Origin of the sequence: Butyrivibrio sp. INlla18, assembly GCF_900103635.1 — a bacterium.
Taxonomy (GTDB): Bacteria; Bacillota; Clostridia; order Lachnospirales; family Lachnospiraceae; genus Butyrivibrio.
Genome location: NZ_FMXK01000003.1, coordinates 57,672 through 173,014, shown reverse-complemented (window position 1 = coordinate 173,014; position 115,343 = coordinate 57,672). Strand labels below are relative to the sequence as shown.

106 protein-coding genes (2 of these 106 cut by a window edge) are annotated in these 115,343 nt (G+C 39.6%); 18 read left to right on the top strand and 88 right to left on the bottom strand.

Translation table 11 applies throughout. From position 1 onward, the window contains the following. The 6 genes in view from BLS24_RS00825 to BLS24_RS00800 are tightly spaced (each overlapping or abutting the next) and all read right to left on the bottom strand, a layout consistent with a single transcriptional unit that may run on beyond the window. Positions 1 to 1,411 carry the 5' portion of a DEAD/DEAH box helicase gene (locus BLS24_RS00825; RefSeq protein ID WP_091755226.1) on the bottom strand. The gene continues 1,100 nt to the left of window position 1, outside the view, so 1,411 of the gene's 2,511 nt are visible here — the first part of the coding sequence; it begins with the start codon at positions 1,409 to 1,411; its stop codon lies beyond the left edge, outside the window. Beyond that, complete coding sequence (locus BLS24_RS00820) at positions 1,408 to 3,519, bottom strand: site-specific DNA-methyltransferase (protein WP_091755225.1); 2,112 nt, start codon at positions 3,517 to 3,519, stop codon at positions 1,408 to 1,410. The genes BLS24_RS00825 and BLS24_RS00820 overlap by 4 nt, the downstream gene beginning before the upstream one ends. Continuing rightward, positions 3,519 to 5,165, bottom strand: coding sequence for a DUF2326 domain-containing protein (locus BLS24_RS00815; RefSeq protein ID WP_091755224.1), 1,647 nt, complete (start codon positions 5,163 to 5,165; stop codon positions 3,519 to 3,521). The genes BLS24_RS00820 and BLS24_RS00815 overlap by 1 nt, the downstream gene beginning before the upstream one ends. Beyond that, positions 5,143 to 5,379 (bottom strand): ABC-three component system middle component 7, encoded by a 237-nt coding sequence (locus tag BLS24_RS00810; RefSeq protein ID WP_091755223.1) that lies wholly within the window; start codon positions 5,377 to 5,379, stop codon positions 5,143 to 5,145. Before BLS24_RS00810 ends, BLS24_RS00815 begins: the two co-directional genes overlap by 23 nt. Beyond that, on the bottom strand, positions 5,376 to 6,572 hold the full coding sequence (locus BLS24_RS00805; RefSeq protein WP_091755222.1) for an ABC-three component system protein: 1,197 nt from the start codon (positions 6,570 to 6,572) through the stop codon (positions 5,376 to 5,378). The genes BLS24_RS00810 and BLS24_RS00805 overlap by 4 nt, the downstream gene beginning before the upstream one ends. After that, positions 6,572 to 6,793, bottom strand: a complete 222-nt coding sequence (locus BLS24_RS00800) for a helix-turn-helix domain-containing protein (RefSeq protein WP_091755221.1) — start codon at positions 6,791 to 6,793, stop codon at positions 6,572 to 6,574. Before BLS24_RS00800 ends, BLS24_RS00805 begins: the two co-directional genes overlap by 1 nt. Before the next feature lie 288 nt (positions 6,794 to 7,081). Here BLS24_RS00800 and BLS24_RS00795 point away from each other — a divergent pair, with 288 nt between their 5' ends. From BLS24_RS00795 to BLS24_RS15170, 5 genes are read left to right on the top strand one after another with little or no spacing between them, the layout of a single operon-like run. Beyond that, positions 7,082 to 7,768: a DUF4417 domain-containing protein gene (locus BLS24_RS00795; protein WP_091755220.1), complete on the top strand. Its 687-nt coding sequence runs from the start codon at positions 7,082 to 7,084 to the stop codon at positions 7,766 to 7,768. After that, positions 7,768 to 8,247: a hypothetical protein gene (locus BLS24_RS00790; RefSeq protein ID WP_091755219.1), complete on the top strand. Its 480-nt coding sequence runs from the start codon at positions 7,768 to 7,770 to the stop codon at positions 8,245 to 8,247. Before BLS24_RS00795 ends, BLS24_RS00790 begins: the two co-directional genes overlap by 1 nt. A gap of 2 nt (positions 8,248 to 8,249) precedes the next feature. Beyond that, on the top strand, positions 8,250 to 8,708 hold the full coding sequence (locus BLS24_RS00785; RefSeq protein ID WP_091755218.1) for a hypothetical protein: 459 nt from the start codon (positions 8,250 to 8,252) through the stop codon (positions 8,706 to 8,708). A gap of 35 nt (positions 8,709 to 8,743) precedes the next feature. Beyond that, positions 8,744 to 9,196, top strand: a complete 453-nt coding sequence (locus BLS24_RS00780; RefSeq protein ID WP_091755217.1) for a hypothetical protein — start codon at positions 8,744 to 8,746, stop codon at positions 9,194 to 9,196. Between the two features lie 41 nt (positions 9,197 to 9,237). Further along, entirely contained in the window at positions 9,238 to 9,402 is a 165-nt protein-coding gene (locus tag BLS24_RS15170; RefSeq protein WP_176764293.1) for a hypothetical protein, read from the top strand. 217 nt (positions 9,403 to 9,619) lie between these two features. Here BLS24_RS15170 and BLS24_RS00775 read toward each other — a convergent pair whose 3' ends face one another. After that, positions 9,620 to 10,957, bottom strand: coding sequence for an ATP-binding protein (locus tag BLS24_RS00775; RefSeq protein WP_091755216.1), 1,338 nt, complete (start codon positions 10,955 to 10,957; stop codon positions 9,620 to 9,622). A 492-nt stretch (positions 10,958 to 11,449) separates the two neighbouring features. On the opposite strand from BLS24_RS00775, the gene BLS24_RS00770 reads away from it, so the two are divergent. Beyond that, the gene (locus tag BLS24_RS00770) at positions 11,450 to 12,154 is read left to right on the top strand and encodes an EAL domain-containing protein (RefSeq protein ID WP_091755215.1); all 705 of its coding nucleotides are present in this window, start codon (positions 11,450 to 11,452) and stop codon (positions 12,152 to 12,154) included. A 21-nt stretch (positions 12,155 to 12,175) separates the two neighbouring features. Here the strand turns inward: BLS24_RS00770 and BLS24_RS00765 are convergent, their stop codons facing one another. The 18 genes from BLS24_RS00765 to BLS24_RS00680 form a co-directional block, all read right to left on the bottom strand. Continuing rightward, the gene (locus tag BLS24_RS00765) at positions 12,176 to 12,772 is read right to left on the bottom strand and encodes an HAD-IA family hydrolase (protein ID WP_091755214.1); all 597 of its coding nucleotides are present in this window, start codon (positions 12,770 to 12,772) and stop codon (positions 12,176 to 12,178) included. 23 nt (positions 12,773 to 12,795) lie between these two features. Continuing rightward, a complete protein-coding gene (locus tag BLS24_RS00760) occupies positions 12,796 to 13,284 on the bottom strand; it encodes a flavodoxin family protein (RefSeq protein WP_091755213.1) in 489 nt (162 codons plus the stop codon). A gap of 1 nt (position 13,285) precedes the next feature. Continuing rightward, a complete protein-coding gene (locus BLS24_RS00755) occupies positions 13,286 to 13,828 on the bottom strand; it encodes a PadR family transcriptional regulator (protein ID WP_091755212.1) in 543 nt (180 codons plus the stop codon). A gap of 4 nt (positions 13,829 to 13,832) precedes the next feature. Next, a complete protein-coding gene (locus tag BLS24_RS00750; protein ID WP_242872196.1) occupies positions 13,833 to 14,564 on the bottom strand; it encodes a 4Fe-4S binding protein in 732 nt (243 codons plus the stop codon). Between the two features lie 221 nt (positions 14,565 to 14,785). Beyond that, a complete protein-coding gene (locus tag BLS24_RS00745) occupies positions 14,786 to 16,549 on the bottom strand; it encodes a sensor domain-containing diguanylate cyclase (protein ID WP_091755210.1) in 1,764 nt (587 codons plus the stop codon). Continuing rightward, complete coding sequence (locus BLS24_RS00740) at positions 16,546 to 17,346, bottom strand: EAL domain-containing protein (RefSeq protein WP_091755209.1); 801 nt, start codon at positions 17,344 to 17,346, stop codon at positions 16,546 to 16,548. The genes BLS24_RS00745 and BLS24_RS00740 overlap by 4 nt, the downstream gene beginning before the upstream one ends. 332 nt (positions 17,347 to 17,678) lie before the next feature. Next, a complete protein-coding gene (locus BLS24_RS00735; protein ID WP_091755208.1) occupies positions 17,679 to 18,521 on the bottom strand; it encodes an HAD family hydrolase in 843 nt (280 codons plus the stop codon). 93 nt (positions 18,522 to 18,614) lie between these two features. Beyond that, complete coding sequence (locus BLS24_RS00730; protein WP_091755207.1) at positions 18,615 to 20,360, bottom strand: glycoside hydrolase family 3 protein; 1,746 nt, start codon at positions 20,358 to 20,360, stop codon at positions 18,615 to 18,617. An 8-nt stretch (positions 20,361 to 20,368) separates the two neighbouring features. Further along, a complete protein-coding gene (locus BLS24_RS00725; RefSeq protein ID WP_091755206.1) occupies positions 20,369 to 21,820 on the bottom strand; it encodes a family 43 glycosylhydrolase in 1,452 nt (483 codons plus the stop codon). Between the two features lie 56 nt (positions 21,821 to 21,876). Further along, on the bottom strand, positions 21,877 to 24,237 hold the full coding sequence (locus tag BLS24_RS00720) for a glycoside hydrolase family 2 protein (protein WP_091755205.1): 2,361 nt from the start codon (positions 24,235 to 24,237) through the stop codon (positions 21,877 to 21,879). A 38-nt stretch (positions 24,238 to 24,275) separates the two neighbouring features. After that, positions 24,276 to 25,994 carry a sensor histidine kinase gene (locus BLS24_RS00715; protein ID WP_091755204.1) on the bottom strand — a complete coding sequence of 573 codons (1,719 nt, stop codon included), beginning with the start codon at positions 25,992 to 25,994 and terminating at the stop codon, positions 24,276 to 24,278. 12 nt (positions 25,995 to 26,006) lie between these two features. Beyond that, complete coding sequence (locus BLS24_RS00710; RefSeq protein ID WP_176764292.1) at positions 26,007 to 26,768, bottom strand: response regulator transcription factor; 762 nt, start codon at positions 26,766 to 26,768, stop codon at positions 26,007 to 26,009. A 29-nt stretch (positions 26,769 to 26,797) separates the two neighbouring features. After that, positions 26,798 to 28,147 carry a carboxylesterase/lipase family protein gene (locus BLS24_RS00705; protein ID WP_091755202.1) on the bottom strand — a complete coding sequence of 450 codons (1,350 nt, stop codon included), beginning with the start codon at positions 28,145 to 28,147 and terminating at the stop codon, positions 26,798 to 26,800. 19 nt (positions 28,148 to 28,166) lie between these two features. Then, positions 28,167 to 29,051 carry a carbohydrate ABC transporter permease gene (locus BLS24_RS00700; protein ID WP_091755201.1) on the bottom strand — a complete coding sequence of 295 codons (885 nt, stop codon included), beginning with the start codon at positions 29,049 to 29,051 and terminating at the stop codon, positions 28,167 to 28,169. Between the two features lie 13 nt (positions 29,052 to 29,064). Then, a complete protein-coding gene (locus tag BLS24_RS00695) occupies positions 29,065 to 29,988 on the bottom strand; it encodes an ABC transporter permease (RefSeq protein ID WP_091755200.1) in 924 nt (307 codons plus the stop codon). A gap of 87 nt (positions 29,989 to 30,075) precedes the next feature. After that, a complete protein-coding gene (locus BLS24_RS00690; protein WP_176764291.1) occupies positions 30,076 to 31,575 on the bottom strand; it encodes an ABC transporter substrate-binding protein in 1,500 nt (499 codons plus the stop codon). Between the two features lie 242 nt (positions 31,576 to 31,817). Continuing rightward, entirely contained in the window at positions 31,818 to 32,315 is a 498-nt protein-coding gene (locus BLS24_RS00685; RefSeq protein WP_091755198.1) for a hypothetical protein, read from the bottom strand. An 87-nt stretch (positions 32,316 to 32,402) separates the two neighbouring features. Next, positions 32,403 to 33,137, bottom strand: a complete 735-nt coding sequence (locus BLS24_RS00680) for an AlkZ-related protein (RefSeq protein ID WP_091755197.1) — start codon at positions 33,135 to 33,137, stop codon at positions 32,403 to 32,405. A gap of 146 nt (positions 33,138 to 33,283) precedes the next feature. On the opposite strand from BLS24_RS00680, the gene BLS24_RS00675 reads away from it, so the two are divergent. Beyond that, on the top strand, positions 33,284 to 34,069 hold the full coding sequence (locus BLS24_RS00675) for a transposase (protein ID WP_091755196.1): 786 nt from the start codon (positions 33,284 to 33,286) through the stop codon (positions 34,067 to 34,069). A gap of 38 nt (positions 34,070 to 34,107) precedes the next feature. On the opposite strand, the gene BLS24_RS00670 is transcribed toward BLS24_RS00675, so the two are convergent. After that, positions 34,108 to 35,223: a 5-methyltetrahydropteroyltriglutamate--homocysteine S-methyltransferase gene (locus BLS24_RS00670; protein WP_091755195.1), complete on the bottom strand. Its 1,116-nt coding sequence runs from the start codon at positions 35,221 to 35,223 to the stop codon at positions 34,108 to 34,110. 90 nt (positions 35,224 to 35,313) lie between these two features. Continuing rightward, entirely contained in the window at positions 35,314 to 36,219 is a 906-nt protein-coding gene (locus BLS24_RS00665; RefSeq protein WP_091755194.1) for a LysR family transcriptional regulator, read from the bottom strand. Positions 36,220 to 36,469: 250 nt separating this feature from the next. Between BLS24_RS00665 and BLS24_RS00660 the strand changes: the two genes are divergently transcribed. Beyond that, positions 36,470 to 38,458: a methyl-accepting chemotaxis protein gene (locus BLS24_RS00660; RefSeq protein WP_242872195.1), complete on the top strand. Its 1,989-nt coding sequence runs from the start codon at positions 36,470 to 36,472 to the stop codon at positions 38,456 to 38,458. Positions 38,459 to 38,475: 17 nt separating this feature from the next. Here BLS24_RS00660 and BLS24_RS00655 read toward each other — a convergent pair whose 3' ends face one another. Next, positions 38,476 to 39,255 (bottom strand): MerR family transcriptional regulator, encoded by a 780-nt coding sequence (locus BLS24_RS00655; RefSeq protein ID WP_091755192.1) that lies wholly within the window; start codon positions 39,253 to 39,255, stop codon positions 38,476 to 38,478. 86 nt (positions 39,256 to 39,341) lie between these two features. Between BLS24_RS00655 and BLS24_RS00650 the strand changes: the two genes are divergently transcribed. Beyond that, positions 39,342 to 39,788: a chemotaxis protein CheW gene (locus BLS24_RS00650; RefSeq protein ID WP_091755191.1), complete on the top strand. Its 447-nt coding sequence runs from the start codon at positions 39,342 to 39,344 to the stop codon at positions 39,786 to 39,788. Next, positions 39,781 to 40,230, top strand: a complete 450-nt coding sequence (locus BLS24_RS00645) for a chemotaxis protein CheW (RefSeq protein ID WP_091755190.1) — start codon at positions 39,781 to 39,783, stop codon at positions 40,228 to 40,230. Before BLS24_RS00650 ends, BLS24_RS00645 begins: the two co-directional genes overlap by 8 nt. Positions 40,231 to 40,358: 128 nt before the next feature. On the opposite strand, the gene BLS24_RS00640 is transcribed toward BLS24_RS00645, so the two are convergent. From BLS24_RS00640 to BLS24_RS00610, 7 genes are all read right to left on the bottom strand, one after another. Continuing rightward, entirely contained in the window at positions 40,359 to 41,384 is a 1,026-nt protein-coding gene (locus BLS24_RS00640) for an ABC transporter permease (RefSeq protein ID WP_091755189.1), read from the bottom strand. Next, complete coding sequence (locus BLS24_RS00635; RefSeq protein WP_091755188.1) at positions 41,381 to 42,451, bottom strand: ABC transporter permease; 1,071 nt, start codon at positions 42,449 to 42,451, stop codon at positions 41,381 to 41,383. Before BLS24_RS00635 ends, BLS24_RS00640 begins: the two co-directional genes overlap by 4 nt. Further along, a complete protein-coding gene (locus BLS24_RS00630) occupies positions 42,451 to 43,950 on the bottom strand; it encodes a sugar ABC transporter ATP-binding protein (RefSeq protein WP_091755187.1) in 1,500 nt (499 codons plus the stop codon). Before BLS24_RS00630 ends, BLS24_RS00635 begins: the two co-directional genes overlap by 1 nt. Before the next feature lie 86 nt (positions 43,951 to 44,036). Then, positions 44,037 to 45,020: a substrate-binding domain-containing protein gene (locus BLS24_RS00625; RefSeq protein ID WP_071175745.1), complete on the bottom strand. Its 984-nt coding sequence runs from the start codon at positions 45,018 to 45,020 to the stop codon at positions 44,037 to 44,039. 140 nt (positions 45,021 to 45,160) lie between these two features. Continuing rightward, on the bottom strand, positions 45,161 to 46,417 hold the full coding sequence (locus BLS24_RS00620; RefSeq protein WP_091755186.1) for a response regulator: 1,257 nt from the start codon (positions 46,415 to 46,417) through the stop codon (positions 45,161 to 45,163). Then, on the bottom strand, positions 46,398 to 47,867 hold the full coding sequence (locus BLS24_RS00615; RefSeq protein ID WP_091755185.1) for a sensor histidine kinase: 1,470 nt from the start codon (positions 47,865 to 47,867) through the stop codon (positions 46,398 to 46,400). The genes BLS24_RS00620 and BLS24_RS00615 overlap by 20 nt, the downstream gene beginning before the upstream one ends. Before the next feature lies 1 nt (position 47,868). Further along, positions 47,869 to 48,855 carry an ABC transporter substrate-binding protein gene (locus BLS24_RS00610; protein ID WP_091755184.1) on the bottom strand — a complete coding sequence of 329 codons (987 nt, stop codon included), beginning with the start codon at positions 48,853 to 48,855 and terminating at the stop codon, positions 47,869 to 47,871. Positions 48,856 to 48,997: 142 nt separating this feature from the next. Between BLS24_RS00610 and BLS24_RS00605 the strand changes: the two genes are divergently transcribed. Then, positions 48,998 to 50,140, top strand: a complete 1,143-nt coding sequence (locus BLS24_RS00605; protein ID WP_176764290.1) for a GGDEF domain-containing protein — start codon at positions 48,998 to 49,000, stop codon at positions 50,138 to 50,140. A 300-nt stretch (positions 50,141 to 50,440) separates the two neighbouring features. Here the strand turns inward: BLS24_RS00605 and BLS24_RS00600 are convergent, their stop codons facing one another. Genes BLS24_RS00600 through BLS24_RS00590 form a run of 3 tightly spaced genes read right to left on the bottom strand, consistent with a single transcriptional unit; the run spans position 50,441 to position 52,423 of the window. Continuing rightward, on the bottom strand, positions 50,441 to 51,406 hold the full coding sequence (locus BLS24_RS00600; RefSeq protein ID WP_091755182.1) for an acyltransferase family protein: 966 nt from the start codon (positions 51,404 to 51,406) through the stop codon (positions 50,441 to 50,443). A 48-nt stretch (positions 51,407 to 51,454) separates the two neighbouring features. Next, positions 51,455 to 51,739, bottom strand: a complete 285-nt coding sequence (locus tag BLS24_RS00595; RefSeq protein WP_072701645.1) for a hypothetical protein — start codon at positions 51,737 to 51,739, stop codon at positions 51,455 to 51,457. A gap of 60 nt (positions 51,740 to 51,799) precedes the next feature. Then, positions 51,800 to 52,423 (bottom strand): hypothetical protein, encoded by a 624-nt coding sequence (locus BLS24_RS00590; protein WP_091755181.1) that lies wholly within the window; start codon positions 52,421 to 52,423, stop codon positions 51,800 to 51,802. A gap of 122 nt (positions 52,424 to 52,545) precedes the next feature. On the opposite strand from BLS24_RS00590, the gene BLS24_RS00585 reads away from it, so the two are divergent. Next, the gene (locus BLS24_RS00585; protein ID WP_091755180.1) at positions 52,546 to 54,297 is read left to right on the top strand and encodes a hypothetical protein; all 1,752 of its coding nucleotides are present in this window, start codon (positions 52,546 to 52,548) and stop codon (positions 54,295 to 54,297) included. 36 nt (positions 54,298 to 54,333) lie between these two features. Here BLS24_RS00585 and BLS24_RS00580 read toward each other — a convergent pair whose 3' ends face one another. Next, positions 54,334 to 55,239, bottom strand: a complete 906-nt coding sequence (locus BLS24_RS00580) for a glycoside hydrolase family 43 protein (protein WP_091755179.1) — start codon at positions 55,237 to 55,239, stop codon at positions 54,334 to 54,336. 1 nt (position 55,240) lies between these two features. After that, on the bottom strand, positions 55,241 to 57,424 hold the full coding sequence (locus tag BLS24_RS00575; RefSeq protein ID WP_143015132.1) for a DUF2339 domain-containing protein: 2,184 nt from the start codon (positions 57,422 to 57,424) through the stop codon (positions 55,241 to 55,243). Positions 57,425 to 57,583: 159 nt separating this feature from the next. On the opposite strand from BLS24_RS00575, the gene BLS24_RS00570 reads away from it, so the two are divergent. Continuing rightward, complete coding sequence (locus tag BLS24_RS00570) at positions 57,584 to 57,802, top strand: hypothetical protein (protein ID WP_071175734.1); 219 nt, start codon at positions 57,584 to 57,586, stop codon at positions 57,800 to 57,802. 51 nt (positions 57,803 to 57,853) lie between these two features. Here the strand turns inward: BLS24_RS00570 and BLS24_RS00565 are convergent, their stop codons facing one another. From BLS24_RS00565 to BLS24_RS00515, 11 genes are all read right to left on the bottom strand, one after another. Further along, the gene (locus tag BLS24_RS00565; protein WP_176764289.1) at positions 57,854 to 58,228 is read right to left on the bottom strand and encodes a DUF5082 family protein; all 375 of its coding nucleotides are present in this window, start codon (positions 58,226 to 58,228) and stop codon (positions 57,854 to 57,856) included. Between the two features lie 37 nt (positions 58,229 to 58,265). Then, positions 58,266 to 58,853 carry a DUF5104 domain-containing protein gene (locus BLS24_RS00560; protein WP_091755176.1) on the bottom strand — a complete coding sequence of 196 codons (588 nt, stop codon included), beginning with the start codon at positions 58,851 to 58,853 and terminating at the stop codon, positions 58,266 to 58,268. A gap of 7 nt (positions 58,854 to 58,860) precedes the next feature. Continuing rightward, complete coding sequence (locus BLS24_RS00555) at positions 58,861 to 60,210, bottom strand: DUF4474 domain-containing protein (protein WP_091755175.1); 1,350 nt, start codon at positions 60,208 to 60,210, stop codon at positions 58,861 to 58,863. Next, positions 60,210 to 60,491: a hypothetical protein gene (locus BLS24_RS00550; RefSeq protein WP_091755174.1), complete on the bottom strand. Its 282-nt coding sequence runs from the start codon at positions 60,489 to 60,491 to the stop codon at positions 60,210 to 60,212. Before BLS24_RS00550 ends, BLS24_RS00555 begins: the two co-directional genes overlap by 1 nt. 159 nt (positions 60,492 to 60,650) lie before the next feature. Further along, positions 60,651 to 61,640: a helix-turn-helix transcriptional regulator gene (locus BLS24_RS00545; RefSeq protein WP_091755173.1), complete on the bottom strand. Its 990-nt coding sequence runs from the start codon at positions 61,638 to 61,640 to the stop codon at positions 60,651 to 60,653. 29 nt (positions 61,641 to 61,669) lie between these two features. After that, positions 61,670 to 63,499 carry a hypothetical protein gene (locus BLS24_RS00540; RefSeq protein ID WP_091755172.1) on the bottom strand — a complete coding sequence of 610 codons (1,830 nt, stop codon included), beginning with the start codon at positions 63,497 to 63,499 and terminating at the stop codon, positions 61,670 to 61,672. Between the two features lie 190 nt (positions 63,500 to 63,689). Further along, on the bottom strand, positions 63,690 to 64,232 hold the full coding sequence (locus BLS24_RS00535) for a histidine phosphatase family protein (protein WP_242872194.1): 543 nt from the start codon (positions 64,230 to 64,232) through the stop codon (positions 63,690 to 63,692). A 19-nt stretch (positions 64,233 to 64,251) separates the two neighbouring features. Beyond that, a complete protein-coding gene (locus tag BLS24_RS00530; protein WP_091755170.1) occupies positions 64,252 to 65,286 on the bottom strand; it encodes a PrsW family intramembrane metalloprotease in 1,035 nt (344 codons plus the stop codon). A 24-nt stretch (positions 65,287 to 65,310) separates the two neighbouring features. Next, on the bottom strand, positions 65,311 to 65,961 hold the full coding sequence (locus tag BLS24_RS00525; protein ID WP_176764288.1) for a 4'-phosphopantetheinyl transferase family protein: 651 nt from the start codon (positions 65,959 to 65,961) through the stop codon (positions 65,311 to 65,313). 55 nt (positions 65,962 to 66,016) lie between these two features. Beyond that, entirely contained in the window at positions 66,017 to 67,243 is a 1,227-nt protein-coding gene (locus BLS24_RS00520; RefSeq protein WP_091755168.1) for an EAL and HDOD domain-containing protein, read from the bottom strand. A 102-nt stretch (positions 67,244 to 67,345) separates the two neighbouring features. Then, positions 67,346 to 68,266 (bottom strand): glycosyltransferase family 2 protein, encoded by a 921-nt coding sequence (locus tag BLS24_RS00515; RefSeq protein WP_242872193.1) that lies wholly within the window; start codon positions 68,264 to 68,266, stop codon positions 67,346 to 67,348. Between the two features lie 107 nt (positions 68,267 to 68,373). Between BLS24_RS00515 and BLS24_RS00510 the strand changes: the two genes are divergently transcribed. Together BLS24_RS00510 and glgD are read left to right on the top strand one after the other, a co-directional pair. After that, positions 68,374 to 69,516, top strand: a complete 1,143-nt coding sequence (locus BLS24_RS00510; RefSeq protein WP_091755166.1) for a glucose-1-phosphate adenylyltransferase — start codon at positions 68,374 to 68,376, stop codon at positions 69,514 to 69,516. Next, positions 69,516 to 70,631, top strand: coding sequence for a glucose-1-phosphate adenylyltransferase subunit GlgD (gene glgD, locus BLS24_RS00505; protein ID WP_091755165.1), 1,116 nt, complete (start codon positions 69,516 to 69,518; stop codon positions 70,629 to 70,631). The genes BLS24_RS00510 and glgD overlap by 1 nt, the downstream gene beginning before the upstream one ends. Positions 70,632 to 70,712: 81 nt before the next feature. On the opposite strand, the gene BLS24_RS00500 is transcribed toward glgD, so the two are convergent. Further along, a complete protein-coding gene (locus tag BLS24_RS00500; protein ID WP_091755164.1) occupies positions 70,713 to 72,782 on the bottom strand; it encodes a methyl-accepting chemotaxis protein in 2,070 nt (689 codons plus the stop codon). A gap of 242 nt (positions 72,783 to 73,024) precedes the next feature. Here BLS24_RS00500 and BLS24_RS00495 point away from each other — a divergent pair, with 242 nt between their 5' ends. Then, positions 73,025 to 74,491, top strand: coding sequence for a methyl-accepting chemotaxis protein (locus tag BLS24_RS00495; RefSeq protein WP_091755163.1), 1,467 nt, complete (start codon positions 73,025 to 73,027; stop codon positions 74,489 to 74,491). A 203-nt stretch (positions 74,492 to 74,694) separates the two neighbouring features. Then, a complete protein-coding gene (locus BLS24_RS15165) occupies positions 74,695 to 74,868 on the top strand; it encodes a hypothetical protein (RefSeq protein ID WP_161487300.1) in 174 nt (57 codons plus the stop codon). A 99-nt stretch (positions 74,869 to 74,967) separates the two neighbouring features. Here BLS24_RS15165 and BLS24_RS00490 read toward each other — a convergent pair whose 3' ends face one another. Continuing rightward, positions 74,968 to 75,219 carry a hypothetical protein gene (locus tag BLS24_RS00490; RefSeq protein WP_091755162.1) on the bottom strand — a complete coding sequence of 84 codons (252 nt, stop codon included), beginning with the start codon at positions 75,217 to 75,219 and terminating at the stop codon, positions 74,968 to 74,970. Positions 75,220 to 75,395: 176 nt separating this feature from the next. On the opposite strand from BLS24_RS00490, the gene BLS24_RS00485 reads away from it, so the two are divergent. Then, positions 75,396 to 76,136 (top strand): hypothetical protein, encoded by a 741-nt coding sequence (locus BLS24_RS00485; protein WP_091755161.1) that lies wholly within the window; start codon positions 75,396 to 75,398, stop codon positions 76,134 to 76,136. Positions 76,137 to 76,217: 81 nt separating this feature from the next. Here the strand turns inward: BLS24_RS00485 and BLS24_RS00480 are convergent, their stop codons facing one another. From BLS24_RS00480 to BLS24_RS00300, 35 genes are all read right to left on the bottom strand, one after another. Continuing rightward, positions 76,218 to 77,519, bottom strand: a complete 1,302-nt coding sequence (locus BLS24_RS00480; RefSeq protein WP_091755160.1) for an ATP-binding cassette domain-containing protein — start codon at positions 77,517 to 77,519, stop codon at positions 76,218 to 76,220. Next, positions 77,512 to 79,278 (bottom strand): oligopeptide ABC transporter ATP-binding protein OppD, encoded by a 1,767-nt coding sequence (oppD, locus tag BLS24_RS00475; protein WP_091755159.1) that lies wholly within the window; start codon positions 79,276 to 79,278, stop codon positions 77,512 to 77,514. Before oppD ends, BLS24_RS00480 begins: the two co-directional genes overlap by 8 nt. A 12-nt stretch (positions 79,279 to 79,290) precedes the next feature. After that, positions 79,291 to 80,265: an ABC transporter permease gene (locus BLS24_RS00470; protein ID WP_091755158.1), complete on the bottom strand. Its 975-nt coding sequence runs from the start codon at positions 80,263 to 80,265 to the stop codon at positions 79,291 to 79,293. Positions 80,266 to 80,290: 25 nt separating this feature from the next. Further along, entirely contained in the window at positions 80,291 to 81,874 is a 1,584-nt protein-coding gene (locus tag BLS24_RS00465) for an ABC transporter permease (protein WP_091755157.1), read from the bottom strand. 127 nt (positions 81,875 to 82,001) lie between these two features. After that, on the bottom strand, positions 82,002 to 84,269 hold the full coding sequence (locus tag BLS24_RS00460) for an ABC transporter substrate-binding protein (protein WP_091755156.1): 2,268 nt from the start codon (positions 84,267 to 84,269) through the stop codon (positions 82,002 to 82,004). 189 nt (positions 84,270 to 84,458) lie between these two features. After that, complete coding sequence (locus BLS24_RS00455) at positions 84,459 to 86,129, bottom strand: M3 family oligoendopeptidase (protein WP_091755155.1); 1,671 nt, start codon at positions 86,127 to 86,129, stop codon at positions 84,459 to 84,461. A gap of 109 nt (positions 86,130 to 86,238) precedes the next feature. Then, positions 86,239 to 86,541, bottom strand: coding sequence for a hypothetical protein (locus BLS24_RS00450; RefSeq protein ID WP_091755154.1), 303 nt, complete (start codon positions 86,539 to 86,541; stop codon positions 86,239 to 86,241). Between the two features lie 409 nt (positions 86,542 to 86,950). After that, a complete protein-coding gene (gene mmsB, locus BLS24_RS00440) occupies positions 86,951 to 88,144 on the bottom strand; it encodes a multiple monosaccharide ABC transporter permease (RefSeq protein ID WP_442857224.1) in 1,194 nt (397 codons plus the stop codon). Further along, positions 88,134 to 89,687, bottom strand: a complete 1,554-nt coding sequence (mmsA, locus tag BLS24_RS00435) for a multiple monosaccharide ABC transporter ATP-binding protein (RefSeq protein ID WP_091755151.1) — start codon at positions 89,685 to 89,687, stop codon at positions 88,134 to 88,136. The genes mmsB and mmsA overlap by 11 nt, the downstream gene beginning before the upstream one ends. A 96-nt stretch (positions 89,688 to 89,783) precedes the next feature. Continuing rightward, on the bottom strand, positions 89,784 to 90,938 hold the full coding sequence (gene chvE / locus BLS24_RS00430) for a multiple monosaccharide ABC transporter substrate-binding protein (protein WP_091755150.1): 1,155 nt from the start codon (positions 90,936 to 90,938) through the stop codon (positions 89,784 to 89,786). Positions 90,939 to 91,141: 203 nt separating this feature from the next. Further along, positions 91,142 to 92,185 carry a sugar ABC transporter substrate-binding protein gene (locus BLS24_RS00425; RefSeq protein ID WP_091755149.1) on the bottom strand — a complete coding sequence of 348 codons (1,044 nt, stop codon included), beginning with the start codon at positions 92,183 to 92,185 and terminating at the stop codon, positions 91,142 to 91,144. A gap of 21 nt (positions 92,186 to 92,206) precedes the next feature. After that, positions 92,207 to 93,802 (bottom strand): helix-turn-helix domain-containing protein, encoded by a 1,596-nt coding sequence (locus tag BLS24_RS00420; protein WP_091755148.1) that lies wholly within the window; start codon positions 93,800 to 93,802, stop codon positions 92,207 to 92,209. A 17-nt stretch (positions 93,803 to 93,819) separates the two neighbouring features. Further along, positions 93,820 to 95,298, bottom strand: a complete 1,479-nt coding sequence (locus BLS24_RS00415; RefSeq protein ID WP_091755147.1) for a sensor histidine kinase — start codon at positions 95,296 to 95,298, stop codon at positions 93,820 to 93,822. After that, positions 95,291 to 96,358: a substrate-binding domain-containing protein gene (locus tag BLS24_RS00410; protein WP_091755146.1), complete on the bottom strand. Its 1,068-nt coding sequence runs from the start codon at positions 96,356 to 96,358 to the stop codon at positions 95,291 to 95,293. Before BLS24_RS00410 ends, BLS24_RS00415 begins: the two co-directional genes overlap by 8 nt. Positions 96,359 to 96,487: 129 nt before the next feature. Continuing rightward, a complete protein-coding gene (locus BLS24_RS00405; protein WP_091755145.1) occupies positions 96,488 to 96,889 on the bottom strand; it encodes a hypothetical protein in 402 nt (133 codons plus the stop codon). Positions 96,890 to 97,002: 113 nt separating this feature from the next. Then, positions 97,003 to 97,794 (bottom strand): ABC transporter permease subunit, encoded by a 792-nt coding sequence (locus tag BLS24_RS00400; RefSeq protein ID WP_091755144.1) that lies wholly within the window; start codon positions 97,792 to 97,794, stop codon positions 97,003 to 97,005. A gap of 2 nt (positions 97,795 to 97,796) precedes the next feature. Next, the gene (locus BLS24_RS00395) at positions 97,797 to 98,495 is read right to left on the bottom strand and encodes an ABC transporter ATP-binding protein (RefSeq protein WP_091755143.1); all 699 of its coding nucleotides are present in this window, start codon (positions 98,493 to 98,495) and stop codon (positions 97,797 to 97,799) included. 92 nt (positions 98,496 to 98,587) lie between these two features. After that, on the bottom strand, positions 98,588 to 99,055 hold the full coding sequence (locus tag BLS24_RS00390; RefSeq protein WP_091755142.1) for a DUF3021 family protein: 468 nt from the start codon (positions 99,053 to 99,055) through the stop codon (positions 98,588 to 98,590). A gap of 1 nt (position 99,056) precedes the next feature. Further along, positions 99,057 to 99,497 carry a LytTR family DNA-binding domain-containing protein gene (locus tag BLS24_RS00385; RefSeq protein WP_091755141.1) on the bottom strand — a complete coding sequence of 147 codons (441 nt, stop codon included), beginning with the start codon at positions 99,495 to 99,497 and terminating at the stop codon, positions 99,057 to 99,059. A 98-nt stretch (positions 99,498 to 99,595) separates the two neighbouring features. Then, positions 99,596 to 100,150, bottom strand: a complete 555-nt coding sequence (locus BLS24_RS00380; protein ID WP_091755140.1) for a dienelactone hydrolase family protein — start codon at positions 100,148 to 100,150, stop codon at positions 99,596 to 99,598. Between the two features lie 55 nt (positions 100,151 to 100,205). Next, positions 100,206 to 101,210: a ribosome small subunit-dependent GTPase A gene (gene rsgA, locus BLS24_RS00375; RefSeq protein WP_091755139.1), complete on the bottom strand. Its 1,005-nt coding sequence runs from the start codon at positions 101,208 to 101,210 to the stop codon at positions 100,206 to 100,208. Positions 101,211 to 101,455: 245 nt separating this feature from the next. Next, positions 101,456 to 102,127 carry a helix-turn-helix domain-containing protein gene (locus BLS24_RS00370; protein WP_091755138.1) on the bottom strand — a complete coding sequence of 224 codons (672 nt, stop codon included), beginning with the start codon at positions 102,125 to 102,127 and terminating at the stop codon, positions 101,456 to 101,458. A gap of 257 nt (positions 102,128 to 102,384) precedes the next feature. Continuing rightward, on the bottom strand, positions 102,385 to 103,152 hold the full coding sequence (locus BLS24_RS00365) for a P-loop NTPase family protein (RefSeq protein ID WP_091755137.1): 768 nt from the start codon (positions 103,150 to 103,152) through the stop codon (positions 102,385 to 102,387). 19 nt (positions 103,153 to 103,171) lie between these two features. Continuing rightward, a complete protein-coding gene (locus tag BLS24_RS00360; RefSeq protein ID WP_091755136.1) occupies positions 103,172 to 103,624 on the bottom strand; it encodes a GNAT family N-acetyltransferase in 453 nt (150 codons plus the stop codon). Then, positions 103,621 to 105,162 carry an ATP-binding cassette domain-containing protein gene (locus BLS24_RS00355; RefSeq protein WP_091755135.1) on the bottom strand — a complete coding sequence of 514 codons (1,542 nt, stop codon included), beginning with the start codon at positions 105,160 to 105,162 and terminating at the stop codon, positions 103,621 to 103,623. The genes BLS24_RS00360 and BLS24_RS00355 overlap by 4 nt, the downstream gene beginning before the upstream one ends. A gap of 257 nt (positions 105,163 to 105,419) precedes the next feature. After that, positions 105,420 to 106,400 (bottom strand): aminoglycoside phosphotransferase family protein, encoded by a 981-nt coding sequence (locus BLS24_RS00350; protein ID WP_091755134.1) that lies wholly within the window; start codon positions 106,398 to 106,400, stop codon positions 105,420 to 105,422. A gap of 215 nt (positions 106,401 to 106,615) precedes the next feature. After that, positions 106,616 to 107,041 carry a DUF2798 domain-containing protein gene (locus BLS24_RS00340; protein ID WP_091755401.1) on the bottom strand — a complete coding sequence of 142 codons (426 nt, stop codon included), beginning with the start codon at positions 107,039 to 107,041 and terminating at the stop codon, positions 106,616 to 106,618. Between the two features lie 415 nt (positions 107,042 to 107,456). Continuing rightward, positions 107,457 to 108,203 carry a hypothetical protein gene (locus BLS24_RS00335; RefSeq protein WP_091755133.1) on the bottom strand — a complete coding sequence of 249 codons (747 nt, stop codon included), beginning with the start codon at positions 108,201 to 108,203 and terminating at the stop codon, positions 107,457 to 107,459. Continuing rightward, the gene (locus BLS24_RS00330; protein WP_091755132.1) at positions 108,197 to 109,141 is read right to left on the bottom strand and encodes a hypothetical protein; all 945 of its coding nucleotides are present in this window, start codon (positions 109,139 to 109,141) and stop codon (positions 108,197 to 108,199) included. The genes BLS24_RS00335 and BLS24_RS00330 overlap by 7 nt, the downstream gene beginning before the upstream one ends. 199 nt (positions 109,142 to 109,340) lie before the next feature. Further along, entirely contained in the window at positions 109,341 to 109,778 is a 438-nt protein-coding gene (locus tag BLS24_RS00325; RefSeq protein WP_091755131.1) for a DUF4869 domain-containing protein, read from the bottom strand. Beyond that, complete coding sequence (locus BLS24_RS00320; protein WP_091755130.1) at positions 109,772 to 110,548, bottom strand: metallophosphoesterase family protein; 777 nt, start codon at positions 110,546 to 110,548, stop codon at positions 109,772 to 109,774. Before BLS24_RS00320 ends, BLS24_RS00325 begins: the two co-directional genes overlap by 7 nt. A gap of 182 nt (positions 110,549 to 110,730) precedes the next feature. After that, complete coding sequence (locus BLS24_RS00315) at positions 110,731 to 111,084, bottom strand: helix-turn-helix domain-containing protein (protein ID WP_091755129.1); 354 nt, start codon at positions 111,082 to 111,084, stop codon at positions 110,731 to 110,733. Positions 111,085 to 111,344: 260 nt separating this feature from the next. Then, on the bottom strand, positions 111,345 to 112,757 hold the full coding sequence (gene rlmD, locus BLS24_RS00310; RefSeq protein ID WP_091755128.1) for a 23S rRNA (uracil(1939)-C(5))-methyltransferase RlmD: 1,413 nt from the start codon (positions 112,755 to 112,757) through the stop codon (positions 111,345 to 111,347). A gap of 12 nt (positions 112,758 to 112,769) precedes the next feature. Beyond that, positions 112,770 to 113,036 (bottom strand): DUF4366 domain-containing protein, encoded by a 267-nt coding sequence (locus BLS24_RS00305; RefSeq protein ID WP_071175662.1) that lies wholly within the window; start codon positions 113,034 to 113,036, stop codon positions 112,770 to 112,772. A gap of 82 nt (positions 113,037 to 113,118) precedes the next feature. Then, positions 113,119 to 115,343, bottom strand: the 3' portion of a protein-coding gene (locus BLS24_RS00300) for an ATP-dependent helicase (protein WP_091755127.1). The gene runs 235 nt beyond the window's last position; 2,225 of the gene's 2,460 nt are visible here — the last part of the coding sequence; its start codon lies beyond the right edge, outside the window; its stop codon occupies positions 113,119 to 113,121.

Sequence of the window (115,343 nt, the reverse complement as noted above, 5' to 3'; positions counted from 1 at the left end):
TAATCAGATCTTTCATTGCAGAAAAAACATCTTCATATTCAGTATTTCTCTGCAATGTTACAAATTCCCTTTGTGTCCCTACTTCTGTAGAACCAGCAGAATCATTTTCACGAAGTGCCTTTATAACTTCCTTTACGGTATTCTCGTTAAAGTAAGGAAGGAAGAGACTGACATTATTAAGCTCAGCATCATTCATTATTCTACGGGCGAGAGGTGTTCTGATCATACGACCAAGAAGCTGTGCAATATAGGTATAATCCTGCGCAGAGCGAAATGACATCATTGTCTCAGCACGTGGACAGTCCCATCCAGTCGAAAGATTCATTTTGAAGAATACAACCTTGATATCATGATCATCTTCAATTCTTGATGCATCTATCTGCCTGATTTCAACGCCATGATAATTCAATGTGCCTCTGTCATTAAATGTATGCACTATCTCTCCCGGAAGCATCTGGCGTCCGAGAGCATCGCATACATAGCCGACACAGGCATCCATATCGGTCTGAGTCACTTCACGATCATTTCCATCTTCGACCTGAATTACAAGAATAGGATTGACCGCATTTTCTCCTTCCTGAGCACAGTAATTCTCCCAATGTTCGCACTTTTGCTTCCAATTCTCTATTGCACTTTTAAGTACTGACATATTAGCAAGCAGTTCCATCTCAGGATAATGGATAATAATCTTATCCTTCAAAAGTCCTGACTCCCTGACATCCTCTGCCGAAACAACTACCTTCTGGATTGTAGTAGAATCCATTCCTTCAATCAAGGTATTAAACCTTTGCGGGGTAGCCGTAACGCCTATTACAAGTGGCATCACACACAGACCATCTTCAGGACTTCCTTTTATAAATTTCTGCATGATTGTCTGAGCTTTTTTATTTTCACGTTCACTGGTCTGGGTCCCGCGATGTGCCTCATCTATGATCATATAGAGCTTATCCGGAAACCTTTTTGCAGTATTGGTAATCGTCTCCCAAATGGAATATGACCTTTTATCTGAGACAGCAGTAAGTAATTTATCCGAACCAAGCTTTTGAGTATTCAAAAAATAAATATGTCCTGCCTCGAGACTTTCGGCACTGAAATTTGCATCAATTGTAACAAGGTCACGCACTTTGAGTTTATCTGACTGGCTCTCAATCTTAAGCCTTGTCTGCACATTCAGCTCCGGGGAATCAGAAAGCCATATAAAAATCGAATCAGGTTCCGCTGTTCTGTCTGCATTGCCATATAATATTTCTTCAAACAGCGCAGTCATAATAACTGTCTTTCCGGCACCTGTTGGTGCAGAAAAAGAAATAGCCTGCGGATCCGAATCGCTCCACATCATGTGTGCCTTGTCAATTTTTCTATTCAGCTCATCCAAAGCCTGTTCCTGAAATGGAAATAATTCTACTCTCATGTTCTTGCTCTCCTGCCTCCAATAACGAAATTATCAATATAATCCCGATAAAGCTGATATGTATTCTTTATCCCGATATCCTCTGACATATCATGAAATGCGCTTTCTGAATTTGTGACAAAAAATACCATTTCAATAGAATCATACTTTTTTACTTCACTGGCAAATGCAGCGTATGCAGATTCCTTGACCAGTACTGCGAAGCAATTCTCGGGAAGTATAAGCATATCCGGCTCTTCAGTTACCACTTCAGGACGCTTGCCTATTGCACCTGCTTTCATCCAAAGCATAGGAAGTATTTCCTTAAACTGCGTTCCAAGCGACACTTGATCACGGTCGAGGAAGTCCAGTTTAAAATACTCGCAATTACTCTTAAAGCCTTGTGCCATAGGACGATTGTTATTTTCTTCATCAAATGCAAAATATTTGCCCGGAATATCTGAACCATCAGGACGTTTTCCGGTTATAGTAGCTACAGTACGAGGCCATGTTACAGAGCGACATATGCCATGTTTTTCCCATTCTATACTTCCCGGAACCATACCTGCTTTTGTAAATGCCCTATATTGCTTCTTTGAGATTTCATTATTGGTAACAATAATGCACCTTCTATTACCGCCATCCTGATCATTAAGCAAGTTCACAGCATTAAGCGTAGTCCCGCTTCCTGCAAAAAAATCCAGAATCAGTGAATTTTCATCAGTGCAAGCTCTAAGCACTTCAGTAATCAGAGTTAATGGCTTAGGATATGGAAATTCTTTGCTCCCAAAAATAGAATCAATCTGACCTGAGCCTTTAGTCGTGTAAAACTCCTTCTCATTCCATATAGTAGGAATATCACTTCCTTCGCTTTCATATGCATCCAATATATAGGTGCCGTTTATCTTATCACGTCCTTTGGGTACAATCTCTCCGCTGTTAATCTTCTTTATTATTCCTGCTGATAAATATTGAATCCCAAACTCATTTGAGTTTTTACCCGGAGTCTGTTTTATAACATTAATATGCCCCTTTTTAACATCACCAAGAAACCTTGTAGGAATAAGCCTCCATACGCATTGTAATCCTTTTTGACTGATCGGCCACACTGCCGTGGCACCATCAGGAACTTCATCCGTGTGATAGACAAAATCTGCCAAATCACCTTTGTAAGTTCCATCTTCCACTAACTCTTGTAAAGATTTCCCACATCCTATTATTTTTCCTGTTTTTTTCTCGACAAAGATGGGATAAACCTGATTAGGTCGTTCCTCTTGAGAAAAAGTCGCCAACGTCATGCCATGAAAAGGTGCGTTTTTCTTTCCACCAACAAAATCCATTGCCTTACCACTAAAATTTAATGGAGTAACAAACACAAGATATTCCTGCAAATAATTAAATCCCCCGGATGGTTTACCGCCAGAAGTCTGTACTGTGACAGTGACTATCTGCCTTTCTGGAAATAGTTCTTCACAGAGAAGCACTAATCGGTTTAATTCCTGATATCCAATACTAATTATAAGAACTCCAGCATTCGTCAATAATCTCTGTGCCAGAACCAATCTTTTCTTCATCATGGACAACCACATACTATGTGCCCATCGATCATTGGAATCAACAAAGGCATCATTGTATTTCCATTCATCATGATCTGTATTATATGGCGGATCAATATAGATACAGTCAACCTGATTAGCACAGACATACTCTAATAGCTGAAGTGCATGATAATTATCTGCCTGAATGAGGGTATGCCACAGGCTATTTTCCGGAGCATTCTCAACCCTGTCAATCGGAGTCAACGTAGGAAAAATGGGTTCACCAAATTCAGCAGTAACAACAAGCTCATCAAGATTGATCACCTCATTCTCACCACTGATCTTATTTCTGCATACTGCCTCTGTATCAGTTTTTTTCAAAACGACGTATGTATCTCCGATACTACCCTTTCTGGCAACCGTGCTGCCACGTTTAATTGGCAGACCGTAAAGAGGCGTGCATTCCGGTAAGTGTTCTTCAAATACAAGTCCAAATTTTTTATGTTCTGTAAGTCGTTCAACTTCCTGTTCAAGTCTTGCTCTAAGTGCCGGATCATTTACCTGTCTTATTAATTCATGTATTGCAGCCATTATTTTCCCTCTTTTTTATCCTTCATATTTGCCCAGGACTTGCCAAAGAGCCTGTGAGACTCCGACAAAGTGATTACTCTGGCATGTTCTATGATTTGTTCCAAAGCGTCTGATAAGCCATCTGTACTGTCAAGTACTATAAACGCTTGCTTTTTTGATGTTTCATAAAGTTGGAAGAGCTTTTCATAATATGCTCTGTTAATGCGCCTGATGATATTGGAATCATGTACGAGAACCGGAAGCATGGAATTCTTGAGTATAGCAAGATCATATAGAACCAATCCTTTGAAAGCTGCGCTCTCACTGGTGTTGCCATATGTGCCGAAATAAATCGTCTTGTCTTTTCCAATTCCCATCGTAGGTGCATTTTCATTATCTTCGGTCACAAGCATATTATAGCTTTCCATTGCAGAATTGATAATTTTCTGCATTTTCCTTATCAGCTTCCATTCGCGTTCAATCAATTCTGCCATTTTGTCTTCAGCTTGTTCTACTTCTTCCTGTTGAGCCTTAGCGTTTTGCAGCTTATCAAGTTCATCCTGTTTTTTATCGATTTCTCTGGAAATGCTGACTGCCTGCGAGATAATCTTGCCTGCCATTTCGGTAGTATAACCGGCTTCATCAATCCTTCGCTGTAAATCCGCTATCTCTTTATCACACTGATCAATGAGTTGCTGCAATTTATCTGCTTCTTGGCTCGCTTCATCAGCAAGGATTTCACGGATTCTGATATGGAAATGCTGGATATCATCAAGAGCCTTAACATTAACACCTGGAAAGAATTCTTTTAAATCTTCCAGATCCTGCTCTACTACCTCATTACAAAACTGCTCATTTCCTGCAAGGATAGCTTCCTTCTTTGCTACATATTCATTTCTTTTTTGAACAAGCTGACGGAGTTCTTTCTGAAGCCTTGCTGCTTTCTCAGCAGATGATGTGTTAAGTCCCAAAAGAACAAGCCTCTCATCATCTTTATTCTGCATAAGCCTCTTCTGTCGCTTTTTCAAGGTCGTTATCGCTTCGTTCAAACTATCAATATCTGCCTCTGATATTGTCTTCGTCTCAGTTTTCTTAAATTCTGACTCCTTGACTCCAAGTGCCTGTTCCATGGCATGCACATTGTTCAGTATGTTGTTATCACCAAAAAGCCTTAGCAGAAAATCGACCGCCTCATCATCCTTACCTTTGGATTTTGACAAATGCGGGTAGCGTTCCTGAACATTATCTTTACCATAGATTCTGAAATGATGCTCCATACAAGCCACTATATCTGCTCCATCGGATACAAGCCCATACTTTTCAGAAATCAACTGTCTATATTTTCGAATGGGCATTTCTTCAATCAGATTGCCTTTTATATCACATCGGCAGACATAATTAAGCCTCGAAGTATCTCTGTAAAAATAGTAATCGTCATCCCAATGAAAGGTAAAATACACCACATGATCCTGGACATGATTCCTGATATCAGTGTCGGAAGCCATATATATTTCACCGCCGAAGCAGAATTCTATCAGCTGTAAAAATATCGTCTTTCCCAGTGCGCTGCTCCCATTAGATGTACCCAAAACGATATTAAGTCCCTGACGAAATTTAACAGTATGGAATTCCGCATCCAATACGTCACATTTGATTTCCGTCAACATAATAAAGTTTTTTCTCCTCCTCATCTATCTCAATTCGTCCAAGCGCATACAGAGAATCCAAGGCACTTATAAAGTTCTCAAAATTACAATCTATATTCATCTCCTGATAAAGATCGTTTACTGTCATACTCTTTTCCTGAAGGATATTCAGTATCTTCGGAAACAACGGGAAAATACTCTTTGAATACATTACTGACTTACCCGGCAGATTCATCCGAACACCTCACATCGCTGAACAAAATAGGAAACAAGAATTCTGCTTGCCTCACGGCTGATTCTTCCAGTCTGTTCATAAATCAGTTCTACAAGCGTATTATAAACATCGCTTTGCGATGCAGTTTCATCCCTGTCCTCATACATTCTTTTAATCACTTTTTCAAAAGTCCTGACATTCAATCTCCCTGCAGCAGCTTCAGCTGCAATAATTGCATCAACATCGCTATAGCAATCATTTACATCGTGAAGTATGCTTCGTCGCAGCTGTGCATCCGACACTTTCTGTTCGACTGTAATCGGATTCATCCTACTGGGAGTAAGTGTACTCATATCCATCTTACTGACAGCGCGAATGACAAGTCTTACGTCGTCACCAAGATGATTTTCCGACATTCTGCTGCGCGTTACCATATTTGTCTTAAGCTGTTGTTTTATATTCTTGTATTCCTCAATCTGTGTTTTTGATGCATTCATGATTTTTACAGAACAGCCTATACAAACAAGAAATGAAGTACCATCTGAACAGACCGCTTTAGTGATATTATCCTTTTCAAGAGGCTTGCCACACACAACACAGTTTCCGCCTTCCTGAACAATCATATTGACTGCCTCAGCATCATTTATTACCTGGCCGATCGCATCAAGGCAATCCAGTGAATATGTTTCAACAAAGTTAATCCGTGGCCATTTTTTCTCTGCTTCGTCTACATAACCGGATGTAATTTCCTTCACAATGCTCTGCCTGTTAAGGTTATCCGTATGACGTACAACATACAAAAGAATTCCTGCCAGAAACTCCGAGAATACAATATCTGTCTTTTCAAGTATTTCCCCACATTTCAGTCCGTTTATAAATTCTATAACAGTGTCTTTATCAATGTCGGAGTCTTTAATTATCTGCTTTAAGGCACAAACTATTCCGTTCCACTTATTTCTGTCCAACATTGGAACAACATGCTCATTAAAGCGAAGTGCAACCTCAGTCGGAGTCATCTCGTCATAATTAATTCGTATGAAAGTATCAAGATTTCTGGCTCCCCTAAAAACGGCAGAAATTGCAGAATCATCATCATTCATATCAAAATCAGGCTGAATAGCTTTAAAAACCTCGGTTCCAAATTCTTTCTGAAGTATCCTGGACGATTTACACCGCTTCAGTACTGTCAGTAATGTACCGGCACATAATTCCATCACCTATCACCGTCCATTTCATCACTCACGTAATCGACTAAATCCCCAATATTAACATCCAGTGCCTTACATATGCGTCCCAGGACTTCCATACTGACCGGTCTTCCTTTGCTCATTTTAGCCATAGTAGTTCCTGTAATCTGCGTAAGTTCCATAAGTTTTTTTCTGTTCATGTTTTTATCAATCAGTATCTTCCATAACTTGTTATAACTGAAGAGCATTTTGTCCTCCTACAGCACGAGCATCTCTGTAGCCCCATATGTCATGACTATAGGTCACGCATCATGTATATTTTACCGTTTCGCCCTATAAAATTCAACATATATAGATAAAAAGTAAGCGTTCGCTTATTTCTGCCCAGAATTTTACCACTTTTTTCTTACTGTGTTTTCTGTAGCATTATCCCTCGCAAACATAAACTAAAATCAAGAACCGGTTCTTAGACAGACGAACAGTAAGAAGCATAACAGCAATCTTCATATCAAAATTCTAAACGAGGAGGTGATATAATGAAAAAAGTAAAGCGCAAAGCAATTATAGATGACGGCATGAACCCGGAGCTTGTCCGCGGAGCAAAATTTGATGGACTACTGGAAATTCCGATCATTGAAGCTCCCAGGCACATCGTAATTCCGCAAGGTATCACACCATTTTCAGCAAGAAATCATACAGGAATCAATTATAGTGAATTCCTTGGTTTCAACGAGATGGATGTAAATTTCGCTGAAGTTCTGATCAATCCGGAAGGGTATGTTGATGACTTCGGACGTTTTGACGGATTGTTTTCTCCGGATGCCTCGCTATACAGAGACGCTCCACTGGCTGTACAGATAGCAAATGTGTATCGCAACAGGGCAATCGGTAGCTTTTATCAGCGGCGCGGTCTCTATGTCATTCCACAGATTCGCTGGGGCAATGAGCTGACTTATACAACAAAGGTACTCCCGGAAAAAGTTGCTTTTCTTGGAGCAGAGAAACACAGCATCGTTGCAATCGGCACTTATGGCTGCATAAGCGGCAAGGAAAACAAATTCTACTTTGAAGCCGGTCTCGAAGCAATGCTTTCAGAGCTTGAGCCTCAGGTTGTAATTGTCTATGGTCCAATGCCTTTAAAGATTTTCGAACCATATCTCAAAGCAACCAGATTTGTTCAGTTTGATGACTGGACCTCTCGTAAGAAGGGAGGTACAGACTGATGGGAAGCGGAGCAAGTGGAAAATATACCGGAACAAGCAGTCAGTCACAGCCATATGCGCCCTCTTATCATGTAGAACCTAAGATGCATCAGAGTGATATTGATAAAGGAATCTACCATGACGGTAAATACGATAAGAATCCGACCGCAAAAAATCTCAATGAAATGATCAACGGAAATTATATTGGCAACAAGAACACAAACGTTGATATGCCTTATGTAATTGACATGCATGGAAACATAATCATTGGGTCAAGAAATGGCAATGGAAAAAACGGTCTTGCTACGCCACACCCCACATTGATTGGCGGAAAAGACCCTGAAGTGCAAATGGCAGGTATGCTGCACATTCATGGAGGCAAAATTGCCTCTTATGACAATATTAGCGGTCACTTCAAGCCTAACTCAAAATCGATGACTGTTGCTGATGAAGCCTTTGGAAAACTTTCACCGAGATTATTCAAAAAGAAAGGGCATTAACGATGGAAAATACGATATCTTCAATAACAAAATATCTGATGGACTGCGACTTCTTCTCCGATGAATTCGATCCGGATGGAAATGAAGAGCACCTTGAAACTGCCGAAAAATTACTCCATGATTATCCATGGAAAGATATTTACGCAGAATGGCGCCGCTATTTACATGAAGAATGCAAAACGCCGGAGGCGGTCATAAACTTCGCAAATCTCTTCATGTATTACGATGGTGCAGATAATTTCATTCCTGACCCTTTGGCATTTATCGGATATCTTTATTCCATGGTTGATATGGATAAATACTGGGATAAGGCAGGTGAAACATTTGACAGCTTATCATGCGAAATAATGACGAAAGCAGGTCTGGCTGATCTTACGGAAGACCCTTTTTACAGAGCCAAGGATGATCCAAGAGTTATTGATGAAATTAAAAAATTCAAAAGTCAGATATGCAATCAATAAAAACAATCAAAAAAGAAATAATTGTATGAAAATCAATGAACAAAGATTTAGACTTGAAGAAAACAACTGAATACATATTTTCCCTGGACTGGGACAAAGACTTTACCGACAAGGAATTGGATGATCTGGATCAGCTTGTCGAAGACCTCATTACCAAGTATGGGTGGAACGATGTTTATCAGGCATGGTGCGAATATCTTCACAAGAATTGCAAGGACGATTGGTCTGTTGTGAATTTTGCCTTACATTTCTTTGATTATGCCCACGACAGATATATACCTGATCCTGTTCACTTCATAGCCTACCTCTACTATAGAGTTGACACCAAAACGAATTCCAGGGCGTTTGATATCTTCGATTCTTTGGCTATTACAATACTTCCTAATGCAGGTCTTCTTGACATGACAGAAGAATCAAATTACGCTGCGGAAACCGACCCCAGAATTCAGTCAGAGATAGAAGCTATAAGAAAGCAGGAAGGAAAATAAGTTTATTGAACTGCAAACACAACTATGCGGAGGTGAAGAAAATGCAAAAGCCAGAAATACTTGCAGACGGAACATGTGTTTATCAAGATGATAACGGAAACGACATTCTCAAACTCAAAGACTATCCTGTTTACGACAAAGACAGCGGTGAACTCATCGGGTATGAGACAGTTATGGCTACTTCTCCGGAAACAGAAAACAAATGAATAGTAACTATGTATAGGTCACCGGGGAACACCTCGGTGACCTATATTTGAATCCGGACTCTCAATATCAAAAGTGGTAAATCAGTGGTAAAAACGATATTACTGTTCCCATAATACCTTGCAAATACTGAAGCTTCAGCCTTCGGTTAGCATCCTGCCGTGGCAGACGAATAAAATTCTTATCATCCCTGTATTCTCCTATCTTTTTCTCATCCTTTCATAGGTCTTCAATTAAAAATGGCAACATGTATATTGGATATAATTTCAGCATTTCACTATTGCCTAAATCTTTTTGTGATAACAATATTTCCTTCGAAACATGCTTAGAATATTTTTTCTGAAATTCTGTGATTGATTCATGCTTACCGATTCCAGATGACTTAACTTCAATCGAAACTATCTTTGTTTTCGAAGCAAGCAAAAAGTCAACCTCATAGTAGTGGGAACTGTTTTCTTTCTCCCATGTGTGATAATAAAGGTCTATATCCGATCCGACAATTATCTGAGCAACTGCATTTTCGTATAAATATCCCAAATCTGCAGGAAGTGAATCGCTCAACAATTTCGTATAAATATTTTCATCTGTCTTTCCCGATGATCTGAAAATCATGGTAGTAAATAACCCTGTATCAGCCAAATAGAGTTTGAAGGTATCATCATCTCTCGTTTGAGGTAAAGCAACGCTCGGATTAAGGACATTATGGCATGATAATACCGTCTTTGAATCCAGCAAATCATGTAAACGCTCTAAATCTTTATCGATCTTTTTTTTGCCTGTAGCTGCCGAAATAACATAGCTTCTTTTATCCGTTGCCAACTGCGTCGGAACAGAATCATACATTCTTCCAATCAGTCCAGTATCATCAATCTTAAAGAAATCGTCTTTATACAAATCTATGATTTCTCTCTTTACTTCATCGATTTCTGTAAAATTCCTGCCTTCCACATAAGCTTCTACAGCCTGAGGCATTCCACCTACCGCCATATAGATTCTAAAATCCCGCATCAGCTTTCTGTTTAAAGAATTTCCAACCGGTTTCCCAAGCTTATATAAATCCCGCAATACGCCATAGGTATCATTTCCGATGGCCCACATAAATTCTTCATAGTCCATCGGATATATCTGTATTTTCATCTCCTCAGATGGAAGCACTATATCCTTGACATTCTTTTTTATACTAATTAGAGAACCGGTCTCAATATAGTCATATCTTCCGTCCGCAACCAGGTACTTTATAGCTTGGCGCACTTTAGGCATAAGCTGGATCTCGTCAAATATAATAACGGATTCTCTTTTATACAACGTTATCCCTGTTGCAGTTTGCAATCTAAGAAAAAAAATATCCAAATTTGCTATGTCATCGAACACATCAAGAACATCCTGCGTTATGTTAGCAAAATCCACTTTTATATATGACCTATACTCTTGCTTTGCAAATTCTTCGGCAATTGTCGATTTTCCAACACGCCTGGCCCCTTCCAGAAGCACAGAATACTTTGGTGCCTTTTTTTCTTTCCAATATTTTAGCTTTTCTAAAGCTTTTCTCTTAAACATACTATCTCCTCAAAACAACATGGTTCCATTTCTTCAAACTCATAAATGGATTATAGTACCATTTCTTCAATATTTCAAGGTCGTTATTCCGTTTCTTCAAGATTTATTTCTGCTTTTAGTACCGTTTCTTCCAAGTCACTACCAAAAAGCACCCTGCATCACGCAGAGTGCTCTTATCATTCATCAGGTAGTCCACCTTCAAAAGGTGTAAGCAAGGTATAAATCAGATACCACTCTGCCCATAAATGGCTTATTTCCGCCATTCTTTGCTTTGGCATTAAATCCTGCCGTGGCAGACGAAAAGTATATTTATCATAGAAAATGGCTCCTTATTATCTCTCATACGTCAAAAGTAGTAAAAAAGTAGTACGGCAGATTTTCCATTTTATCAATTATTTATCCATATTTCATTTATTTATTGATCGTTATAATGATACTATATTGTTATGAGAGTAGCGAAAAATAGGTCAATTGTAAAGACAAGGAAGTATTATGATTCATTTTGATGATCTACCATTATCCAAAGATATCTTAGCTGCTTTAAATGAATTGAAAATAGATTATGTCTTTCAGCCCATATTTTTCCCAGATGGAAAGACTGTCTATGCGTGGGAAGCACTTATGAGGCCCCACGATATGGATGTAACTGAACTTATATCGGAATATGAAAAGCAGGACAAATTACATGTATTAGAGGTTGCTACTTTATTTGGTGCAACTCAAGCATATTTTATCAGGGGATATAAGGAATACTTATCGATTAATAAATTTCCCAGTGAATTGTTTAGTAAAGAGGAAGTTGATGCTTTTATTTCGTACTATGGTGGACATAAGAATGCAATGATTTTGGAGTCACTGGAATACCCTTATTTATCAGTAGAAATTGCGCAGATAAAAAGAAAATATGCAGATATTAATAATAACCTGATTGCCATAGATGATTTTGGTACAGGCATTAATAATTTTGATGTGATCGATGCTGCTAACCCTGATATTGTAAAGATAGATCGGACATTACTGACCGGTATTGATAAAGATACGTACAGACAGGAACAATTGCGCGAAATGATCGATACATTTCATGCAAGAAAAATTAGCGTGGTGGCAGAAGGAATCGAGACCGAAGGCGAGTTTGAAACAATGAAGGAATTAGGAGCAGATTTTTTCCAAGGGTACTATTTGAAAAGACCATCGTAAAGGGGTGAGTATTGGTGAACATTAATAGAGAGCATTAAAATCCCTATTGTCATCATCAAAGAAAATTGTGGTAAATCCCATTTCAGATGGAATCTTCAAATTGGATGCTGTATTATCAACAAACACGCATTCTTCAGCTTTTAGTCCTGACTGCTTTAAGGCTTCCTCAAAGATTTTTCTTTCAGATTTTCTGCTATGAACATCTGCTGAAATTATAACAACATCAAACAATTCCTTAAGTACCGTGTTATTGACAATGGTATTTATTCTGTCGGCCTTATTGTCAGTTATCATTCCAATGAGATAATCACTATGCTTTTCTTTTATATAATCAAGCAATTTCTCATCGATAGTAACATTCATAAATGCCTCTTCAAGCACATGATAATCTATCGTCTTACCTATATCAGCGCAAAACTGTTCCCACATATCTCTATGGGTAATATTGCCATAGAGCAAATCATCATTATGCTTGTAATACGCATTTTCAACAACTTCAATTGGAATATTTGCCTCTTTTGAAATATAAGAAATTATTGTTGGTGAGCCCTGCTTTTCAATTGTGATGACACCATCAAAATCAAAAAACAGACCTTTTATTTTCTGCTGTCTGTCCATATATTTCACCTTATCATTGTCTTTCAATAATGAAGTTTATCACAAAAAGAATCTATCTTCCCATCATTATCCGCATTAACCCTGGTCTTTGGATCAATAAGTATGAGCTCGGCTTCAAACTTTTCCCCCCCAACCTGCTTTTTGATCCTGTCAAAAGCCTTTTCTGCGCCGTTTCCACTCTGGCAGGCAAACACTGCAATCTTCTTTTCTCTTAGCACATCTTTTTGCTCGTTTATAAATGTCCAGATTGGAGGTGCAGGTCGGCTAGCCCAAACAGGAAAGCCAATAATGACCTCATCATACTTGGAGGCATCAAATTCGTAAGACTTAAGTACTGGCATCTCGCCCATCACTGCACTTTTTCCACCCCACAGGAATTTCTTTGCGCCCTTGTCAGGATAAGCCTTGTCGGGCTCAATTCGTATAACATCTGCGCCAAGCTTTTTAGCTATGTGCTCAGCTACCATCTCACTATTTCCAAGCATTGAATAATAAACAACCGCTGTACTCATATCATTTCTCCTTCATGATCTTTTTGGCCTTACTGCACCATTTTAAATAGGCCTCATAAGTCTCAATTCCAAACAAAACTGTCAAATAGTAATGAACATGGTCCTCCTTATCAAGAACCTTCTCCAGATTTCCCTTATAAAACTTAAGGACTTCCAGATTCTCTTTTACCTGTTGCTCAAAAATCTCAATATTTCGAATCGTCACGCTTCTATCTTGTATGCCGCCGAAATACATTTTTAAAAGAGTCTCGTATTTAAGGTCGTTCGTGGCCTTTTCATCATTTATCCACGCCTTGAGGGTCTCTTTTCCATCCTTGGTGATCTGATAAACTATTTTTTCGCGGCCGCTACTCTTATCCGATGTCTTTCGCTTTACAAGTCCCTGTTTTTCCATTTCGCCAAGAGCTGGATAAATGCTTCCAAAGCTCCCTTTCCAGAAAAAAGAGATTGCGCCATCGATCTGTTTTTTAATATCGTACCCTGTCAGATCTTCGTGTGCTAAAAGACCCAGTATCACAACGTCTATCTTTCTATCTTTTGCCATCTTTTCACCTTTTCCATGTCCATTTATACTTTAGAGCCTTTTTGGGGCATCCATCAACGCAGGCTCCGCACTGTATGCATTCCGTATTCTTTGAGATGCTGTTAGCTTGGACCATTTCTCTAACATCAAGTCCCATAGAACAAGCCTTATTGCAAAGGCCACATTTGACACATTTTTCTGTGTCAGCCTCTATATGAAGCTGAGGAAGGTGCAGCCACCTGCCGACTGTACTTCCGATCACCATAAACGGCGCCATCCAGCAAATATAGTGGCAAGCCGCCCTTCGTCCATGAATAATTGATGGCATAACTAGCAGCATGATCACCGCGTAGTACACAACATAATTAGTTATGCCCGAAACAGAAATACCATGATCTGTCATATAGAATGGATTAATTCTAACATCATTTTTCCCACAGATAAATGATGCGATCACTGCAATTATCCACACTGTCCAGATAACATATTTTATCTTGTCTCTATTTTTTTGCTTGGCTGGGTTGTCATTTACTCTCATGGCGCATTCTTGAAGTCCTCCAGCTGGACAAAAATATCCGCACCATGCCCTTCCCAAAAACATTGATAGCACAAGCATCAAGCAAAAAACAATAAAGCTACCATTTATGATATGCTCCATAGCTGCATTGATGATCAGATATGGAGAAAAATACCAAATGGTAATAGGAAATAACAGAAAAGAAATAAGTAATAGGCACTTTCTTACTTTTTGTCTCATGATTTTATACTCCTCTTGTCAAAGTAATATATCAAAATGATATATATCATTTTGATATATTATGAGACCAATTTCTTTTTCTGTCAACAAAATAAAAAAGACAGCATACTGCTGCCTTTTCATTCACACTATTAGTTATTCCAACCGTTTTCGTATCCCTCTTTCAGATACGCTTCTAGCATCTCCATTAAGGTATCGTACTCTCCATAAGAATTACTAGTCTACATCTCTTCTTTCATTTTCTTCTTTTTCTCATACATCTTGGCATCTGCCTTCATGAAAACATCATTTATATTTGATTTTCTTGTTCCAGTGGCCATGCCAGCAGCCATAGTTACTTCACCACGCACTTTATTTTCATTGTTTTTCTTTTCAATTATTTCCATCAAGTAGTTACGATCATCATAATCCCGTCCCTGTATAATGACCACAAACTCATCTCCGCCAATCCTGTATACAGGACTATGTGCATAAGTCTCGCAAAGCATCCTGCAACCTTCTTTGATAAACTCATCCCCCTTTACATGTCCGAAATTATCGTTTATATACTTTAGGCCATTGATATCAAAAACTACTATGGCAAATTTTTTGCACGTACCTGATTTAAGTAATTCAGCCATTTCCTTTTCCGCCATTGTATAGGCATGCTTATTCTTTACTCCTGTAAGTTCATCCTTCAAAGCCATAGTCTCAGCAACAGAAAGGTTCTCAGCGTATTCTTTATCTTTTTTAACAACTTCATCAACATTGATGAGCCCAATGATGATCTTCTTCTCATCATTTTCTGTGATCAGGACACCTTTTTGCATAAAATATGTGGGTTTTGAACCTACGATCAATCTATATTGACATTCAAAAAAGCCATCTTCCGCTATCTTTTTTAAAATATTGGCCTTACTGAAATTTTTCATAAAGCCCTTTAAGTCATCTGGATGTATTACTTTATTAATGCGTACCAGCGTCTCGCTAAAGAAGTCATCTCCGCTATCTTTTTTTCCTATAAAACGCTCTCCTTGAACGGTCTTATAAACAGAGTAAGAATTATCATCAGGATTTATCGTATATATAGCAAAGTAATCGCCTGAAAGAGCTGCTATTCTGGAAAAAATATTTTTTTCTTCCTGAAGTAACTTAAATGCCTGCTGCAGTTTGATCTGCCTGTCAACGCTATTTACCCCGATAATAATATGCTTATCATCACTTTTATCAATTACTGCCTTGAAATTCACATATCGCACTCCCATCTCATCACTAGCTCTATAAGTCATGGAAAAAGTGCCCTGCTCAGCTATTTGCTGCAGTACATTTTCTTTGGTGCAAAGCTCCTTGAACATTTTTCTGTCTTCGGGATAGGTCTTGTTTTCTACATCATTGCGGGCGTCATAAAAAAAGTCTTTACCAGTCGTTTCTCTAGTAATATTACGATTATGCCCATCTAAATGATATTCAACATAATTATTGGTCTCAATATCAACAATATAAAGCGCGACATAGTCCTCTGATAGCGCCCTGGCAACGTAATTGTACGATAAAGACATTGCATCTTTTTTAGAATTCTCAACAAAAATTACTGAAAAGATGACAGCAATGCGGCCTGTAACCGGGTTTTCTGCCATTTTTTGAATCACCATATGCACCGTATTGCCAGTTGGAGTTTTATCTTCAATAATAGATTTTTCATCAGAATATGCACACTTCCTAATTGCAGAAATCACATAACTGCTCAGAGAATCATCCAAAGAACTATATTTAAAATTTCTAATATCTTCTTTTCTAGGGAAATTATCTCTAATAAAGCTAGAGAACGTATCATTTGCCCTAATAACGCGTATTTCATCTTCGCTTATCTCTAATACTGCAATAGGGGCCTCATTTTCTTTACTATCTTGTTTTCCACTGCTCTCTTTGGAATAAAAAAATTCGTGGATATTTACCTTATCAACCTGAGTATAATAATCTCCTTCTCGGGCATCTTCAACTGTCAAGAACTGTTTATTTTTTTGGCAAAGTTATAAAGATCTGTAACAGCTACAGGTCTACTATAATAAAAGCCCTGAAGCTTGGCACAGCCGATTCCATACAAAAAATCTACCTGGTCTTGATTTTCTACTCCTTTTGCAATGATATCCATGCCGAGTTTTCTGGACATTTTGATGAGACCATCCACGATTGCGACAGCTTTCTGACTAGTTGGAATATATCTTATCAACTCCATATTCAGTTTTAATGCATCAAAATGGAATAACGGGGATAGCATAAGTGGAATACAGTTATAGCCAAAATCATCTATTTCCAATCTATAACCTAATTTCTTGAGCTTTGCTAACTGAACAGCTATTTTATGATTTTCTACTAAAGCCGTGTTTTCAGACAGCTCAAAAGCAATTTGCTTCCTGGAAACACCTGAAGCTAAGACTCTATTTTCTATTTCTTTTACAAAATTTTTATTCTGAAAATCCACCAATGAAATATTGATGGATGTAATCGCGAAATTAACTCCGACACTGGATTGCTGCTGAATATTAGCAAGAGTTTTTTCAAGAATATACAGATCCAGACGTCCAACAACGCCATTTTTTTCCAATACTGGTATGAATTCATCTGGATTGAGAACTCCGAGTACAGGATCATCCCATCGTGCAAACAACTCTTCCTCGCATACTCTGCCATTAGACGCGCGAATTACAGGCTGCGAATATATCTCAATCCAACCATTATCAATTGCTCGCTCGAAATTTGCAAGTAAATATTCTTCCCTGCTTTCTACTAATCCTTGACTCATTTAGAACCTCGTCTCTATATTCCATATGAACCTAGTTTAACCAGTAGTTCTTTTCACTACGGTTTCCTGCAAGTGTATGGATTAGTAAAAAACAAACTGCCATGCCCAAGCTAATGCTTTGGCTCCCTCCATGGTCATGAACATAAAAGCCGCTCCTTGAATATACTTTTTTCTAATATAAAGTATATCATTATAACGATAATTCATTCATAAAAAAACCATTAAATAGCTTGAGCATGATCTTCTCTAGTACAATATGTGATTCCCATTATTGAAAGGAAAAAGAAATATCGAAACTCATCTGAAAGTGGCATAATGTTGCAAAAGTTCCTCTAACCCCGTTCCCCAAGGGTATCATTAAAACGTCTTCGCACGTTATCCTGATATTCACCATCATAGGTACCTTCCAGAAAAAAAGTAAGTGCGTCTTCCCTGAGCTCAGTCCAGGACTCACTCTCCATTCCAACAAGTATAGGATAAAACAGTACGCCATTTTCCTTAGCGGCCAGTTCATCCCCTGGTGCATCTCCGCACATAAGTATATGCTCCAGTTTATATCCTTTCTTAATAATCTCACCTATGCAAAAAGATTTGCTTCCCACATCCTGAGAACATATAAGATCCACATGATCAAGAAGACCGAATCTCTCCCACTCCACCTTCACAGCTTCTGGATTGGCGCTGGAAACAACTGCAATATCACAAGTCTTATGGATTTTTTTTAAAGTTTCGATTACGCCGTCAAAAGGCTTAATCTCATCCTGAGGAAGCTCCTCTATCGACCTGTTTACGGCCTTGCTCCAGCTAAGTGCCTTTGAAAAAATTTCTCCCTTAGGTATCATCTTCTCCAATGCGGCATTTGACAACTCAGGTGCCTCATTAGCCCATTCATTTAATGCATTTATTCCATCTATCTGGCAGTATTTCTCATTTACTTCAGAGAGCATCAGCGCTAGTCCCTTGAACCTGTTGATACCTCTGGTCTTGGAAAAGAGGTTTATCTCATTCCATCTTTCCAATATCTTGCCATTCCACTGTCCCAGATTCCACTCATCAACCATGCAAGGTCCAAAGCATCTAATGTGCTTTATATTCATGGTGTCCATTGCACAGCCGTCTGAATCGATGCACACTATCATATCGCGTTTTTTTTCAAATTGATCAAATCCTGCCATCCTTTTACCTTCCACATTACACACTTTTGCCATTTTGCAACATTTTCTTACGTTACAAAAAAGCAAGTTTACCTGACTATTATATAGTTATCTTTATAACCTTGTGTCCCACCTTCCGCAGAACACAGATTCATCCGCAGTTCCATTAAAAGAGCTTTTACCCATCATCTTATCAATGGCTGCTCTTATATGTTCCCTCCTTGGCGCATAGGCATTGATAAAAGTGTGAATCTGAGGAACATCGATAAGATGGTTAGTATAATTGAGGCTCATTCCTATTGTTGGTATTTCTTCGTTGTACCATGGTAGCTCAACGCTGTGGTTGACACTCCATCTCAAACGTACATTATTTTCCTGAGCATAGCCTTTAACATTGATGACCACCAGCGCCAAGTCGTGTTTTTTTACAAAGTCTTCTCTTTTCTCATGGCTAAGCATTCTTACAAAATTCATAGGAGATATTCCATTGTCAAGCTCCAGGTCAAAGTAGTTGGGGCAAACATCCACCTCAAATCCAGCATCTGTCAACTCGTCAATTACCACCTGCTTTACCGGATCCTTTCTATAACCAAGTGTTGTAGGCGTAGACCCCACATACACAAGAAACAACCTATTCCCCTTGGAAATATCCCATGGTAAATAATTCCTAGTATCCTTCACCAGAGTTATACACTGATCCGCAGCTTGCTTTGCATACTCAAGATGCTGCCAGCACCCTATTATTTCAAGCCCCTTCTCATCAGGAAAATTTCGTTGCTCTGTGCTCATATTAAGATGCGCCTTCATACCCAAAATCCTTCTGAGAGCATCCGTGAGCCTTTCATCCGTCAATTCACCACTTTCATATGCTTTTTTTAAAAAAGAGATATCTTCCTCAATATCATTTGCAAACAGGATCATATCGCATCCCGCAATGATGGCTTTTGGGATAGCTTCACTCCTTTTACTTGTAGCCGAAAATCCCACCATATGTGTTGCATCTGTTATCACAAGACCATTAAAGCCCATGTCATCACGAAGAAGATCTGTCAAAAGCTCTTTTGCCATTGTAGCAGGTTTTATATCCTGATCTCGTATGCCAGGGCAGAGCTTACGGCTCATTTCCGGAAGTGCAATGTGCCCCACCATTATTGCTTCAAGTCCTTCGTCAATAAGGGTTCTATATACATATCCAAAGCTCTTTTCCCACTCATCAACGGAAAGATTGTTGACGCCCATAGCCAGATGCTGATCCAGTTCCTCAACGCCATCTCCAGGGAAGTGCTTGGCAGTACATGCCATGTTGAGATTAGCATCCTTAACTCCCTTGATATAGGCTCTTGCATTCTGCAAAACTTTCTCGCGGTCTGATCCAAAACTCCTTGTATTTACGATAGTATTTCTCCAGTTCATATAGATATCCACAACAGGATTAAACATCCAGTTACATCCCACCGCTGAAGCTTCTTTGCCTGATACATATCCAAGGTTGTAAGCGTTCTGTGTATCCTTACCAGCTCCACACTCGGCCGCTGTTGCTACGAATGTGCCTTCAGGAACTGCTCCAATCCCTCCGTCATCACAATTAGCCGCAATCAAAAGAGGATATTTGCTACTGCTCTGAAAAAGCTTATTCTGCCTGTAAGCATCCTTTTTACCTGCTCCCTGCCATCTGTGTCCGCCCTGATTAATTCGTCCAACTTCAGCTCTTATATTCTCTTCATTGATACCGGGAGTCGCCTTCAGTAATACAAAAAGTTGACCAAACTTTTCATCCAGCGTCATGTCTTTTATTGTATCTTCAACCCATTTAACCTGCCTATCATTAAGAAAAAAAGGACTAACTTTTAAATCTACCATCTCTCACCTCAATCATTCAAAATCGTAAAACTCTCAAACTGCACAGGCTCCTGACTCTCAAAAACAAAATATAGCGCATGTGTTCCGCTAACCTTATCTGCTACAATATATAGCTCGTTCCAGTCACTGCCCCTTAAGCATATTTCACCCCTTCCGACAATCTGTCCTTCTGGCTCATCAATGATAGCCTTTACTCTAACTGCACCTGTACCTCTAAGTCTCAGAGAAAATCCCGAAGGCTCTCTAAATTCAAAATATTTAAAACCGACAATAACTTCATCCTTCATGTTTGCTATATAGTGGAGTGATTTACTCTCATCATCACTAATTTTTTCCTCGTAGATATGAGGCTCTGTATCCCTTCTGCACTCACGTATATTCAGCCTTTTTTTACTGATATGAGGTGAAGTAAGATAGCAACAATAACAGGCATTATATGTACCATCTGCAGGAAGCGGTTCTTGGTTAAGGCCACAACTGGTAATTTCGGCCTGTCCAAACCATCCGTCCTCTAGAATTGGTAGTTGCTCTGCGCACCCCTGCCTCGAACACTCAATGCCATGGGTCTGCCTATGGTAAAAAACATACCATCTACCATCAAGTTCAACCAGCCCACCATGGGTGTTTCCATAGGGCATCACCTGCTCCTTATTGCCATTTATTCCAAAATCCCCATTGCTGACAAGCACCCCTTTGTACTCATACACGCCAAGAGGAGCATTTGAAACCGCATAAGCTAGTTCATGGCTAAGCTCAGATGAATAGACCATAACGTATTTACCATTAATCTTTCTGGGACTGGATGCTTCATAATATCCGTGTCCCTCAAAACTTGTGCCCATTGCTTTGTTTGATCCCTGTATTATTGAAACAGGTCCTCTGATAATGGTCTTCATATCAGTAGCAAGTTCAAAACCAAGACTGCTCTCTGGAAGAGGAGGAAAATGATTCTTAAATTTCTCAGGTACAGGCCCCGGCATATTAAAGCCGGTAAACAAATATACCCTTCCATCATCTACAAGAACTCCAGGATCAAACATCTTAAAGTCCTCATATCTTGTTCCATCCTGCTTTACCACTTCTCCATAGTACAAAAATGGGCCCTCAGGCTTATCGCTTACTGCTATCTGACAGCACAGCTGCTTGTTCAGATTAAAATACATATAGTAACGTCCATCAACTCCCTGAACCACATCAGGAGCAGCCATAGCATCCTTACCTGGCTCCATATCAAGAAGTGGACAGTCTTTACGTGAAAATGCTACGCCATCACAACGCCATGCACTTAGATCAGAAACCGATGTAGAATAAACCATATAATCCCCGGGACAGAATCCGAGTTCTCCTCCCGCATAGTCATGAGATCCGTAAACATAAAGTCTGTCGCCAAATATCCTTGGTTCTCCATCAGGTATATATTCATACAATGGTAAATATGGGTTCATTACTTTATTTTTCATATGTGATTTTTCCTCTTTTAATACACTTTATTTGCAGATTTGCTTTGAAAATAAGACTACTTCTTTATCTTGTTGAGCCTCTCGTTGACCACATAGATAAGGTCATCAGGAAACATCTTAGAAATGTGATTCCAAATGCTGCTAAAACTCATGGCACCCCCTGTCTTCATACGTTCTGCCATACTTGGATTTACTAGAGCCATAGGTTTTATAACAAGTTCTTGGATTGTTTCATATCCCTCTTTATATTTGTATATCACTTCAAGAGGATCATTTACTGAAAGATATCCCTCATTTAAGATGATTTCTTTTACCTGAACTTCGTCACTTCCAGTGATACCTGCAAACCACTGAGTCACAGCTTCTGAAAGATTCTTGTCTTCCTTATAGATATATTCCTGAGGTTCGCTATCAACCTTTTCTACTATCAAAGTATCACTGAACATAATGCCTCTTCTGTCAGCATCATTAATAGTGGATCTTTCAAAGTCTGCTTCTGTCCAAAAAGCTCGTGCCTCAATCTTGTTTACTCCCTCTGATAACGGTACATTCTCAAATACAAAACTACCTTCTCCATCTTTTCTCTCACCAAAATACTTTTCGTTTACGTAGAGCTGTACAGCGTCACTGTTGCTATAAACCTTGACGACTATCTTATCTTTACATCTCTTAATAAATCTCTTTCCACAAATGTATACGAAGGGATCCTTACTCCAAAGTGCTTTGTAAATATAGAAAGCATCTTTCTTGATTTTTCTGTCATAAGTCACTAGTCCCTTATTGTTTCTTCCTTTGCAGCCCCCTTCGTCTCTTCCGTCTGCGGCAAAATCGAACATATTCCAAAGCCAGGTTCCAAAAAGATATGATCTGTCTTTAAATGCCTTAAGGGCTGTTTCATGAACAAATGCCTGATACTCCTCTGTATAATCCTTAACTTTGGGATCTGAAGAGTGCCATTTCAAAACTGCATCTGCACCATATTCACTTATTCCCAGTGGAATTCCCTCTAGTTTTCTATGCATTTCATCACAAAAGGTACCAATATCCTCGGCGACTCCCTCATACCAGCCCTTGTATATATTGTAGGATGCAACATCCGTAGAATGGAAAAGCACACTATCCGGATTTGTCCCCCCAAAGTTTGCCATTGTAGTAAGCCTTGTAACATCAAGCTCTTTTACCAAAGCATTCAGTTTCTTAAGAATATCGTACTGTGCCTTACTCTCACCGCCGATTCCCGTCTCATTAGCTATTCCCCAAAAACAGATTGAGGGGTGATTGTAATTCTGCATGACAAGTTCTTTTATCTGAAGAAGAAGGTTCTCATCAGCTTCTTTCCGGGAATCATAGACACTTATAAATGGAATCTCTGCCCAAACTACAATACCATTTTTATCGCATAAGTCATAAAAGTAAGGTGCTTGCTGATAATGGGCAAGTCTTACAGTATTTGCACCAATATCCTTTATCAGTTCCATATCTTCATCATGCTCTTTTTTCGTTATGGCCCATCCCATGTTCTCTCTATCTTGATGCCTGCATACTCCATGAAGGGGATAGGACCTGCCGTTAAGAAAAAAGCCCTTGTCAGGGTCTACGTTGAAGCTTCGAAAACCGAAAGTTGTAGATAGCTCATCCAAAAGAAAGCTACAATTTCTGTCCCCTAGGCCAATTTCCAAAATATAGAGATTGGAATCCTGACTTCCATTCCACAAAGCCACATCATCTAGTAATATGCTTCCCTCTAATAATCCTGTACTAGCCCTATTCAATGATAGTTCGTCGATTTCTTTGACAAGTTCTTTACTATCGCCATTTAGCTCATAGATTTTTGCTGAAAAAGTGACATCTTTTTCCATGTTTTGAAGTTCTGTTTCTATATTTAAAGTTCCATCCACCTTTGGCGTAACAAATAAAGAGTCAACTCCATACTCATCCACCCTAAAATGCTTTGTTGTATCAAAACATATAAGAGATATCTCTCTGTAGAGGCCTCCAAAAAAAGTAAAATCTGCCTGCATTGGATAAATTGGCAAATCCCTGCTGTTATCCACCATTACCAAAATCTCATCATTAACGTACGTCAACTTGTCTGTCAATCTTATTGTAAATGAAGCAAATCCTCCATCATGACATCCAACCATCTCGCCGTTAAGGTAAACTTCTGCCCTCTTACTTGCGGCACCAAACCTGATATATACATCCTTATCAAAACCTGAAGGAATAAGCTCTTTTCCCAAGTTCTTTCTGTACCAGCTCTTACCCTGATAATAGTCATTTCCGCCATCCTGTCCGTCCAGGTTATTCCATGTATGAGGAATTTTGATTTCATCCCATTTAGCATTTTTTATATCTTCTGGCGAAATATCCCCCTTATGAAATTGCCAATCCATATTAAAATCAATTACTCTTCTCACTATCTCCTCCTTTAGGATGCCTATAATATTTGTCTAGTTTAAAAGTCATCCTCAAAGCTATCCTCAATCACAATGCACGGAATCTTTATATTGGTAACCGCTCCGCCATCATTTTTCATCTCTACGCAAGCTTTGTCATCAAAGATAATCTTAAGCCTCTGTTTTATATTATTGAGCCCCACGTGTCCATTTTCAGAGAGCTCATCAAAAGAACTATTTAGTATTCTTTCCGGATAGCCTGCCCCATTATCCTTTATCGTTAGTGTTAAATATTCTTTTTTGTCATCAGCGTAGCCAGTTACAAAAATTTGGCAACTTTTTTGAGTAGAAAAGGCATACTTCACACTGTTCTCAACAAATGTAAGGATTATAAATGGCGGAACGAGACAGCTCTTAAGATTCTCTGGTATATCCAAAGTAACAGCTATCTGCTTCATATACCTTATCTCCTGAATCTCCATATAGTAATTTAGATGCTCAAGCTCTTTTTCCAACTCAACAAGTTCCCTTGTATCCTTGAACATATACCTAGAATAGTTGACTATAGCCTTGGACATTCTTTGAATCGTTTCATAATCCTTTCTTTCTGCTAACGAATATATGATATTCAAGACATTAGCAAAAAAGTGAGGCTTTGTCTGTTGTTGTAGATACTGCATCGTAGCTTTTTGAACTTCAATTTCCATTTCGTATTTTTCAATCTTTAATGCCCCTATCTTACTTATCATTTGATTAAATGACTGTACCAAAACATCAAGTTCTTTTATCTTGAATTCATCATCCACCTGTACATCCAAATCGCCCTCAGAAATTATGTTCATTGTGTCTGCAATCTTTTCTATGGGTTCTTCGATATTTTTCCTGATAAGTACCATCGATATTGGCGTAAGGCCAATGATTATGAGAGAAACAAAAGCAAAGATAATATCAAAAGAAAAAGTATCCTTTAATATTTCCGTTTGCTTAGTCAATGTTCCAAAGTAATAACCACTTTGATCAGAAAAATAACCAGTCTGCAGATAATTACTTCCATTTATTGTTATGTATTTTCCTTCATTGTCGGGGACTAAAGCACATTCAACAGGTTGTGAAGAAAATATAAGGTTTCCATCCTTATCCGCAGCAAATACTATGCTCTTGTCATTAAATGATGCTGCCTTTAGAGTCGATAATATTTCTTTTCTTGAAACTCCCACGATCAGATAGCTGCCACTGACCTTAAGAACTCTAAGCATCTGGTTTCCTTCACTGTCATGCCATATCATATACCTACGAATGCTGTTACTATCACCTTTTTCAAAGCTGTCAGTCCAACTGGTCATAATACGGTCTCTTACCAGGATACTGTCTCCGCTACCAGTCTCCAGCCATTTGAAGTCATCCTGTCTGTCCGTATAAAGCAAAATATAATCTATCATCGGTGACCATGTGACAATGCTTTGAAGCGAGTTAAGTACGGAAGTTCTTGCACTCATTAAAGACAGTGGATCAGTCTCATTTTTCAGCTCATAATAAAGATGGGATGCTTGCTGAGTTGTATTGTTATACAAACCTTCATTTACAAAACCATCTACCATCTGTAGGGATTTTTCAATTTCTTTTGAAGAAACCGATATACTATTTCTTATATTTTCTTCAGTTCTATGTGTAATACTCCTCACAAGAGAGACATGAAGAAATAAAAAAAGCACAGCAAAAAAAAGCGCCGTCAATTCCCAATACCTTTTTAGCCATTTTTGCAGTGCAGTCTTTTTCACCACTACCTCCAGTTATAATTTATTTTTTTGCCTATATTCCTGGGGAGTCATCCCCGTTTGTTCTTTAAATGTCTTTGTGAAATAAGATGAGTATGAAAAGCCCACCCTACTAGAGACATCTGTAATAGAAAGAGAAGTTTTTGAAAGAAGCTGCTTTGCCACTGAAACTCTTTTCTTAACAATATAGTCACTGATTGCAAATCCTGTTTCTTTCTTAAATATCCTACCTAGATACCCCGAACTCACATGTACCATAGCTGCCAGCTCATCTCTTTGTAAGCTTCCAATAGAAAGATTATCCGCTATAAGTTTTTTTACACGATCTACAATTCTATCCGACGATTCACATAAGCTGTCATCTACCAATTCAGAAAAAACAATCTGTTTATCTTCAAGAAGAATCCTATTCTCTATCTTTTCAATTATGTTCTCGAGTTCATCATAAGGTACTGGCTTAAGTAGATAATCTTCTACCCCAAGCCTCAATGCCTCCTGAGCATACACAAATTCGGCATGCCCTGTATAGAACACTGATTTTATATCAGGTTTATTGTCATGAACCCACCTGATAAGCTCAATCCCATTCCCACCTGGCATTTCAATATCCGTTATAATAATATCGATATCATAAGTCTTCAGCATCCTAATAGCAGTATCTTTGCTGTGACATTTGAATATCTTATCAGCGTTTAGTTTCTCCCAATCTACTCCCTCTTCAAGTCCCAGAAGAGCCATTTCTTCATCATCAGTAAGTAAAAAATTAAACTTTCTCATCCATTCCTCAACCATACACGATCAATGCATCACTTAAATGTAATATAGTTACCGGTCTTCCCACATTCTTCCCAAACGTCCTCGCCACCATAAGGCTCATTTGGATTTCCACTTTTCATGAAATTTGTCCAATAAGTTATTATTTTATCAGAAAGTTCATAATCACTCTTTTCGAAAGGTCGCCAACAGTAATCTAAACTTCCAAATACATACCATAGTTCAGCAGAATGAAATGCTCCAGCTTCATCCCCAGGTAACTTTCGGTCAAAATAATAAACATATCCGCCAGTTCTTTTGGCATATTCTATGTTAGCGAGATGCATTGGATTATTTTCCGGTGCTTTTTCTGAGATTGCTTCAGTGGTCAGATCATCTCCGTTACACCCTAGGATATAAGGAATCTTTAGCTGTTTTCCTTTATCCATAAGCATATCCATGCTTTCCTTAAATAATTCTCCGTCAATTACTGGTACAAAAGGCATACATTTCTTTTCATTAAAACTTCTCCCAATAACTTTTCCTACTTTCATCATCAATAAATCTTCAGGTATAGTATACAGCTTTTTAAGAGCATTTTTTTCATAGGACTTATCAGTCATACATCTCTTAGTATCAATTTCCAACTCCTCAAAAAATAGTTCACCTATTTCCTGTGCCTCTTTTATCGTCCTAAGTTTCCCAAGAGGATTCTTGTACCCTCCACCACTTTGAAGGATCATCTTGTTACAGAGCCCCTGCATCTGCTCTGTCAGAGCCAAAGCCTGCAGGCTCATAGCTCCAGCTGACTGTCCAAATACCGTAATATTGGAAGAGTCTCCACCAAATTCTCTTATATTCTCTTTTACCCATTTAAAGGCTTCAAGCTGATCCCATAATCCAAAATTGCCTCCAGCAGCATTCTCTCCTTCCGCTCTTATCAATGGATGACAGAGAAATCCTAGTGCACCAAGGCGATAATTGATTGTTACAATTATGATTCCCCTTTCACATATTCTACTGCACACAAAGGGAAGATTTGACCCTGCGCCACCTAAAAATGCTCCACCATGCACATATACAGCAACTGGCAAGTTCTCTCCTGTCTTACATCTACCTTTGGGAATCCAAATATTTAGATATAGACAATCCTCGCTTTCTGGTGTGTCGAATCTTGGATCTGAATAAAACTCTTTATCGTAAAAGCCGCCTCTTTTTGGCCCCTGCATAGCATGTGCAGAATACTTATCTGCTTTGTAAATTCCCTCCCAAGGCTTTAACGGAAGTGGCTTTTTAAATCTGTTTTCTCCAATGGGAGGCTGAGCAAATGGAACGCCTTTAAAGACAAGGCATTCACCTTCTGTTATTCCTTCGATTTTTCCATATTTGGTATTAACCAGCATTTCTACTACTCCTTATTCATCATCCCTTAACAGCACCTACAGTAAGTCCTTCCATATAATATTTCTGGAAGAAAGGATACAACACGATCATAGGAAGCATTCCTACTACAGCAATAGCCATACGAATCCCCAATGTAGGTATATTAACCATATCAGTCGCTCCCAACGAAGCATCCATAGACTGGGAAAGATACTGAACATTAGTAAGCATATTATTAAGAAGTGCCTGAACACTTACATACTGTTTATCCGTAACAAAATAGAGACTATTCTTCCAATCATTCCAGTACATCAATGCTTTCATAAAACCAATTGTTGCGATTATCGGTTTACTAAGAGGAAGCACCATTCTAAAGAAAATACCAAATTCAGATAATCCATCCATTCTTGCACTTTCCAAAATTTCCTGCGGAATATTATTTTGGAAATATGTTCTTGTTATCATGATATGAAATGCGCTGACAAAAATAAAAGGAAATAGCAACGCCCAGATCGTATTTTTGATGTGAAAGAGATTGCACCAGCTCATATAGCTTGGAACAAGTCCTCCACTAAAAAGCATTGTAAACAAAACATAGAAACTAAGAATCTGTTTTCCCGGAAGCCCAGGAACTGTAAGCGTATACGAAATCATTGTTGTGACAATAACACTTGCTACAGTTCCAATCACAGTAACTATAACTGTTATCAAATACGCGTGATAAATGCTTCCTTCAGAGAAAATAAAATTATAGGATGTAAAATCAATATGCTTTGGAAACAACGAATATCCATATTTTATAATGTCAGATTCAGCTGAAATTGATGCCATAACTAGGAGTAATATCGGAAAGACAACCAATACCCCCATCAAAATCAAAAGAACATGAGCAAGGATCTGAAATCCTCTATCATTTTTTACCATTTTTAGATCCCCCTTAAAACATTGCGTTCTCTTTGCTAAGCTTTTTTACCAGATGGTTAGTAATCATGACCAGAATAAAGCCCACTACAGACTGATAGAAGCAAGCAGCTGCGCTCATGCCCAAATTCGCTGTATTCATCAATCCTCTGTATACATATGTATCGATTGTCTGAGTCACATCGATCAATGCACCACTATTCATCGGTACCTGATAAAAGAGACCAAAGTCGGAATTAAAGATCTTTCCTACAGCAAGAATTGTAAGCGTTATGATAGTTGGAACGAGGCATGGAATAGTTATATTAATAAAAGCATGCCATCGACTTGCTCCATCAAGGCTGGCCGCCTCATATAATCCAGAATCTATCGCTGACATGTTTGCCAAATAAAGGATACAGCTTGTTCCTGTCATCTGCCATAAATGTACAAATATTAATATAAAAGGCCAGAACTTTGGCTCACTATAAAATGATATAGGATCAATTCCTAAAGGAATCAGTATATAATTGTTGATAAAACCTGTATCACCTGCAAGAACCGCGTTGACAAGATATGAAACAATGATTATTGATAATAAACTTGGGAAAAGAATAATTGTCTGATAGATTTTTCTTGGAAGATTTCCTTTAAGCTCATGCAACAGATATGCAACTACTATTGCTACGACTGTTCCAAGTACGATGAACACTAAGTTGTAAGCAATTGTATTTCTAGTCATGAGCCAGGCATCTGCACTAGAAAACAAAAATTTAAAATTTGATAACCCCACCTTAGGGCTCCTAAATATACCTCCCTTTACGGTATATTTTTCAAAAGCAAGAATCAGCCCACCCATCGGTATATAGCTATTAATAAAAAAGTATATTATCCCTGGAAGTGCCATAAGGTAAAAAGGAAAATATTTCTTGATTTTTACAAAAGCATTAGTCTTTGACATTTCATTACCTCTCGAAAAAAGACGCGGTGCAAAGTTTTTTAGCCCTAGCACCGCATCTTCTAATTAGCATTTATTTATACAACATAATTACTCTGCAAGAAACGCATCTAGCTGTGCCTGCTTTTCAGCGATCACTTTTTCAAGTCCTGCATCCTTAAGTGCCTGCACAAACTCTGGAAGATACTGCTCAGGATCAAGAGTACCAGTCTCAAGTCCAGCCTGATATTTACTGCAAACATTATCAAGCTGAGTAATCTCATTAGTTACATTTGTTGTGTCAAATGAAAATCCGAGTGCAATGGATTTCTTATCGTTTGTGTTATGTTCTACAAGAAGCTCCGGATACTCGGGGTTTTCTGTTTCCCAAAGAATACGATTGATATTAGAAAGATTTGAACCTAGATGATAGGTTGTTGATGTTGCATCTACGCCATCAGGGTATTTACCCATACCATTTTCATCAAGAACATAATGCTTACCCTCAATACCATAACTGATCAGGGTTCCAACTTTCTCGTTGGACATCCAAAGGTTCATAAATTTCATAGCAGCTTCAGGGTGCTCGGTGTTTGACATTATTGTGTAGCAGACATTGTTATAAGTTCTTGCAATCTGGTCATCAAAAAGTGTCACTCCCATTGGCTTGTTGCATGTTGTTGACTGATAAAATGCTGTGTTGAAATCAGCCTGACCTAAAGTACAAAATGCCGCGTCATTTTTGGTTAATACAGTAAATGAATCCGTCTGAGTCTGGATGTCTTTATCACAATACCCCTTCTGATACCAATCATGCATTACTTCGCAAAGATGAGCATATTCATCTGTCTCAAAAACATCTTTCACCTCTTTGTCTTTTATTGGATCCATAAGGACTCCGTAAAAGTTTCCAAGGTCATCCCATGTGCCATATTTGAAGTTAGAAGCTGTAGTTCCATTGTTCAAAACATAAGGCGTCATGTCAGGATAAGCTTTCTTAACTGCAGCAAGGATTGGTTCCCAGTCCTCAAGCTTTGTAGCTTTCTCTGCAGCTTCTGTAAGTCCAAGTTCATCCACAATGTCTTTTCTATAGATCATGCCCATTGTCCATGAATAACCTGCGTAGATAGGAATGGCGTACTGATGTCCATCAATTTCTCCACTCTTCAAGTAATCGCCTTCTCTTGCAATTATGTCTTGACCATATTCCTGGATCAGATCTGTCATGTCATAAGCTGCCCCCTGTGAAACCGCATTAAGATAGCCCCCGTAGTTTGCAAGAATGTCGACGTCTTCCGTTCCGCTGAGAAATAGCGAGTACTGTTGGAACCACTGTCCAAACTCATAAGCCTTAAACTCAACTTCAACACCAATCTCCGGAATTGTAATCTCATTTACAGCTGCCATTACTTCTTCAATGTCATCTGCCTTTCCACCAGTTGGAACAAATACTTTAATTTTCTCAATCTCCTTAGGTGCCTCAGAAGATTCGTCACTATTGTCCGATGGTGCATTTTCTTCTACAGTTCCTGTAGATGATGAACCGCATGCTGTAAGTACAGATACCGCCATAGCTGTAGATAAAATTAGTGATAAGATTTTTTTTCTCATTACCATTCTCCCTCCTATTTGATAATCTAATTCTAGTCAAACAGAGTACGTTTTTATATCAATAATAAAACCTCTATTTATATTTTCAGTACCTAATGATCTGCTTATTTTATTTTCATAAAACTAAAAATACCACAAAAATAAATAACAGCCCCAAATTTACACTTATGGGGCTGTTCTACACTTATATTCAAATCAATGAGCCCTAGGGACGAATGAGCTCTAGGGACGGAGGTTAGAGCTCATTTGTAGTAGCTGAGCAGTTCCTTCATCTCGTCAACCGCTTGCTTTTTATCATCCTCTACCTGTATTTTTTCTACAAGTGTTCTAGTGAATTTCAGTAAAGATCTATAGAGTTCTTCATCCTTGGATTCCTTGGCATAATCTAGAATTCCACAATTAACTTTTAGATTTCGCATTCCTAATATGCTGTAGCATGTGGCATATGGTGTTATTTCATCGCCAAACTTAAGTTTCTGAAGCATATCGATAAATGCCTTTAGATTGCCTCTACTATGATGCTCAGCTATGACTAAATTTGCAGAAGAATAGTTATCTCTTGTTTCCTTAATTGATATTTTGTCTATACAGTCTTTTAGATACTCTGCTGCCCACTCTTCAAGCTTTTCCTTCGGAATATGCATTTCTCTAAACTCTTCGTATCTATCTTCTCCTCGCGCCAAGAAAAATGCTGAGCAACCGTTTTTAAGATATATTCTTTTAGCCTCTTCTCGTGTCATAGCTTTACTCCTTTTGAGCCCTAGGGACGGAGGTTTAGGCTCATTTTTTGCAATAGTGAGCCTAAACCTCCGTCCCTAGGGCTCATTTCATATAGAAAGCACTTTTTTGATCTGCTTACTTGTTGCTATCGGATATACTTCCTTAACGTGCCCCTCTATCCTCTTTGCTGACTCCTTTGGTGCTTCTTTATACGCTGAAGTCACATATTCATATCCCCACAAATGCTCCGGTGTACAGTACACCGCTACTGGCCAGCCATAGGCTTCGCCTTTCTTGTTTCTACGCTGGCGGAAGTCTCGAACACACAGATAAGTCTGCATCTGCAAGTTTGTGAGAACGCCATCAAAGCCTTTTTCCCCGCCCTTACCAAAGCCAGCTTGTATTTTCATCTCATTTGAATAAATCTCTTCATCAATATGCTCTTCTGCAAATAAGTCCATGATCTTCTTTTGTCTCATGGATGCTTTGCCATCTTCCCAAAGTGCATCAAAATCATAGCCATCTCTTCTATAATTTACAAAGTAGGGAAGCCATTCTTTTGATATGAATCCAGCTTTTTTATCAAAAAATTTGCCATATGCGATTTCACCGCGACTAGCTATTATTTCTCTCCACTCCCATGGATCAACCTTAGGATCACCGCACCACCAGTACTCAGGTACAGTTCTTTCTTCAAGTGAAAAGCCAGGAATATCATTTTTAAAAAGTGGCAGGAACCCCACTTTATTAATATATGCAATTGCATCATCCACTGTATGCAGGCATTCCGGATCTTCCCACGCTACTCCATACATTATCCACGTTCCATTTTCATTTGGCATAGATTTTCCTCTTTTCGAAAATGAGCCCTAGGGACGGAGGTTGGGGCTCATTTTTCAAATTCATATTGCATTTCTTTTTTGTTCCATATATAATTCAAAAAGCTTAATTAAATACTTTTTCAATCTTATGTTCATAGGAGAATTATATGCCAAGAAAACCACGAATCATGAGTTCCACTGGCATATATCATGTTATACTTCGTTCTGTTAATCAGCATATCATTTTCGAAGATGAATCTGATTATCGCAAATTTATCTATATTTTATCAGATTGCAAAGAGAAATATAATATCGATATATATGCCTATTGCTTAATGGACAATCATGTACACCTACTACTTTATTCACAACCGGACAAATTATCAGTTTTCTTTCAAAGTCTAGGCACAAGATTTGCCATCTGGTACAACAAAAAATATTCACGTAGCGGTCATTTATTTCAGGACCGTTTCTACAGCACAATAATAGAAAGTGATCAATATTTCCTTTCTGTGCTCGCCTATATCCACAACAATCCTGTTAATGCAAACGTCTGTCGACATCCATCCGAATATAGATGGAGTAGCTTCAACGCCTATTATGATGCAAAAAATCCTTTGACCAACACATCTTTTGCATGTAATGTTGCTGGTTCAAAGGATTCTCTACACAAATTTTTTGCTAATGAAAATATCTCATCTAGCAGCTATCTATTTGATGATATCGATGAAAAGAAAAAATGCTTCGTCTCTGATAAAAAAGCTTTAGACATCTTTAAAGATGTCACTAATCTGTCTTCTACATCAGACGTTAACAAACTAAATAAGCTAGAAAGAAATGTCTATATTCGGCTTCTCCGGGATAAAGGGCTCACAGTAAAACAAGTTTCACGAATAATGGACATTTCTCAAGCAACCGTAAAAAGAATCACTAGCTGGAACGGAAAAAAATGAGCCCTAACCTCCGTCCCTAGGGCTCATTTCGGTGGCACTCATCCCCACACTTCGTCAGCGATTTCCTTTACGAGCTTAAGCTTAGCCCACTGCTCTTCTTCAGTGAGCTTGTTGCCAATTTCGCAGGATGCAAAGCCGCACTGTGGGCTAAGGCATAGTCTCTCAAGAGGCACATACTGGGCTGCTTCATGGATTCTTTCAATGACAGCCTTTTTGTCCTCGAGCTTAGGTGACTTGGTAGTTATAAGTCCAAGGACAACCTTCTTGTCATCGGACACTTTGTGAAGCGGAGCGAATCCGCCAGATCTCTCATCGTCATATTCAAGGAAAAGAGCATCTACATTTTCCTTGGCAAATACGTAGTCCGCAACTGTATCGTAAGGACCACTTGTAAAATATGTAGAATGGTAATTGCCTCTGCAGATGTGAGAAGTAATTACCATATCTGAAGGCTTACCTTCAAGAGCAAGATTATTTACCTCAAGAAGCTGAGCCTTAACTTCTTCAATATCAATTCCAAGAGCCTGATAACGCTGCTTGGCAGCATCACCAACAATAGCTCCCCAAGTACAATCATCAAACTGAAGATTGCGACATCCTGCCTCATAGAACTGCTTAATAACATCCTGATAAGCTACGCCGATATCATGAATGAGCTCTTTATTTGTAGCATAAAACTTTCTGGTCTTGTCATAGTTTGCAGGAACGATCATCTGCTGGAATGTCTGAGCTGGTGCAGGAATTGTATACTTAGCAACTGTATTCTCATCCTCAAACTGCTTAAGGAACTTATAATATTCAACAAAAGGATGGGCCTTTGCCTTGATCTTACCTACAAGATAGGTGTCATCAAGAACTGCAAGCTCTCCATTAAACTGAACGCCGTTTCCTGTTTCTTTGTGCTCAACGCCCTCAAATCCCCACATGAAATCAAGATGCCAAAAGCTCCTTCTAAACTCTCCATCTGTGATTACGTGAAAGCCAAGTTCCTTCTGCTTGGCAACAACTTTTCTGATTTCATCTTCTACAACAAGATCATACTGCTCCTTGCTGATCATTCCATTTTTATAGGCAACCTTAGCATCTTTAAGAGGCTGTGGTCTTAAAAAACTCCCAACGAAATCAAATCTCTGTGGTGTACTGATCTTTCCCATGTGAATATCCTCCAAACAAAACTTTTTAGGATATTCTATCAACAGCCTTTTTGGAAATATAATACATTTAATCCTTATATCTCCATAGTTTTAACCTATAGACAAATGTTTTTTCAAAGCTTCAACATATGTTTCACCATATCTACTTAATATCATGTTCTTCTTGGTAACAATGCCAATCCTCATCTCAGCGTCCATCTGAAGAGGCCTTGCGATTATGGCCTTTCCGTTTAATTTCTGATCTATCACACCGCTACTAACAGTAAATCCGTTAAGTCCAATCACCAGGTTAAAAAGAGTCGCTCTATCCCTGACCTGTATGCTCTTTGGGAAATCAAGCATGCTCACAAGTTCTTCTGCGTAATAAAAAGAGTTCTTTTCCCCCTGTTCAAAAACAAGATACGGATAAGGCTTAAGATCATCAAAAGTTACCAGCTCTTTTCCTGAAAGAGGGTGCTTATTACTGATAAATACGTGGGGCTTTGCAACTTTTAGTTCTTCAAATACAAGCCCACTCTTCTTAATTAATTTACTTAAAATATCTTCATTATTTTTAGAAAGATATATGACTCCCACTTCACTCTTGCCGCTAGCTACATCATCGATGATCTCGCCGGTCTGAGTCTCTCTTATTATGAAGCTGTACTGATCAGCGTCGTATTTTTTAATAAGGTCAACAAAGGCATTAACAGCAAAAGAATAATGCTGACATGATACAGAAAACTTGGGCGTCCTGACGTTATCAACTCCGAAATGTTCCTTCATATTATCTGCTTGTTCAAGAAGCATTCTGGCAAAAGAAAGAAGCTCTTCTCCTTCCCTTGTGACTACAACGCCTTTATTTGAGCGCACAAAAGCCTTAACGCCCATCTCTTTTTCAAGGTTCTGTATGGCTGCGCTAAGACTTGGCTGTGATATAAAGAGCTTTTCTGCAGCGCCAGTAATATTCCCACAATCTGCCACTGTAACTAAATATGTAAGTTGCTGTAATGTCATTCCTGTCTCTCCTTTTGAGCCCTAGGGACGGAGGTTGGAGCTAAGTGAGCCCTGGGGACGGAGGTTAGAGCTCACTTAGCTCCAACCTCCGTCCCTAGGGCTCACCCATTGAAATAATAATACTAGATTCTGCCACAAAAGTGAAATAAAGAAGTTGTTGACCTGGTGGCTACCACCGGGTTTATAACAGACGAGCATGCGTTTAAAAACTATTGAAAAAGAAACATGGATGTTAGAAAGGATTTTTTTAATGAAGAAAAGGAAGTTTTCAACTAATAGTGTTAAGACTAAGCTTATTGCTATCATGCTTTTAATAGCAATAATACCATTAACGATCGCAGTAATGATCAGTTATGTAAGTTCAACAAACAATGCCAAAGAGAATGCAAAGAGAAATCTCGACTGGCAGGCAAAATATATCGAGTCTGAGATTGACAAGATGTTTACAAAGAGCCAGACAGCGCTTACAAGTTTTGCTTCATCTCCACAGACTATCGCTTTCCTTAAGGGCGAGCTCACAGATTCATCTGTTGTAAAGAATCAGATGATCTCAATCAACGAGTCTTTTGGTGATGACAACACTATCGTAATGTCAAATACTCAGGGTATGATGGTACTGCGTTCTGATGACGGCGCATTAAAGAGCATCGCAGAGAGAGACTATTTCCAGAATGCTGTTCAGGGTAAGACATTCATTTCATCAATATTCGTAAGCTCAGTTACAAATTCAAGAAACATCTGTATCGCAGTTCCTGTTTTTGATACAGATAAAAAGACTGTTCTTGGTGTAGTTCACAAAACTTTTGATCCAAATGAGATCCACACTCTTCTTGCTGCAGAAGCTGACGAAGCTTTCCTTGTAGACCAGGAAGCTACAATGGTTGCTCACTCACAGTTTGAGATCGCAGCAGATGATGAGCCTCAAAACTTTGCTTCTTCACCATATATGACATCAAACGAAAGAACAGGTTTCTATATAAGTACAGCTAAGGGCTACCCTGTTTATGTAAGCTATGTAAAGAACGAAGCTTCAGGATATACAGTATGCGCAGGTAAGGCAGAGACAGAAGTTGTGGCTGAGGCAAGAAATGGTGCCATGCTCATCGTTATCGTAGGTCTTTTCCTCGTTATCATTGTTCTTGTTCTTTCACTTTTTGTAGCAAACAGCTTTACTAACCCACTTCTTGAGGTAAATGGCTTATTATCAGCACTTGCAAACGGTGAGTTTATTACTATAGATAAGTACACAAAGCGTGCAGATGAGTTTGGTCAGATGATCAATAACTCAAACTCTGTTGTTGAGAAGCTTAAGAGAATCGTTGGTAACATCAAAGAGTCATCTAACACAGTTAACAACTCTTCTGAGGAGCTTTCAGTAATGGCTAATCAGATTGCTGCAACTACTGAGAATGTAGCAGAGGCAGTTCAGGAGATCGCAACTGGTGCTTCTGAGCAGGCAAAAGAGGTACAGGATTCAGTAGAGAATGCTGGCCAGATCACAGTAGCTATCGAAGGCGTTCAGAGCTCAACAAACGACCTTAACGACCTTGCAAAACGCATGAAAGAAGCTTCAGAGTCATCAAGTGACTCTCTTACAAACTTCCACGATTCAAGTGCTGTTATGGCTACTAAGATCGAGGATATTGCAGAAAAGATTACAGCAACTCAGAGTGCTGTTGCAGAGATCAACGAGCGTGTTGAGGGTATCTCTGGAATCGCAGCTCAGACAAACCTTCTTTCACTTAACGCTTCTATCGAGGCTGCAAGAGCCGGGGATGCAGGTAAGGGATTTGCCGTAGTTGCTGAAGAGATCAGAAAGCTTGCTGACGATTCAGAGTCACTTGCTAAGCAGATTCACGAAGTTATGGAGACTCTTTTAACAGAGTCACAGTCAGCAGTTAAGGCTGCCAACGAGATCATCGAAGACAACAAGAATCAGCAGTTTGCACTTGCTAAGACTATCGATTCAGTTAACGGAATGATCGGAGACATCGAAAAGACTGTAACTAGCGTAGAGAGAATCTCTGGTGAGACTGATACTTGCGTAACATCAAACAAGAACGTTTCTCACTCAATGTCTTCTCTTTCAGCTATATCTGAGGAGAATGCAGCAGCTACAGAAACTACAGGTGCTTCTGTAGAGGAGCTTTCAGCTACAGTTACAACACTTGCAGATTCAGCAACAAGCTTAAAAGAGATTGCAGAAAAGCTTAACGAAGAGATAGCATTCTTTAAATAATAAGACCCGAGGTATCATTAAAGCTTTGTAAAGACAAAAAAGTATTGATGATACCTCTTTTCTTCGTCATAAAATCTAGTCACTAAAAGAGCATAGATGGTATCAAAGTTCCTAGAATACTTTTTGGATATCTTTTCCCTAAAGTCATCTACTATGGTTTCATCTATAGGATTTCTACCTACTATGTCGATCATCTGGCAGACAGCTTTAAACTTTGGTATTACTACTCCATCGTGAAGTTTCAGGAAATCAGAATACTGCTTTTCAGTTATGAGAACGTAGCAGTCAAGATCATGATTTTCACCGTTGATCACAAGGCCTGTTGTAAAAAACTGAAGGTTCTCAAAAGCCTTCTGCATAGGCATATAATCTGGATTTTTAGGATTAGTGGTATAAGGAACATAGAAGAGCTCTTCTGTTTCTGCTTCGATGATCTCTCCAAGTTGTTCCTGTGCATGACGAAAATAACTTAAATCTCTTGTTGCCTTTTTTAGCAATAAGTCATATTGTATTAATTTGTTAGAATATATTTCTATGTGGTCCTCAAGGCTTTCTTTAATCTGAGGATAGGTTAATTCAAAAATAGCATCTTTGGTATCAGATAGGGAAAACCCAAGTGATCTGTATTTCAAGATGTCTATAAGGGAACTTACATCCCAATAGCTATACTCCCTATACCCATTATCCGGATTGAAGCGCGGATTTAATAATCCAAGACGCTCATAGTGTCTTAGAGTTTCTCTGGTAATGCCAAAGATCTGGCACATGTTTTTAGTGGAGTATTTTGTATTTATCATATTAAACCTCTTAACTTGCTATATAGCTCTATTATATCGTATTTAAGAGGGATTAAAAAATAATTGAAATAATAGCGAGGTTTAAAATGGACACAAATCAGCTTATGGTTCTAGGCGAGCAGACAGGAACTTACCAGGCACTTATTGTAAGCATCAGCAATGAACTCTTTGCAATCCCGTTATCAACTATTTTATCTATAGAAAATGTGGCTGTATCTGAACTTAGCCAGGTAGACAACGACGATGTTATCTATTTAAGAGGCAAGGTCATTCCTCTTGTTTATCTCGACAGAGTATTCAACATGGAGCCATCTCCTAAAAAAGAGAATCTCTCAGTAGTTGTTTGCATGTACAACCACTCCTACTTTGGTTTTGTAGTAGATTCATTAAACGGTCAAAAAGAGATTGAGACTAAGTCTCTTGGCGTTCTTGATGACAATGACTTTTTTACAGGGGCATCAATCCTTGATGATGAGGTTGCCCTTATTCTCAATATCCCTTCATTTGTAACAGAGGAGGTGCGCAATGGCTGAACTTGCAATTTATGAGAACATAACAGAAAACGAGAAGCGCTACCTTGTTTTTGGCGTAAAAAACGAGAAGTTTGCTTTTGATATTTCAAACGTTAATAACATCGTGCAGATGGAAAAGATAAGACCTGTTCCATGTGCGCCAAAATGTTATAAGGGCGTTATCAATTTAAGAGGCGAGATTATTCCTGTAATGAGCCTACACACCAAGTTCAATCTTGGTGATGACAATATCACTCCAAACTCCAAGATCATCATCCTTAACGTTGATGAAGACAAGCAGGTCGGTGTGATCGTAGATAACGTAAAAGAGGTACTTACTATTTCTGAAGATGAAATAGAAAAGCCATCTCCTTTCCTTAAGAAAGAAGAATCAAATGTAACAGGAGTCAGCAAGGTAAAAGACTCACTGATCTCAATCATTGAAGTTAATTCAATCATGTAAACAAAAATGAGCCCTAGGGACGGAGGTTGGGGCTCATTTTGCACACAATAAGATACAGCCTGGGTTTTCCCCAGGCTGTATCTTTTCTTTTTTTCATAAAAATGAGCCACAACCTCCGTCCCTAGGGCTCATTTTTGTTTTTGTCTCTTACTAAGTACTATACTCTGGAGGAGGATAAAGAAGCACAACATACCTCCGGTTGTGATACTCTGCCACCATGGATCTTTAAGTCCACTTGATACAACGATCTTCTTGATAGTTGTAAGGGTCATGGTTCCAAAGAAAGTTCCAATTATATTACCAACACCACCAGTAAGAAGTGTTCCGCCGATGATAGATGAAGCGATTGCGTTCATCTCCATTCCTGCTGCATTTGTGGCATTTCCTGCACCTGTATGCATCATAAGAACAAATCCTGAGATACCGCTTAAAACTCCGCTTATGAGATAACTCATAAAGCGTGTCTTTTTAACATTGATTCCAAGCATCAGTGCGCTCTGCTGATTGCCGCCCATTGCGTAGAAGTTTCTACCAAGGCGGTTGAACATAAGGATCACAAATACAGTTATTACGCACAACAAGGCAATAACAACGCCAAGCTCCATTCTAGCTGGAACAAGGTTTCCGTTCTTGGCAACGTATCCAAGCCAAGGAATCTCGATCTTGGTATTTCTAAGGCTCTCGAAGGCTGCGTTGTCAACCTTCTGAGGGTTAACTGAAAGAATCGTTGTCATACCTCTTGCAAAGAACATTCCTGCAAGGGTTACGATAAATGGCTGGATCTCAAGGTAGCTTATAAGTGCTCCGTGAACTACGCCAAAGGCAAGTCCTATTCCAAGAGCTAAAAGTGCTGCTACCAGAACATTTCCGCCCTGATTGAGGTAAAGGATACAGCTCATGACTACTAAAGATGTAACGCCGCCTACGCTAATATCAATTCCCCCTCCTATCATGACGATAGTAAGACCGCAGGATACGATTATAAGACTGGCATTATCATTTAAAAGGTCGAATATCTGCTGAGCATGCAAAAATCCTCCCTGAAGGATTGCCATTGCTAAAATGTACATCACGATAAAGATACTGATGGTGATAGTCATGAGGAGCTGCGTATCTGTAAGAGGCTCTCTTCTTTTCTTAAATAAGTTCTTCATGCTGCGCTAGCCTCCTTTTTCTGAGAATTTCTCTTTTGCAAAAGCTTTCTGAACTTCTCTTTTACAACAGGCGAACCAATAACTACAAGGAGTACGATAACGATAGCCTTGTATGCCTTAACGTCTGTTGATGAAACCTTCATAGCATAAAGAGTTATAGTAAGCATCTGGATAACATATGCTCCGATGATACTGCCGCTTATCTTAAACTTGCCACCGCCAAGGCTGTTACCACCGATCGCAACTGCAAGGATGGCATCCATCTCAACGTCCAAAAGAAGTGTCTCATGGTTAATAAGTCCAAGTCTACAAACTCCGATACATCCTGCAACTGAAACGCATGCGCCCAGGAGGATAAATGAAAGGAGCTTTATAAATGTTGTGTTGATACCATTTAGCTTGGCTGCATCCTGGTTGATACCTACTGACTGAGTCAGAAGTTCAAGGGATGTAAAGTGGAAAAGAAGCTTGAACAAAATGGTCACTACTATAACTATGATAACTGGCATCGGAATTGGTATTCCAGGTGCAAAAGAACCGATTGAAGAAAGGATCTGGCTTGTAACTGTAGGTGTTGCACCACCATTTATCCAGTAAGCAATTGAACGACCGCAGGTATAGAGAATAAGTGTTGCGATCATTGGCTGAATCTTGAAAAATGCAACCAGTGAGCCGTTAAATGCTCCAAAGAGCATTGCTACAAGACATGAACAAAGGAATGCAAGAAGTACTGTTCCGCCGTTAATAGTAGAGCCTGACTTAAGTACCTTTACGAATACTGAACCTGCAATAGCTGCTGCCGCACCAACAGAAATATCCTGTCCCTTTGTAGCAGCAGTAACAAGTGTCATTCCTATTGCAAGGATTGCAAGTTCACTTGCTCCGTTGATGATACTTATGAGGTTACCAGCAAGAACTGCATTTCCATAGTTGTTATGAGTTATTGTTATACTAAAAAATCCTGGGTCTCTTATAAGGTTAAATATCACAAGGAGAGCTACAGCAATAATAGGGATTGCCAGCTGTCCAAGGCCACCTTTTAGGAATTTCCTTGAATCACTTTTCATTATGCCTCACCTCCTGCGATAGTCTTCATAACCTGAGCCTGATTAAGATCCTGACCCTTTAATTCGCCTACGATGTGTCTGTCACGCATTACGATAAGGCGAGAGCAGGTACGAAGCATCTCTTCAACTTCTGATGAGATGAAGGTTACGCTTACGCCCTCTTTTGCAAGCTTTAGTACGAGCTTCTGGATCTCAAGCTTGGTTCCTACGTCAATACCTCTTGTAGGTTCATCAAGTATCAGATAATCAGGATGTGTCAAAAGCCATCTTGCAAGGATTACCTTCTGCTGATTACCACCACTAAGTGAACCAACCGGTGTCTCGCTGCTTGCTGTCTTAATATTAAGTGCTTTGATATATTCATCAGCAAAGGCTTCTGATTCGCTTCTGCTGATAGGCTTAAAGAAGCCGTTCATTACCTGAAGTGCCAGAATGATATTCTCACGAACACTAAGTTCTGGAATGATACCATCTCTTTTTCTATCTTCAGCAAGATATCCGATACCATTTTTCATGGCGTCGATAGGACGGGATATCTTAACTTCTTTTCCTGCGATCTTGACCTTACCTGAGCTAACCTTATCTGCACCAAAGATAGCTCTTACGCTCTCACTTCTGCCAGAACCAAGAAGTCCAGTAAAGCCGTTTACTTCACCCTTTCTGATGGTGAAATCAAATGGATTTGTCGCATCACTTGAAAGATCAGTTGCTTCATAAAAAACAGGACCTTCTACAGCTTCTTTTGTATCGTCTCCTGTGAAATCTTCTAATTCATCAAGTTCTTTTCCCATCATCTTGGCAACGAGCTGTACCTGTGGAAGCTCTTTGGTCAGATACTCACCAACAAGCTCACCGTTTCTAAGAACTGTAATCCTGTCGCTGACTTCATATACCTGCTCAAGGAAATGGGTTACAAATATGATTCCAACACCCTTAGCCTTAAGGTCTCTCATAAGACCAAAAAGCATGTTAACCTCTTTGTCATCAAGAGAGGATGTAGGCTCATCAAGTATCAAAACCTTGCACTGCATATCAACTGCACGGGCAATTGCCACCATCTGCTGAACTGCCAAAGAACAGTTTCCAAGCTGCTGAGTACTTCTTGCTGGAATTCCAAGGCTCTTTAGCTGTTCGTCTGCCTTTTTTTCATAATCCCTCTGTTTGATCCACGCACTCTTTTCTCTTCCGATGAACATATTCTCTGCAACCGTAAGATTAGGACAGAGCGTGATCTCCTGATAAACCGTACTTATTCCTTTATTTTGTGCATCCTGTGGGGAGTGAATGCTGACAGCATCTCCGTCTACGAAAATGCTTCCGGCGTCCATCTGATAAACGCCTGTTAAGATCTTAATAAGAGTAGATTTACCTGCGCCATTTTCCCCCATGAGAGCATGTATCTCGCCGCTACGCAGCGTAAAATCTACATTGTGAAGTGCTCTTACCCCCGGAAAACTTTTATCGATTCCGCGCAGCTTCAGTAAGCATTCTTCCTGCATACCGCTTCCTCCTTGTGTAATAAAAGCGCAGCCCGGTTGTCATTATTTAGCAACAAGGCTGCGCCATCAGGTCTTTCTAAATAGGATTATTCACCTAAACCGTATGTGTCGATGTCGCCCTGAGTAAGAGTCTTAGCATCAAATCCCTTCTCTTCATTGATGATAACCTTTGAAGAAGGAGCCTTGCCGCTCTTAATGAGGTCGCTGATGATCTGAGCCTGGAATGGAGAACACTGTCCATCATAGTTCCAAGAACCTGCAAGGAGCTCTCTAAGTGCCCACTTGTTGCAGTCAAATCCCATAACTACTACATCACCATCAACACCATGTGTGATACCTGCTTCATCAAGTGCTGCTACAGCACCCTTAGCCATACCATCGTTCTCAGCGTAGATAACGTTGAACTTCTCACCACTGTTGATAACTGATTCAACAATCTTCTTAGCCTCTGCCTCGTCCCAAGTAGCTGTCTGCTGTACAACCTTGTTCATTGTGCCTGCTGCGAACTGAGCATCAAGAGCGCCTGTACGGCCGATCTGTGCATCAGAACCCATAGCACCCTGGATATGGATTACGTTGTACTCAGAGAGCTTCTGATCAAGAAGCCAGTTAACTGCTGTCTCACCTTCTTTTGCCATGTCAGAAACAACTGCTGCCTCATAAAGGCTCTCATCTACATCGATCATACGGTCGAAGAGATAAACCTTGATGCCGGCTTCCTTAGCTGACTGAAGAACTTCGTCCCAACCAGTTGTCTCAGCTGCAGAGATAAGGAGGTAATCAACACCCTCTGTGATGAAGCCCTGTGCTGCCTGAAGCTGCTCGTCATTCTTTAAGCTGTAGAATGCCTTAAGTTCATAGCCGTTCTCCTTTGAGAAAACTGCTTCCATGTCCTTAACGTTAGCTTCACGGTAACCAGACTCTGAAGGTGGGTTGTTAACTACACCTACGGTGATAGTTCCACCAGCTGATCCACCAGTACTTCCACCTGAAGATGCGCCGCATGCGCAAAGTGAAAGAACCATTGCAAGTACCATTACCATTGATAATACTTTAGAAAACCTTCTCATATAGTTCTCCTCCTATTATATTGGGCCCCCTGGCCATTTACTAATAAAAGGGTACAAAATTGAGGTTTTTTAGTAAATCAATATTCATTTTGGCGTGGTTAAATATTATTTCATTTTACACAAGGAAGTTAAAAATTTTTTTACTCAGGTTGATTTTGATATCGTGTGCGATATTCCGAAGGTGTCATTTTCATATTCTTTTTGAAAATATAGCTAAAATAGTGGGCGTCATTGTATCCCACATCAAAGGCTATCTGTGAGCTTCTGTGGTCTGTGGTCCTAAGGAGCTCTTTGGCCTTATTAAGTCGCAGTGAGATCAGATACTCCGTAAAGGTCTGACCATTTTGCTGTGAAAAGACAGTGGAGAATCTGCTGTTACTCATGCCAACAGCCCTGGCAACATCCTGAAGCATAAGATTTGAGTCAGTAAAGTGCTGAGTCATAAAGAGCTTAGCATCATTTATAACAGCTGAAGATTTCTTGTCGCTGGCGGAATCCCCCATTTCTCTTGTTCCAAGGATCCTTATCTTTTCGTCATCTCTTTCTACCAAAAGATGCCTAATATGCCTTGCTGTCTTGAAGCTCTTAAGGATCTGCCTAGGAGTTCCAACGATATCGCCTATTCCCGTCCAGATACCGCTGCAGCCTGCTCTTTCAAGCTCCTGCAAAAGAGCTGTGGCAGTGGAATAAACTCTCTCCTCAGCATCCTCCTGAGTATCTCCAAGAACAAGAAGCCTTGTGCCAGTCCTACTTGGAGAAGCATGAACTCTTCCAAAGCTTCTATCTGCCAGGTCTGAAGCTATCTCCTGTCCCTTATTTACAGGCTCAAAGGCTGAATCTATTACTACATAATAAGGCGCATTTATAGGGCATCCCATACCTCTTAACTCTTCAAGGGCATTGGCTGCATCCTCTTCCATGGACTCCTCTGAATATAAAGAGCCTATGAGCTTTTCTTTTACAAAGCGGTTGCCAGTCTCCATGCGGGCGCGAAGACTCTCTGCATGTTCCCTGCTCTTTCTCTCTTCCTTGATGTGGTCGCTAACTCTATCAAGAGCCTGGCGCAGATCCTCAGCATTTATAGGCTTTAGCAGATACTCTTTTACCCCAAGCTGTATACACTTTCTGGCATACTCAAACTCGTCGTATCCACTAAGGACTATGATGCTGACCCATGGCATCTGGCTTCGAAGTATGTTGCACAGCTCAATTCCGTCCATAAACGGCATCTTGATATCAGTAATGACAATATCCGGGTTTGTGTCCCTTATCATAGGAATTGCCATTTCCCCGTCTGGCGCTTCTCCCACCAGAGTATATGGACTATCGTCCCAGGGAAAAGACTCTCTGATTCCCTCTCTTACTACTATCTCATCATCAACTAGAAATACTTTCATTTTCTAAGATCCCTTCTCTGGTACGGCAAGGAACTTTAAAGCTCACCTTAGTACCGCTGCTATCACTTTCTATATTCAGTCCCTTTGGCTGATTGTAATAAAGTCTGATCCTCAGATTCACATTTACAAGGCCAAAGCCGCCAGACGACTCGCTTACTGAGTTTGGCTGACTTTTTTTCATGCGCTCCTTTAACTGCTCCATCTGGTACTGCGTCATGCCGGCGCCATCGTCCTTTACGGAAAAGACAAGCTCTTCTCCCAGAAGTCTTGCTGATACCCTAATGGTTCCGCCACCTCTTTTACTCTTAATGCCGTGGTATATGGCGTTCTCAACAAGGGGCTGCAAAAGAAGCTTCAAGATATAATAATTTCCAATCTCGTCCGGGATATCGATCTCGTATCTTAAGATATCGCGATATCTTGTCTGCTGGATCTTGAGATAACCTTCAATGTGCTTTTTCTCCTGACTTATTGGAATCCAGTCAGCGCCTGATGAAAGACTTATTCTAAAGAAATCACTAAGGGCGCTTGTTAGAGAAATTACTTCGTCCTTGTCCTCAGCTTCAGCTTTCCAGACAATGGCATCCAAAGTGTTATACAAAAAGTGAGGATTTATCTGCGCCTGAAGAGTACGAAGCTCGGCTTTTCTTAAGTTTCTCTCATCTTCAACGCTTTTTTTCATCATGGTCTCAAGTCTGTCAGCCATGGTGTTAACCTGAGTCGTAAGATTCCTAAGCTCCGTAACCTCCGTTGCCCTGATCCTGGCATCCAACGTTCCTTCTGCAAGAGACGCTGCAACCTTCTCGAGGTTTTCGATAGGCGTCCTTACGAAGGCAGCAGTTTTTTTCATGGAACGATTTCTGATCCAAAGAGCTGCAATAACAATGACTGCCTCTAGTATTGCCGTTGCGATGATGACTCCCTTTAAGGTGCCACTCATGCGGCCTGTAGAAGCTATCTCTGCAGCGATATAGTCATTTAACATGGAATCCACAAGGGTAGATACTTCCCTTATTTCCTCAAGAACTGCCTCGTTTTCCACAACTGGGACTTCAGCATTTATGTTATCCCTTATCTGGTCCACATACTTTTCTAAAGTCTTCATGGTCCTTCCGGCCACAATAAGAGATAGCCTGTTCTCCTGACCGGTCTTACCTGTAACATCATCTATGATCTCATCCACAGTGTGGAGTCTTCCATAGATCTTGCTCTTTTCGATGGTATCCCTACCACTTATGATATTCCAAGCTGTCTCTGGAATCTCTTCCGCAACGATCGGCTTTAGGCTTGCAATTGTCTCCATTCTGGAAATAGCCATACTGTACTTGCCAGCATAGACAAGCATCAAAACAAGGCTTAAGAAAATAGGCATAACAAGCATGAGCACAATTTTGTGGCTCATGTCGTTGATCTGACCGATGATACTCTTTTCTTTCTTGACCTGCTCCATACTAATATCCTCTTGGAGCTAGATCAGAGAGATCCTGCTCGTCACTAAAGAAAAGTTCATTTGGATGGATAACTTTTTCTACTTCTTCGCCATTTTTGAGCTTCTTGGCTGTATCCATCAGTTCCTGTCCCAGCATCGGTGTGCACTCAACGACGCAGTTTATTTTGCCCTCTTTAAGAACATCGATGGCTTCCTGACCGCCATCAATAGAAATTATTATTATATCCTTACCTGGAACCACCCCTGCATTCTCAATTTCAGGAAGCGCCCCAAGAGTCATCTCATCATTGTGGCTAAACACCACATCAATATCATCCCCATACTTTTCCATGAGGTAGCGCATGCACTCAGCGCCTCTACTTTTTAAAAAGTCTCCATTTACGCTCTCTACAACCTGCATTCTGGGATCTGAGCTTATAGTATCCATAAATCCAGCCTGTCTCTGACGCATAGGCGTTGAATCCTCAGTACCTGTTATCTCAACGATATGGACCTCATCCATTTCAAGGCTGTCAGCTTTTCTGATGAGATACTCACCAGCCATAACGCCTTCATTATAGAAGTCTGCGCCTATATGGCAGCTGATAAGACCTTCGCTCTTGGTACTGATATCTCTATCCACCAAAATAACCGGGATCCCTGCCTCTTTTGCCTCCAAAAGGACATTGTCCCAGCCTTCCTCAACTATTGGTGAAAAAGCAATTACATCTACCTGATAAGCGATAAATCTCCTGATAGCTGCGATCTGATCCTCCTGCTTTCTGTTTGCTATTTCCAGCATCAAACTTACGCCAGACTCAGCAGCTTTTTTCTCGATATCGCTGGTGTTCCCACTTCTCCAGGCACTTTCCGTTCCGAGCTGACTAAACCCCAATAGTAGCTCTGGACTGTGCTTCTCCTCTTCCTTTTGTCCACATCCTGTCAAAAGAGCTGTGGCCACCAAGAAAAGCGGCAGCAATGCCCTTTTCCGTATTTTTCCCCAAAACATATCTAGCCCCCATTGCTATATGTATTTATCTGTTATGATACCACATTCAGTACATAAATTATCAATATTATTGTATAATATTAGAAATGAATTTCGTCTATTCAAGAAGGTAACTGTTTACCACAATTGGGAGATTGTAAATATGAACTCAATTCTGATCGCATCAAATGTTGTAAGTTCACTTTTTCTTTTGATAATTGTCTGCAGTTTCTATCAGCTAAAAAACTTAGTTTTCCAAAAGACCAAATACTTTAGATATTGCCTTTGGGTAACCATAATAGGGCTTTTAAGTGAAGCTTTATCTTATGCTTTTGATGGTCAGCCTGGAAAAGGATATATTGCAGGAATCTTCTGCTTTTTTGCATATATAATGCTCCCACTTCTGGTTGTACTTTATGGTTTCTACGTTCTATCGATTTCTGAAGAAAGTTTCAAAAGCGTCGCTCAAAAATTCCAGCGCATAAACATTCCAATCTGTATACTTGAATTTCTTTTTATCATTGTTGGAGTTGTAACAGGATATCTGTATAGTGTAGTAAATGATTCCATTGTAACTGGCCCTTGGATTTATTATGTATCAATTTTGCCATCAATTTCATTTATATGCATCTTACCTATATCCAAGCACATTTGTAATTTCTGGGGAGTAAAAGAAAAATGGCCAGTATTTCTTGTCATAGCTATCCCTGTAGCTTCTATCGCATTTTTCTATGTCATGCACGCTTCTATCAGACAGGGATTTATTGGAGCTTCTCTTGCTCTAGCTATAATATACGTTATCATTCAGATCAAGATCATAACGGAAGCTGACATAGATGCATCCCTTTATAATGAAATGTCTATAAACGACGCTCTCACTGGCCTAAAGAACCGCAGAGGCTATATGGAGGTTGTAAATAACCTTTCAAAGGATGAGACAGTTGGAGTTGTATTTTGTGATGCAAACTCCCTAAAGGCTGTAAACGATACCTATGGTCACGAGGCTGGGGACAAGCTTATCAAGAAGCTTGCCAATATACTAAAAGAGGAATTTCCAGACGGAAATGTCTGCAGAATAAGTGGAGATGAATTTGTTTGCATCATAGAAGATGTGGTGGATAATGCATTTGCTGACAGAATGGTTGCACTTGCCTCAATCCTTAGAGACAACGATCGGATCGCATCTTACGGATTCTCAGTTGGCAAGGGTGAAAAGATCCTTGAGATTGTAAATAAGGCCGAGCACATGATGTACAACGACAAAGAACGCTACTACAAAGAAACAGGAAAGGATCGAAGACGGTAAGTTGTTGGCCTCCCGGAAGGTCGGTGATACCGGAAGGTTGTTGGTGATGCCGGGTGGTTTTTGGCTTCCCGAGAAGGGGGTTGCCGCCCTGAAGTATTTATTTATTCATCCTTCGTATTTTTGTGTTCATGGCATTAGATTTCACACTTAAAATCCTTTGAAACAAACTCGCCATAAATGGCTCAAACAGTGTTTCAAAAACAGGATTTTAAGTATGAAATCTAAAGCTCATGAACAACTAAAAATACTTAGAGATTCATAAATTAAATACTTCAGGGCGGCAACCCTTTTTTCGTAGGATTATTCATAAACCACAGAGGCCTTTACTACTCTATTTATGAACTTATTATATACACTAGTTATAAATGGAATGGAAAGAACTAAGCAAATCAATAATGAAAGTACCAAGCTAAATAGTATGTTTGTAAGTTCATTTCCAAAGTTTACGATCTTGGAACCAGCGATAGCTTTGATGATGAAGATGTGTAACAAATATATGCTAAGGCTGTTGCGGCCAAAGATCGTAAAGCCAAACTTACGTGATGGCGCAAGACCTATGAGGCAAAGTGTGATAATAAGGGCGATGGTTATCATAAAGATTCGCATCTTGATTCCGGCCATGTTGGTAACTTCTGTAGCTTCATAGGATTGAATGTATTCGTACATCTTAACAGGGATAAGTCCTGTGTAATGAGCATACACTACTGCGCTGAGGCAGGCTACGAGAGTAAGTGCCATGAGCCACTTAGGGAGCTTCTTAATAAGCTTTAGGTCAAACTTGTATCCTATAAGGAAGAATGAGAAAAAGCATATAGCTCTTGATATGGACATGAATCTGTCAGCCTTGACGCAGGTTCCAATATACAAAGTAAACAGTAATGATACTGGAACGATGAATCTTATCTTGGATAGTGCACCAATACTAACTCTCCAAAAGCAAAGGCATAACAGATACCAATAAATAAGCTGTGGGTATAAAAAATTCGTAGGTGAAGTCACATGCCAAGGTGAAAGTGCAAAAAGAGTATTAAATATAAGATAAGTTCCAAGATATTTAATTGTAATATCAGGAAGAGAACTCTTAGACTTTCTTGCGAAGTACCCTGAGATAAAAACAAAGGCTGGCATATGGAATGAGTAGATCACTGCCCTAGCTGCTCCATACATGCCTTTATTTCCATATAAATATTCTATAGTGTGGCCTAGCACCACAAGAAATATCAAGATAGCCTTGATATTATCAAATCTAGCATCACGTGCTTTCATAATATCCTCTCCAAGTTGTCAAAAGCCAACGTAAAAGAGTATACCACTTCAGATAGCAATTCTCCAAGTTCCGTTAGCAGTATTGAAATACAGCCTCACAGTCCTATACATATCAAGTATCAACACTCTGCACTCATATACCTTATCCCTACTACATACCGTCAGACCATCCGGCGTCGTATAAACATCTTTCCTCAATATCTGCCGATATCCCTTAATTGTATAAGCTTCATAGACTCCATCATCATTCATCAGCCTAAATCTCATAGGGATAATATTGCCATCTGCCTTATGTTCACAGATCACATCCACTTTATCAATTACCCTACTCATATCCCAAACTCCTGTTCGTATTGTAATTATAGAACAGATGTTCTGATATGTAAAGTATGATTAATTTCCAGTTCGTTCCTCGTACATTTCGAAGAAGGTCTTGCCTTGGTCTTTGGGGTCGAGGTCTACGTCTTTGGCGTGTTTCTTCCAGTCGCTATCTTCAGGGAGAAGTTCGTAGGCGATGTTGTGCTGTTGCCACTCAAAGGCCATGTCGTCAGGAGTTCTGTAGGACTCTCTATCTAGGCCATGGATCTGGTGCTCGTCTGAAAGAGCTTCGCAGATTATGGTTATGTCTGAGTAGCTGGTGATCTTGTAGGAATCTTTTATTTTCCAATTGTCGGTAGTGTAGATGGCGGTGAAGGTTTCGCCAGCGTAGATGAAGGAGTAGGTTCCTTTGCTGTCTACTGCGGTGAGTTGTATTTCTTCTTTGGAAGTTAAGATTCCGCGGCTACTTTCCTCTTCTGCGCTGTCCGACGAATCTGCCGCTGCAATTTCTTCCATCTTTTCTCTTGCTTCCTGCATAGCAGTAGAAAGAGCTTCTGATGCCGCTTCAGTTCCTGCCTCAATTCCCTCTTCTATTTCACCTATATCAGATAGTGTAATTTCCTGTCCACAACCTGATAAAACAAATATTAAACTTATCAGTAATAGTCCCTTTTTCTTCATATCCTGATTATACGGCATAACCTCACTATTTAGCAAAATACTGTCAATCAATTTTCACAATGAATTGTATATTTATCTTCCTTAAAAAGCTAATATTTGATATAGTGTATTTTGTATTTTTGGGGAAGGAGTTATTTTCAATGAGTGGACAACAATTTGACCCTATTACAGGTCAGCCAATCACACCACAAGACGCAACTAATAGTGCACCAAACACTACAATTCCAGGTGCACAGCCTTTTAATATCCCAGGTGCGCAGCCAATCAACATTCCTGGAGCGCAGCCTGTAGGAAACGCAGGTGCAAGACCTGTTAATCCAGTGCCAGTTCAGCCGGTAGTTAATCCAAATCCTACACCAGTTCAACCAGCACAGCCAGTATTTACAAATCCAAACGCAAGTGCTACACCAGTACAGCCAGTTATTCCTGGTGCTCAGCCAAACGCAGGCGCTACTCCAGTACAGCCAGTTATTCCTGGTGCTCATCAGGCAGCAAATGCTGGTCAGCCAGTAGTTCCTGGTATGACTACAATAGCTTCTTATAGCGGAACATATTCCCCTAAGAATCCTGCAGACAAGAAAAAGCTTATGCTCATCGGAGGCGGTATAGTAGCTGCTTTTATCTTGATCGTTGCTATCATTGCTTTCAGTTCAGGCTCAGATAAAAAGCCAAATGATCCAATAGACATCGCATCAACAAAATCTTCAGACGAAGATGCAAACACACCTGATGGCAAAAAAACAGATGATTCAGCAGAGGATAAGTCATCAGACGAAAACAAAAAGCCAGCAGCAAATGCTCCTGCAAATGTAGATGCATCAAGCATGTTTGCTTTCACAGTTGATGGAGAGACATATTCATTACCTCTTCCAGTTTCATACTTCCTTGAGCATGGCTGGACTTTCCACGATGAAGCAGACGCAAATGAACTACTTGGCACAAATTCCATGACCTACACCTCACTTGATTACAAGGGAAAAAACACATACTTCTCTGTTGCGATCACAAACTACTCATACAATGCGCTCGAAGCTAAGGATTGCTACGTAACAGAAGTTTCTCTTTATTCAAGATCTCTTGAAAAGAGCGGCTTTGAAGCATCAATCCAGAATGGTCAGATTGTAGTTGGAAAGAGCAAAACAGAGGATGTCACAGCTGTTCTTGGTAATCCAGATCATGAGTATAGCGGAACTATTACTTACTACAAAGATCACGATGATATGAATGCATTCAATACCATCACATTCTCATTTGATGATTCAACAGGTGTTCTTGAAAACCTCACTATCACAAATGAAGAAATCCCTGAAGATTTCGACAAGGGTGAAGTTAGTGACGAAGTTCCTTCTTATGTAAGTCAGTACAAAGACCCTTCATCTCTTGGAGACGATTTCCTTTCAGGAAACTTCCAGCTTGGCGGTAAGGTTTATAACCTTCCTGTTCCACTTCAGAAGCTCCTTGATGATGGATGGAAGCTTAACGGAAACAACGTAACTGTAGACTCTCCTATTGGAGCTGAAGAGCAGATCAGCGTTTCTCTCTCAAATGGCGACCAGAGTGTATACGCAACGATCTACAACAAAGGCAACAACGCTACACTTGTTAAGAACTCAATGATCATAGAAATCTCTGTCTATATTTCACCTTATAGAGAGTCAGACTTTGAAGTTCCTGGTCTTTCAACAAAAAGTTCTAACTCAGACTTTAAGGCAATGCTTGATTCTAAGGGCATCAAATATGAGTACAAAGACGAATATGAATACTACAGAATCAACCTTGATCCAGATACTGAAAATACAGACTATCATAACGGCTACAGAATCTATGTAGACAGCAAAGAAAACACTATCGAGTCAATATCACTGTCTCGTAAGGGTTGGTTAGAAGACTAATAGTTTTAGATCAAAATAAAACTTCTGATTCAAAGCTTAATTGCTTTGAACCAGAAGTTTTTTTAATGCATCATATTCATCTTTTGTAATTGTCATGATTCCGCCGTGACGCTTCTTGCTTTCTCCAAGATCAAATTCAGATTCATCAAGAACTCTGAATTCTCCGCTAGATAGGTCACTTGTCACCATTGGAAGATATCCCTTGCCTTCAGCGTATCTATCAACTATGAGGCAATACTCATCTCTATCGTTGAACTTAAATATCTCAGGGCCTTCAACTCCTACCATCTCTCCAAGTGTCTTTGAATCTATAAGCTTGAAACTACTGTTCTCAAGGTCTTTTCCAAATTCAGCCTTGACCCTTTTAGTGGTCTCATCCTTGGTATATCTGTAGTAGCCCTCATCAGTACTGATGATCGTAGAATCAATGATGTGATTGCCACTCTCTGTATAGAGCTCTGTTTCGGTAAAAGAAACAAAGTCCTTAGTAAAGGTTCTATAGATCTTTTGCTTATTATCTGTCATAGAAGCAAAGAAGATCATATACATCTCTTTTTCCTTGTCATAAATAACTTCTGGAGCCCATACACAACCTGCCCCGGTCACTCCCACTGTTACTGCTCTTGGGCCGTCCCAATTCACAAGGTCTTTTGACTCCCAGATAAGGATATCTCTGCTGCCACCGTGCTGCGCTACATCCCAGCCTTTACCAGCTTCTATCCTTAAGTCTGTGGCAATGATCCAGTATTTCTTTTCATTAACTGATCTAATGATAAATGGGTCTCTAGCGCCCTTCTCGCCAATTGTTGACTTCAGAACCGGCATACCGCCATTTAGATCATTCCAGTGGAGTCCGTCTTCAGATAAAGAAAAATAGATCTGCTCTCCATCCTTGTGTTCCCCGGTAAAGTGGACAAATAAATATCCGTATAAATCCTTCATGTTACTCTCCTGCCTGCTGCATTTTATCTAGTTTTTCAAAATGATTATATATAGCACTTATTGCAAAGCACAATACACCGCTTATAAGGAAGCTGATAGCGTGTCCAATGCTGTTCTCATAGGAAATATCCACCATAATGAACTTGAATACGCATATCATTGAAAGGACAAGGCCGTATATTCTAAGGCATTTTCCTTTATTCTTAAGCATAAATCCGCCAACGATACAAACAATAGCAAACGCAAGTATTATCACACTTACAAGATAGTTCTCGCATTCATTTGCAAGAAGGCTAAATAGCAGTATCACACCAAATTTGATTCCTGCATATAAGAGCTCTCCGCCGCCATTTCTGATATGCCTTCCAAGATTGATGCAGCCAAGAACAACAGCTAGACAGATATATCCCCAAACCATCCATGTCCTGCTAACATCAAACATAATGAAAAGTGTTATAAGAAGCATACATCCATTTAACACGTTAAGAGCTATATTTATCGGACTATTTTCCTCGCCTTCTCCATAGGTAAAGAACTTAAGGCCTATAGCAAGTGCATTTACAAGAGAAAAAGCTGCGATTGAAATAAGCTCTGCCTCATTTTGGTCGATGCGAAGTCCCATTTCATAGCTAAACTTTGCAAGAGCGATCAGCATCATGAAATATGCTGTATTCTTGATATAGTTCTTTTCACCAAGGACAAAGGTCTCGGCAATGAAGCAAAATGCAAAGAAGCAAAGGGCACAGAATGCAAGCATAACTGGGGCATCTGGAGCAAACATATAAAACATTGTCCAGATTGCAAGACCTCCTGCCTGAACTTTAACGATGTCAAACTGCTTGAACAAGCCATAGCACATCATAGCAAGGAACAAGATGTAGATGATACCTGTGTCTATGAGCTTTGGAAGTTCAAATCCTGCATAGGTAATGAGAACAAGGAACAATAACGAAGTCCATATAGCGTTTATAACATTTAGGTCTGGTTCATGGCTCTTTTGATCCTCTAATATCAGATAAATCTCTCCAATAATGCCCAAGAGGGCTACGAATCCGCATATCATAGCTTCTTCATAAGGATGCGCCAAAACTGTCACAACAAATGATACAAGTGCTATGCAAGCAGCTGCCAACGCCCATATAAGGCTTTCTGGCTGCTGGAACTTAAGTCTAAGGCCAAGAAGTATCACGTAAGATACTGTAAATATGGCCGTCAGGATTCCAAGAACAAAGAGTGCTGAAGTATTTCTTCCAAAGTTGCTGGTGATGTTGCCCTCAAATATGATCAAGGCAAACATGCTGACACCAATCTGGATATTTCTGCTAAGGCGCTTTTTACTAAATACGAAAAGATATACCACTGCCATTACGATAATATATCCAAGCATAGGGAAAATGAGCTTGTAGCTACTCATATTGCCGCTAAAGAATACTGCCACCAAAAAGCCCATGTCTGCAATGATCTGGAACAGAAGGCTCTTTTTCTTGTCGATGAAGACAACCATAAGTCCCCAAAGAAGCAGCATCACATACATCTCAATATCGTTAAAGTACATAAATACTGCTCTTGTAACTATGATGGACAGATACAGGCATCCTTCTCCGCAGGCGAATAGCGCGCTAAAGAAGGAGTTTTCAGGTTTCTTTTTGTGGAAGTAAAATCCAATTCCCGTAAGAAGGATACTTCCTGCAAACATAAGTCCAACCTTGACCACATCGCTAAGATATGGGATCAATAGCTTTGCAAAAAGAACTAATGAAATGAATATAAGTATGCTGGCTGCGATTCCCATGAGATGTGAACCGATCCAGGATTCAGTGAAAATGCCTTTCTTGGAAGTGTCTCTTCCCTGAGCATCAGACACATTAACCGCACTAGGAATATTAACCTGTGAAAAGACAGACTGACTTTCTGAAGGCTTCTGAACTGGCTGAACAGGTTGTGGTTCTACCGGTTGCTGTACAGGCTGTGTAGGCTGCGTGTACACAGGCTTTTGGTATACAGGCTGAGTGTACACATTTGGCTGAACCGGCTGTACCGGCTGAGTCTGCTGTATTTTTTCTTCTTCCTGGGATTTTCTTATTTCAGATATTTCCTGAGCTACTTTGCCAAGCATAGAATTGATGCTAGACATCTGGCGCTGTATCTCAGCAACTTCTTTTTCAAGATTATCTAAATTATTCATGCGCTCTCCCCTTTCAATTTCCCCAATAGTCACATTATACTTCAAATACATAGGGGTATAAAGTTTATTTTCATTTAATATTTGCTACACATTTATGAAACATAAAACAGGTATCATTATCCTATCGTTCTATATAAACCAGAAGGGAAGGTAGACTAGATGGGAAGAATAGAATTTGAAATTGCAGAATATGTAGGTAACTATACCAGAAGACGTGGCTATCCACCTACTGTAGAGGAGCTTATAAGTACATTCGGAATAATTACAGTAATGTGCTCATTATTTTATATCTTAAATCTCTATAGGATTGGAATGATCAGAAACAGCCTATTCTTTGGAACAAAAGGCTTACAGCTTCTGCCAGTAAAAACTAAATAAAGACATAACTAGGGCTGTGAAAATTCACAGCCCTTTAAAATGCATTATTCATCATTCTTCGGTAAGCGAGGCAAGTTCTGCTTCTAATTCCTCAATTTCTGCGTAGCATTTCTCAATTAGCTCATTTATAGCTTCAATTATCCGATTGATATCATCAATAAGCTCTAACATCTCATTTAACGCCGTATCTGTCGTGTAATAGATTTCTTCCCTATACTCTTCTGCTTCAGTTTCAAGATTTCCCTTCCAATCATCCCCATATGTCATATCGTAATGAATAACAGACTTATTGACTTCATCTATAGTTGTATACTGCTGCCTTATACAAAATCTTTCTTCTTCAAGTTCTTCTATGTCGCGCCTATACTCATTAATCTGTTCATATAGAGCCTGTATCTCAGCTAAAATAGCTCCTCTTCGTCCCAAAACTATCTCTTTCCTTTCTAGCATAGAGCATGCAAATTTAATTTACGGCTCCATACTTCTTTGCTAATGCTTGAATGTATTCCTTATTTTCTTCAGTACAAATGTATATTCCTGGAATGCCATAATAAAGCCTTCCATCATTATCATCCAAATCTTCTAACATCACCCCTAGAGAATGTAAACCTTCTTCGGTCCTATCTCCACTGCAGAAGCAATAGGAATAGCACAGTATATAACTTTCGTCTTCAGTATGAATTTTATATGATCTTATAAAATAGATACTATAATAATTACTGAATAAGCCACCATTCCTCTTATCGATACGACTTCCTTCTTTTTCATAGCTTATAATTTTACCATCAAAGTAATCTAAAAAATCCATAGTATCAAATCCTGCTATGTCAATGTCTGAAATGCATTCTGCATAAGAATCTCTTAATTTATCTGCATCTTTAGTATTTATCATCTCAACTAGTTGTTCAAAAACACCATCTGTATACGAATATGTACACATAAATGAATGAAACTTATTCAAATGTCTATTATATGCAATATCATATTCATCACTTGAACACGCAGTAGCAAAAATAATAACCAACAAAATTAAAAATATATGTTTTTTCATTTTCCCCTCACAGTGAAAATTCAATTATTTTTCCATCCAAAATTTTTAAGTCAAAGTCTCTTTGATTTGCTGAAATGAAATCATTCCACTCAGCATCATCCAAGAACGACATATCTATGGTATAAGTGATAGACGTGGCATCTAAATCTGCTTCACTATACCACATCTGTTTAGGATTAAAATCAGTTATCCACCAAGTGTCATCTTCCCACATTTCAGATTTTGTTCCGTCTGCATAATCAACCTGAATTGTCATATGTAAATTCATATTTGTGGCACACTCTTTTACATATTCACTTCCTCTATAAATTCCACATTCACCACCAGCTCCCAAATTTAAATAATCACCTTTCCAATACCAAATAGTATATTCTTGTCCGCCATAATAAAAAGTCATCTGTCTTGATTGCATATTCGTGCCTATATCAAAAACAACGTCATATAACTCCATATATCCCATGAATTGCTGCCAGCAAGTACCAAAAGTAAGATTATCATGAGTATCAACGTGATAATTTCCATCTTTGCCATATCTAAAATCCCAAACTATAGCAGGAATCATAGTTATACTAGGACTATGATCAAAGATAAAGTTCTTCTCCCAAGCTCCATTTTGGGTAAAACCATCCTTTTCATACCAGTACTTTGGAGTACCAACAGATGCGCTTGCAAGCTTTATATTATAATGTTTCATGCCAAAGAAGACAGCATGCATCATTGACAGAGCATTACTTGATACTGTTAGCCTAGTATCCAGTTCATCAATTTTTTCTGGCAATTGCATGCTTTCAGCGTATTCGCATTCATTCCTATCAAACCTTACAAATTTATCTATACACTCATATAGATAGCCACTATTTTCTGAATCCCCACCACAAAACTTTTTATACGCCATCTTTGATGGTTCAAAATCAGGAATAGTAACCTTTCCATATTTTCCAAATTTGCTTTCTATAGCACGAGCTCTAGTTTCAATATCATCCCCGCTTTCTTTGACATCATGATAGTAGTTTTTATAATGCCTTTCTATTTCTAGTAAAACATTAGTTTTAATCTTAGCTCTTGGATGGGAATCGACTTTACTTGAAAACATGTCATGCATATGATCATACAGATGAAGAAGCATTGAATTGGCATCTAGTATCTCATATTGAAATCTTTTTTCTCCCTCTCTTATATATGCTTTTGATGCTTCTGCCGCTTTTCCTCTATGTGTATCATTAGTCTCATATCGTTCAAACTCACACTCAAGCTGAAGCATTCTATTTTGATATTTTTTATGCTCCTGGAAAAGATCTGACATAAATGAAGCAACTATCTCAGAATCGTACTCTTTACTTTTTCCAACAACGCTCATCAGTCTATCGCCTCACTAATAATCTTGTCTTGCATAATAAGTGAATCTCTGATTGTGCTCAATCCATGAGGCAGAAGTTCACTTGCATGTACCTTATAATTATCTGCAAGGTCATAATATTTACTGGTATATTCTGACAGCAAATCAGTAATATCTGTCTTCGCCATTTTCTCTGAGTCTTTTACAAAAGAGCTATCTAAATGACATTGATACCCACTGGTAGCAATGCCATCAACTATCTCTGTAAACACCTCCGTGTCCATATATACTTCTGTAGCCAAATCTATAACCACCTTGTTTTCTTACATATTTACCGCCTATCGTGCCTACATGCAGTAGATAAGTGAATTATATGGCATTGTTACATTGTCTGCAATATATTACTTTTTAATTAATATAAAAGAACTATCTTAGACATTAAATCTAAGATAGTTCTTACCTTACTTATATAATTCCTTAACCTTCTCTAATTCTTCCTTGAATCTCATTTTTACTTCATCAGGACCTGCGATGACTACCGAGCCCCCAAGAGCAAATATCCATCCAAAGAACTGATCACTTACTGCAACATCGACATTTGTTTCGGACCAGCCAGCAGTTGTTGACTTCCTGATAGAAATGTCTTTTCCAAAACGATCAAGTAAGACTCCGACCATTTCGCCCTTGAACCTAAGCTTTACCTTAGTCTCTTTTCCGCCAAACATTCCAAAGTTCATCTTGGAATAGGCTGCCATATCAAAGGCTGCGAAGTGCTCTTTGCCTTGGCGTTTCTTATCAGTGATCTTGATCTTGTTGATCTTATCTACTCTGTAGTGCTTTATCTTTTGACTTTCATCATCATAGGCAATGAGGTAATAGTTTTCATCATCCCATGTAAGAGCCCAAGGGCTTACTTCGTAGCGTTCTTCTTTCCTTGGCACCAGTTCTTTTTGCAGGTTCCATTTAAGATATTCAAATGTTATCGCCTTATTATTGATTATGGCGTTATGAATATCATCTACGGTGTAGTAGATACTCTCGTTCATGGTCTTGATACGGCCCTGAACTTCAACCTGTCTTTTTAACTGGCTTGCCTCGTACTCACTTACAAGAGCTGTAAGCTTTTTGATGAGGGCATTAGACTTCTTTTCAGTTATGAACTTTGAAGCCTGAATGGCATCAACTAAGAGCTTAAGCTCAGCAAGTTCAAAGTGCTTGGATCCAACATGGTAATAATAATTCCTGCCTTCATGCTCTAGAAGCACATCAATTCCAAGAGTCCTAAGGGCTTCCATATCATCATAAAGACTTTTCCTATCAGCAGTTACGCCGTAGTCTTCAAGCAGATCCTTGATCTGCGGCATTGTCAGATAGTGATCATCATCTGTCTTAGATATCATGATCTTAGCCAGATAATAGAGCTTTAATTTCTGATTAGTACCCTTTGACATATATTGATGTAACCTCCCGGCATGGAAAATTATTTAGCTTTCTTGCGGCCAAGTACTGATGTTGTTACAAGAGCACCAGCTGCAACTACTATTATAAACAATCTTCCTGCATTATTGGAAGTATCATCTGTCTTTGCTCTTCTTGCTCCAAGAACTGCCTGTCCATTTTCTCTTCTAGCGCCGAGAACCTGAGCTTCAGGTGCTGGCTGTGTGAGAACTGTAGGAACTACAGTTGGCTCTGAAGGTGGATCTGAAGGTGGGTCTGATGGAGGATCTGAAGGTGGATCGTCTGGATCCTCTGGTGGATCATATGGTGGTGGGACTGGTTCTGAAAATCTTCTGATAACTAGTCGACCTGCATAATTCCAAGCAATGTCTTCGTAGAAATTATCACTAATCTCTCCATTTAACTCTGATATAACAGCAATATTGATGCTCTGTCCTGGCTCCCATTTTGCATCACTTGGGAACTCCTTTACCTCTTTTCCATCTAATTCGAAATATGTTCTCCATGCTAAACTAAAGAATAGATCATTCCAAGCTTTAGCCACATCATTTCCAAAACTCACTTCCTGCCCAGTCTGTTCTTTAATTCTGTACTCTGCGTTTTTAATAAACAATTCGTCAATCTTGTCAGGATCATCATCCTCCAGCTTTTCCAAAAATTGAGTTACAGAACGCATATTTTTTCTGTAAAGACTTTTCTCATCAACACTTGAATCAAATTTCACATTATTTTCTTTTAATATGTTTCTACCTTCTTCAGTCTCTATCAAAAAATGCATAAGACTGGTTCCTACATAACCTGTACTAGAACCTAAGAAGCTGCCACTAGGAGTAACTAATATCTTTCCATCATCAGACTCTTTGACTATTGTGTACCCCATCTTTTCTAAAGCTGCTCTGTTTCTTTCTGAATCTGGAAGAGAATAATACAGAACATATTTTGAAGGATCTTCAGTATATTCTACAGTATATGTCTCATCCGTGTTATTCAGCTTAAAATGAACAGAAACAGTATCCCCAGGTTCAAGAGATTGTTTAAGTCTAGGAGTATTAATAACTATCTCGTCTAGACCATCTCCCGTTACTTCTACTACAAAAGAATACTCTGTTCCATATCCACTGCTAACAGGTTTATATATGTATTTATATCCCTTATAAGTTTCAACTATACTTCCATCATCAAGTGTCTCTACACTGATAGGATCATCAGCACTAGCTGTAGCTGCAGGAGCAGCTGCTAAACGTAGCGAAAACAACCGCGCTGGCTGTTCTTCACCTTTGTTCTCGTTAGTCTCGGGCTCTGAGTCATTGACGTTACTTCCACTATTAAGCTCAGAAGCTGCATCTTCCTTTTTATTAGATTCTGCTTCAGGCTGATCCTCCTTCTTTTCCTGAGTCTCACCTTCAGTTAATGTAATAGTGATCTCACCAGTCTCAAAAGAAGCAGATACATTAGCTGGTACCTTTGGCTCTTCACCCTGTGCTGGTTCTGCTGCTGGTGCTGACCCATCTGCAGGTTTTGCCTCTGGTTCTTCACCCTTTGGCTCTTCTACAGGTGCAGGAGCAGTAGCTGAAACCACCTCTGCTGATGCAGGAGCAGGTGTCTCAGGCGCAGGTGTCTCAGCTGCAGGTGTAACAGCCTCTGGAGCTGGTGCTGCTGGTGTTTCCTCATCCTTTATTTCTTGTACTACTGGTGCTTCAGCTGGAGTTTCAGCTGTTGATGGTTCCAGTGAATCAACATCAGATGATGCATAAACACTGGTCCCTGGAACGATCGCAAAAGATACGACCATTAGGCACGCAAGCGCAGAAGCAGCTATCTTGCGTAGCTTTCCATAAACATTCCTTGTCATATTCCCCTCCATTAAGAAAATCATAAAAGCATTAAAATATTAATAATTTGCCGTTAAAAAAATGATACATGGGATGATAAAAAATATCAATATTAAATTTCATTCAATTTAATTAATTTATGAAATTTAATTTCACATAGGTGAAAAATTTATAATTTAGGAAATGAAAAACTCCCGTAAAACAAGCGTTTTACAGGAGTCTGACTAATTCGCAATTTCCTATGAGATTGTCCCAGAAATGTTCAAGTGGAGTATTTTTAATGTGAGAAATAAGACTACATCCAAGTGCTCCATGAGCCACTATCAAGATGTTCTTATCTGGATTCTCTTTCAGCTGAGGATAAATGATCTCGTCCAAAAAGCTCTTACTTCTCTTACTTAAGTTTTCAAGTGGTTCGGCGCTACCTGTAGGCACGTAAGCTTCAGGTCTTACAAATAGCACATTTACAGGATTTTCTGGATCATCAAAATATCCAAGTGATCCTTCATATTCGCCAAAAGACATCTCTTTTAATCTATCGTCAAAGATAATAGGAGTATCTGTCCCTTCAAGGAAGAGCTCTGCTGTTTCCTTAGCCCTTAAAAGTGGAGACGCATAGCATACGTCAAAATGAAGAGCTTTGTTCTTTTCTCTTGCAGCTATGGCTACTTGTCTTCCTTCTTCTATAAGTGGAATATCGATCTGTCCCTGGAGCTTCTGGAGCTTATTCCACTCTGTTTTTCCATGTCTCATTATGTATAGCATAAGAAAATTATTTATTCTCGATACTTTCTGGAGTAAATACTGGGTTAGGGTTGTAGATACCAGGCTCAGGTGTCTGTGTTACAACTGGCTCCTGAACTGGAGCTGGAGCAGGTGCTACTGGAGTCTGCTGCATAGGTGCCTGCTGAACTGGTGCTACTGGTGTCTGCTGCACAGGTGTCTGCTGAACTGGTACTACTGGTGTCTGCTGCATAGGTGCCTGCTGAACTGGAGTTACTGGCTGCTGATTCATAACTGGAGCCTGAGGCTGTCCCATTACTGGAGTCTGCATCTGTCCCATCATTGGAGCCTGCTGATACATTCCCTCTGCGCCAACTGCCATCTGCATATCAGGAGCAAGTGGGCTGTCAGTCTTGGACATCTTGATAACTCTCTTGATCGCTGCTGTAACCATAGCAATTTCGAATACGATAAATACTAACATGATTCCGTCATATTGGTATGAAAGACAGAAGTCATAAGTTCCGTGAAGTAAGATAGGAATAAGAAGTGACTTGTAGAAGTTCTTCTTTTTGCCCTCTTCATCTCCACTAAGCTCACATCTCTTGGCCATTCCATAGTAGATACCCATGAATACACCAAAGATGCAGTGTCCTGGAACTGACATGATAGCTCTTGTGATTGCTACAGAAAGTCCATACTGGAAGCAGTACATAATGTTCTCTACTGTTGCAAAACCAAGTGTTGCGCATGCGCCATATACGATTCCGTCAAATGAGAAGTTAAACTCACGATTTTTCCATGTTCCGAGCTTAAGAGCAACGAACTTACCAATCTCCTCAGAAAAACCAACTACGCAAAAGTACATAATAACATCATATAATGCGTTCTCTGTTCTAAAGAATAATGAAAGGATTGCACTACCGGCCATCTCCATCAAAACAGCTGAGATTACAGATAATGCACCAAAGCCAAATACCTTAGCCATGAGGCTTACTGGCTCTTTCTCAATGTTATCTAATTTGTAGATAACGATAAGTAATACTGCAGCAGGTAACACTGCAAGGAATGCTAAAATTGACATTTACTCTATCCCCTTTTCAAAGCGTTATAAAAAATTAATCACTTTGTTAAAGTTATTATTTTTGGAGCAAATTGTCAACATTATTTCATCATAATTATTAAAAAAAATGTTAAGATTTTCTTCAGGAAAAGCCTGGCATTTTACTGATATTTTCTCGCCAAGATCCACATGTATAGAGGCAGGATCCATAGCTATTCCAGTGCCATAATATTTCATGACGCTTTCCTTAATAGTCCAAAGAGCTGTATAACGCTCATTTCTATCATCTATAGTCTCTGCGCTTCTTTCCACATCCTGAATTTCTCTATCGTCAAAGACTTTCTTTATAAGACCCTCGCTAAAGCTGCGCCTTTTTTCAATATCTACTCCAATCTCACTGTCAGATATTGCACATACTGCAACATTTCCAGAGTGGGATAGGTTAAAAAAAATCCCCTCTTTTCCTATGATATAAGGCTTACCATGTTCAGATGCTCCAACCTTATATTCTTTTATCCCATTTGCCAAAAGAGCTCTATGTAATGCAATGCCAGCACCAAGAGAAAGCTTCTTGTCATTAAGAGGTTTTATCCTGTCTATCTTATCTTTCCTATATTCTGGCATTTTCTGATACCAGGAATCAAAGACCTCTTTATCATCTAGTATTCTGATGTCTAATCCATAAACTTCATTCATTTGCTTCACCAAAAAAGCCGCGCCAGATTCCTCCAGCGCGGCCATCTAAATCTTTTTAACTTACTGGTATAAGATCTCTATACCATCTTAATGCATTAAGATATGCTTCGTAAACCTTATCCATATCGATATTATCAACTACCATAAGTCTTGATATCTCAACCCAGTCAGCATCCTCATAGCGCTTGATAAAATTAAGGATCTTGTAGTAGTCACCTGTTCCTTCAAGAAGCGCCTCTCTTACAAGCTTTGGCACAACTACCATATCAAGTGCTTCCTTCATTGTCTTTTCAAGCATGATATCGATTGCTGAGAAAAGACCCATGATAAAGAGCTCTGGTCCCTGCATTGCCATCTCATAGATTTCCGCAAGGTTCTCAGCAAACTTAGCTCTGATCATAACAAGTCTTGTGATCTCTGAAGGCTTATCAGCACAAAGTTCCTTGGTAACCGCTGTGTTGATCCATCTCTTAAGCTCTTTTTGTCCCATCATAGCAGCTGCATGTCTGATAGATGAGATCTCAGAATTAAGAGCCATTCTATTAACGATCTCCAAAAGAGAAATTACAAGAGCAGGGTCCTTTCCGATTACGTCCGCTGCATCTGTAAGATCAAAGTCTGGAGCATTGACCACGTTAAGGAGTTCAATATAGTTGACCTTCAAAGGGTTAACTTCTGTCTCAGACTCTTTTACCGGCATTCTGAAGAAGCTACCTTCATAGAGGTCATATCCGCCATCCTTGGTAAGCTCATCGTACTCATCCTGAGTATCTACATTTACAGCGCAGAGCTTAATGTTAGGATAAACAGCTGTGAAATATATCTTGGCCTTCTGAATATCAATTTTGGAATGATTAAGGAGAATGTAATCACATTTATTTAAGATCTCTCTATAAGGCTCGAACTGAATAATTGGGAGCTTTCTCATAGCCAGCTTGTAGCCCTGACTCTTTAGCTCTTTTACCCTCTTAATAAACTGCTCTTCAGGTTTAATGGTGTTGTCCATCAAAAGAACCACCTTATTGGCTGGTACTGTACACTGGAGTGAGATCTCTGAAAAAATAGAAAACTGATTTATGGGGACAAATACTTCCTTGCCGCCTGAAAGCGTGGATACGCCCATGCTGCTGACCACTTCCAGCTCATGAACAGTACCTGCTCCGTCGTATCTTGCGCCGCCCTCAAGATTGGGATTCAAGAAATGATTCTCTTTGCGGGCAAAAACAGAGTAGGCGCACACTGACATATTACCATCGAACAAAGGAATTAATGTTGCTAACATTATTGTGTCTCCTTTCCTGTACAAAAAGACAGACTCCCACCTATATTGTACTCTATATTCCCGTTTAAACCAATATTTTTTTATAAAATTGCGTACACTATATTAATTATCTTCATCAGTTGTCTTATCAATAATGTATCTTGGTCTTCCCTTAACTTCGTCATATATCTTGGAGATATAAAATCCTATAACACCAAGTCCCATCATGATAACAGAACATGTAAAGCACTGAAGGATGATAACTGTTGTGAATCCTTCTCTTGCAGTTCCTCTAAAGTACTGAACAAGAGCTTCGATACTCACAAGCAGGCCAAATACAAACACAAACATTCCCATGATAGTCACTATCTGCATAGGAGCAGATGTAAAAGAGGTAATGTTAGTAACTGCATACTTAATAAGAGACTTGGTGCTCCACTTGGAGGTACCAGCTTCTCTTTCTCTAACTTCATATTCAACTTCTGTCTGCTTGAAACCAACCCATGAAGAAAGGGCTCTAAAGAATGCGTTCTTTTCATTCATATTGATCAAAACGTTGATGGCTTTCCTATCAAGAAGCTTGAAATCAGATGCTCTAGACATATCAAAGCCAACAGCTTCGCTCATGATGGAATAGAAAGTCTTGGCTGCAAACTTATGCATGCCGCTCTCTCTACCTCTGCTGGTCTTGACACCTTCTACTATCTCATAACCCTGCTCCCAGAGTCTGTACATCTCAACTATCTTTTCTGGTGGATGCTGAAGGTCACAGTCGATAACTACGCAGCAATCTCCCTTTGCCTCTGCAATTCCAGCAAATACCGCTGATTCCTTGCCAAAGTTTCTGGAAAAGCATACGCCCTTAACACTAGGAATAAGGCTAGCCTGCTCTTTGATCCTCTCCCAAGTTTTATCCTTGGAACCATCATTTATAAACAAAAGCTCATGATCTATTCCTGCATCATTCAATATGGTATCGATCGTCTTAGCAGTTTTTGGGATGATCTCCTCTTCATTGTATGCAGGTATTACTACTGAAAGCACTATTAAATCCTCACTTTTTCGATAATTAAACTATCTTTTTTTTACGCTGTATTATATCATAAATATAGTAGTATTTCTATAAATCCATAGGACAAGGGGGAGTGTGTATGGCTCAAAATGAAATGCTGGCCATGATCTTAGCCGGTGGCCGTGGTAGCAGACTCAAAGATCTGACCACCAAAGTTGCTAAGCCCGCTGTATACTACGGCGGCAAATATCGTATCATAGATTTTCCACTAAGTAACTGTGCTAACAGCGGAATTGATGTCGTAGGTGTGCTAACTCAGTACGAATCAGTTCTTCTTAATAGTTATGTTGCCCAGGATGGACGCTGGGGTCTTGATTCCAAAGATAGTGGCGTATATGTTCTGACTCCTCGTGAGAAGGCTGATGAAGGCCTTGATGTCTACAGAGGAACTGCTGACGCCATTTCTCAGAACATCGATTTTATCGATGCTTACAATCCAGAATATCTTTTAATCCTCTCTGGAGATCACATTTACAAAATGAACTATTCCAAGATGCTTGCATACCACAAGGAACACAATGCGGATGCTACTATTGCTGTGCGCGGAGTTCCTATGAAAGAAGCAAGCCGCTTTGGAATCATGAATACAGACCACAAGGGTCGCATCATTGAATTTGAAGAAAAGCCTGCAAAGCCTAAGAGTAACTTAGCTTCCATGGGTATCTACATCTTTGACTGGAAGCTCCTTAGGAAGATGCTGGTTGACGATATGAAGAATCCTAATTCTGATCATGACTTTGGAAAAGACATTATCCCTAGAATGCTAAATGAAAAGAAAGATCTTTTTGCTTATGAATTTAGCGGATACTGGAAGGATGTTGGAACTATCGACTCTCTCTGGGAAGCAAATATGGACCTTCTTGATCCAAAGAATGAGCTGAACCTAAACGACTCATCTTGGCTCATCTACACAGAAGATGTCTCCACTCTTCCACAGTATATAGGCAAAGATGCCAAAGTTAAGCGCGCTTACATAACCCAGGGTGTTCAGATCGAAGGTAGCGTTACAAACTCAGTTCTTTTCACAGGAGCTGTAGTAGGTGCCGGTGCCAAGGTTGTTGACTCTGTCATCATGCCAGGAGCTGTGATCGAGGAAGGCGCTACAGTCACGAGAGCTCTTGTAGCCGAGAATGTCAAGATCGGTAAAAAAGCTAAAGTCGGCCAGAAGAACAGCGAAAACATTGTTCTGGTGGCATCCAACGTGAAAGGAGGTAACAAATAATGGCTACTGCACTTGGAATTGTATCCTCCGCTGATAACACTATCCATGTTGACGGGCTTCAGGACTACCGCCCTATCGGAGCATTCTCTTTCCTTGGAAGATTCCGTGTGATCGACTTCCCGATATCCAACATGAGTAACTCAGATATCAACCGTATTCAGGTCTACTTAAATTCAAGACCTAGGTCAATCGCTGAGCATGTAGGTTCAGGCAGACACTATAACATCAACAGTAAAAGAGGTAAGATTCAGCTTCTTTTCACAGAAAATACCTCATCACGTTCTATCTACAACAACGATATATTGGCTTACAAAGAAAACCTTGATTACATTCAGAGAGCTCATCAGGAGTACGTTATCATCACTCCTAGCTATATGGTATACAAGCAGGACTTCAGGCAGCTACTTGATACACATATTCAGACAGGGGCTGAAGTAACAGTTCTTTATCATAAGATTGACAATGCAAGGGACTATTTTAAAAACTGCCACACCTTATCTCTAAATAAGCAAAAAGGCGTTCAGGCCATAGAAAAGAATCTCGGAACAGCCAATAACAAGAATATCCTTATGGATACCTATTGCCTCAAAAAAGATCTTTTCGTTGAGCTGGTAAACGATGCAAGCTTCATGTCTTCCATCTATACCTTTGCAGATATCCTTAATCTCATGTGTAAGCAGCTTGATGTACGCGCTTTCCAGCACAAAGGATATTTTGCCAGCCTTACATCTCTTCAGGATTACTACCACGCTTCTATGGAGCTTTTGGATTACAATACTGCAAGTGAGATGTTTAAGTCTGACTGGCCAATATACACAAGGACCACAGACTCCTGCCCTACTCAGTATTTTGAGAGTGCCAAGGTCAATAATTCCTTTATCAGTAACGGCTGTCTCATTGAAGGAACTGTAGAAAACTCCATCATCGGCCGTGGCGTAACTATCAAAAAAGGCGCAGTTGTCAAGAATTCCATCATCATGGCCTATGCCGAGATCGAAGCTGGTATCCGTATTGAAAATGCCATCGTAGATAAATGGGCCAAGATACTCCACGCCAAGACTATTATTGGTACAGAAAACGAGCCTCAGTATATTAAACGTCAGGACACTCTGTGATGATCTGATAGGTAAAAATGAAAAAGCTTGCGGAAATGTTACTCTCCGCAAGCTTTCTTTTTATTCATATGAAACTAAGTATCATTTAAGTTTGAACTTACCTACGATCTCGCCAAGTGTATTAGCAATGTCTTCTTGCTTGGTAGTCATGTCATTTACATTTGTTACAACATCCGAAGCAGCCATGACTGAATCATTAACTCTGCTGGAAAGATCCGCTGTATCCTGGGTAGATTCTGCGATATTCTGGATAGCCTTAGATACTTCATCCATTGCAGAGCGGATATTTTCTGCCATTCCTGCAATCTTCTCAGAGGACACACCAAAAGAATCTGCATCTGATCCATACTGCTTGGCTACATTTACAAAGTTATCATAATCAGGAATAGCTGTTTCCTTGATAAATCCAAGAAGTTCATCTGATGCTCCTGAAAGAGTTCCAAAGGCTTCCTGTACTCCTTCGATCGTATCTCTTATCTGCTCAACTGCCTCAGAAGTGCCACTTGCAAGCTTATTGATCTCAGAAGCAACTACTGCAAAGCCCTTACCTGCATCTCCTGCTCTTGCCGCCTCAATGCTGGCATTAAGTGAAAGAAGATTGATCTGATCAGCAATCTCAGCGATCGTATCTGCAAGACTTCCTATCTGATCTACTACCTTTGCTTTTTCGTTTGCATCTTCAAGATCAGCCTGTCTCTGTTCTGCGATACTAAGAGCATTTTCATATGCATCATGGCTCTTTTTCTCAATTTCTTTTGCTCTTTCCTTGATATCTGCAGCTTCTGAACTTGAAGCCTCGGTTTCTGAAGCAAGCTGCTGAACTGATGCGTTTACTTCTTCTACTGATGCATTTACTTCTTCAGTTGCAGCACCTGAAGCCATCATAGCATCGTTTACACCTGAAATATTTTCTCTGATACTACCAAACTGATCAGATAATTCATTTGCCATACTTGCAAGTCCGCTTGATGTCTCGCTTACCTGTTCTGAACCATCTGAAATCCTACTGATAACATCTCTATTACTTTCAAACATATTATTGAGGGATTCACTCATCTGGCCAAGTTCATCACCTCTTTTATTAACGATCTTATCAACTGTAAAGTCACCATTTGCAAGGAGTCCTGCAAAAGTTTTAACACTATTGATGCTCTTACTTATGCTAAGTACAAATATCCAAATGATAATGGCACCAATAAGAAGTGAAGCTATTGCAAGAACAACGAGCATTCTGATTGCAAGATCTACAGGCTCTTCTATCTCATCAAGATCCATAGCTATTATCATCTTCCAATTGACCTGAGGTACATTTTTGTAGGTTAAAAGAATAGTTCCATTCGGATCAAATGCAGCTCCCATCAAAGGAGAATCAGAGGCCTTCTGAACAATTTCAGTTCCCATGGCAGCTAGCGCAGAATTAGGATCTTCCTGCATCTTTACTGAACCTGAAACCTTATCAAGATCCTCAGTGTAGATATAAGTTCCATCAGAAGCAAGGAGAATAGCCTTTCCTGTTTTACCGATCTTGATATTGGAAACCATGTTCTGAACATCTTCAAGCTTCATATCTACGGTAACACAGCCAACAAACTTGTCACCATCATAGATAGGTGCTGAGCAGCTGGACATAACAAGACCTGATGTTTCATCATAATATGGATCAGTTATGGATGCCTGTCCTTTCTGAAGCGCTTTGGCATTTGTGTAATACTCTTCGTTAAAATAGTCATATCCAGCATTACTATAATCCCAGGTTTCTACGATCTCACTGCCATCTTTATACCAATATGGTCCCATGTATTTTTCGGCTGGATCAAAGGCATTTGGCTCGAACCAGATACCTGATCCTAAAACGCTATCGTTATCACTAATGATCTTGGTGATGGTACCTCTATAATTGTCCATCTCAACAAATCTATATGAAGTTGAGACCATTTCAGCAATATTTACAGTTGTTGTCCTTACTATTTCCAGTTTGGTATCTATTGCTGTAGCATTGGCGTTTACATTTTGGTACATACTATCAGTATTTGCTGCTTGAAGATTTGTACTCAGCAGAGATGAAGCCACATATGTCAAAACGATCATAGCAGCTGCCATTACTGGAAGTATACACATAAGCATTTTTACGCGTAAACTTAGTTTTTTCATAAGCCCACCCCTTTAATTGGATAAATCAACAAAATGAATTTTCAGTCTCTGATATAATTTTACAATATTTAGTCTGTTTTTATTCTTAAAAAATGATTAACTATATCTCTATCCCAAGTTGGAATTTTATCGTTTTTTTATTTCTTTTTAACCGCTAATATGTTTAATCGTATTATTCTATATGTTATGATAAATGTACTATTTATGGATTAAATAGATTCTATTAAGAGAGGGGATCGTTTATGAGTCCAGAACAATATCGTCGAGCAAATAATAATTCTTTTAACGTATGTATAGTCATTCTCGTCAGTGGTCTTTTGGTCACTATTTCAAAATTCATGCAAAACGGTGCTACTATTGCTAATTTAGGTATCCTGGTAGGTGTTCTGGCAGGAAATGCAATGATAATGACTGGTAAATTCAGACACGCAGAAGAAAAGCTCGGATCTGTTCTTATCATGGGAGGATCAACCGTATTTTACTTTTTCCTCCTGATATTTGAAGATAATATAATATTCTTTGCTTTTGGACTTCCAATACTTATATGCAGCATAATCTATCTTAATGTCAGACTGTGTAAAGCAGGCATTGGTGCCATCATTATTTCTTATATCATTACTTGTATAAAATATTACGTGGTCAATGGATCACTGGACCTGATGCATGGCCTTGCTGCCCTTACACTCGGTCTTGCTTTCATTGCGTGTCTTGCTACGGTAACTCTTTTAACCAAGTTCAATGATGAAAACAACGAACGTATTACAAGTGATGCCGAAAAGAGTCTGGAAACCGGAAATAACATGGCAAACATAGCCAATAAGATCACTGAACTCTTTAATAATTCTCAGGAAAATATGCATGATCTCCAGCAGATCATCGAGGCGCAGCACAGAGGAATGCAGGAAATTGCCACAAGCATGGAAACAACCGCTCAATCTGCAGTAACTCAGGCTGAAAGAGTTCAGCAAATTCAGGAAGAGACAGCTACTACTGAGCAGCATAGAAAAGACATGACACAGGCATCTGAGAATACTCAGAACGCAGTCCGTGAAGGTGTAGCTGTTATCGATAATCTGAAAGAAAAATCAGCTGCTGTTGCTGATCAAAGTCAGGTTACTGTAGACGCAACTCAGGCAGTTATCAATAAAGTTTCTGACGTTCAAAAGATCGTTGGAACTATCATGTCTATATCCAAACAGACCAACCTTCTTGCACTTAATGCCAGCATTGAGGCTGCAAGAGCTGGTGAAGCAGGTAAAGGTTTTGCCGTTGTTGCTAACGACGTACGAGAGCTTGCAGCTCAGACCAATACCGCTTCTACAGAGATCACCAATATCATCAATGAGCTTAATGAAGATGTTCAGAAGGCTATGGCAAGTATCGACGAAACTGTTGCTTCTGTTTCTGAGCAAAATGAGATGATCGAGACTGTTGGCGAGAACTTCGATAGCATAAATGAAAACGTAACAGATATGCTTAGCCGCTTCACAGAGATTGGCGAAGGTATGAAGTCCATCGCTGAATCCACAACAGAGATCAACGACAGTATCTCAAACCTCTCTGCTACCAGTCAGGAAGTTGCTTCTCTTTCTAATGAGGGCGTTAGAGAATCTGATGAAGCCGTTACTAAGTTTGAAGAATTTAAAGAGATACTTCTTCAGATATTCCAGCAGGCTAACAAGCTTACAGATATGCAGCAAAACGATTAAGCCAATATGTATGATCAAAGGTCCCGTATTTCTTCGAAATACGGGATTTTTCTTGCGAATAGAATAATTACGCAGCATCAAATTTCATATTTTTTTAATACAATTAGGTTAACTTTTGTATTAAATTTACGATATAATAATAGAAAGGTAGATGATATCTACTTTCAAATTATTAGACTATTTAGAAAGGAGGAATAATGTGTATGCTAGCTACATGTGATGCCAGAATGGAAGTCATGGACTGCATAAAGAAGGATTTTGAAGATGAATATTATCCAGATCCTGAAAAGGTAGCTCATATCACAGGCTTACCATTGGGGGTTGTTTTTGATCTACTGATCGAACTTAAAAACCAGGGTTGTCTTGGAAAAAGATGATCTTCACAAATAATATGGAGAATACCATGGAAGACGAACAGTATTAAAGGTCCTATGCATTTGAAAGCATAGGACCTTTTTATTTGAGTTTTTATTATCTTAAAGCATTTCTACAGGCTCACGAGTAAAGTCTGCCTTACCGTCATTATAAAGTGTTTTTACAAAATCAATTGCTCTCTGTCCGGATTCCTCAATAGCTACATTCTGGCTGTAGATATATTTAAGAGTATCTCCGCCTTCAAGTACGAAATCTATCTCTGTTCCGCTAATCTGCCCATCTCCAAAGTCCAGAGGCTTAACTTCTGCAGAATAGACCTCTTTAACAACGCCTTCACCAAAAAGAACTCTCATTAAAAAAAACCTCCTTTTATTCAGCATTTATTTTAAAGATTAAACATCATCTATATTTTATCATTAAATAAGTGCAATTACGATAGTCTTTGGATAATTACCTGATTTATGCTATACTATCCGTGTATTACGGAACTTGTAATATTTTTTTGAAAGGAAAAACACAAATTTATATCATGAAGATCAATAAGAAAATATGCGCAGCTATTCTAAGCGCTTCAATGACTATATCACTGCTCACAGGCTGTTCTTCAGCTGATAAGAATGCTATCAAGGAGACTTCTGAGAATTTCTTATCTGTAGTAGTATCTGGAACAACAGACAATATTGAGAAGTACGCAAATGACTCAGTTTCAAACGGTCAGTTTGTCAGAACCTTTGACAGTGCATACCTTGCTCAGAAATTTAAAGATGGCTTTAAATCTGATGAAGTTGACGCAGAAACATCAGCCAAGGTTGATTCCTTCTGTGAACTCTTCTCTTCTATGGTAACTGGTTATGAGATCAAAGATGTTACAGTAGACAAGAACGGTATAGGTACTGTAACAGCTACTATCGATACTGCTTTCCCGATCAATGTGATCGACAATGAAGAAGCCGTTTCCAAGATGAATACCATCACAGAGACTTATGCAACTGAGAAAGCTGATGAGATCCAGGCTCTATATGAAGAGCACACAGACGAAGAGGTTGAAGCAATCGTCTATAACGATATGATTGTCGAGATCCTTGATATGTATGAAGGACTTATTCAAAACGATTCTCCTGAAACATATGCAATTGTTCTTACAGTTGAAAAGAACGCTGAAACAGACAGCTGGGTTGTAACTAATGTATCAACCTATGACAGTGCTTCTACAGGCACCACAGAGACAGCAGCAGAAACTGCTACCGCAGAAGCCAGTCAGTCTAAGTAATAACCTACAGATTTAAATAAGAATATGAGTATTAAAAAGGTTCTTGTGATCACTCACAAGAACCTTTATTTTTGCTGTTTCTTAGATCAATGAAAGAAGTAAGAAGATAAAGAATAAAGCTATGATAACAGCCCTTACGATAAGGCCAATAATTGCCCCTTTAAGGCACTTTTTATAGTTTCTGATATGATTTACCTTTCTGAAGATAAATCCTGCGATAAGGCCAATAATAGGCAAGAGGAATGATCCGATTCCAAGCCAGAAGTTACCTGTATCATGGATAGGTCTCTGAAGGATATCGTCCTCTAATCCTACGTTGTCATTCTCAACATCTTCAGTTTCTGTATTAACAGCCTTTTCAGCCTTAGCAGCAACTGGATCAATTGTTACAGCCTGGATAGGTACATTCTTTTCACGAAGGGCCTTGTACTCTTCGATCTCTTTCTTGTTACCATATACAAAGTGATCATGACCAATGTTAACAAGCTCAGGCTTGTCCTCTGAATAGTCATGCATCTTAGCATCATAAGTGTAAAGAACCTTGTTCTTTTCAAGCTTAGGATCTGGAATAGGTACAGCTGAAATAAGGGACTTAGTATATGGGTGAAGAGGGAAGTTAAAGAGTTCCTCTGTACTTGCGATCTCCACGATATCGCCCTTATAAATAACACCGATACGATCTGAAATGAATCTTACTACTGAAAGGTCATGTGCAATGAAGAGGTAAGATACATCTCTCTCCTTCTGGAATTTCTTGAGAAGGTTAAGTACCTGTGCTCTAATTGAAACGTCAAGAGCTGAAATAGGCTCATCTGCTACAACCAGTTCTGGCTCCATTACCATCGCTCTAGCGATACCGATACGCTGTCTCTGTCCACCAGAAAACTCGTGAGGGTATCTTGTAAGGTGCTCAGGAAGAAGACCAACTTCTTCGATCATCTTCTCTACCTTCTGAACACGGTCTGCTTCGTTCTCAAAGAGATGGAAGTTATAAAGACCTTCAGAAATGATGTAGTCTACTGTTGCTCTCTCGTTAAGAGATGCAGCAGGATCCTGGAATACCATCTGGATATTTCTGATAACTTCTCTATCAAGAGACTTAGAAATATCACCAGAGATCTTAACACCCTTATAGTCAATCTCACCGGCAGCACATGGGTTAACTCTGATAACCGCTCTACCAATTGTTGTCTTACCTGAGCCAGACTCTCCAACAAGTGAGAAAGTCTCGCCCTTATAAATATCAAAACTTGCGTTTTTAACTGCTCTTACTGCTTTGTCACCCTTACCAAATGTAATGTCTACATTCTTGACTGACAAAAGTATCTCTTTACCTGTTGCTGGATCTATTGGTCCATGTTCAGGAAATGAATTATTAGACATTTTCTGAAACCTCCGTAATATTGTAAACGTTCAAGAACTTCTCATGAATATTCCGGATGATTTCCGGCTTTTCAATCTTAGGTGCTCTTGGATCAAGAAGCCATGTCTTGGCATAATGAGTATCTGTCACCTTAAACATAGGTGGTTCCTCAATTGTATCAATCTTGAGGCAGTAAGGATTACGTGGTGCAAAGGCGTCTCCCACGATCTTGTTGTAAAGTGATGGTGGTGTACCTGCGATTGAGTAAAGCTCTGTATCCTTCTGTGCAAGCTGAGGAAGTGATGATAAAAGAGCCCATGTATATGGATGTCTTGAATCATAGAATACTTCTTCAACGTTACCAAGCTCAACGATCTGTCCGCCGTAAATAACTGCTACTCTATCAGCAATATTAGCAACTACACCAAGGTCGTGTGTGATGAATACGATAGTGTAGCCATATTCTTTCTGAAGATCCTTTAAAAGTCTAAGTATCTGCGCCTGAATTGTAACATCAAGAGCTGTTGTAGGCTCGTCACAGATGAGGATCTTTGGCTGGCATGAAAGTGCGATAGCAATAACGATACGCTGTCTCATACCACCTGAATACTGGAATGGATAATCATCATAACGCTTTTCAGCATTAGGAATACCTACCTTGTGCATGATCTCGATGGCACGCTGTCTAGCCTCAACCTCTGAGCATCCCTGATGCTTCATGATGATTGATGAGATCTGCTTACCAATTGTGATGATTGGGTTAAGTGATGTCATAGGATCCTGGAATACTGTAGCAATCTTCTTACCACGAATCTGTCCCCAATCACCAGGATGTGTAACTCTTGCAAGGTTGATATAGCTTCTACCATGAAGCTTTTCTGGTGTCTCATCAAGGAGCTCGCAGTACATAACGCTATCAAAGAGTTTGATCTTAACATCCTTAGAACCAATGTCTTCGCCCATTCTCATTGCCTCTTTACAAGCCTTGAGAAGGCCATTGATTGACTTAATTCTCTTTCTATATCCAAATCTACCAGTTGCAAGGTACATTTCCTTAGCAACGATCTCGTTTCTCTTTGCCTGCTCTTCTGTAAACTTAGCAGAGATTTCCTTATCATACTTTGCCTGAAGTTCTGAGTGCTTCTTGTCATATTCAGCAAGGTAAGCTGTATCAGCGTTAACCTCTTCCTTGTGCTTCTTGATAAGAGCTTCCTTCTCAGCAACTACTGCCTTGATCTTATCTTCGTATGCATCGATCTCTTTTTCAGCTTCCTTGATCTTGTCCTTTTCAGACTTTGTATCGTAAGTCTGCTTCAAGTTAAAGAGCTCAGTCTTTTTGAACTTAAGGTCTTCGATCTTCTTAGTAAACTCAAGGTCCTGCTCATCAGAAAGAGTCTCTTTAAGCTTTCTTTCTGACTCGAGATTAAGGATCTCTTTGTATGTATCAGCGCCAAACTCAAGTGAAGAATATGAGTTGAGCTTATTTGTTGTATTAGCAATAACCTGCTTGGCAATGCCAGTTAACTTAACTGATGTATCAGCAAGTTCATCATCGTTGAAGATGATATCACCTTTACTGATAAAGCCGTTTGTCTCAAGCATTCCTGCGAATGTCTTGGTAAATACTGACTTACCTGAGCCTGACTCACCTACAATAGCGATAGACTCGTTCTCATATATATCAAGCGAAATTCCGCGGATAGCTGTAAGAATACGGCCTCTTACACGGAACTTTACTTCCATATCTTTTACTGATAATAATACTTTCTTATCTTCCATCGTACCAATTCCTTACATGTGTGTTCTAGGGTCTGAAGCATCACCCAAATTCTGTCCTGTAACATAAAGTGAAACTGTGATAATTGAAGCGATAACTACTGGGCTCCAGAACTCAAACTGCCAACCAGGAGTAACCATAGCACTCTCAGCTTCATAAATAAGTCTACCAAGTGACATATCACTCATTCCCATACCGATATATGCAAGGAATACCTCATATGAAATGTATGAAGGAATCTCAACAGCAAGAAGTGTAACGATAACTGATGTCATAAATGGCAAAATGTTCTTGGTTGCAATTCTTGTAATAGGTGTTCCAAGGCATCTACTTGCAAGGTTATACTCTCTATCTCTGATGATGATAACCTGTGTTCTGATGAAGTATGCAATGAAAAGCCATCCTGTAATAGTAAGTGCAAATACCATTGACCAAAAGCTTGGTGAAAGTATAAGTACAAGTACAGAGATAAGGAGGATATTTGGAACATTACCTACAATGTTGTAAACCTCCATCATGAACATATCGATTTTCTTGGAGAATCCCCAAATAGCACCGATAAGTACGCCTACTGTCATGTTGATGGCAGCGCAGATAAATGCAAGTGAGATTGATATTCTGGAACCATTCCATATAGCATCAAATGTTGACTGTCCAGATGCTCCTGTTCCGAGGATCCATTTAATGCTAAATCCAAACTTCTCAATAGCAGCCTTTGGTGAAAGGTGCTTGGTTGAACCATCCATAAGGTTACTGAATCTATCATAAGTTGTAACAACTGGATAGATATAAGCAAATAAGATTACAAAAGCGAGTACTGAAAGAATTACGATATTAATCTTTTTCTTAAAAAATACTCTAAATACTGAACGCCAATATGAATAACGAGGCGCTGTAATTTTTTCTGAATCAAGGCTGTTATGATCGACTCTTGCAAAGAGTTCTTCATCTGTCATGCCTTCTACAGTAAAAAGTTCGTTGTTTTCCATGACTAATGTCTCCAATCTAAATTTCTTACCTAGCTTTACCAGAGTAGCTGATTCTAGGATCTACAAGTGAAATAAGTACATCACCAAGAATAATGCTTACTACTGAAAGAACAGCGTAGAACAATGTAACACCTACGATTACACCGTTATCATACTGGTTAATAGCAATTGTAAGAAGGTTACCTGCACCAGGAACTGTGTACACACGCTCTGTGATGATAGCGCCGACCAAAGCTCCAAGGATTGCTCCAGGAATTCCATGAACAATAGGAATAGCTGCATTCTTCATGATGTGCTTTCTGAAGATCTCACCCTCTGTAAGTCCGCCAGATCTTGCAAACTTAACATAATCTGAGTTCATCTGATCGATCATATATCTACGAAGCCATTTCATATTGTCACCAATTCTTGGAAGTGCTAATGAAATGATTGGAAGTGCATAAATAAGTTTACTTGTAGACTCCATGTCAAAGGTTGTTGGAAGTCCACACATACCACCAATTGCTTTGAATAAGAAAATATAGGCAAGAGATGGAACAGCAATGATAAATACGATATAAACTGTACCAATCTTATCAATAAGCTTGTCCTTGTGCTTAGCCATTAAAAGTCCCATAGGAAGACCAATAAGATATGCAAGGAACATAGCGATAAGACCGATTGTAAATGAGTAGCCCATCTTGGACTTACCAGCCTTGATTGTGCTTACGTTAGTATAATCATCTGTAAATCTATCTGAGTTTATCTTGTTGGCATCACGTGAACCAAGAACGAATGTTGCACTATGAAGGTCATCTGCAGATTCCTCAGTAAGACCTGTAGGGAATGTAGTTGTGCTCATAATATATGAGCCCTGAGTCTTAGTCATAGTGTCAAATACATCAACACCGTAGTTAACTGCGTATGAAGTTCCCAGCTGAAGCTTAACAAGGTTCTGATGAACAAATGGGAACTTATTATCACAATAAAAGAGGTACTTGTAATAAGTTCCATTTCCCATGATTGCAGGTGAGAACTTCTGTCCGCCATAAACTGGATCATGAAGAGTAAATGTAAGTCCCTGATTCTCAAGAGGAGTTCCTGTTAACTTCTCAACATAGTGAATATTATCAACATGGATAAGATTCTTAACATATGTCCACAATCTGTTTGTTATAGGAAGATCTTTGTAAGCAAAAAGCTGCTGCTGTCCACCACTGGCATACTTTTTGCCATTCATCATGATGGCATTAAGTCTTACAACAGTGTAGCCATTTGCTGCACAGTAATCATTAAATTTCTTAACATACTCTGCTACTTTTTCAGAATCGTTCTCTGGTTTCTTACCAAAAGAAGCAACTGATGCACGAGTATCCTCATCGAGTTCTCCATCTACTACCAGCTTAAGAAGATACTCGTTATATGTAATATAATCGAGATAGCCATACTCTTCCCATTTTCTGAAAGAATAAGCAACCTTCTCGTTGTTTCCGTAGTTAGTGTAGACTGTATCAGCCTTGAAAATAAGGTTCTTGTCAAGCATTGAGTAGATCATGATCATAACGATCGCTACAACAATGAATGATGAGATAAGTCCATGAATTAGTCTTTTTAATACATATTTAGCCATAAGATTTTTTCCTTACTATTTGGAACATAAATTTACGGAATAAAAAATATCCCTTTTTCACACAAAATGGAGAAAGTGGGTGTAACCCCACTCTCTCCTAAATTCAATGACTGAATTACATTAAATCTTAGAAAAGACCGATGCACTTGGTCATATATCCTGCATAATCAGGAAGAATTGTATTGAGGTATGTTGAAGGATCACCATAGTCAGGACCCCAACCAGAGTTATCTGAAATATCAGCGTTAAAGTCTGAACCACTCTGTGGATAGTATGAAGCATAGCTCCAATCATCAGAAGCTTCACACTTAACAAGGTTGATCTGGATAAGTCCATCAGTAGCTGACTCAACAGACTGCTTAAGAACATTAGCTCTGTTTGTATAAACCTCTGAACCTGAGAAGTATGGAAGATCAACCTGAATAGGATTCTCTGCTGTTACTTCTACGCCAACTTCCTTAAGTGCCTCAGCAGCCTTTGTGATCTCTTCCTTAGCGAACTCTGGGTTATACCATCCATCAAATCCATCAGATGAACCAGCGCCCTCTTCCTTTGTAGGATCCCATACAGTTACAGGGAAACCATCAGCTGTGATCTGAGCCTGCTCGATCTCACCGAAGTATGTTCCAGCTGCAAATGTTGTAGGAGTTCCATTGATATCAATTGTAACATCCTCGTCAAGGAATACGAAGTTACCAGGTGTATATGAGTTTCTCATATTGTTGTACTTAACATCTTCACCGAATCTCTGAGCATTGTGTGAAGCTCTGTCGATAGCTGTGCAAAGTGCAAGTCTGAAATCTCTATTCTGCATAGCAAGTGCTGTTCTCTGAGCATCATATACAGTTTTTTCTGAAATAGCCTTTGATGCATCGTTGAAGTTTGCAAATGCTTTACGGTTTACATTAAGCCAACCGCAGAATGTTGTTCCCTCTGTTAAGCTGATGTGGCAATACTTATCAAAATTGCCATCTTTCTTAGCCATCTCAACCTGTGCTGTATCAAGATTAGCACCATCAACAGTACCAGCAAGAATATCTGTGTAGATCTTTGTAGCATCTGTAAGATCTTCATAGTTGAATGTAAGAGTCTTAAGTTCCTGATTCTCAGCATTCCAATATGAAGGATTAGCCTTAAATACGATTGAGTTCTTCTCAGTAAAGCTTGTGATAAGGAATGGTCCGCAGTAAGCGATGTGATCCTTATCTGTACCGTACTGACCAGCGCTTGCGCCCTGACCAAACTGTCCGCCCTGTCCTTCATAGTATGATCTTGAAAGTGGAGCAAATACTGAATAGCTGATCATTGTTGGGAAGTATGGGATATCATCTGTAAGTGTGTACTCAAGTGTGTAGTCATCAAGTGCCTTAACACCAACTGTTGAGAAATCTGTTGTCTCACCGTTGATGTACTCAGTAGCACCTTCGATAACGCCATCAACGAGGTACTCAAGGCCACCCATAGCGTCCATCATGTGCTGCATACCAGCAACGAAGTCGTCAGCCTTAACTTCATCAACTTCTCTGCCCTGTGAGTCAACCCACTTAACACCCTGTCTGAGCTTGAAAGTATAAACCTTTCCGTCATCAGATACTGTGTAGCTCTCTGCGAGTGCTGGCTGCTGTTCGTTCTCACCATCATACTCATAGAGACCATCATAGAGGTTAACGAGTACTGCTGTATCAGAATTACTTGATGTTGCAAGTACGTCCCAAGTAATAGGATCTGAAGTATTAGGATAGCTGTAGCTGTCCTTAAGTGTATAGCCCTTGTCTACAAGATACTGCTTAGCCCATTCATGATACTCACCTGTACCTCTAACTTCAGCAAGCTTAGCTCTAAGTGCAGCTATATCCTCAGCTGAAACAAGCTCTTCTGTAACTATTGAGTTATGGAAACGATAATCATCATTTCCCCAAAGAGTTGATGTTCTTGATCCAGGAATTGATCTTGTAATAGCATAAACACCACCTCTAGTTGTAAGAGGTACGAATATACCAGACTCAAGCATCTTAGCTTCTGCTACTGCCATAAGAGCATATCTCTCAGAAACGTTCTCAGCCTCTAAAGCCTTCTGATATGCGCTGTAGAAATCACCGAGAATCATGTTGTAGAGCTCTGATGACTCTGCCTGATAGCTCTCAGCATCCCAAAGAGCTGAATAACCTTCAGCAGCTGGTGTTGTATCTTCTTCAACACCAACAAGTGTTGAGATTGCTACACCTGTAGCTGTCTCTCCAGTTGACTCTGTGCTATCAGCAGCAGATGCATCTGATGAAGACTGTGTGTCGTCTGAAACAGTTGGAACTGTTGTCTTGTTGCCGCATCCTGCAAGTGATCCTGCTACGAGAGTAGCTGTTGCAAGAAATGCGATGATCTTCTTGTACTTCTTCATAGTTCTCCTCCTTTATAATAAAGATGTTATTCTCTGTTTACAAAAAAATAGCATCCTTAAATCTGATCAAGTAATACTTGTATACAATAATTAAATTACATCAATACTTTAACATTTTAAATCGCCACACCAAGAATTGCAAGCTATATTTTTAAGAAAAATTTTATTACTGGCGATAAAGTTTACTTATCAGATTTTTGCCTTCATTTCGCTAGAAAGCGTTTCTATAGTACCATCTTTGAATGGGCTCTTGAGACCTACGGATTCAAGTTCAGTTTCATAGAAGTCTTTTGCGGAAAGTTTACATAATTCTAAGTAATGTTTCCACGCTTCTTTGTAATCTTTATCCATCCATACCTTAAACTGCATTGCAACAACACTTGCAAGTACATAGTCAATATAATAGAAAGGATTCCAGAAGATATGGCCCTGCTTCTGCCAGAAGCCGCCCTCTGAGAAGAATGCGTCATCTTCATAGTCAAGCCATGGTCTGTACTGCTTCTCAAGGTCTTTCCATACTTCTTTTCTCTGCTTTGGTGTAAGCTCAGGCTTGTCATAGATAATATGCTGGAACTCATCTACCATACATCCATAAGGAACGAATGTGATGGAATCCATCATATGCATCTCTCTGTATTCGTCAGCTCTTTTGCCAAAGAACTTGTCCATCCAGCCGTATGTAAAGTACTCCATTGACATAGAATGGATCTCAGCTGTCTCCATTGTGATGTCGTTGTGTTCCTTGATCTCATCATCTCTTGTAACGTAGCCCTGGAATGCATGTCCGCACTCGTGAGTGATAACGTCTACGTCTCCGCTGGTACCATTGAAGTTAGCAAAGATGATTGGCGCTTTGTATTTAGGAAGGAAGTCCATATATCCGCCCTGCTTCTTGGTCTTTCTGCCAAGTACATCAAAAAGCTCATTTTCAGTCATGAAATCAAAGAACTCTGCTGTCTCAGGTGAAAGTTCTCTGTACATCTCCTGTCCAGCCTTTAAGATCTCTTCAGGTGTTCCTGTTGGAGCTGGGTTTCCTTCATTGAAATATACTTCATTGTCGTAGTATTTAAGTTCATCTACGCCAATCTGCTTTCTTCTCTTTTCCTGAATCTCAGATACAAGAGGAACAAAAGACTCTTTTACCTGCTTTCTGAAGTTCTCAACCTCAGCTCTTCTGTAGGCGTTTCTGGTCATTCTGTTGTAGCCAAGCTCAACGAAATTGTCATAACCAAGCTCTTTAGCCTGTTTAGTTCTGTTTTTGACAAGCTTATCAAAGATCTCGTCGATCTCATCTGTAACAGACTGGAAATACTCAGAATATGCTTTCCATGCACGCTTTCTGGTGTCTCTGTCCTTGTCTGTAAGGAACTTTCTAAGAAGTGAGATGTTGTACTCCTCTCCATCGAAAGGAATCTTGGCAGATGCAATGATCTTGTCATACTTGCTGATAAGAGCATTTTCTTCCTGCATAAGTGGAAGGATCTTCTCATCTATAGACTTATTAGCAAGTTCAAAGTTCTTGAATGCCACTTTACTGATCTTGCTCTCAAGATAATCTCTGTAAGGAGATTCAAAAAGAACCTTATTGTATTCTGTATCAAGCTGAGATATCACAGGTGTGATCTCATCAATATAATCATTTTCCTTAGTATAATATTCCTCTGATGTATCACAATCATGACGGAATCTAGCAATAATGATATTAGTACGAATATCAGCAATAAACTTATAGTACTTCTTGTGGAGCTCAAACTGCTCCTCACCACTTTTAGCATTCTTACTATCATTTATAAGCTTTTCAAAAAAGCTCTTTACTTCATCCATATCCACACGTTCATATGGCATCTCTGAAAATTTCATAATTGTCGCCCTCTCTTTTTTCATTTCTTCTATATAAATATAGCAGCTCTTTTATTCTACAACGGAGAGTCAAATAAGAAAAGTGAGCCCTAGGGACGGGGTTTGTGGCTCATTTTTTTAGGGGCGGCGGTATGGAGTGCTCTCCCGTAGGGGTGCCCGACCACAGACCGACTGACAGCCAGCCTACAGCATATTTTTTCTCATCCTTCGATTTTTGTAGTTCATGGCATTTATTTTTCTTTTGAAATTCTTTGAAACAAACTCGTCTTTGAGGCACATTTTTGTCTGTAAAGTTTTGGGTTTGAACGATTTTCAAAAAATGACATTTTCTTATGCTCATAAGCAGCTTTTGACGCGCATGCGGTTTGCGTTGTTTGAAGCTGGGCGATATGAATTTATAATAAGTGGTCATAGGAGCACAGCTCCTATGACCACTTATTATAAAATCCGCCCAGCAAGTCTGTAGCAAGAGCATGCGCATTAAAACAAAAGCTGCATGAGCATATAGAAAAGTTTCATTTTTTGATGAGGGCAAAACAAAACTTTACAGCAAAAATGGCATCAAAGACTCAGACAGTGTTTCAAAAACAGAATTTCAAAAGAAAAATAAAAGCTCATGAACTAGGCAAAATTCTCAGAGATTTGAAAATAATATACTGTAGGCTGGCTGTCAGTCGGTCTGTGGTCGGGCACCCCTACGGGAGAGCACTCCATACCGCTGCCCCCAAAATGAGCCACAAACCCCGTCCCTGGGGCTCAAAAAAGGCATGCCCAAAAGGGACATGCCTTGAATTCTCTATTAAACCTCTAACAATTTAATATTAGTTCTTTACTACGAATTTACCGCCACGCTTTGATACTACGTCGAAGATAACGGCTGCAAGAAGAACGGCACCTTTTACTACCTTCTGCATGTTAGCATCTACGCCCATAAGTGACATACCAAGGTTGATAACACCCATGAGGACAGCACCAACGATAACTCCAGGAACTGTACCGATTCCGCCGTAAGCTGATGCTCCACCGATGAAGCAAGATCCGATAGCGTCCATCTCGTAGTTCTGACCATATGTTGGCTGAGCTGATGTAAGTCTGGCAATTGTGATCATACCTGCAAGTGCTGCAAGGAATCCCATGTTTGTGTAAGCAAGGAAGTAAACCTTGTTTGTATCGATACCAGAAAGCTTTGTTGCCTTCTCGTTACCACCTACTGCATAGAAGTGACGACCAACTGTTGTATTGCTTGTGATGTAACCATAGATGATTACTACTACTAATACCCAGATGAATACTGTAGGAATACCTTTATGCTGAGCAAGCTTGTATGAGAAAGCTAAGATAATTGCTGCAAGTACAATGAGTTTTGCTCCAAATGCCCAGATTGGTTCAAGATCATATCCGCTGGCTCTCTTTTTGCTGCGGCTAAGGATCTGAAGAAGTACCAGCACTGATGCTGCAAGGATTCCACCAAAGAGACATGTGAGGTTAAGGTTTGTTCCTCCAAAGATATCACGAACATAACAGTCAGCTCCACCACCAAAGAGGTTTACAAAGGTTGTCTTGTCCTTGATTGAAACTGTAAGACCATTAAGTGCTACATTTGAAAGTCCTCTAAATGCAAGCATACCAGCAAGTGTTACGATGAAAGGTGGTATTCTTACGAAAGCGATCCAGAAGCCCTGGAATGCACCGATGAGTGTTCCGATGCAGATCATGATAATAATAGCAAGCCATACAGGTACGCCATAATTAACCATGAGAAGTGCTCCAACAGCACCTACGAAACATACAACTGATCCAACTGAAAGATCGATGTTACCACCGGTTAAGATACACAGAAGCATACCAGTTGCAAGAACGAATACGTAAGCGTTCTGTGAGATCAAGTTACTGACATTCATAGGAAGAAGAATAGCTCCACCTGTCTTCCATGAGAAAAATGCCACAACTATGATAAGTACGATTATCATGGTGTTCTTTTTAAGAAAACCTAATACAGAATTTTTATTCATGATTCTCCTCCTTGTTTCCAGCTGACTGTAAAATATAAGTCATGATCTTTTCCTGTGTGGCATCCTTAGCATCAAGTTCCCCAACCATTTTGCCTTCGTTCATTACGTAAATTCTGTCACACATTCCCAGGATCTCAGGAAGCTCAGATGAAATCATGATTACTGATTTTCCTTCTGCTACCAGCTGGTTGATAATGCAATAAATTTCATACTTAGCACCTACGTCGATACCTCTTGTAGGCTCATCAAGGATTAGTATCTCAGGATCAGCAAACATCCACTTTGCTAAAAGAACTTTCTGCTGATTTCCACCACTAAGGTTTCCAACGTTCTGTTCTACAGTTGGGCACTTAGTCTTTAACTTATCCTTGTAATCTACAGCAACCGAATACTCTTTATGCTTGTCGATTACTGTCTTACTACTAACTGCTTCCAGATTGGCAAGCGTGGTATTAGTCTTGATAGGATTTGAAAGAATAAGACCATTTCCCTTTCTGTCTTCAGTTACATATGCAAGTCCGTGCTTGATAGCACTGCTTACTGTATTTAAATTAACCTTCTCTCCGTTTATATAGATGTCACCGGAGATATTCTCTCCATAACTCTTTCCAAAAATACTCATGGCAAGCTCTGTTCTACCAGCTCCCATAAGTCCGGAGATACCCAGAACCTCTCCTTTTCTAACGTAGATGTTTACGTTATCTACTACTTTTCTATCTTTATGTAAAGGATGGTAAACATTCCAATTCTTTACTTCCATGCTGACCTCACCAACATGGCTTTCTCTCTTAGGGAATCTGTCTGAAAGTTCTCTTCCTACCATTCCCTTGATGATCCTGCTCTCAGAGAAGTCATCAACGCCCTTAGTCAAAGTCTCAATAGTTGAACCATCACGGATAACTGTGATCTTATCAGCTACATATGAAACCTCGTTGAGCTTGTGAGAAATAATAATAGAAGTAAGATTTCTCTCTTTTTTTAGCTTGAGCAAAAGATCAAGTAAAGCTCTTGAGTCTGTCTCATTAAGTGATGATGTAGGCTCATCAAGAATGAGCAGATTAGCATCCTTTGAAAGAGCCTTCGCAATTTCAACAAGCTGCTGTTTACCAACACCAATATCCTTGATCAAAGTTTGTGTACTATCTTTAAGTCCAACAATATCCAAATACTTACGGGCAAGAACATTTGTCTCGTCCCAATTGATCTTTACCTTATTTCCTCTTTCATTACCAAGAAACATGTTCTCAGCAATTGTCATATAGGGAATCAGAGCCAACTCCTGGTGTATTATGACTATGCCCTTTTCTTCACTATCCTTGATAGCGTTGAACTGACATACCTTTCCATCATATATAATGTCACCCTCATAGGAGCCATACGGATAAACACCACTAAGTACGTTCATCAAAGTGGACTTTCCAGCGCCGTTTTCCCCAACCAGCGCGTGTATCTCGCCTTCTTCTACCTGAAGATTTACATTATCTAACGCTTTCACACCGGGGAAGGTCTTAGTGATATTTTTCATTTCCAATAATATCTTTTTCAACTTTGCCCCTCCTTCTTATTTGCAATTTAGCTGTATTATGGCTGAACATAAGGCGGTCTAAGCGACCGCCCTAGTTCATTTAGGAAAAATAAGTTATTACTTAAGGTCATCCTCTGTGTAGTATCCAGAGTCAATAAGAAGCTCTTTGTAGTTGTTAACGTCTGCGAATACAGGCTCGCAAAGGTATGAAGGAATGATTCCTGTTCCGTTGTCATATGTCTCTGTGTTGTTTACAGGAGCCTCTGTGCCCTTCATGATAGCGTCAACCATCTCTACAGTCTTCTTAGCAAGATCACGAGTATCATTGAAGATAGACATTGACTGCTTACCAGCGATCATGTTCTTAACGTTAGCAATATCACAGTCCTGACCAGTGATGATTGGCCACTCACCTGTGTAGTTAGCTTCAAGAGAGTTTGTAACACCAAGAGCTGTTGAATCGTTTGAGCAAAGAACTGCATCGATCTTTGTTCCATCAGCATAGTTAGCTGAGATGATTGCATCCATTCTTGACTGAGCATTCTCTGTTGACCAGTTAGCTGTAGCAACGTTATCAAAGTCAATCTGACCAGACTTAACTACGAGCTTGCCATTATCGATGTACTCTTTAAGAACATCATATGCGCCCTGATAGAAGAATCTAGCGTTGTTGTCACCAGGATCACCTGTGAAGATCTCAAGATTGAAAGGTCCCTCTGCATTCTTGAGGTCAAGCTGCTCTTCAATGTACTGACCCTGCTTTGTTCCTACCATGTAGTTATCGAATGTAGCATAGTAAGAAACAGCGTCTGAGTTCATGATAAGACGGTCATAAGCGATAACTGGGATACCAGCTTCCTTAGCCTGTGCAAGAACTGTTCCAAGTGAATCACCATCGATAGATGCGATAACAAGAACCTGTGCTCCTGAAGAGATCATGTTCTCGATCTGAGAAACCTGAGTTGAGATATCATTTGATGCATACTGAAGATCAACTTCATAGCCTGCTGCCTTGAGCTGCTCTTCCATGTTTGCGCCGTCCTGATTCCATCTCTGAAGATCCTTAGTAGGCATTGCTACGCCGACTTTTCCGCCGCTAGCCTGAGTTGTCTCTTCTGCCTTCTCTTCTGTCTTCTCTTCTGGCTGAGCTTCTGTAGTCTCTTCTGTCTTTGTCTCTGGCTGAGTCTCAGCTGGAGCTGTGCTGCCGCATCCTACAATGAGAGATGCTGCCATAGCAGCTGTAAGGATTGCACTTACAATTCTTTTCTTCATTTCTTTTTCCTCCCACAATTTGGTTTGAACTCCAGGACTTTCGTCCCGCTCTTTACTGAATTCAATTTACCATAGAAAAAATAGGAAAAATTTACGAATAATAGCAAATTTTTAAAAGTGTTATATACAAAAAATCGGTTGTGCTAGCATTTTTTTGCACGCACAACCGTTAATATTAATTTAATGCTATCTTATTAAATTGTTTATTTTTTGCTAGGAACATTTAAGTAAACATCCTCCTTAAGATGGAATCCGCTCTTGATGATGACATCATCCATGTTCCTTGCCGTAACGCTGATAGGCTCTATCTTGAGATATGGAACTATCTGGCTTCCATCGTCATAATCAGATATATCCTCTCCCTCTATCTCTTTACCAAGAGCAAGATCAACTGCCGCCGTTGCAGCCTTCTGTGCAAGCTTCTCGATAGGCTTGTAAACTGTCATAAGCTGTGTGCCCTCAACGATTCTCTGGCAAGCTTCAAGGTCTGCATCCTGTCCTACCACTATCTTCTTACCAGCCATTCTTTTCTCTGCAAGAGCGTACACAACTCTGCTTGCAAGATCATCATTTCCGCACATTATTGCATCAGCTTCGGTAACTTTATCCACATTATTATAGATATAATCCCCAGCAAGCTCTGCTCTCCAGCCATCGCAGTAGGCAACATCAAGGATCTGATTGCCATTTGAAGCCATCACCTTTCTAAATCCTGCTTCTACCATAGGCACATTGTGGTCTGTAAGAGATCCGCAGATCATTACGACCTTACCATTTCTAAGACCGCTATCCACCATGGCTTGGCCCATCATCTCTCCGACTTTTTCATTGTCAAAAGAGATATAGAGGTCCGCTCCTGCATCTGGAATAGGTCTGTCATAAGCAACAACCTTTATTCCTGCATCCTGAGCCTTCTTGACCATATCCTTTATAGCTTCGCCGTCAATACTGATAATGACAATGACGTCCATGTCCTTCTTGATGAAATAATCAATCTGATTCCTCTGTTTTTCCACATCACCGTAAGCATTCTGCACATTAACCTCAGCCCCAAGCTCTTTGGCTGTGGATACAAATACGTCCCTGTCTCTTTGCCATCTCTCAATAACAAAAGAGTCAAAACATATACCGATCTGAATCTTGTCGCTCTCAGTACTATCACCAGTCTTTTCCTCAGTGCCTACCTTTGAGCAACCAGTCAAAGTCAGCATTACCAAAAGACAAAAAACTAATAACCTTTTCCCCATAACTTTTTTCACCATCCCCAATTACAGCTGATCCTTGTACTCAGTCGGAGTAACCCCAACATTCTTCTTAAAACTCCTGCTAAAATAGTTAGGATCAGTATATCCACAGGAAATACAGATTTCCTTGATAGACATATTTGAGTTCTCTAATAGTTTCTTGGCCTTGTCTATCCTTATATTAGTCAGATACTCTATAAAGTTAAGCCCGCTCTCTTCCTTAAATATCTTGCTGAAATAATAAGGAGAGATATTTACTATCCTTGATACATCATCAAGGGATATTTCCTTGTCAAAATGATCATCAATATACTTCTTGGCAGTCTTGATGATATCATTTGATCGCTCTTCTCTCTTGCTGCTAACGTTTCTGCAGGCTTCAAGAAGCTTACCTGTAAACCAATCCTTGATGCCATCAGTTGTATCAAGAGCCATGATCTCAGGCAGATAGTTGTTCCTACTAGAATAGTGATAGGTCTGTCCGCCGTTTTGATATGCTATATGTTCAGCATAAAGAGCAAACTCAAGAACCTTAAGTCTCATGGACATTAGATCGCCGTCTTTAGCTCTTTTGCACATCCAGTCACCGTACTTGTCTGCAATGACCTGAGTTCCGTTTAGGTCTCCCTTGGAAACAGCTTCAAAAAGAGGCTTCTCAAGACCCTTTGGATAATCTTCCTCGTAGTCGCAGTTGATATTAAGGTCATCTACGTGAGCAACTGAACCAGTTGTAGCAATCAGAGCATTTAAGGCATCTCGATAGGAATCCCCCAGCTCTCTAAGGGGCCTTATACCTCCAATACCAACTCTGAAGCTGATATCATTTCTTTTCCTAAGGTATCTGACAAGTTCACGAGCTCTGTCAATTAGCTCAGTTCTTTCGTTGTACTCAAGCTTATCCTTGGAACATGGCACCAGCACTGCGATCTTGTTGGCCATTACGTTACCAATCTTACAGTTAAAAAAGGTCTTGACTCCTTCACGGATTTCCTGATACTTGCCAGAGGCCTTGACGGAGCTTCCGATGGCATTGGTCATTCGATTACCTTCCTGAGAATCACCGCAGACAATAGCCATCATATAGCCGTAGTTTTCCTCGATACCAAGAATAGTCCTGTAGCTGTCTATATCTTCTTCAAAATGTTCCTGCAAAAGAATGTCATAAATAAGTCCGTTTTCGATGATAGGCTCTACTGTCTCGAGCTTTTCCTTGATAAGGAGCTCGTTACTTCTTTTCTCCCTATCAGAATCGATCTGTTCCATAGCCTTTTTAAGGACGTTTACTACCTTCATCCTGTCCATGGGCTTGGTAATGTATTCCATTACTCCAAGCTTTATGGCCTCTTTGGCGTAGTCAAACTTGTCATAAGCTGACATAACAATAAAGACCGTATTAGTACAAAACTGCTTCATCTCTCTGATGGCATCAATTCCGTTGATACCAGGCATATGGATATCGATAACAGCAATATCCGGTCTGAAGTGTTCTGCAAGCTCAATAACCTGTCTTCCAGTTTTGGCATACTCTACAGTACATTTACTGCCAAATTCCTTTTCAATGATGAACTTCATGGAATCGATAACAATTCCTTCGTCATCCGCTAGCATTACTCTATACATTTTTTACCCCAAAAATATTATTCGTTTCTTGTAAGTGGAAGCCTGATTATAACTTCGCATCCCATATTAGGACCAGGACTTACGATACTTACAACATCCCTCTCTCCAGCAAAGAGACGAAGCCTTGAAATGACATTATCCATACCAATACCATTGTTGTCATACTGCTGCTCTTTTGGAGAATAGTCCCCACTAAGGATCTTGTCTATATCTTCCTGACTGATTCCCTTACCATTGTCCTTGATGCAAATGCAGACATTACTATCCTCGCGATATACCTTCAAGGTGATCATACCCTTATCACCCATCTCGCGGATTCCATGATTGACTGCATTCTCAACGATTGGCTGCAGGATCATGCTTGGCATCTTACATTCAAGGAGCCTGTTGTCAACCTGCTTCTCATAACCTATATCGCCAGAAAAGCGAACATTCAAAATCTGAATATAGTTATCAACCAGCGTAACCTCTTCAATAATTGTAACAAAAGTTTTCTGATTTTTGACATTGTATCTGAAAAAATCTGCCACGGTCTGAACATACTCATAGGTCCTGTCAGCGCCTTCCATCATGGCGAGCTGCGCTCCTGCATTAAGAGTGTTAAAAAGAAAATGCGGATTGATCTGAGCCTGAAGGTACTTAAGCTGGGCATCCTTAAGATGTGCCTCCATCATAAGCTCTTTTTCCTGCATATATCTTTCTTTTTCAAGGCTCTCTTTTAACTTCTCAATATAATCCTTGATGCTGACAACCATCTTGTTAAAAGCACCGATAACTATTCCGATCTCATCGTTATAGGCAATCTCAGGAAGGTCTGCATCAAAGTTACCTTTTGCCACTTCATCTGCTGAATCAGCAAGGTTCTTAAGAGGCATGATCATAGCACTTACAAAGCTTGTTACGATCACAACGTTACCTATCATGATAAGAGTCATGATAGTGACAGCCACAGCTTCGAAGTTCCTATAGCCTTTAGAAAGCTTAACGTAGTTCTCTGAGTTTGCTACAAAGAGCTCCAAATTAAGGCTTGTGATATATGCGCTGATATCTTCATATAGTCCTGTTGCTGTCTCGTAGTAGTTTCTGTATTTTTCTACGTTACGACCACGCTTAGCCTCGATAGTCTGATCAACAACCTCCAGATATCTATAGGACATGTACTTGATATTTCTCTCCATTCTGTTAAAAGAGAAATCGGTTACCTTATCATCAAGCTTTTCCGCCATATCCTGATATGCCTGGGCACTCTTGTAATATTCTTCAAGAGAATCACTGGTCTTGGAACTAAGGTAGCCTGTCATGGAATCCTGTACTGCACTTAATGAATCTGACAGCTCATTCAAAGACCTGTTGTCTTCGTATATCATCTCCATGTCCTTGGACATACTGTTGATTCCCAAAATAAGGAACATATTAACAATAAAGATGATAACGTTAGCAAAGATACAGATGCTGATGATCTTAAATTGGAGGGGCTTATTTAGAAACTTATTCATCTTTACCCTCCTTATCAATAAAGTCAGCTACATTGTCCTTATTAATGAGGGTAATATCTGCCATGTAATACTGGCTGGTGTTACCATATTCGTAGTAGTCATAGAGGGCACTAACGCTATATTCTCCAAGCTGATCAGTATTGATAGAGATTGTTGAATAAACAACACCCTTATCAATAGCACTTAAGATTTCCTTGGAGTCATAGTAACCAAGGATATCTACCTCACCAACCATGTTGAAGTCTACAACTGCCTGATAGGCACAGATAGTATTTAGCTCATTTAAGCACACGATAACATCAGGGACTTCTTCTCCTAGGAAAATGTCTCTGATGGATTCTTCTGCAGAAAAAGTATTGGTATTATCAACTGTTACGATAGATACTGAAATATTCTGAGCATCACCTGTCTCTTCACTTATGGTATCCTGCATAGAAGAGATTATGATGTTCTGGCCGGTATTTTGGGTATCCGCACTGGCAAGAACGCATACTTTGGTCTCTAGGTTTTCTTCAGTACTTTGAGATTTATTTTCAAGAATGCTGACGATCTGCTTGCCATAGAGCTTACCGATACTATATCCGCCCACACCAACAAAGCTGAGTCTGTCGGACCTTGCGCTATCTCCATAGAGAGTAACTACAGGTATTCCATTAGATACAGCGTCGTTTATAAGTCTTGTCATTACTGCTGATTCGTTGGCGTATACAATGATTCCGTCCACCTTGGAAGCTATGGCTATCTTCATAAGCTCCTCACATGAACGCCCCTCTGAAAGATTCTCTCCCAAAAGATCTACATAGATATTATCTTCCTTGGCAGTAGCAAGTGCTCCCTCATACACTGACTTCCAGAAATCTGCCTTATAATTATCCGTGATCATTACATAGTATTTGTCATATACATTAGCATCTGCCTGGTTTTCTATATCAATCTTGTAGAACCTATAGGTAAATGCCCCGACAAATAAAGTTGCCAGAACAAAAACAAGAGTAAATATCAGTATCAGATATTGTCGTACGATCCTCTTTTTGTATTTATCCACGCTTTCTTTATTCATAAGGAAATTTTAGCAGATGAATATAATAAGAAAAAGTGGACTTTTTTGCATTTGATAATTCAAATCACAAAAAAATCCACTTTCTTAATTTCATTCAAAAAAACACTTTATTATCTTAAGTATTAAGAATTACTCTGTAACGCTGAAGATTTCTGTACCATCTGCTGTATAGTAAGCAAATGTAACTGTCTCTGGACGAATCTTAGCTGTCTTCTCAATCTCATCCTTTGTCTGGTTGATAAGATCTGACCAAGATGACTCAGCCTCAAGAGCTGCCTTAAGGTCATCAGCTGAAGCTGAAAGCTCTTCTACATAGTAATACTTGTAAGTAAGGTTGTTGCCAGTTACTTCCATAGCATAGTCTGAATATGTGTCACTGTACTGAGAAAGGAGATCTTCCTTAGCCTTCTCTGTCTCTGCTACTGCAGCATCAGATGTAAGGATTTCCTCAAGTGAACTTGGTGCTCCACAAGCTACAAGCATTAAGCAAGCCATAAGTGGAAGAAGGATTCTTGAAACAAACTTTTTCATAACATCATACCTCTTTCTATATTTTTCCCTTTAGTAATTGTTACGTAAGCCGCAACATTTAGTATGATATCACATAATACTATATTTCGTATAGTACAAATTTTATTTTTTTATCAGCTTGCCAGATCTCTTTTGTTAAATCTTAAGAATGCAAAGGCTACTCCTCCGATCAAAAAAGCTGCTGCCAATGCTATAGCTTTTCCTTCAGTAGCTACCCCAGTAAATATCTCGGATGCGTTGGAATATGAATAAGGTCCTATAAAGAGATAGTCCTTAAGGTCTGGAACCACTCTTCCCATTACGTCGTAGGCATAGCATACGAGAGCTATTCCAAGGCCAAGTCCCATTCTGTTCTTACCAGAAATAGCTGACACTCCAAAGCAGATACCTGCAATCTCGGCATTCATCAGTAGCTGCATTCCCATGAATTTCATGAACTGATCCATTGGCATCTCTTCGCCCAGGATCTCAAATCCTATGTAGTAAAATGCTGTACAGATTACTGTAAACACTATAAGCATTATGGCTACGCAGATTCCCTTTGCTGCAATGATCTTACTTCTTGATAGCGGAAGAGAAAATGTAAATTCTCCCGTATGGGCATCCTCTTCCTTAGAAATAATGCCTATTGCTGTTATAGCTGCAAACATGGCACTTCCAAGGCCATGAACAGCTCCTACTTCTGTAGCAAAGTATCCTTTTAGCGTTGCAATACTAAGAGTACTCATTCCAAAGGCTTCTGAAAAAGCTCCCATATTGGAAAAGGCATCTGCCATGTCCTTCATCTCGCCTTCCATTGACTGATACAGCAGTATGCATGCAAATCCCATAAGTCCTACTGAAATGCTCCATATTAACAAGCTCTTTATATTAAGTAATAATTCTCTTTTAAGTACTGATCTCATATTTACGCCTCCTCATCATCTTCATAAAAACTTAGGAAAGTCTCATCATCAATATGTGGTGTATCGAGCATTGTGAGCCTTCCGTCTCTCATGATCGCTGCATTTTTGCAGTATTTATCAACTTCAGATAATACATGTGTTGATAAAAGACATGTGGCGCCTTTATCTACATATTCATTTATGAGTTCAAAGAATTTCTTTTGCATAAGAGGGTCGAGACCTCCTGTAGGCTCATCAAAGATAAAGAGCTTTGGCTTATGCTGCATTGCGCACACAATGCTGACCTTCTTTCTATTTCCAAGAGACAGCTGTTTTATCTTTTTGTTTGTATCAACCTTAAGCCTTTCGCAGAGCATTCCTGCTTCATTACTGCAATCAAGTCCTCTTACGTCTGCTGCGTATTTGATAACATCCTTTACCTTCATGGAATCGTAAAACCAGGCTTCAGATGGCATGTAGCCTACTTCTCTAAGTATCTTTTCATGGTCCCTTCCGCTGTCCATTCCAAGGATATTGATACTGCCCTCATTTATCTTAAGAAATCCAAGCATGGATCGGATCGTAGTAGATTTGCCCGCTCCGTTTGGTCCAAGGAAGCCAAAGATATCTCCCTGCTTTACATTTAGAGATACATCTATTACTCCTCGGCTCTTACCGTAACTTTTTGTGAGATGTCTGATCTCGATAACATTTTCTTTCATATAGCGCCTCCTTTGTTCTTGTAATTTATTCATAACAAAAACAAAAAACGGGAACAATACATGTTCCCGTAAGATGCACTATATTACCTCTATCATTCACTTTTTTGATGACTTGTCTGGAAAAATTTAAGGTCCTCGTTTAGTTTTTTGTCATCTATCTTGCGCTTATATTTGTAGATCAGATATACGCAGAAATAAACAAGTAAAATGTACGCTGCAAATAAAAGCGTTACCAAAAGGTCTTTTGCAAACCAGTTAAATACATATGAGATAATGCAATAAACTGCGGTGCAGCCTATCATACCAAAGGCTTCCTTGAGTCCAAGCTTGTCAGCTTCATCAAAGTTCCAAAGAAAATACACCTGAATATAGCCAATTATGTAGCAGGCAAATATAAGCTCTGTCATGTGGAGAATGCTGGCGTCGTAGATTCCAAGGCATACTCTGTAAACGCAGTAGAAAAAAAGGAATGCAAAGAAATAAAGGCATGACTTAAACTCGATACCTATCTCTTTTGTAAGATACAGTTCCCACAGTGATAATTTCTTTTTGTCCTTCATATTACCTGCCTCCTTTCAAAAGTCTTCTAAAATCTGACGCATATCTTCTGGATATTATGATATGCTCGCCGCTTTCCATGGTGGCGTCTATCCTGTTAGAGGACAGGCTCTTTAAGGCCTTCACCCTGTTAACGTTGATGACCATGGACTTACTGCACCTAAAAAAGCTCTCGTCGTCAATGTCTGTTACGAAGGAATTAAGGCTTCCGTCAATCCTTACAACGCTACTACCTGTATAGGCAAAAAGCTTGTCGTCAACAGACTCAAGATAGAGGATGTCATGGAGACTAATGCTGACAGTTCCTGATTCTGTCTTGCCCCACAGCTTGTCCTCAGTCTTTTCAAGGATGCCGATTATTCTTTTGATAGCAGGTGTGAGGTCCTTGTAGCGTATGGTTACGCTATCCTCCCCTGCAGTGATCTTCTCTATATCTATCTTCATACTATAATTCTAGCATAAAATGAGCTCTAGGGACGGAGGTTAGGGCTCATTTTTCCCTGAATGAGCTCTAGGGACGGAGGTTAGGGCTCATTTTTGTCTTACAAGATTTCATTAGTGATAGTCATGACATCCCTAAGTGCATCGATGTCCACAAGTGCATCCCCTGTAGCCAGAGAGTGGTTGGCATTAGGATAAACATGGAGAGGAATTCCCTTCTCTTCTGCTTTCTTTCGTGCTGCATTTACGTCTGCTATTGGGTCCTTATCTCCCATAAATGCCACGATATGGCCTACTGCCTTATCATAGGCGTCCATAACAGGAGTGTACCAGATCTGCGTTGGAGCCATGTTATGCTCAGTAGCGTATCTGGCACCCACAATTGTTCCAAAGCTCTTTCCTATAAATACAACCTTGTCGTACTCGTTATAATTTATGCTATCAAGACGCTCTGCCGCATATTCGTATGCCTTGTCTGCTACAGCATTCATCTCATCAGGATTTCTATAGTTAACGCCTACAAAGAATTTGTCATAATCAACGTTAACTATCTCGTATTCCTTCTTTATAGCTATAGTTTGAGCATAGTATAAAAGAGGCTTATCCTTGGTGTAGCCTGTTCCTGGTAAGATTACTGCGAGCTTTTTAGAATTCATTTATTTTCCTCCTACTAAAATGAGCCCTAACCTCCGTCCCTAGGGCTCACTATTTCTAAAATGAGCCGTAACCTCCGTCCCTAGGGCTCATTTTCATTTTCTTGGCAGCCTTTGCCCATTTAGAGATTTCCTTTTTCTTGGCATAATTTCTAGTGTTTTCAGAAAGTAAAGACTTATATAGATTATAACGCTCTATCGAAAGTTCGCCACTTTCTATTGCAGCCTTTATGGCACATCCTGGTTCCGTATCATGTTTGCAGTCGCTGAATTTACAGCACTTTTCCAAAGTCAGAATATCAGAAAAGGTATTGTCTATTCCCTGCTCTGAACTAGCCATTCCAATCTCTCTCATGCCTGGAGTATCGATTATGGATACACCATTATCAAGCTCGATGAGCTGCCTGTAGGTTGTGGTATGCCTACCTGTAGAATCCGATTCTCTGACAGCAGAGGTCTTCATCAGGTCTTCACCTGCAAGCTCGTTTAAAAGAGTAGATTTCCCAGCTCCAGATGATCCCATGAGGCATATAGTAACGCCGGGCCGCATATATTCCTGAAGTTCATCTGTTCCTATTCCGTACAATGCAGAAATTGCATGGACTCTTACTTTGTCAGATATGCTCTCAACTTCCCTTATATATCTGCCATAGTTACTGCAAAGGTCTGACTTTGTAAGGACCACGACAGGTATCGAATGTCCCTGCAGGGCAACGCTTGCATACCTGGCAATCCTGTTAAAGCTGTAGTCTTCATTTAGCGATGTCACTATAAAGGTATAGTCAACATTTGCCACCATGTACTGCATGACGCCAGTTTTGGCTTGATCTGGCCTTTGTAAAAAGCTTGTTCTCTCATAGACCGACGCTATGAGGGAATCTCCGTTTTCATTATAGGCAAAAGAAACATAGTCCCCAACTACTGGAAGATTCTCTGCCTCTTCATCTCTAAAGCTTCCCTTTAGCTTTGCTGAAATATCTTTTCCCTCAAATCTTAGGATATAGCTATTCTTGTGAATTGCAGAAACTCTGCCTTTAGATAATCTTTCGTTTGAATTATTCATTTTTTCTCCATCCTTATTCTTGATTGGTATGGAGACCTCAGTATGGAAAAGTGCCAAGAATATGGCTGGTTTAAATTAAAAAAGAAAAAGCCGTGACTAATAAGCCACGGCTAAGAAAATCAATTATTTATCACAAACCGAGGTCTTCATAAAGTATTTAGTTAAAACGTTCATATTCATCTTCTCTACACTCATTATTATGATTACCTCGCTTTCTTTAGTATTTTTTCAACAAAATTAGTATATCACCCAAATAGCATGTCCGCAACCCTCTCAAGTTCCCTTCGCTCCTTGGAATCATCATATCCGCTTTCCTTATCATCAATGCCCTTCAGGGGATCAATAGAATACAGCCCATCGCGGTTACAGTAAAAGAATATCCTTCTAACTCCGCTTATCTTAAATCGCGCTTCAGGACTACCTTCCGGATAGAGCTTAACCATCTGTATGCCATCAGATGAAGTTGCTGCCACAAAAGAAATATAATGTTCCTTGGTCATGCTGTGATCGATACGCACGTAATATTCATCTTCCACACGTTCGATAAATACCATATGTTTCTCATCAGTAGGCTCTGCTTCAAGTGGCTCAAGCTGAATACCATGACAGTGAACTGCTATTTCTCCCATACTATGTATAACATTTCCACAAACAGGGCAGACATAGAACTTTGCCTTTAGCATATTTGCAGATACATTAGCATTGTGAATGGTATTACCTGAAATGAGCTCTGTTACCGAGATTCTGAATGCCTCAGCTATTGGTTCCAACAGTGTAATATCAGGATACCCTTTACCTGTCTCCCACTTAGATACAGTCTTATCGCTTACCCCCAGTTTCTCCGATAGCTGAAGCTGTGTCATCTTATTCTTTTCCCTTAATTCCTTAATGATCGTTCCCGTAACATATTGGTTCATATCTCCATCACCTCCATGTTCAGATTGTAGTCCAGTGCAAAAGAACTTGGTACCTACGGAAAGTAGAGTTAACAAGACAGCTTTCTGTTCAATTCATCCTGTAAACATTCAGCTCAATCCCTTTATAATTGCAGTTTTCAATTAGTTTTCCACCACAGCTAAGAATTACTCGCTCACTAGCCACATTTGAAGGCTCGCAAGCTATTTCTTCTGGTGCATGTTCTCGCATACGCTGGTTCTGTCAAAATCGGATCGTTTTAGTCTAGTACGTAATCTTTAGACTTTAACACCCTATATTTCCCCTCAAATACTTCCTTGCATATCCTAAGTTCCAGTTCCTGTCTATATTTAAAGTGCTCTAGTAGTGCCTCAGTACCTGACAATCCCCTTTCCTTAGCATAAGGACAATTGTCAAAGTATCCTATCATCAGTGGAAACCACATCTCTTTTCCCTTGTCATCAGAGCGTTCCTTCCTGATAACGTCGATATTTGCTGCTATGTCATCAGTCTGAATGTACATTATCTGATAATCCTTGCCAGCAAGAGCCTTTTTGACCTCTTTATAAAAGTTTAAGATCTCTTCATCAGTCTTTTGCTGGAATAGGATCATGTCTTCAACGATGTTCTGGAAAAGAGAACACTCAAAGATATTCCTATCACCACTAAAATTCTGAAATCTTCTTAAGACAACTTCCTTAAAGCTTTCAGCATCAAGGTTCCCATTGTAGATCTCATATTTTTCTAAATCCTTGTGGAAGCCCGGAACATCAGTAATTATCTTGGTGTAGCAGATGATCATGTGGTCATCTTCTTCATAGCTCTTTTCCCTGATCTCATCTCTAAGGCTCTCGTACTTATCAAGAATTTCTTCATAAGTCTTTTGGTCCACGTAAGCGCACCAGGCAAGCTCAACAGGAGAATAGTCCCCTTCGCAAATAGCCTTATACTCAGGATACTTCTCAGAAAGCTTTCTTACAAGCGTGCTCTTGCCGCTTCCCTGCAATCCTTCTACAAAATAGTTCATGCATTATCTCCTTTATAGGTCATCTATGGATGTAAAGCCTTGTAGGCTCAGGCTCTCCGTCGCCCTGGGCCATGCAAAAGAACTCCCATCCGTATCTTTCGTAAAATCCAACATGGTCAGTAACTAGATAAATTGGGGTAATGCCCTTGGACTTCATATCATCAACTACCATATTAAGTAGCTTTCCAGATATGCCCTGGCATCTATAGTCCTCCTCTGTGTAAACAGCGCAGACATTTGGCGCAAGGTCTTTTCTGTCGTGGAAGTCATTTTCGATAACACCCATGCCGCCTACTATTTTTTCTCCATCAAGGCAAAGATACCAGCCATACTCAGTTTCTTTAGCTAAATATGCATCCATGCACTCTAGGTAAGCCTCAGTTGGCACTCCCCATTTTTCATGAAACCAGTTTGCTGCTGTTTCCTTTATTTCTGGCATTTGACGTAAATTCACATATCTATAATCACTCATGATTCTTTTAATCCTCCATCTGTTAATGTGTAAATCTTGGTACACACTTCATCTATATACTTTCTATCGTGTGAAATGCTGATCACCGCTCCAGGAAAAGAAGCTATCATCTTCCTGATAACTGGTCCTGACAGGGGCGAAAAGTTTCGTGTTGGCTCGTCTAGTATCAGGACATTTGCATCTGACAAGCTCATCTTAAGTAGAAGTACCTTTGCCTTTTGGCCGCCAGATAGTTCCCTTATGGAATGATCCATTTCATCTGCGGTGTATTTAAGTGCCCCTAGATAAGTCCTAATGCGAGTGCGAATGGCCTTATCACCGGTATCATCCAAAAATTCCACAGGCGTAGCATCAAGGTCAAGAAGCTCTTCGTAGTTTTGTGGCATGTACTGCGCCTTTATGTCTTTTCTTGAAAGGAGCTCTTTTGCCATCATCTTTAAAAGTGTGGTCTTGCCGGCTCCATTAGTGCCTACGATACATATCTTTTCAGGGCCTCTGACTCTAAGGAAAATATCCTTTGCAAGGACCTTTGATCCATCCGGCGTCTTCAGCTCATCTAGCTCATACTCGATAACCGTCTTACCTGCAGGCATTTTGGCGTTTTCATCCCCAAGCTTAAAAAATATTGCTTCTTCCTGCTCAGGCATTTTGGTCATGTTCTCATCCTCTTTTTCAAAGCGCTTACCCATGGCCTTTACGGTATGCATCTTGTCTTTGAGGTTCTTGCCTATGGAATCCCTAGCACCCTTAGAAATATTCGTAAGAGCATGATCTACGCTGTTATATACCCTTGCATATTTCTCGTCACGGCGCTTTTTCTCCTTCTTGTCATTGATTGCCTGCTGTTCCTGCCTCTCGAAATTCTCAGCTCTTTTCTCAATGTAGTTCCTGTAACTATCCTTTACGATAGTGTACCTACTCTTGGTCTTACGCATGATCTGCTCGATGTGGATCACCACATTTGCCGTGTTCTCAATAAGGGTCTCATCATGAGATATGAAAAGAACTATGTGCTCCCACCCATTAATTAACTTCTCTAAAAGTTCCAGCGTGCTGATGTCTATGTCGTTTGATGGCTCATCCAAAAGAAGCACTGTTGGACCATCCATAAGAAGTCTCATGAGCTGGGCCTTTACCTTTTCTCCTCCGGACAAGCTCTGCATCTTTTGCTCGCTGTAAAAAAAGTCCGCGGGAACCTGAAATTCTACGGCCATGGTAGAAAGTTCTTTTGGCGTCTTATCAAAGAAAAAGTTCGACTCTGAAAAGTATTCATAAAGCGTCTTGTCTTTATCAGCTTCAGGCAGTTCCTGTGGTAGATACCCAAGGACTTCCCCTGATAATACCCTCTCGCCCTCACACTCTGCATATTCCAAAGCAAGCTCAGGATCGTAGATCCATTTCATAAGGGTTGACTTACCATTTCCCTCTTCTCCTATGATCACTGCTTTATCTCCATCGTTTAGGACCATATTGAATTTTTCTAATATGATACGCAGATCAACGCGGTGTGTTATAGTCAAGTTTTTGATCTGTAGCATATATCACCCTCCAGTCTAGCTGCAAAAAAAAGAGTCCATTCTGCATACGCAAAATAGACTCACACAAATAGACCTACTATAACAGTTAGGCTAAAGAATGCATGATAATCTAGTTTAAGCGTACACAAAACAGCCGCATAAGCAGCTATCTAAAAATCTTTGTGTTAACTCAAGCTAAATTATCTAATATACATTTCCTCACCTAAACGCAAAGCGCTCTTTCTTTTATATTTTTAAAACCATTTTTATACTAACATCTATCTACTCAATATGTCAAAGGCCATATCGTACATTTCTCTTGCATCTACAGTATTTCTAATGTAGTTTGGCTCATCTGGCTCATACCTGACATATTTTTCTACTTCCTCGATAAGTGCAAGAAGGCACACTGCGATCTGATATCTAATTTCAGTTTCTTCTGAAAGAACTATCTTTTCATCAGCAGTTTCATTGTATATCTCAAGCTCTTTTACCTTAGATGAAAGAGGTGCTTTTTGGCCTGAACCAAGGGTAATAAAGTCAGCTACAGGATCGCCCCAGAATCCGCGCTCTGGATCGATCCAGCAGATCTTGCCATCCTTATACAGGACATTGCTGTCCCAAAGGTCGAAATTAACCATTCTGCAAGGGACTTTCCTCAGGAGTTCTTCATGCTTATCAATGAGCTTTATGAATTTCTCCCCATCTGGCGTCTCATATCCCAGGGCTTTGCAATCGGAAACGAGATTTGAAGCCATTGCCTCTATAGCCTCATACCAGGTGTCGTGAAGACCTGACTGCCTATAGCCAAATTTATCATTTTTGATTCTGTGTATCTTGGCAAGCATGCCAATCTTCTGCTTCTGAACATTTTCATATTCCTGATCAGCGAAGTTTACAGCCCACAGCGGCTCCCCCTCCATCATCTCCATGATAAAGCAGTTGCTCTTTATTATACTTTTTGAATAATCAGAAACATACACCTCTGGGCAAAGGATATCTGTATTCTCATGCATCTTCTTATACCAGAACACTTCCGACTCCATCATATTCTTTTCATAGGTAAGGACCTGTGCTCCCTTTGGCGGCGCGATCTTGAGTGCATAGCTACTGCCGTCATCACAGATAACCTTGTATGCTGCGTTAAACTCCCCATTTCCAAGAGGCGTAATACCTGTCACTTCCCCAACCTTATGATGCTCGAATAATTCCTTGATTTCTTCATGTGTAGCTTCGTATTTTGTCTTGCTGTTGATCATCTTGTCCCCTCCTGTGATCAATAGATTTAAATGCGCTTATTTTATTACAAATCTTGGACCTTCCTCACCTACTTCGCCATTTGGAATAAATCCCACCTTGGCAAGTATATTCTGTGATGCCTTATTATCATGTTTTTTATTATACCCCCTGCTATCAGTACTTTACACACAAAAAAACAGACCCATGATTTACATCATACGGATCTGTTTTGCACTTATTTTGTAAGTTTTTTTACAAAGAAACCAAATACGTTGCGTACCAAAGGTCCCGCAAAGAATATCTGCCAGCAAAGAGCCATTGGGAAGTTCATTGCTGTTGTCTGAAGCCACACTGCCACAATCTCTTTTCCTGCATTCTTGAAAAGAAGTGTTGCTGCAAAGCTCATCAGTGGGCACATGAGGCAAACTGACATAGATGATATCGCAAGAATAATCATGATCGCTGGGTCCTTGCCTGGAGTTACAAATCTAAAAGCAAGCTTCTGAGCAAGTCTTCCAACAAAGATGAGTTCTAATGCTATGGCGATAGGCCACATGATCAGCATTTCCTTAAATGCTGCAAGAAATACAAAGTTCTGCATTCCCCCTACGTTAAGGGCGATATTGTAGCAGATCATTGCATAAACCATGACAAAGGCCATAAAAATTGTAAAAATAACATCCTGAAACTTATTCTGTGGTAACACGTTAAGATTCTCCTTTCAAAAAACGGCGAAGACTTAAGCGTGTTGTTCGTTATCACCTTCCTAGGTGTGCGTTTCCAATGTTACCAACTTTTGTATCTTCTGATTTTTAATCAACAGAGTGTGATTATAGCAGAAAATGGTGAAACGTGTAAGAGTGTTTTTCAGCAATCTTTTTTGTCAGATAAATAGTATAGTTTATCTGACGAATTTCACTGCCTGTATTTCGAATGAAAGAATAGAAGCAGTCCGCCAGACAGGCGGACTGCAAATAAACTTGTATAATGGCTTCTCACCACGTTTTCACATAGTTTGGGGTGCAGGGGTTAAGAAATAGCGGACAACTATTTCCATTTTGGAAAAAGTTGCCCCCTTATAGAAAGGTCTCCCTTAGTCTCTGTGCAACTTCTTCGGTTGTAACACCATAATTAATCAATGTATTAACATCAAATGGATCAGTATCCAGCAATTCTATAAACCTACTAATATCATCATACACAGTTTCAGGCAAAGAAAGTGGCCTTTCAACAACCAACTCAGTAATTATCCTTAGAACATCCTTTTTATGCTTTTTGTATTCTGAAGAATGAACCGTTTCACCTGCATCGCGCTTAGCTTTCAGATCCAGATATGCCTTGGCTTTAAATAAAATGAGATATTCCGGCCTAAGCACTGACAAATGGTCGACCACAGTTCTTCCTTCCAGAAGAATCTTATAATAGTCTTCATTTAAAAGGATACCTGACAAGCTTGATATTTCATCATCTATATGTATTGGTGTTAAAATATTCGGCTCTCTTATCGGAAATTCTGTTCTAGCAAATAGCTCAATCATCACCGGATATCCTGCGTTTTGCGGATCAGTAAATCTAAAAAACTGTGGTTTTCCCGAACTTGTAGCCTTGTGCTGATAATCGCCATCTATTATGAATTGCCAAAACTTTTCTCCAAAATCCGGAGTTAATGCTTCGACAATCAAAACCATATCCAGATCTCTTGTAGCTCTAAAAGCAATTTCATTATTTGAAAAGTTTATATCGCAAGCAGCACCTCCTATAAGGACGTATTTGTCCTCATCTCCTTCAAAATGCTGCTTTAATTTTTCTAACCCTACTACCATACATACTCCTCTAACATTTCTTCTATCGACAATTCGACCCTTTCATCATTTTTCTCATCATCTAGTGATAAACAAACGCTCAAAGGGTCTTGAATATTCTTTTTAACTGAATCTATATAATACCCTAATTCTAAGACAACGCATCCAATTTCATCATTTCTGCCTGCCTGTTTCATTGTCCTTATGCCACTTTTATTAATATCCTCTTTGGTAATAGCATATGTTGGATACGCGTTATCTGATAACATTGAATATTCGCAAAGGGCGGATATTCCTGCCATTTTGCTCAGCTTAACATTTTCAACCAAATTGAACTTTCGAATAACCGGGTTTCTGCAAAAAGGTTCTATTGCTCTCCATGCTGCTTTCTTATCAGGATTCACCGTAATAGCACGGTATCTCCCCTTGCTGTCCAAGACGTCTATACCAAGATACTCTATTTCATCAAAGCACTTACTTATTGCCATCTTGGAAATGCCTAGACGAGATGCAATATACGTAACAGTAGCCTTTTCATATCCTTCTATAATTCCCAAAATTAACATCTTTTGCGTCAGAAAAGAGATATCGTGTACAGGTTTCAGTTGTCTATCATTACCGGAAAGAAGCACACCTAAAAAAGGTAAATACACATCTCTATTCTCTAATACAAACGGTATCCCCTCTTCAACCATTTTTTCTTTTGAATAATATGTGGTTTGTTCTAAGAAAACTACGCAGTTAAGTTGCACTGTTTTTTCAAGCAAAGACCTATGCTTACGTATCTGTGATAAGCCCACACTGTTCTTGGGTTGCATTGCAATCCATTCAGCGCCATTAGTATTTACTCGATAAAGAATATACATGCCTTTATAAAACAGTGGTAATCCTTTGTATAATGACTCATCTTCGTCCAAAGTTACATTCATATGAAGTGCTTTTTCAAGGTAATCTTTCATAATTATCTCGCTTTTTAAATTGTAAATCATTTTAGTTTACAATTTAAATATAGCACCATGAACTAAATAATTCAAATTAAAATAATTACCTCTTGCGTCAGATAAATTGCATAATTTATTTGACGAACTGCTGCTTCTACTATGATGAGTGGTTATTTCCAAAATGGAAATAACCACTTTCAGCAATTTGCTAGTGCCATCAAACATATTTCAGTGCGATATGCCTATATTCCTCAGCAGAATAAACCATCTTGTTTTCATTGAGAATTTCAATTTCTATATCCCCACATTCATCAAAAGGTAAATAATATCTCAAATTAACAGTAACATCTTCTCTGCGTCCAATCTCAACTAGCCACTTGGAACAATCTTTCCCGCACTTTGTAGCGTTATACATAAGATCAGGCATTTTATAAATACAGATGAGTGTTTGTACACCTTCTGATAGCCTTTCTGGCGGAATAGGTCCAAGCTCTTCATTTACAATAAACTGATTGCCTTTATAATACGACTTATCTACATCAGCCATTATTTCAGCTACAAGAGGATCCTCAAACCACTCCTCTTCGAAATTAAATCTGAACCATGACGGTACATGCATTGCCCCTTCTGTTTCACCAAAGATAATTTTTAGCATATTTTTGTATCTTTCTCACCCACTGTAACCGTACAAACTTTATATCCAAGTTTCCCCATAATTGGTACCTTTTCGTATTTCCTAGTTTCAGTATCAATGATGATCATAGCTGATTCTCCAATCTGCCTTCCATCACTATATGTTGAAAAAACATCTGTAGAAATAAATCCATTTTTCTCATATATTTCCTTAACAGGTGTGTGACCAACTACCTGTGTATAATCTTCTCTCCTGAAAGCCTCTATATCTTTGTACTGTGGTCTATACCATAGCGGCGATTCATCATTCCACAGGTATTTATCTGATGCACTGTTCACTGCTTCCAAAATTTCATCTATATCAGCGTCCAATAATTCAGAATTTAATCTACTGACGTATTCAGCAATTAGCCCACCATGCATAAAAAGCACATTGTCTATCCTATGAATAAATGCAATCTGTGATCTATTCTGTAAAGAATCTTTAAGTTCATCCAACTTTGAAATAACTGTTCTTTCTGCATACGGTGAATATCCGGATTCAAGTTTGCCCCAAGGATAGCTAACATCATGATTTCCATAACACCACAACGTCTCAGGATATGCCTTGGCAAAAGAAATAGCTCTGTCGAAAGTGTCTCGATACTGATCCACACTGAGTTCCTTTCCCCAATCGTCAGGTATATCCATAAGACACACCGCTTTATCAGCCTTGCCTTCACTAAGGATTTCTGCTGCCCTGTCAAACATCCAAGGTTTTAAATGTATATCTGGAATTACAAGTACTTTCATTATTCAAATTTCCCTTCCAACGTTTGTTTATCACTAAAGAATTCAATTATCGCTTAACATACACTGGATAAAAATGCCTTGCACTGTTATTCTTCTATTCTTCAATTCATAGTCCTCCCTTTTTAAAGTGTTCACATCTGAACACTTTATACTAATTGAAATGCTAATTTGGCATTTCAAGATCATATATTCTCAAGATCCTCAAGTTTCTTCAAGGTCTTCAGATAAGCCATCAGTCTCTTCTGCTGTTCTTCCCCAAGACCATGATACTCAACAAGCATCTCCTTATCTTCAAAGCTTACTTCCATATCATTATGCTTTGTGAAATCATCATCTATCCCTTCCCCAGTAAGAAGTTGCTCAGGAGTGATATCAAGAGCAGTACAGATATCCATTATTTTCTCTGCTGAAGGGTTAGTCTTTTTTGTCTTCCAGTCACTTATGGTACTACTAGAAAGACCTATCATCTTGCCAAAAGAAGCTTGAGAAATGCCACGTTCCTGCAATATCTTAAATATTCTTTCGCTTATAATCATATTTATTATTCTCCGTATATACGAGTAAATTTCATTCCGCCACTGCGTCTATAATATCATCCCACCAGCACATATTCAATGTTTCCTCTCTACTAAATAAAAAACCTGTAGACAATGCCTACAGGTTTAAAATCATATTAATTTGTTTAAGTTTTTTCGTCCCACCACTATTTCACAAGGAAGTTCTGCTCTCGCACTTCGTGCTCGCCAGAACAACAGTCGTCTCTAAACTCAAACTTCCTTTACAGTCGTCTCTAAACTCAAACTTCCTTTACAGTCGTTTTCGTTAAGAGGACGACTGTTTCTACATGGCTTGTCCATGGGAACTGATCTACTGCTACAGCCCTACTCATCATATATCCGTTCTCCTGGAAGATTTCCAGGTCGCGGGCAAGGGATGTAGGTTTGCAGGATACGTAGATCATATAGTTAACGCCATAATCAATTATCTTCTTCAGTGCCTTAGGATTGATACCATCACGAGGAGGATCAAGAATGATAAGATCTGGCTTATCTTCAATGTTATCGAGAACCTTAAGGACATCACCGGCGATGAACTCACAGTTATCAAGGTGATTGAGCTTGGCGTTCTCTTTGGCTGCTTCAACTGCTTCTTCAACAATCTCAACACCGATAACCTTAGTGGCTACTGGTGCAAGGAGCTGAGCAATTGTGCCGGTTCCTGAATAAAGATCAAATACAACTCCGTCATTCTTGATGTTGCTCTGATCATACAAGCTGCGAATGTAATCACGAACTGTCTGATAGAGAACCTCAGCACTTAAGCTGTTTGTCTGGAAGAATGAAAATGGAGTGATCCTAAACTTAAGGCCAAGAAGCTGCTCATAGAAGAAGTCCTGACCATAGAGGATTTCTGTACCTTCGTCAATTACAGCATCTGCAAGAGAGTCATTCTTGGTATGAAGGATACCAGCAATTCTGCCGTCGAGCTGCAAGTTCAAAAGTGCATCCTTATAGCCAGTAAGATCATGCTCTTCCTGAGTTGTTGTAATAAGGTCGATCAAAATATCACCTGTTCTAACAGCTTTTCTAACTAGAAGATGTCTAAGATAGCCTTCCTGCTTCATTCTGTGGTAGAAGGTGATTTCCTTTTTGTCATACATTGGTGAAAAGTAATCAACAGTAGCTGAAAGAATTGCTCTATAGTCATCATCTACGATGCGGCAACCACTGACAGTTACGATATCATAAAAGCTCCCTTTCTTGTGCATTCCAAGAGAGAGAGGACCTCCCATGATCTCATCACCAAAGGTGAATTCCATCTTGTTTCTATATGCATACTTAACAGGGCTGGTCTTGATACCCTCCCATGTAAAGCGAATAGAGTTTCTCTCTACAGCTGGCTTTAAAAGGCTTCTTACCTGCTGTTCCTTAAGGCCAAGTTCCTTGACATAAGGCATTGTGAGATAGCTACATCCACCACATTTTCCAAAGTGAATGCATGGGCTCTCGTTTGAATCAGGTGCTTCTTCTAATACTTCAAGAAGTCGTCCTTCTGCCCTGCCATTTCTAACCTTCTGTATCTGTACTGAAACTTTCTGATCAGGAAGAGCGCCTTTTACAACAACTTTTCCCTCTTCTGTCTCAAGGATTCCCTTATTTGGAAACTCTACTCTTTTAACTATTCCTGTTACAATGTCTTTTTTCTTCACGGTAATTAATTCTTAACTTTCCCTGATAAAATCTTCGTCATCGAAGTCATCTTCGAAATCGTCGAAATCATCATCATAATAATCATCTTCAAAGGCTGGTGTCATATAGCGATATACAAGGTATGAAATGATCGCTACAGCTGAAATAGATCCAATTACAGCCAAAATCCAAAGGATCACGTTAGAAGGCTTCTTGGCATTTGCAGCCTCTCTCTTGTCCAGAAGTTCGTTAATTCTTGTAAGTTCAATAATGTCGTCAATCTTTGATTTTACTTCCATCTTAGTAACCCCTTTCTCAAATAAATAATCTAGATTAAGTATAGCATATATAATATTAAACGTAATTGAATGCCGGATTATTTCACACTTTCTTAAGTTTTGCAAAAGCAGCATACATGATCTTCTGGCCGCAGTTGTCGAAGTTGACTGTTACCTTGTAATCACGTGGTCCTTCTTCTAGAGAAGTTACTACTCCTACGCCGTACTTGATGTGTGAGACCTTATCTCCAACATTGTAATCAGGCTTGGACGCTGCCATTGGCATTCCCTTAGATAGACCTGCAAGAGTGCCCTTTGTATGTGTCTTGGCTGCGCCAGCAATGTAAGGCTTACTCTGTGGCACTGCTCTTGGCTTCTTTGGAGCAGGCTTTGCCTTTAGCTTATAAGAATTGGAAAGCTGTGAAACGCCGCTGCTACTTCCAAAGTTCTTGTTCTGGTAAGATGACTTAAGGCTTGGTCCATCGTAGTCGTCAAAAGAGCTACTTCTACGGGACTTTTCATATGTACTCTCAACACCTTCATACTCGTCGATTGATTCGCCATCATCAAAAAGAAATGCTGGCTTACTACTCTGAGGCTTGGCGTTTTCAAGCATGTTGTCAGGAATCTCAGTAACAAATCGGCTAAGTCTGTTGTACATTGTCTCGCCTCTTACCATTCTGCGCCTTGCAGCAGTAAGAGTTAAATGCTTCTTAGCTCTTGTAATTCCTACATAAGCAAGTCTTCTCTCCTCTTCAATGCCCTCAGGATCTGAATCCTCGCACTGAAGTGTCATGTAAGATGGGAACACACCCTCTTCCATGCCGGCAAGGTAAACGTGCTCAAACTCAAGTCCCTTGGCACTATGAAGAGTCATAAGGAGAACTTTTTCACCATCCTCATCTACTCTATCAAGGTCAGAAATAAGAGCTACATTCTCCAAATATCCAGATATACTAGGCGATTCATTGCCTTCTTCCTCAACGCGTCTTTCATATTCAACAATAGCTGAGATCAACTCATCCAAATTGGCTTTTCTACTATTATCACCGCTATTGTCTTCTTCATCTTCATCCAAAGTTTCTACATACTTCATATAGCCAGTAACATCAATGATGTCTTTTGTTAAATCTTCTACTGAATAGCTTTTAGCTTTTGTTCTAAAAGCTCTGATCATTGTAACAAAATCTTTCAATTTGCTAGCACTTCTTGCAACTGCAACAATCTGATCAGCTTCACACAAAGCATCATAGAAACTAATTTGTCTCTCTATAGCATATTCCTGAACATATTCAATGGTCGTTGCTCCTATACCTCTCTTAGGAACATTGATAATTCTTTTTACTGCGATATCATCCTGACCATTATCTATGACCTTTAAATACGCCAAAATATCTTTAATTTCTCTTCTTGAATAGAAATTAACTCCACCAACAACATTGTATGGAATTCCTTCTGCAGCAAACCATTTTTCAAAAAGACGAGATTGTGCATTAGTTCTATAAAGAACGGCTACATCATTATAATTTAATTTGCCACTTCTTTTTAATTTGCCCAAATCCGTGGCAACAAACTTAGCTTCATCTTCTCCTGTATCAAACTCCACAAGCTTGACCTTATCCCCATCCTTTTGATCTGTCCAAAGAGCCTTGTCCTTACGGCCGTAGTTGTTACTGATGACAGCATTGGCAGCATCAAGGATTTCCTGGGTTGAGCGGTAGTTCTGCTCAAGCTTTATAACAGTTGCATCAGGATATACCTTCTCAAAATCAAGGATATTTCTGATGTTAGCGCCTCTAAATCTGTAGATACTCTGGTCATCATCACCTACAACGCAAAGGTTCCTGTACTTGTCAGCAAGGAGCCTTATGAGCTCAAACTGAGCATTGTTGGTATCCTGATACTCATCCACCATGATATAACGGAATCTGTCCTGATATGATTCAAGGACATCAGGATTAGTCTTAAAGAGCTCTACAGTCTTAAAGATAAGGTCATCAAAGTCCATGGCATTATTCTTTTTGAGAGCATTCTGATACTCAGTATATGCCTTTGAAATGCGGACCTTGTTATATTCATTATTTGTACTTAATGCGTATTCTTCTGGAGAAACCAGATTGTCTTTACATCTGGATATGCTGCCCATGATATTGCGAAGCTTGAGCTGAGTAGTTTCAAGCTGGAATCTCTTGCAGATATCCTTCATAAGACTCTTAGAATCATCAGTATCATAGATCGTAAAGTTATTGTCGAAGCCAAGTCTGTCGGCATATCTTCTAAGGATCCTTACGCAGCTGGAGTGGAAGGTTGAAACCCAAATGCTCTCAG

Excerpts from the sequence above, each read along its gene's own strand:
- BLS24_RS00820 (WP_091755225.1), bottom strand. The coding sequence starts at position 3,519 with ATGGCTGCAATACATGAATTAATAAGACAGGTAAATGATCCGGCACTT.
- BLS24_RS00815 (WP_091755224.1), bottom strand. The coding sequence starts at position 5,165 with ATGTTGACGGAAATCAAATGTGACGTATTGGATGCGGAATTCCATACT.
- BLS24_RS00810 (WP_091755223.1), bottom strand. The coding sequence starts at position 5,379 with ATGAATCTGCCGGGTAAGTCAGTAATGTATTCAAAGAGTATTTTCCCG.
- BLS24_RS00805 (WP_091755222.1), bottom strand. The coding sequence starts at position 6,572 with ATGGAATTATGTGCCGGTACATTACTGACAGTACTGAAGCGGTGTAAA.
- BLS24_RS00800 (WP_091755221.1), bottom strand. The coding sequence starts at position 6,793 with ATGCTCTTCAGTTATAACAAGTTATGGAAGATACTGATTGATAAAAAC.
- BLS24_RS00795 (WP_091755220.1), top strand. The coding sequence starts at position 7,082 with ATGAAAAAAGTAAAGCGCAAAGCAATTATAGATGACGGCATGAACCCG.
- BLS24_RS00790 (WP_091755219.1), top strand. The coding sequence starts at position 7,768 with ATGGGAAGCGGAGCAAGTGGAAAATATACCGGAACAAGCAGTCAGTCA.
- BLS24_RS00785 (WP_091755218.1), top strand. The coding sequence starts at position 8,250 with ATGGAAAATACGATATCTTCAATAACAAAATATCTGATGGACTGCGAC.
- BLS24_RS00780 (WP_091755217.1), top strand. The coding sequence starts at position 8,744 with ATGAACAAAGATTTAGACTTGAAGAAAACAACTGAATACATATTTTCC.
- BLS24_RS15170 (WP_176764293.1), top strand. The coding sequence starts at position 9,238 with ATGCAAAAGCCAGAAATACTTGCAGACGGAACATGTGTTTATCAAGAT.
- BLS24_RS00775 (WP_091755216.1), bottom strand. The coding sequence starts at position 10,957 with ATGTTTAAGAGAAAAGCTTTAGAAAAGCTAAAATATTGGAAAGAAAAA.
- BLS24_RS00770 (WP_091755215.1), top strand. The coding sequence starts at position 11,450 with ATGATTCATTTTGATGATCTACCATTATCCAAAGATATCTTAGCTGCT.
- BLS24_RS00765 (WP_091755214.1), bottom strand. The coding sequence starts at position 12,772 with ATGGACAGACAGCAGAAAATAAAAGGTCTGTTTTTTGATTTTGATGGT.
- BLS24_RS00760 (WP_091755213.1), bottom strand. The coding sequence starts at position 13,284 with ATGAGTACAGCGGTTGTTTATTATTCAATGCTTGGAAATAGTGAGATG.
- BLS24_RS00755 (WP_091755212.1), bottom strand. The coding sequence starts at position 13,828 with ATGGCAAAAGATAGAAAGATAGACGTTGTGATACTGGGTCTTTTAGCA.
- BLS24_RS00750 (WP_242872196.1), bottom strand. The coding sequence starts at position 14,564 with ATGAGACAAAAAGTAAGAAAGTGCCTATTACTTATTTCTTTTCTGTTA.
- BLS24_RS00740 (WP_091755209.1), bottom strand. The coding sequence starts at position 17,346 with ATGAGTCAAGGATTAGTAGAAAGCAGGGAAGAATATTTACTTGCAAAT.
- BLS24_RS00735 (WP_091755208.1), bottom strand. The coding sequence starts at position 18,521 with ATGGCAGGATTTGATCAATTTGAAAAAAAACGCGATATGATAGTGTGC.
- BLS24_RS00730 (WP_091755207.1), bottom strand. The coding sequence starts at position 20,360 with ATGGTAGATTTAAAAGTTAGTCCTTTTTTTCTTAATGATAGGCAGGTT.
- BLS24_RS00725 (WP_091755206.1), bottom strand. The coding sequence starts at position 21,820 with ATGAAAAATAAAGTAATGAACCCATATTTACCATTGTATGAATATATA.
- BLS24_RS00710 (WP_176764292.1), bottom strand. The coding sequence starts at position 26,768 with ATGAGAAAGTTTAATTTTTTACTTACTGATGATGAAGAAATGGCTCTT.
- BLS24_RS00705 (WP_091755202.1), bottom strand. The coding sequence starts at position 28,147 with ATGCTGGTTAATACCAAATATGGAAAAATCGAAGGAATAACAGAAGGT.
- BLS24_RS00700 (WP_091755201.1), bottom strand. The coding sequence starts at position 29,051 with ATGGTAAAAAATGATAGAGGATTTCAGATCCTTGCTCATGTTCTTTTG.
- BLS24_RS00695 (WP_091755200.1), bottom strand. The coding sequence starts at position 29,988 with ATGTCAAAGACTAATGCTTTTGTAAAAATCAAGAAATATTTTCCTTTT.
- BLS24_RS00690 (WP_176764291.1), bottom strand. The coding sequence starts at position 31,575 with ATGAGAAAAAAAATCTTATCACTAATTTTATCTACAGCTATGGCGGTA.
- BLS24_RS00685 (WP_091755198.1), bottom strand. The coding sequence starts at position 32,315 with ATGACACGAGAAGAGGCTAAAAGAATATATCTTAAAAACGGTTGCTCA.
- BLS24_RS00680 (WP_091755197.1), bottom strand. The coding sequence starts at position 33,137 with ATGCCAAATGAAAATGGAACGTGGATAATGTATGGAGTAGCGTGGGAA.
- BLS24_RS00675 (WP_091755196.1), top strand. The coding sequence starts at position 33,284 with ATGCCAAGAAAACCACGAATCATGAGTTCCACTGGCATATATCATGTT.
- BLS24_RS00670 (WP_091755195.1), bottom strand. The coding sequence starts at position 35,223 with ATGGGAAAGATCAGTACACCACAGAGATTTGATTTCGTTGGGAGTTTT.
- BLS24_RS00665 (WP_091755194.1), bottom strand. The coding sequence starts at position 36,219 with ATGACATTACAGCAACTTACATATTTAGTTACAGTGGCAGATTGTGGG.
- BLS24_RS00660 (WP_242872195.1), top strand. The coding sequence starts at position 36,470 with ATGAAGAAAAGGAAGTTTTCAACTAATAGTGTTAAGACTAAGCTTATT.
- BLS24_RS00655 (WP_091755192.1), bottom strand. The coding sequence starts at position 39,255 with ATGATAAATACAAAATACTCCACTAAAAACATGTGCCAGATCTTTGGC.
- BLS24_RS00650 (WP_091755191.1), top strand. The coding sequence starts at position 39,342 with ATGGACACAAATCAGCTTATGGTTCTAGGCGAGCAGACAGGAACTTAC.
- BLS24_RS00645 (WP_091755190.1), top strand. The coding sequence starts at position 39,781 with ATGGCTGAACTTGCAATTTATGAGAACATAACAGAAAACGAGAAGCGC.
- BLS24_RS00640 (WP_091755189.1), bottom strand. The coding sequence starts at position 41,384 with ATGAAGAACTTATTTAAGAAAAGAAGAGAGCCTCTTACAGATACGCAG.
- BLS24_RS00635 (WP_091755188.1), bottom strand. The coding sequence starts at position 42,451 with ATGAAAAGTGATTCAAGGAAATTCCTAAAAGGTGGCCTTGGACAGCTG.
- BLS24_RS00630 (WP_091755187.1), bottom strand. The coding sequence starts at position 43,950 with ATGCAGGAAGAATGCTTACTGAAGCTGCGCGGAATCGATAAAAGTTTT.
- BLS24_RS00625 (WP_071175745.1), bottom strand. The coding sequence starts at position 45,020 with ATGAGAAGGTTTTCTAAAGTATTATCAATGGTAATGGTACTTGCAATG.
- BLS24_RS00620 (WP_091755186.1), bottom strand. The coding sequence starts at position 46,417 with ATGAAAGTATTTCTAGTTGATGATGAGATAGTAGTAAGAGAGGGAATC.
- BLS24_RS00615 (WP_091755185.1), bottom strand. The coding sequence starts at position 47,867 with ATGGAGCAGGTCAAGAAAGAAAAGAGTATCATCGGTCAGATCAACGAC.
- BLS24_RS00610 (WP_091755184.1), bottom strand. The coding sequence starts at position 48,855 with ATGTTTTGGGGAAAAATACGGAAAAGGGCATTGCTGCCGCTTTTCTTG.
- BLS24_RS00605 (WP_176764290.1), top strand. The coding sequence starts at position 48,998 with ATGAACTCAATTCTGATCGCATCAAATGTTGTAAGTTCACTTTTTCTT.
- BLS24_RS00600 (WP_091755182.1), bottom strand. The coding sequence starts at position 51,406 with ATGAAAGCACGTGATGCTAGATTTGATAATATCAAGGCTATCTTGATA.
- BLS24_RS00595 (WP_072701645.1), bottom strand. The coding sequence starts at position 51,739 with ATGAGTAGGGTAATTGATAAAGTGGATGTGATCTGTGAACATAAGGCA.
- BLS24_RS00590 (WP_091755181.1), bottom strand. The coding sequence starts at position 52,423 with ATGCCGTATAATCAGGATATGAAGAAAAAGGGACTATTACTGATAAGT.
- BLS24_RS00585 (WP_091755180.1), top strand. The coding sequence starts at position 52,546 with ATGAGTGGACAACAATTTGACCCTATTACAGGTCAGCCAATCACACCA.
- BLS24_RS00580 (WP_091755179.1), bottom strand. The coding sequence starts at position 55,239 with ATGAAGGATTTATACGGATATTTATTTGTCCACTTTACCGGGGAACAC.
- BLS24_RS00575 (WP_143015132.1), bottom strand. The coding sequence starts at position 57,424 with ATGAATAATTTAGATAATCTTGAAAAAGAAGTTGCTGAGATACAGCGC.
- BLS24_RS00570 (WP_071175734.1), top strand. The coding sequence starts at position 57,584 with ATGGGAAGAATAGAATTTGAAATTGCAGAATATGTAGGTAACTATACC.
- BLS24_RS00560 (WP_091755176.1), bottom strand. The coding sequence starts at position 58,853 with ATGAAAAAACATATATTTTTAATTTTGTTGGTTATTATTTTTGCTACT.
- BLS24_RS00555 (WP_091755175.1), bottom strand. The coding sequence starts at position 60,210 with ATGAGCGTTGTTGGAAAAAGTAAAGAGTACGATTCTGAGATAGTTGCT.
- BLS24_RS00545 (WP_091755173.1), bottom strand. The coding sequence starts at position 61,640 with ATGTCAAAGGGTACTAATCAGAAATTAAAGCTCTATTATCTGGCTAAG.
- BLS24_RS00540 (WP_091755172.1), bottom strand. The coding sequence starts at position 63,499 with ATGACAAGGAATGTTTATGGAAAGCTACGCAAGATAGCTGCTTCTGCG.
- BLS24_RS00535 (WP_242872194.1), bottom strand. The coding sequence starts at position 64,232 with ATGAGACATGGAAAAACAGAGTGGAATAAGCTCCAGAAGCTCCAGGGA.
- BLS24_RS00530 (WP_091755170.1), bottom strand. The coding sequence starts at position 65,286 with ATGTCAATTTTAGCATTCCTTGCAGTGTTACCTGCTGCAGTATTACTT.
- BLS24_RS00525 (WP_176764288.1), bottom strand. The coding sequence starts at position 65,961 with ATGAATGAAGTTTATGGATTAGACATCAGAATACTAGATGATAAAGAG.
- BLS24_RS00520 (WP_091755168.1), bottom strand. The coding sequence starts at position 67,243 with ATGTTAGCAACATTAATTCCTTTGTTCGATGGTAATATGTCAGTGTGC.
- BLS24_RS00510 (WP_091755166.1), top strand. The coding sequence starts at position 68,374 with ATGGCTCAAAATGAAATGCTGGCCATGATCTTAGCCGGTGGCCGTGGT.
- glgD (WP_091755165.1), top strand. The coding sequence starts at position 69,516 with ATGGCTACTGCACTTGGAATTGTATCCTCCGCTGATAACACTATCCAT.
- BLS24_RS00500 (WP_091755164.1), bottom strand. The coding sequence starts at position 72,782 with ATGAAAAAACTAAGTTTACGCGTAAAAATGCTTATGTGTATACTTCCA.
- BLS24_RS00495 (WP_091755163.1), top strand. The coding sequence starts at position 73,025 with ATGAGTCCAGAACAATATCGTCGAGCAAATAATAATTCTTTTAACGTA.
- BLS24_RS15165 (WP_161487300.1), top strand. The coding sequence starts at position 74,695 with ATGCTAGCTACATGTGATGCCAGAATGGAAGTCATGGACTGCATAAAG.
- BLS24_RS00490 (WP_091755162.1), bottom strand. The coding sequence starts at position 75,219 with ATGAGAGTTCTTTTTGGTGAAGGCGTTGTTAAAGAGGTCTATTCTGCA.
- BLS24_RS00485 (WP_091755161.1), top strand. The coding sequence starts at position 75,396 with ATGAAGATCAATAAGAAAATATGCGCAGCTATTCTAAGCGCTTCAATG.
- BLS24_RS00480 (WP_091755160.1), bottom strand. The coding sequence starts at position 77,519 with ATGTCTAATAATTCATTTCCTGAACATGGACCAATAGATCCAGCAACA.
- oppD (WP_091755159.1), bottom strand. The coding sequence starts at position 79,278 with ATGGAAGATAAGAAAGTATTATTATCAGTAAAAGATATGGAAGTAAAG.
- BLS24_RS00470 (WP_091755158.1), bottom strand. The coding sequence starts at position 80,265 with ATGGAAAACAACGAACTTTTTACTGTAGAAGGCATGACAGATGAAGAA.
- BLS24_RS00465 (WP_091755157.1), bottom strand. The coding sequence starts at position 81,874 with ATGGCTAAATATGTATTAAAAAGACTAATTCATGGACTTATCTCATCA.
- BLS24_RS00460 (WP_091755156.1), bottom strand. The coding sequence starts at position 84,269 with ATGAAGAAGTACAAGAAGATCATCGCATTTCTTGCAACAGCTACTCTC.
- BLS24_RS00455 (WP_091755155.1), bottom strand. The coding sequence starts at position 86,129 with ATGAAATTTTCAGAGATGCCATATGAACGTGTGGATATGGATGAAGTA.
- BLS24_RS00450 (WP_091755154.1), bottom strand. The coding sequence starts at position 86,541 with ATGACCACTTATTATAAATTCATATCGCCCAGCTTCAAACAACGCAAA.
- chvE (WP_091755150.1), bottom strand. The coding sequence starts at position 90,938 with ATGAAGAAAAGAATTGTAAGTGCAATCCTTACAGCTGCTATGGCAGCA.
- BLS24_RS00425 (WP_091755149.1), bottom strand. The coding sequence starts at position 92,185 with ATGGGGAAAAGGTTATTAGTTTTTTGTCTTTTGGTAATGCTGACTTTG.
- BLS24_RS00420 (WP_091755148.1), bottom strand. The coding sequence starts at position 93,802 with ATGTATAGAGTAATGCTAGCGGATGACGAAGGAATTGTTATCGATTCC.
- BLS24_RS00415 (WP_091755147.1), bottom strand. The coding sequence starts at position 95,298 with ATGAATAAGTTTCTAAATAAGCCCCTCCAATTTAAGATCATCAGCATC.
- BLS24_RS00410 (WP_091755146.1), bottom strand. The coding sequence starts at position 96,358 with ATGAATAAAGAAAGCGTGGATAAATACAAAAAGAGGATCGTACGACAA.
- BLS24_RS00405 (WP_091755145.1), bottom strand. The coding sequence starts at position 96,889 with ATGAAAAAGTTTGTTTCAAGAATCCTTCTTCCACTTATGGCTTGCTTA.
- BLS24_RS00400 (WP_091755144.1), bottom strand. The coding sequence starts at position 97,794 with ATGAGATCAGTACTTAAAAGAGAATTATTACTTAATATAAAGAGCTTG.
- BLS24_RS00395 (WP_091755143.1), bottom strand. The coding sequence starts at position 98,495 with ATGAAAGAAAATGTTATCGAGATCAGACATCTCACAAAAAGTTACGGT.
- BLS24_RS00390 (WP_091755142.1), bottom strand. The coding sequence starts at position 99,055 with ATGAAGGACAAAAAGAAATTATCACTGTGGGAACTGTATCTTACAAAA.
- BLS24_RS00385 (WP_091755141.1), bottom strand. The coding sequence starts at position 99,497 with ATGAAGATAGATATAGAGAAGATCACTGCAGGGGAGGATAGCGTAACC.
- BLS24_RS00380 (WP_091755140.1), bottom strand. The coding sequence starts at position 100,150 with ATGAATTCTAAAAAGCTCGCAGTAATCTTACCAGGAACAGGCTACACC.
- rsgA (WP_091755139.1), bottom strand. The coding sequence starts at position 101,210 with ATGAATAATTCAAACGAAAGATTATCTAAAGGCAGAGTTTCTGCAATT.
- BLS24_RS00370 (WP_091755138.1), bottom strand. The coding sequence starts at position 102,127 with ATGAACCAATATGTTACGGGAACGATCATTAAGGAATTAAGGGAAAAG.
- BLS24_RS00365 (WP_091755137.1), bottom strand. The coding sequence starts at position 103,152 with ATGAACTATTTTGTAGAAGGATTGCAGGGAAGCGGCAAGAGCACGCTT.
- BLS24_RS00360 (WP_091755136.1), bottom strand. The coding sequence starts at position 103,624 with ATGAGTGATTATAGATATGTGAATTTACGTCAAATGCCAGAAATAAAG.
- BLS24_RS00355 (WP_091755135.1), bottom strand. The coding sequence starts at position 105,162 with ATGCTACAGATCAAAAACTTGACTATAACACACCGCGTTGATCTGCGT.
- BLS24_RS00350 (WP_091755134.1), bottom strand. The coding sequence starts at position 106,400 with ATGATCAACAGCAAGACAAAATACGAAGCTACACATGAAGAAATCAAG.
- BLS24_RS00340 (WP_091755401.1), bottom strand. The coding sequence starts at position 107,041 with ATGGCCTTTGTCATGGTTTATGCAATGATCTGCTACAATATCGCCCTT.
- BLS24_RS00335 (WP_091755133.1), bottom strand. The coding sequence starts at position 108,203 with ATGGTAGTAGGGTTAGAAAAATTAAAGCAGCATTTTGAAGGAGATGAG.
- BLS24_RS00330 (WP_091755132.1), bottom strand. The coding sequence starts at position 109,141 with ATGAAAGATTACCTTGAAAAAGCACTTCATATGAATGTAACTTTGGAC.
- BLS24_RS00325 (WP_091755131.1), bottom strand. The coding sequence starts at position 109,778 with ATGCTAAAAATTATCTTTGGTGAAACAGAAGGGGCAATGCATGTACCG.
- BLS24_RS00320 (WP_091755130.1), bottom strand. The coding sequence starts at position 110,548 with ATGAAAGTACTTGTAATTCCAGATATACATTTAAAACCTTGGATGTTT.
- BLS24_RS00315 (WP_091755129.1), bottom strand. The coding sequence starts at position 111,084 with ATGATTATAAGCGAAAGAATATTTAAGATATTGCAGGAACGTGGCATT.
- BLS24_RS00305 (WP_071175662.1), bottom strand. The coding sequence starts at position 113,036 with ATGGAAGTAAAATCAAAGATTGACGACATTATTGAACTTACAAGAATT.